Raw genomic sequence first — 92,578 nt, 5'->3', positions numbered from 1 at the left:
ATCGCCCTCGTCATGCTCACCCTCGCCGGCCCCCGCCCCACCCTCCCAGGTCGCCAACTCACGACGGAATGACCCACTCATGCGGCAGGAGAGCCATCTTTCGCCTGCCGATCGAGGAAAGCGAGGTCGGCAAAGTGTTGATCAGTGCGTCGGCATTGCGATGGGAATCCGATATGCGCAAAGGACGGGCGGTGAGTCCGTACCAGCACGTCTCACCTCTGGTGATGAACTCGAACTCGCCTCCCGAGGTGAGCCGCCACGAGGTCTCGCCCTGCTGCTCATCGTCGGCGGCCCACGCACGGAGTTCGGTCAGCGCGTCGAGTACGGACGGGGTCAACGGCCGTAACACGTACGGGGGAATCCACGGAGCCCCCGGATTCGGGTCCAACCTGTCCGCGAATCGGGCCGCTTGCCCCCGGAGCCAACGGACGGCGAGCCGAGGAGATGAGCCGATGAACCCACCGAGATAGGCGGTCGCTTGTGCGCCACCCGCGTACACCTCGGCAAGAATCTGCCCCGTCACAGCAGCTCACCACTGCTGCGCGCGTTGGCGCGCAACCGTTCGGCGGGGGTGGCGATGCGGACGCGCTCAGGTTCGGCTTCCCACTCGACACCACCAACGACGGACCGCAGGGACCAATACGGGCCGACAACCCCTCGGAACTCGCCCACACGGTCAAGACAGATGTCCACCAAGAGCGTGTCGGGAGCCGGGGGCCGGGAACCGGGGAGGTTCCTGCCGCTCGGCGGCAACGATCTCTCCAGACATGGCCGCTCCTCTCCGTAACGACTTCACTACCAGCGCGGCTCAGCGTGACCTACCGTCAGGAACCATTCAACCTGGCGTGAGCGGAAGAAAGGTTGGTGATAACCCTTTGAATCGCAAGGAGTTGAACCCGGAAAGCTCCCCTCAAGCCGCCTTCGGTGCGCATCTTCGCAGCTCACGTGAGGAACGCGGCTGGACGCAGGAGGAGCTGGCGGACCGGATGGGGTATTCCAGCACGCATATTTCATCAGTCGAAACTGGTCGCAAGCTTCCGACCCTGCGTTTTTCGCGCAGTGCGGATCGCTCCTTCGGCATCGGGGATGCGCTCGACACCTTTGAGCGTGAGTGGCGCGAAATACGGCACGGCTCACTGCTGGAGGGCTTCCCGGAGTTCGTGGGGCACGAGGGACGAGCGGCGGAGATCAGGCTGTACGAAGTGGGCGTGATCCCCGGCTTGCTCCAGACACCGGAGTACGCAACGGTAATCAACCAGAGCGAAGTCCGGCGGGGAGCCATCACGAGCGACCAGGCAAGCGAGAGGATCGCGCTCGTCGCGGAGCGACAAGCCGCGCTCAATCGGACGCCTCCACCGCTGCTGTTCGTTGTGCTGGACGAAAGCTGCCTACGCCGCCCCATCGGTGGACCTGCCGTCATGGACGCACAGATGGTGCGGCTGATCGAGTTCGCCGACCAGCCGAACACCGTGCTTCAGGTTGCCACGTTCGCCATGGGGGAGCGCCGTCCGTTCAACCTGCCGACAACCGTGCTGACACTGCCGGATCGGCAGCTCATGTCGTACGCCGAGTCAGCTCAACGTGGCCATCTGGAGCGGGAAAGCACGACAGTTCTGCCCCTGTTGACGGCCTACCATCAACTACAGGCAGAAGCGTCCTCGCAGGCGGAATCTGTAGCGATGATCAATCGGTTACGAAAGGGAGCCCCGTGACGACCGAATCTCCCCGCTGGTTCAAGTCTTCATACAGCGCCAACGGCGGCCAGTGCATCGAGGTCGCTGCCAACCTCGTCGCCTCACGCGGCGTGGTTCCCGTCCGCGACTCCAAGAACCCCAACGGCCCGGTATTGAACACCTCCGTCGACGCGTTCACGTCCTTCGTGGACAGCGTCAGGTCCGGTACGTGCGGTGTCGCCTGACCGACGGCCAACAGCTACCGGCGCAAGGTGCCCCATCGCGCCCAGCACGGTGGGGCACCTTTCCGTGCGGGCACACGGCAACGGCAAGGGGCCTCACGTCCAGCTGGGCGAGCCACCCCCGCGTGCGCGGGGAACAGAGCTCCTGACGACGAGTTCGGGCCCCTGGGGATCCGGCCCACCGCGGGCTCCTGCTCGCCGCCCAACGCAAGGAACGTGCCCGCACCCGCAGCGAAAAGGGCATCCGTTGGGGCGGACGCCCCCTCAACACCGCGGCCTGACCAACCGCGAACAGCAGCCCCCGAACGCCGACGGGGCAAGTTCAGGAGAAGGACAGCGACAGAAGGATGACTCAGGAGGCGGGCGGCTCGATCTCCCCCGCGAAGACGATGACCTGGTCGATGAGGCTCCGTCGCAGATGGACGACGTCCGTTCCCTCCAGGCGGGGGCCTCCATCAGGCGTGGTGAAGACCCACTGGTACCGGGCCCATTCGTCAGGCATGTCCACCGCTGAGCAGCGCACCATCGTGCCGGTCCCCGCCGGGTGGCGTCGGATGTCCAGCACGAACCGCTCGACCGCCGCGATTCCTTCGCTGCGGCCCAACGGCCCCCAGAAGACCACGTCTGAGGTCAGGGCCTGGGAGAGCAGGGCAGTCACATAGCTGTCGTCCGAGGCGTTGAACGCGGAGATGAACGTGTCGATCGCGGAGCGTGCGGTCTTTTCCTGCATGCCCCAGTAATACCAGCCGTTTCGCGTGCGCTCGACCCATGAGCCGCCTTCCGATCACGGTGAATCTTCCCGGTCACAGCACTAACGGCATGGGGGCTACTCGGCCACCACGGCTGCCGCCGCCCCCACAGGGATCGCCAACACGGCGTCGGCCTCCGGGAGAAGCCTGACGCGCCACGGCGATTGGGCCATCCGGCCCGACCCGCTGACGAAGTATCCGCTTTCATTCTTTCATCCGCATTTCGCGTGTTTTCATCTCGCCATGGAGGCGATCACGTGAAGGGCGATGACAGGGGCGGCAGGACCGCCAGGACCGGAGACCGACAGCCGAACGCGAACGCGCGAGCGCTCACATCGCGGCGGCGGTTGCTGACAGCGGCAGCGCTCGCGCCGGCGCTGACTGCCGCAGGGGCGTCCACAGCCACCGCACACGCATGGCCCGAACACCCCGAGCGGGCCGGAGGGCCTGGAAGGCCCAAAGGCCCCGGAGCACCCGCCGGACCGGCCGCATCCTCCGCGCCGCCACACGGCGAACGGGTCGCGCCCGTGCCCACCGCGTTGGCGGACTGGGCGGGCGTGGCGAGGGCGCTGGGGCGCGTGGGCAACATGCTGCGCGGCACGATCTATCACACGGGCTTTCCCCGGCGGGACCTGCACGTGGTCTCCGAGGGGGTGAACGTCACCCCGGGGCTCGCGCTGGGCACGCATGTGGCCTTCGTCCGTTACGCCGACGGCAGCACGATGCTCATGGGTGACGTGGCGGTCACCGAGGAGGAGTTGCAGCAGGTGACCGACGCGTGGCTGGCGCGCGGGATCGCGCAGACCGCACTCCACAAGCACCTGCTCTCCCAGACCCCCGACATCTGGTGGACCCATGTCCACGCGCACGGCCACGACCCCGTGGCCATGGCTCGTGGCCTGCGCGCCGGACTCGACCGCACCGGGACCCCGCCCGCCCGGCCGCCGCGACCCTCGGGCCCGGTCGACCTGGATACCGCCGGGATGGAGGCTGTGCTCGGCGCAGAGGGAACGGTTGAGGACGGGCTGTACAAGGTCCTCTTCGTCCGCCGCGAGACGATCGCGGACAGCCACCTGATCCTGCCGCCCGGCCTGGGCTCGACCAGCGCGTTCAACTTCCAGCCGCTGGGCGGCGGCCGGGCCGCGCTCAGCGGCGACTGCGCCATGCTGGCCGACGAGGTGCCCGGCGTACTGAAGGCCCTGAGGCGCGGCGGAGTCAAGCTCGTCGAACTGCACAACCACCATCTCTCCGAGGAACCCCGCCTGTTCTTCACCCACTTCTGGGCCGTGGACGACGGTGTCGCGCTGGCCCGCGCAGTGCGTCCGGCCCTGGACGCGACGAACGTCGTACCGTCCCCGATCGGCTGAGGCGTTCCGCACCCGGCCCGCCGGTGCGGCTACGACAACACACGCGCCGGCCCCACCCGCGCCGCCCCGTACCACCCGCGCAGCCAGCGCATCCGGCGCATCCAGCGAATTCCCAGCCCCCACCCGAGCCGTCGCGCCCCGCCCATGACGCCGCCTCGTGGACCTGATCCGCCGGTCCAGCGAACCCGGACACGCCCGGCCGTGGGAACAGTTCCCCATATGGACCAATATATGGACCAATCGGACCCGAGTGGCGCGTGTCCATGCAGGAGACCGGGCACCCATGTCCCGTCTATCCCGTCTGTTCCCTGCTCCGTCTGTTTCCCCGCTCCGTCTGCTCCCTGCTCCGTCTGCTCCCTGCTCCGCCGGTCCCGTCCGGCCCTCCCTCTTCCTTACCGCCCGTCAGTCTTCTCCCTCTGGAGTTCCGCATGGAATCAGCAACCGGCGCCCGGTTCTGCCCGTTCGACTATGCCGAGGCCCTCGAATTCGACCCGGTTCTCAGGCACTTGATGACCGAGGAACCCGTATCCCGTATCCGGTTGCCGCACGGCGACGGCGAGGCGTGGCTCGTCACCGGCTATGACGACGTACGTACGGTGACCACCGATCGGCGCTTCAGCCGGCACGCCATCATCGGCCGGAACTTCCCGCGCATGACCCCGGAGCCGATCGTCCAGGACGAGGCGATCAATGTGATGGACCCGCCGGCGAGCAGCCGGCTGCGCAGCCTGATCTCCAAGGGCTTCGCGCCCCGGCAGGTCGAGCGTATGAGGGTGCGCACCGAGCACGTGGTGAACGAACTGCTGGACCGGATGGAGGAGCACGGGGCGCCCGCCGACCTCTTCAAGCACCTGGCAGCGCCGCTGCCCCTGACCACCATCTGTGAAGTCCTCGACATCCCCGCGTCCGACCACGACCAACTGCGCGGTCACGCACGGACGATGATGGACACCACCGTCGAGAACAAGGACAACGCGGTGCGGTCCAAGGCCGAGCTGCGCGCGTACTTCCAGAGGCTGACGGCGGAGCGCCGTGCCGATCCCGGCGACGACCTGATCAGCGCCCTGGCCACGGCGCGCGACGGGGACGAGATCCTCAACGACCAGGAACTGACCGTGATGGCCATGGTCCTGCTCATCACCGGCCAGGACACCACCACGTACGAGATCGGGAACATCTCCTACACGCTGCTGACCAGGCCGGACGAGATGGCCACGCTGCGCGAACGCCCCGAGATGCTACCGCAGGCACTCGACGAACTGCTGCGTTTCATCCCCTTCCGCAAGGGCGTCGGCATCCCCCGCGTCGCCACCGAGGACGTCGAGCTGAGCGGAGTGCTGATCCGGGCGGGGGACATCGTGCACGTCTCCTATCTGACGGCCAACCGCGACCCCCGGAAGTTCGACCGCCCCGACGAACTGGACCTGGAGCGCAAGGGACCGCCCCACATGACCTTCGGCTGGGGCGGCCACCACTGTCTCGGCGCCCCGCTCGCCGCCACGGAACTGGAAGTCGCCATCGGAACGCTGCTCAAGCGCTTCCCCGCCCTGAAACTGGCGACGCCCGCCGAGGAGGTGCGCTGGAACAAGACCTCGATCTGGCGCTATCCCCTCGAACTGCCCGTCACCTGGTGACCGTTCATCCCGTAGTAGTAGCGCGTGACCGGCCTTCCCATAGCCGGTCGGCCGGTCACGGGACAGGTGGCGTCCCGTGACCGGCGCCGAACGCCTTCTCCCGTCCGGTGCCGACCGCCATCTGTTCGCGCTTCGCATTCGAACGTGATCGATGATGCGGCCCCGTGGGAGGCCCGGCAACCGGACGGGCGGACACGAGCCCGGCACGGTGCCGGGCACCACCGAGACCGAGGCCGGGACCGGTACCGTCCCGGACGCCGCCGGGTACCAACCAAGTACGGTCCACGAACGCCGCCAGGTACCAGCCCCGTATGGCTCCCGGGCGACGTCGGGGCCGATTCCCCGTACAACCCCGGACACCGTCGGGGCCGATCCCCCCGTACGGCCCCCGGAGCCGTCGGACGGACCGCGCACCCGCTCGCCCACGCGATGGCGGCAGGTCACCACGGCGGCGGGTCGCCCTGGCAGCCGGTCGCCGTGATGGCCGGCCGCCGCCCCACGGCGTACCGGCCATGTGCCCCTCGTGCCCGCGCCCACGCCATGACGGATCGCCCCCGCTCCTGCCGCACCACGACACGGCAGGCGCGGGGGCGATCGGCGTCTCGGCCTGCGGCCCCGTTCGTCCGACGTGCGGCCCCGATCGGTCTGCCGTAACGTGATCCCGACGGCCACCCAAGCCGTGGCGGATCAGCATCCGCCCACGAACGGCGAGAACTCAGACTTCGACGGTCGGCCCGTCCGCGCCCGCTCCAGGGGTATCGAGACCGGCGCGGGATCCCCCTCCACGCTCCTCGTCGCACGGCAGCAGACGGCACCGTGCGTCCCGGAGCCGTGGTGGGCGTTCCCGCCCCACCCTCCGTCTCCCGCCGTCGGCGGAACACTCCTGGACCGTTCCGGGCCCGGCCGTGTGGACCAAGTCCGCTAGGAGGAGTTCCATGGCGGTTCTCTGCAAGCCGGCAATCGCGGTTCCCGAGCACGTCATCACCAACGAGGAAACTCTCGAACTGGCCCGACGGCTGCACGGCGACCATCCCCAGCTCGGCCTGGTCCTACGCCTGATCGAACATACCGGGGTGCGGAAGCGTCACCTGATCCAGCCGATCGACAAGGTGCTCCAGCACCCGGGCTTCGACGCCCGCAGCGTCACGTATGAGCAGCACACCAAGGCACGCGTCCCGGCGGTGGTGCGCCAGGCACTCGACCAGGCCGAACTGGAGCCGCGGCAGATCGACTTGATCGTGTACGTCTCCTGCACCGGCTTCATGATGCCGCCGCCGACCGCGTGGCTCATCGGCGAGATGGGCTTCCGGCCGGAGACGCGCCAGCTGCCCATCGCCCAGCTCGGTTGCGCGGCGGGAGGCGCTGCCCTCAACCGCGCCCACGACTTCTGCCGGGCGTACCCCGACGGCAACGTGCTGGTGGTCGCCTGCGAGTTCTGCTCGCTCTGCTACCAGCCCACCGACCTGGGCGTGGGTTCCCTGCTGTCCAACGGCCTGTTCGGCGACGGGATCGCCGCCGTCGTGCTCCGGGGCCACGGCGGCACCGGGGTCCGGATGGAGCGGAACGGCTCGTACATCATCCCGGACACCGAGGACTGGATCTCCTACGCGGTCCGGTCCACCGGGTTCCACTTCCAGCTCGACAAGCGGGTGCCCGGAACGATGGAACCCCTCGCCCCGGCCCTGAACGCGGTCGCCGAGGAGCACCAGTGGAACGCCGGGAAGCTGGACTTCTACATCATCCACGCGGGCGGTCCGCGCATCCTGGACGACCTGAGCCGCTTCCTCGACGTACCGCCGGAGGCGTTCCGCTTCAGCCGTGCGACGCTCACCGAGTACGGCAACATAGCCAGCGCGGTGGTGCTCGACGCCCTCGGCCGCATGTTCGACGAGGCGTCGGCCCTGGACGGCCACCGCGGCCTGATGGCGGGCTTCGGTCCGGGCATCACCGCCGAGATATCGCTGGGCACCTGGACGACGGACCCGGAGTCGTGAGACGGCCCTGTCGACCTCCCCGCACCCCGGACCGGGGAGGTCCTCCCCGTACACCCCTCGGAGCGGGGCCTTTCTGGGCCTCGGACTCCCTCCCGCGACCGGGAGGGGGCGCGGGGGTGGGGGCGGGAAGCCGGCGACGGCGGTAGAGGCGGACGGAAGACGACGGCAGCGGGGTGGGACCAGGGCTCACCCCGGCTGCTCAGCCCCCCACCCGGCTGCTCAGCCGCCACCCCGCCCCTCCCACGCCCACCCGCCATCCGTGCCCGCCCGCCATGAGTCACCGTATGTCGTCGGCGCTCACCGTCCGTGCCCGCTGTCAGTGGTGGGTGCCAGACTCGACGGCATGACCGAACGTTGGGCTCTGGCCACTACGGAGTCCGGCGGCGCGCTCCTCGCTCCGCTGGACGCCTCCGGCACGCCCACTGGTCCGGTCCTGGCCGAGCCCGATCTCGTGGCGGCCGTCCGCTCCCGGCCGGAGGTCACGCGCTGGGTCTGGCGTTCCACGGCCGAGATCTGTCCTCGGCTGCTCGCGGCCGGTGTGTCCGTGGACCGCTGTTACGACATCGAGGTCGCCGAGTCCCTCCTCCTCGCGCACGAGGGCCGCCTGGGCGAACCCCGCTCCGCCGCCGCCGCCCACGCCCGCCTGCACAACGCTCCCGTGCCTCCCGATCCGCCACCCCGCGCCGCCGAGCCCGGCTCGCAGTCCGCCCTCTTCGATCCGCGGCCCGGCACGGCCCTGCCGTTCGAGGACCTGATCCGGGTCTATGCCGAGCAGCTCCGCCGTCACGACACCACGGCCCACCCGGGCCGCATGCGCCTGCTGACCGCCGCCGAGTCGGCCGGCATGCTGGTGGCCACCGAGATGAACCGGGCCGGCCTGCCCTGGCGCGCGGACGTGCACCGGGCGGTGCTCCAGGAGCTGCTCGGCGAGCGTTACGCGGGCGGCGGGGAGCCCCGCAGGCTGGCCGAGCTGGCCGACGAGGTCTCGGCCGCCTTCGGCAGACGTGTCCGCCCCGACCTCCCCGCCGATGTGGTGAAGGCGTTCGCACAGGCCGGCGTCAAGGTGAGGTCCACGCGGCGCTGGGAGCTGGAGGAGCTGGACCATCCGGCCGTGGAACCTCTCATCGCGTACAAGAAGCTGTACCGCATCTGGACGGCACACGGCTGGAGCTGGCTCCAGGACTGGGTGCACGACGGCCGCTTCCGCCCCGAGTACCAGCCCGGCGGTACCGTCAGCGGCCGGTGGACGACCAACGGCGGCGGGGCTCTACAGATCCCCAAGGTGATACGCCGGGCGGTCGTCGCCGACGAGGGCTGGTGCCTCGTCGTGGCCGACGCCGACCAGATGGAGCCCCGGGTGCTGGCCGCGATCTCGCGCGACCCGGGCTTGATGGAGGTGGCGGGCCACGACGGCGACCTCTACACGTCCCTGTCCGCACGGGCGTTCCACGGCGACCGGGAACACGCCAAGCTCGCCCTGCTGGGCGCGATCTACGGTCAGACCTCGGGCGACGGCCTGAAGAACCTCGCGGCCCTGCGCCGCAGGTACCCGCTGGCCGTCGCCTATGTCGACGAGGCCGCGAAGGCGGGCGAGGAGGGACGCCTGGTACGGACGTGGCTGGGCCGCACCAGCCCGCCCGCGGTCGGCGCCGGGGAGAACGACGAGGCCGGCCTTCCGCAGGAGCCGCCCGGCCCCCTCTCCGCCGCTGGGTCCGCCACTGGGGCCGTCGAGGGGTCGTCCCTTGACAGTTCCCTCGGCGGCACCGTCGACAGTTCCGTCTCCAGTTCCGTCGACGGCGAGTTCACCCCCGGCTACGCGTCGTCCAACGCCCGTGCGCGAGGCCGCTTCACCCGCAACTTCGTGGTGCAGGGCAGCGCCGCGGACTGGGCGCTGCTGCTCCTGGCCGCCCTGCGCCGGGCGATCCACTCCACGGGGCTCCGGGCCGAACTGGTCTTCTTCCAGCACGACGAGGTGATCGTGCACTGTCCGCGCGAGGAGGCGGAGGCGGTGGTGGAGGCGATCCGGGCGGCCGGGCACATGGCGGGGCGGACCGTCTTCGGCGAGACTCCGGTGCGTTTTCCGTTCACGACGGCGGTGGTCGAACGCTACTCGGACGCGAAGTAGGGCCGCCGACCGCGACTCAGGGCCCGGCCGGACGCGAAGTAGGGATCTGCCGACCGCGATGTAGATGTAGAGGACTGCCGACCGGTGTGCCAGGTCCGCCGGCCGCGCGTGTCAGCCGGAGGCGGCGCCAGGACCGGGGCCTGACTGGGACGCCGGGCCGGGGCCCGGCTGGGGGTCGGGAACGGGGCCGGAAACGTCGTCCTTCCGCCGTTCACCCGCGTCACGCCACCCCGCATCCGTACCGGAATCCGGCCCGCCGGAGCCCACGGCCAACGTCTGTCCCGAGGGCGATCCCGGCGTGTGGGCGTCCCCGAACCCGGCCAGGCCGTGGTCGTAGTGCGCGGGGCGCAGATGCTGATGCCGGTGCCGCGTGTTGAGCAGATGGATGATGAACGCCGCGATGGCGATCATCGCCAGGACGACCACGACGTTGATCAGGGTGTCCATGCGAAACGGCCTCCCTCGACGTGCGGGCCGACACAAACCGGCTCACCTCATCGGGAAGCCGTACACCCCCAGGCTACTCCGCGGCCCTGCTGCCGCCCCCGGACGACGAACGGCCCCCACGGACGGCGCATCGCGCCCGCGCACGGCAGATGGTGCACGGCAGACCGTGGATGGCAGACCGCGAAGGGCGGAGAGCGAAGGGCGTACGGCGGGCCGGGCACGACCGCGCGGCCCCGACAAGGCGAGACAGCGCCAGCGGGCGAAGCCGGCGCGGAACGGCGGACGGCCCGGACCGGAAGACGCTCCGGTCCGGGCCTGGCGCGGCGCGCACCCCGCGAGGACACCCCGGCACACGCCGCGCGGCAGTGGTAGGCCCTGCTGTGCTGCGCGTCTACCCGCGGGCCCACAAGGCGGGGACGTTCGGCGGCTCCCAGCCGGCCATGGCCGAGTGCGGCTGCAGACAGCGGTACTCGACCCCGCCGTACGTGACGCGGTCACCCGCGTTGTAGAACGTCCCGGACTTCCACGAGGAACCGGGCGGGTCGGTGGGCGGATTGGTCGGCGGGACGGACGGTCCCGCGTCGACGTTGAGGACGAAGTCGAAGGTCCCCTGCTTTCCGGAACCGGCGTCCCGCACGTTCATCAGGAGCGCCGGGTGGAAGATGGCGTCGGTGTTGTTGCGCGGCTCGCCCGGGAAGTACAACTGCGTCGTCAGGATGCGCGATCCGGGGGCCTGCACCTTCACGTGGATGTGCCTGGTACGGCCCGGATACAGCCCCGGAACGATCGTGGTCAGGGAGAAGGCCCCGGACTGGTCGGTGAACTGGTGGCCCCGGAAGGCGAACCCGCTCATGTCGTACGCGCCGTAGGTGTCGGCCTGCCAGAAGTCCAGGAGCGTTCCCGGAATGGGCTTGCAGTACCGCCCGAAGACATAACCGCTGACGGTCAGCGGCGTTCCGGGGGTGCCCGAGGTCACCAGGCTGGTGCGGAGCGGGGAGTTGGGCTTGAAGTACGGCCCCTCGATCTGCTCGCGCGTCGGACCGTCGCCGTCGTCGCAGTACGGGGTGGGGGTGAGGGGCTTGCCGCTGCCGGCCGCGTCACGGGCCAGCGCCACGCCACCACCGGCGAGCAGCGGGACGGCGCCGGCGACGAGGGCGGCCCTGAGCACGGACTTGCGGCTGATCCGGCGGCCTTCGCCGGACTCTTCGGGCACTTCTGGAGCTGGAGTCATGGCTGATTCCTCGGTATGGGGGAGAAGGACAAGTGCCTGACACAGAGCGGAAAGTGCGGGTGGTGCGCGCCCGCCCGGCCGGGAGGCGCGAGCGCGAGCCGGGCGGGCGCGGTAACCGGTGGCGGGCCTCGTTCCGTGGGCTCCGCCGGGGCGGGCCTCGGCCCCGGGACCATACGGTCGGACCTCGGCGTGGGTCTTCACGGCCGGACCGCGGTTCCGGGGCCTGACGGCCAGGTCCGGACTCCGGGCCCCGGTGGGAGGGCCTGTCCGACGAGCCTTCCGGAGGAACCTGCCGGAGGGCCCGTCGGACAAACCTGCCGGGGGACCCGTCGGACGAACCTGTCGGACATACCTGTCCGGTTCGCCTGAGGGGAAGCGATCAGGCGGCCGTCAGATCCGCTGCCAGAGCGCCGGCGTGTTCGGCGGGGTCCAGCCGGGCTGGGCCAGGTGCGGCTGGAGGCAGCGGTAGCTGTCGGAGCCGTAGGTCACCACATCGCCGGCCGTGTAGTTCTTCCCGGCCGCCCAGGTGCCACCCGGGTTCGGCGGCTCCGTGGGGTTCGGCGGGTCGGTCGGGGTGCCGTTGGTCACCAGGGTGAGCCCGTACGCCTGGAGCGCCGGGTTCAGCGGCTGGAAGTACGTCGTACCGCCCTGCGAGCAGTTGCCGGAGCCACCGGAGGTGACACCCTGCGCCTGGCTGCCGGAGATGAACGAACCGCCGGAGTCGCCGGGTTCGGCGCACACGTTGGTGCGGGTGACACCGGAGACGGTGCCCTCCTGGTAGGTGACGCTCGTGTTGCGCTGCTGGACCGTGCCGCAGTGCCAGCCGGTCGTCGACCCGGAGCGGCAGATCGACGAGCCTTCGAGGGCCTCCGTGGAACCGGTGACCGTCACATCACCCCTGCCGTATCCGTTCACCAGGGGGCGCGGGGTCCAGTTGGCGTTGGTGGCGATCCACGCGTAGTCACGGCCGGGGAAAGTCGAGCCCTGGAAGGACCCCTGGGCCTGCTGGTTGAAGCCGGTGGTGCTGACTCCCGTCCTTCCGCAGTGACCGGCGCTGACGAAGCCGGACTGGGTGCCGCGCTTCACGGAGAAGCCGATGGAGCAGCGACCCTGGCCGTTCATGTAGTACGCGTCGCCCCCGCGCAGGTCCGCGAACGTGCGCGGCTGCTCCGTGGCCTTACGTATGGTCACCAGATCGTGCGAGACCTTGGCGGCGGCGAGGAGGTTGTTCGCGGCCGAGGTGTCGGCGGCCTGGACGACCACGCGGTTGGTGGCGATGTCGACGTACCAGACGGGCACGCCCTTGGGGGTGTTGCGCAGCGCTGCGCTGTCCAACGCGGCCTTGGCAGAGTCCAGTTCGGCCAGGCTGTGCTCGACGACGACGGCCTTCGCGCCGGCCTTGGCGATGCGGGCGGACTGCCCGGCGTCGGTGGTGGCGACGGTCAGGGCCGCGTCGTTCCCGCTCACCCGGGCACCGGCGAAGTCGGCGCCCAACGAGCGCTCCAGCCCTTCGGCGACGGCCGCGGCACGGGTCTCCTGGCCGATCCTGGCGCGCGCCTCGGTCTCGGTCAGTCCGAGATCACGGTGCATCGCCTTCAGCAGGCCCGGCGAGAGCTGTTCGGCGGTGGTCGGGGTGGCGAGGCGGGGGGCGGGGTCGGCGGACGCGACGCCGGTCAGCCCGGCCAGCGCGAGCGTGCCGACGGCGACGGTGGCGGTACATGCGGCCAGAGCACGTCTGCGGAGGATGGATCTCTCCACTGAACTCTCCTTGATTTCGGGGGAATTGCCGCCAAGGTAGCCGCGTACACGTCAGATCAAGGAGATCTCGTTCTCCCCCTCACTTCGCGTTATGGGGTCCCTGACCAGCGACGACGTGCCTGCTCCGGGCCGGGGCGCGCGACCCGATCCACCCGGGGCGCGGGCCGCACAGGCCGCACGAGCCCCGGGCCGGGGCACGGGAGCCGGACGTGGCGCATGTGGTGCACGTGGTGCGAGGGCCTGACGCGGAGCGCGGGGCGCAGGGCCGCGGGACGCGGCGCGAGGGCCAGACTCGTGGCGCGGGGCGCGGGGGCGCGGGGGCGCGGGGGCGCGGGACAGCCCTTAGGCTCCGCGCATGGCCACCCAGGAACGTGAGATCACCGAACCCGTCGACCTGTGTCTGCCGGACGGGCGACTGAACCCATGGGCGCGTGGATGGTCCAGGCAACCGCTGCACCGGGCGAATCTGCGGGGCTGGGGCCGGACCAAGCGCTGGGAGTACTGGTGCGTGACGACGCCGGCCCATCTCGTCGCGCTGACCGTGAGCGACCTCGACTTCCTGGCGCTGAACACGGTGTACGTGCTGGAGTACGGACCGGGTGGCCTTGAGTTCGAGACCACGGAGATCATCCCCGGCGGTCGCGGTGTGCGTCTTCCGGAGACGATCGCGGGCACGCCCGGTTCCCCCGCCGTGACGGTCGGCCCGCGTCACCCCACCGGTGGCAGGGTCAGGATCGAGATCGCCGAGGAGGAGGGCGGCACCCGGCTGCGCGCCCGGTGCTTGGCCCCGGCGTCGTCGAAGCCCTCGTCCACTCCGATGACCCCCTCCTCGCCGAGGATTCCGTCCACGCCGCGGAGCGCGTCCACGCGACGGCAGATCGTGAAGCAGGCCGCGAAACAGACCGTGGAGATCGACCTCTTCGCCGCCCTGCCGACCGGTCACGAGACGTTGTCGGTCGTGGTGCCATGGGACGAGCGCCGCTTCCAGTACACGTCGAAGCACACGGCCCGCCCCGCTTCGGGAACGGTCCGGGTCGGGGACCGGGTCCTGGAGTTCGGTGAGGACGCCTGGGCCGTGCTCGACCACGGGCGGGGCCGCTGGCCGCGCTCGGTCGACTGGAACTGGGGCGCCGCCTCAGGCCGCACCGACGGTCACACGGTCGGGCTGCAATTCGGCGGACGCTGGACGCGGGGCACCGGCGCCACCGAGAACGCGCTCTGCGTGGACGGCCGGCTCAGCAAGATCGGCGAAGAGCTGGAGTGGCACTGGTCGCACGACGACTTCCTGGCCCCGTGGACCATCACCTCTCCGGGCGAGCGGCCCGCGGTGGACCTGACGTTCGTGCCGTTCCACAACCGCTCGACCCGCACCGACGCCGTTCTGATCGCCAACCGCACCGACCAGTGCTTCGGCCACTACTCCGGCCGCGTCCACGACGACGAGGGCCGCGAGATCGTCGTGGACCGGCTCCTGGGATGGGCCGAGGACGTCCACATGCGCTGGTGAGCCCGCGCGCTCGCGCGCCGACGAGCACGCGTGTCATGCGCCGGCCCGCGCGCTCCCGTGCCGGCCGGCACACCCCTCGGGCGCTGGTGAGGCCGCCCGTCATGTGCGGGGGACTCCGCCCCGTTCCGGTGAACCCCCCGGCGAACTCCGGTGTCGTGTCCAGATGAACTCCGGTGTCGCGTCCGGGTGAACTCCCGTGCCGCGTCCACTGCCCATAGGTTCGTCCCATGCGAATAGGTGAGCTACTGGGTGCCGGACGCACCGCCGACGTCTACGCGCTCGACGACAACTGGGTCCTGCGGCGCAACCGCGACGGGCAGGACGCCACCCATGAGTGGGCCGTCATGGCCTACCTCAGCGCCCACGGCTATCCGGTCCCCCGGCTCGGTCCGCGCGACGCCGGAACGGCCCCCGGCGACCTGGTGCTGCGGCGCCTGGCCGGCCCGACCATGCTGGCGTCCCTGGAGTCCGGCACCCTCTCCGCGCCCAGGGCGGCCACCGTACTGGCCGGGCTCCTCTCCGAACTGCACACCGTCCCTGCGCGGCTCTCCCCGCAGCCCGAGGACCGGATCCTCCACCTCGACCTGCACCCCGGCAACGTGATCCTGACGCCCCGGGGGCCGGTGGTGATCGACTGGAGCAGCACGGCGGAGGGCGCGCCCGCCCTGGACCGGGCCATGACCGCCCTGGCCGTGGCCCGGAGCGCCGTCGACCCACGCGCGCGGGGCAGAGCGTCGACGGGCGCCCTCGCCCTGCTCACCGCCCTGGTGCCGCAGTTCGCCGAGTCGGGCGGCATCCCCGCCCGCCACCTCGCCCGAGCCACGGACGCGATGCGCGAGGGTCACGAGACGTCTGAGAGAGGCGGGACGGACGAGACCACGGAGGCGGATCTCCTCGACCGTGCGGCTTCTCTCGTCGCCGAGTTGCTCTGACCCCCGATGCGCCGCATCGGCCGCACCCTGTCACGTCGGGAGCCGGGACGCGTCCTGCGCTCCCGGCTCCCTGCCCCGCACACCGACCGCTCCGCCGGATCGATCGGTGCGTATCGATCGTCCACCTACCGCTCGGTCCACCTACCCGCTACCGACCGCGTATTCAGCTTCCGCCGTCGGGATGGAGGACGACCTTCGTCCAGCCCGTGTCCCGCTTGTCGAAGTGCTCGTACCCCTGCGCCGCCTCCGCGAGCGGCAGTTCGTGGGAGACGATCCAGGACGGCTTGGCCTTCCCCTGCTGGATGAGGTTGCACAGCTGGCGGTTGTACGCCTTGACGTTGGCCTGGCCGGTCCCCATCGACTGGCCCTTGAACCAGTACGTGCCGTAGTCGAAGGCGATCTCTCCCTCGTCCTTGTACAGCTTGTCCGGACTACCGGGGTCGTGGGGCGGGAAGACACCGACCACGCCGATGGTCCCGGTGAACTTCACCGACTGCACGAGGTTGTTGAGCGTCAGGTTGGGGTGCTCGTGGCCCTGGGCGTCGTGCGCCTGGTAGCCCACGCACTCACAGCCGCGGTCCGCGCCCAGCCCGTCGGTGAGTTCGTTGATCCGGTCGATCGGTGAACCCTTGGAGTCGTCGATCGGGATGGCGCCGATCTCCTCGGCCAGCCGCAGCCGGTCCGGATGCCGGTCGACGACCATCACCTTCGCGGCACTCTTGAGGTTCGCGGACAGCGCCGCCATCAGACCGACCGGACCGGCGCCGTAGATGACGACGGTCTCGCCCGGCCGCACCCCGGCGAGTTCCGTGCAGTGCCATCCGGTCGGGAAGATGTCCGACAACATCACGTAGTCGGTCTGCTTCTCCCACGCTTCCGCCGGCAGGACCAGGCAGTTGGAGTCCCCGTACGGCACCCGCAGGAACTCCGCCTGACCACCGTTGTACGGGCCCATCCCCGCGAACCCGTACGCGGCACCCGCCATCCGCGGATCCGAGGGCGTGGTCAGACAGTACGCCGTCAGCCCCTGCTCGCAGTTGCGGCAGAACCCGCAACTGATGTTGAACGGCAGGCACACCAGGTCCCCGACTCTGACCCGGTCCACGCCGTCCCCGACCTCGATCACCTCACCCATGTTCTCGTGGCCGAGGACACGCCCCTTCTCCATGTCGGTACGGCCCTCGTACATGTGCAGGTCCGAACCGCAGATGTTCGTCGAGGTGATCTTCACCAGCACGTCCGTGGGCCGTTCGATCCTCGCGTCCGGTACGTCCTTGACACTCACCGAACGTGGTCCTTCGTACACCAACGCCTTCATGGGACTGCCTCCGCGTTCGTCGGGTGGGAACACCATCGGGTGCGTCCGATGGGAACACCGTCGGGCGGGAATGCCTCTTCAACCGTCCCACCGGAAAGCCGCATGTCAAACGCAGAGTGCCCCTGGGCGGAGCCCCCTGGAACGGCCCGTGACAGGACGTGTACCAGGGGCGTTGGCGGAACGCCGCACCGCGCCCCGCACCGCCGGCCTCGGCTGGGCGGCAAGGCTTGGCACCGCGTCGAGCGGGAGATCGCGCGGGCCGGCACGGGCAGGAGGCGGCAGCCGCCCGGCCCGCTGCCCCCTTGACCGGTGAGCCGGGGCGGACGCCGCGACGCCGGTGACGCCGGTGACGCTCCACGACGCCGGGAACCTGCTCGCGGAACGTCCGCCGCGGGCCGCCGAGCACCGGGCAGGCCAGGCGCCCGACCCGCACCCGCACCGCCACCCCGGGCTGCCACCGATTACGGGACAGCGCCGTTGAGTTGGCGCGTCCCGCCGATGGGCTGATCAGCGCGCCGTGTAGCCGCCGTCGATCGGCAGGTTCACGCCCGTCACCCAGTCCGCTTCGTCGGAAGCCAGGTAGAGGACCCCATAGGCGACGTCGATCGGCCGGCCCAGGCGACGCAGGGACTGGTTTCCCGTCATGTACTCCTCATACGCGGACAGGCCACCGGGGAACTCGGCCGCGATGCCCTCGACCAGCGGGGTCAGGACCGTACTCGGGTGCACCGAGTTCACGCGGATGTTGTACCTGCCGTAGCTGGCCGCGTCCTGCTTGGTCTGCATCGAGACCGCGCCCTTGGCCACGTGGTACGCCGTGAACTCGTCGTTCCCGATCAACCCGTAGATGGACGAGTAGTTGACGATGCTGCCCTTGCCCCGCTCGATCATGTGCGGGATGGCGTGCTTGGTGCAGAAGAAGACGCCCTTCACATCGACGGCGAACAGAGCGTCCCACTCGGCCTCGGTGAGCTCGTGGGTCGGCTTGTCGACGCCGATGACGCCGGCGCAGTTGACGAGGACGTCGAGCCCGCCGAACTCCGCTGCCGCCGCGTCGATCACCGACTTCGCCTCGGCCTCCCGGGCCACGTTCAGGCTCCAGAACTCCGCGGTCCCGCCGGCCGCGCGGATCCCCGCCACGACCTCCCGGCCCTTGGCCTCGTCCAGGTCGGTGACCGCGACCTTGGCTCCCTCGGCCGCGAACAGCTCCGCGGTCGCCCGGCCCATGCCCATTGCGGCCCCGGTGATCAGGGCGACCTTGTTCTCCAGACGTCCCATGACGATTCCCCTTCCGTCGCGTTCGGTTCTCAGGCCTCGACCGACTGGTTGGCCAGGAAGGAGCGGTAGCCGTCCGCCTCGGCTTCACGGCAGAACTGCTGATACACCTGTCCGCCGCCCATGTAGACCTGGAACTCCTCCGGCTTGCCGGGGAGGTTGTCGCCGAGGAACCACGCCTTGGCCTTCTTGCCCTCCGAGTACATGACCGTGGCCTTGCCGGCACGCTCGGTCTCCTCCATCCACCAGGTCTCCGACTCGGGGGTGGCCTCGAAGAACGGAACGTCGTTCTCGCGCGCCCACGCGATGGCCCGCTGGAGCCACTGGGCACCGAGCTGGATCGGGACCGGCAGGTTCGAGTACGGCGTCTGCGGGCCGAGGGACATGAAGAAGTTCGGGAACCCGCTGGCGTTGATGCCGAGGTTCGACTTCAGGCCGTCGGCGAGCCACTTCTCGCGCAGCGTGCGGCCGCCGCGCCCCACGATGTCTATGTTGGTCAGGGTGCCGGTCATGGCGTCGAAGCCGGTGGCGAAGATCAGCACGTCGAGTTCGTACTCGGTGTCGCCGACCACCACGCCGCGCTCCGTGATGCGGCTGATCGGCTGCGCGGCGACGTCGATGAGGTGCACATTCGGCTTGTTGAACGCCGCGTAGTAGTTGTGGCCGGTCGGGACACGCTTGCCGTTGAACGAGTAGGTGGTCGGCGAGAGAAGGTCGGCGACAGCCTTGTCCTCGACGATCTCGCGGATCTTCTTGCGGATGAACTCCGAGGCGAGCTCGCTGGCCTCATGGCTGGTGGCCAGATCGGTGAAGCACTCGTTGGCGAAGTGGAATCCGCCCTCGTTCCACTTGCTCTCGAAGATCCGGTCGCGCTCCTCTGCGGAAACCTCCAGGGCGCTGTGCTCGGCCGGGTCCATCGCGACGCCGAAGGGGTGGTTCGCCGCCTTCTCGTAGATCTCGTCGTAGTGGTCGCGCAGGTAGGCCATGTCCTGCTCGGTCACCGGCTCGTTCGTCGTCTCGACGATGAAGTTCGGCGTGCGCTGGAAGACATAGAAGTCACCGGCGACCTTGGCGACCTCGGGCACCATCTGAATGCCGGAGGCACCCAGCCCGATGAGGCCGACACGCTTGCCGGTCAGGTCTGCGCCGCCGCGGGGCCACATCGAGGAGTGGTACTTCTCGCCCTTGAACGCGTCGATGCCGTCGATGGCCGGGAAGATCGCCTGCGAGAGGACGCCCATGCCGGAGACGAGGTAGGTCGTGGTCAGGATGCTGCCGTCGCCGAGGTGAACGGCCCAGGTGTTCGCATCCTCGTCGTAGACGGCCTTGTTCACGCGGGTGGACAAGCGGATGTCCTTGCGCAGGTCGAGCCGGTCGGCGACGAAGTCGAGGTACCTCAGGACCTCCGCGCCGGACGGGTACCGCTCGGTCCAGGTCCACTCGTCGCGGACGGCCTTGGAGAAGGAGAAGGAGTAATAGCTGTACTCGCTGTCGGTGCGGACGCCGGGGTAGCGGTTGACCCACCAGGTGCCGCCGATGCCGTCCTCGCCGTCGACCACGAGGGTCGAAAGACCGATCTCGCGCAGGTGGTGGAGCATCGCCAGGCCGGAGAAGCCGGCGCCGATGACGATGGCGTCGTAGTCGGGCTTGCTGGTCATGTGTGTGTCGGTCCTTTCACCGGGTGATGACAGAGAGGCGCTCAGGGGGAGGCGCGCAGCAGGAAAGGCGGATGAGAGGCGGTCGGAGGTCTGGGCAGGGCCCCAGTGGGTCCGGGTCAGGACCGGTACCAGGCGGCCATGGAGGCGATCTCCTCGTCGGCGCGCGCGAGGCGCCCGGCCTGGAACGGGAAGACGTGCTGCATGCCCTTGCCGATGGAGAACGTCACGTCGACTCCGGCCTTCCTCGCCAGGTCGACCAGGCGCTCGGCGTCCTCGAAGAGGGATTCGGTGTCGGCCGCGCAGACGTAGAGCCGCGGGAACGCCTCATAGGTGGCGTAGAGCGGGTTGACGTACGGGTCCGTCGGGTCCGCGCCCCCCGAGAGGTACCGGCTGATGTTCCCGGCGAGGCCTTCGCGCGTGATCAGGAAGTCGGTGTCGTCGTTGGTCTCGATCGTGGCGCCGCTGTTCTCCATGTTCAGCCACGGCGACATCGTCAGGACGCGTCCGGGCAACGGGCGGCCGTCGCGACGCAGCGTGAGTGTCATCGCGACGGCGAGGTTCCCACCGGCGCTGTCGCCGACGAAGCACACGTCGTCGGCTTCGATGCCCTGGTCCAGGAGGGCCTGGTAGACGGCGAGGCCGTCCTCGATCTGTGCCGGGAACGGGAACTCCGGCGCGAGCCGGAAGTCGAGGACGAAGGCATGGGTTCCGCAGGCCTTGGCCAGGTGTCCGGCGAGCTTGCGGTGGCTGGCGGCGGAGCCGAGCGCGAACCCTCCGCCGTGCATGACCACCATCACCTGGGAGGGATCCGCGTCGACCGGGGTCACGAGGATGCCCGGTACGCCACCGATGGTGGTCGTGGCGTAGGTGACCCCTTCGGGCTCAGCGGTCGCTCGCTGCCAGTCCTCGAAGACCCAGCGCATCAGCTGGAGCGACATCTCCGGGTTGGCCTCGAACTCCACGCTCCACTCGGCGTAGATCTCCCCAAGAGGATCTGAAGGACGGGGAAGGGGCATGTGCGCTCCTCAACGTCATGGTCATGGTTGGTGGTTCCGGCTGCTCCTCGGGCCGACGAACGACCGACCCGACGAGCCGAGCATCTCCACCCCCACGCGTCGGACGTGAGTGCTGTCACAAAATGAGGCACCGCCGTCTCACAGTGACTCGCGTCACACGGTCCTGCTCGCGACAGCCTTCAACCGAGGCCCTCACCGGGCCCGTTCCCCTCACCCAAGCGATCGCGTCGCTCCGACCACACCGGCGATCCCGACCCTCGGAGCCGGGCCAGGCACTCCGCTCTCAGGGCTCGGCGCTTCCGCATACCTGGTCGCTCGGGTGGCTCGGGTCTCTCGGGTCACCGAGGTCCTTCACAGCTCTCAGCGAGGAGAAATTCCATGCACGTCAAGAAGCGGGTCGCAGCGACCAGCGTCGCAGCCGCCGCGGCCATGGCGCTCAGCGCCTGCGGCGGTCTGTCGACCGGCTCCGGCAGCGCCACCGGCGGCGGTTCCGGTGACTCCAGCAGCCCGTGGCCGACCGTGAAGGTGGGCGGTGTCGGCGTGCAGTCCGACATTCAGGACGTCACCAAGTTCTGCGGCACCAAGCCGATCAAGGTCGGCTACGCCGACGGCAACGCCAACAACACCTGGCGCAAGGCCACGATCGCGCTCTTCCGGGCCCAGGCAGCCAAGTGCCCGAACATCACCCAGGTCATGGTGACCGACGCCCAGAACAATACCCAGAAGGCGATCTCGGACATCAACTCGATGGTGGCCCAGGGCGTCAACGTGATCGTCACCTTCGGCGACGCCGGACAGGCCCTCCTGCCTGCCATCCAGAAGGCGAACGCGGCCGGCGTGGCGGTCGTGCCGATCGTTTCGAGCATCGGCGGTACACCGGGCAAGGACTACGTCGACTTCGTCTCCGAGGACGTCGAGGCGTACGGCAAGACCCTCGCCGACTGGACCATCAAGACGATGAAGGGCAAGGGCAACCTGGTGATGCTGGGCGGCGTCGCCGGCAGCGCCTACTCCCAGACCGTCTACGACGGCGTCAAGAAGGCCGTCGCGGAGCATCCCGACATCCGCCTGCTCAACTCCGACGGCTACGTCGCCACCGATTGGGACGTCAGCAAGACCCAGCAGGTCATGGCCGGTCTCATCACGAAGTACGGCAAGATCGACGGCATCGTCTCCGACTTCGGCGGCGGTTCGGTCGGCGGTATCCGCGCGTTCATCGCCGCGAACAAGCCCCTGCCGGTCTGGGCCGCCAATGACTCCAACGAGTTCGCCAGCCTCTGGTACCGGTACCACAAGCAGTACCCGAGCTACCAGATCGCGACCGAGTCCTCCCGCAACTGGGTCGTCCAGGCTGCTCTGAACAAGGGCCTCGCGGCCTACAACGGCATCGACGAAAGCGAGCCCTCGACGTACAACCTGCAGATCATCGAGGACTCGACCAACCCGAAGATGATGCCGAAGTACGACAAGTCGCTGCCGGCCGACGCGATCCTCTCCTCCGGCCTGACCACCGAGCAGATCAAGGCTCTCTACAAGTAGCCCCGCGGCAGCCCGGTCGGCGTCCAGGCCGTCTCGGCCGGACCACCGCCACGTTCACGGACGGAACCGGCCGCAACTCCGGCATTCCCAGCAGGTGCCCGGGCCTTCACACGTCCCTGAACGTCCGGGCATCTCGCCTCACCACTTTTCCCGACCGTTTTCCCGCACGAAACCCGAACGACGCAGCGACGCGGGGATATCCGAGGAGCATCCATGAACCGACTCGACGGCAAGGTCGGCATCGTCACCGGCGCCTCGCGAGGCATCGGCCACGCGATCGCCGACGCCCTGGCAGCCGAGGGCGCGGCCGTCATCGCGACCAGCCGCGCCGCCGCCGACGCCTCATTCGGCGCCGGCGTCACGTACACGCCCCTCGACGTGGCCAGCGAAGACGACTGGCAGCGTGTGGTCACCGAGGTCATCGACCGCCACGGGCGCATTGACTTCCTCGTCAACAACGCCGGCATCATCGCCTACGAAACCGTCCACGACCTCACCACCGAGGAGTGGAACCGGGTCGTCGCGGTCAACCAGACCGGCACCTGGCTCGGGATGCGCGAGGTGATCCCGCAGATGATCACCCAGGGCGGCGGCAGCATCATCAACGTCTCCTCGATCTGGGGCAACGCCGCTGTCGCCGGTGCACACGCCTACCACGCGACCAAGGGCGCGGTGCGCACCATGTCGAAGAGCGCCGCCGTCAGCTACGCCAAGGAACGCGTCCGCGTGAACTCGGTTCATCCCGGTTTCATCTGGACCCCGCTGACCGAGGCGCAGGCCCCGGAGGTGAACGAGTACGTCATCTCCCAGACCCCGATGGGTCGCGCCGGACGCCCCGAGGAGATCGCCGCCGGAGTCGTCTTCCTCGCCTCCGACGAGGCCAGCTTCGTGACCGGTTCCGAGCTCGTCATCGACGGCGGCTACCTCGCCCAGTAACGGACCCGGTAACGGGCCGAGGCGCCGGCCCGAACTGCTCGGGTCCACGCCCCTCAACTCTTCCAGGAGGTCCGACGTGACCAACTTCGGCAGCAACGGACCTGAGACTCGGGTCCGGCCACCGCAGCAGGGTGCGAGCCCCGACCCCACCCAGTCCAACCACGCGGCGCGTCGGGCAGCGAGCCAGGCGGCCGACCGTGTCGCGTCGGTGCTCTCCATGCAGGGCATCGGGAAGTCCTTCCCGGGCGTGCGCGCGCTGGACGAGGTGAGCTTCGACGTCCGCCCCGGCGAAGTCCACGCCCTGGTCGGCGAGAACGGCGCCGGCAAGTCCACCCTGATGGCCGTGGCCTCGGGCGCATTGGCGGCGGACGACGGCGCGGTCCTCATCGGCGGCGACCGGCTCACCCAAGCGCAACCCGAGCAGGCCCGCAGCCTCGGCCTCGGCATCGTGCGTCAGCATCCGGCACTTCTTCCGGACCTGACCGTGGCGGAGAACATGGCACTCGGCGTCGGGTACAAGCGCGTCGGCGGGCTTCGCCGGGCGGTCGCCTGGGCCCGCGAGACCCTCGCGCCGTGGGAGATGGACATCGACCCGCGCGCCCGCGTCGCCGATCTGTCGATGGAGAAGCGGTTCATCGTCGAGATCGCCAAGGCCCTCGCACTGAACCCGAAGGTTCTGATCCTCGACGAGCCCACCGAGCACCTCAGCGCCGAAGAAGTACAACGTCTCTTCGCAAAGGTCCGCGAGACCGTCGCAACGGGCGCCGGCGTCGTCTACATCTCCCACCGCATCCCCGAAGTCAAACAAATCGCCGACCGGATCACCGTCCTTCGCGACGGCCAGACCCGCGGAACCTTCGACGCCGACACCGTCACCGAGGAGCAGATCGTCGAGCGCGTCGTGGGCCGCAAACTCGAGACGGTGTTCCCCACCAAGGAACCCGTGCCCGCGGACGCGACCGAGCGACTCCTCGTGACCGGGTTCTCGGGTCCGGGCTTCGACGACATCTCCCTGACCGTCCGCTCCGGCGAGATCGTCGGCTTGGCCGGGGTCCAGGGCAACGGCCAGGCCGAGCTCGTCCGTGCCCTGGCCGGCCTCGCCTCGACTTCGGGCACGGTCGTCGTCGACGGGCAGCAGGTCCGCGGCGGAAATGCGGCGGCCGCGAACGCCGGTGTCGTCTACGTGCCTGCCGACCGGCACGGCGAAGGTGTCTTCCTGCCACTCGGCGTGAGCGAGAACATCGTGGCGCGCACCCTGAAGAAGGTCTCACGCCTCGGCCTCGTCAGCGACGTGTTGACCCGGGCCACCGCGAAGGAACAGATCCGCAACCTCGCGATCAAGACCCCGACCCCCGAGACGCCGATCAGCTCGCTCTCGGGAGGCAATCAGCAAAAGGCCGTCATGGCCCGCACGCTGCTGGCCGCACCGAAGGTCCTGGTGGTCGAGGAGCCCACTCAAGGTGTCGACGCCGGTGCACGCGTCGACCTGTACAAGATCCTGCGCACCGCGGCCGACGACGGTGCCGCCGTCGTCGTGCTCTCCTCCGACAACGTCGAACTCGAGGGCCTGTGCCACCGCGTGCTGATCATGTCCCGCGGAAGCGTCGTCGAGGAGCTCACCGGTGAGGAGATCACCGAAGCGGCCATCGCTCACGCCGCACTGACCTCGACGACCGTGCGCGGCCATGAGAAGACCCGCCCGGAGAAGCGTCGCCGACTGCGGGCCTGGCTGGCCGGCGACCAGGCCCCCGCGGCCGTGCTCGCCTTGATCGTGGTGCTCCTCGGTCTCGGGACCGGGCTGTACAACGGCGACTACCTCGGCCAGTTCAACCTCAACAACCTTCTGCTCATGATCGCGCCCTTGCTGCTGGTCGGTGCCGCACAACAGGTCGTCGTCATGGGCGCCGGGTTCGACCTCTCGGTCGGCCCCCTCATGGGTTTCCTGGTCGTCATCGCGTCGTACTGGATCGTGGACGGCGGAAACCTGGTCCTCGGTCTGGTCCTCATGGCCCTCGGTGCACTCGCGGTAGGCGTGATCAACGGCGTCATGGTGACCTGGTTCCGCATCAATCCGGTCGTCGCGACCCTCGCGGTCTACATGGCCCTCCAGGGCGTCTACCTGTCCCTGCGGGACACGCCGGGCGGCACGATCTTCCCGTCGGTGGTGGCCGACGTCCAGGCCCGCTTCGGCGCGGTTCCGCTGGTGACCGTCATCGCGGTGCTCCTCGTTCTGCTCCTTGAGCTGGCACTGCGTCGCACCAGGTGGGGCGTCGAGCTCCGGGCTCTCGGGTCCGAGCCGGACGCCGCGGAGCGTCTCGGGGTGAAGATCCGGCTGATCCAGTTCACCTCTTACGTGGTCTGCTCGGCACTGGTCCTGCCCGCCGGCATCATCCTGATGACCCAGATCGGCATCGGTGACGGTCGTCCCGGTCTCGCGTACACCCTCAACTCGGTGACCGTGGTCGTGCTCGCGGGAGCCAGCATCTTCGGTGGCCGCGGTTCATTCATCGGGGTCATCGCCGCCGCTGTCCTCGCTCAGCAACTGGTCAATGTCTCCCCGTTCCTCGACCTCTCCCCCGCCTGGGGCTACTGGCTCCCGGGCCTCATCACGATCGGCGCCGCGGTGATGTACGCGCAGCTGCGCCGTACCCGCGGGACGGGAGCGCACGCATGAGCACCCGGCCCACCAACGCCTTCCGCCGCAAGCCGAGTCATCGGGGAACCGCCATAAACGACTTCGACGCGGGCGCCACCTGGCGCCGTCTCCTTTCGGGCAGCTGGGTCGGGATCGTGGTTGCCACGCTCCTCCTCTTCGCCCTCAGCCCCGCCATCGCGCACGGCAGCGTCGGCTCGGCCCCTCTGCTCAGCATGCTGCCCTTCGCCGCCGTGCTCGCCATCGCGGCCGCCGGGCAGACCCTCGTCGTGCAGCAACGCGGCCTCGACCTGTCGGTGCCCGGCATGATCGCGCTCGCCGCGGCCCTCTGCACCTGCATGGTCCAGTACCACGGCTGGCCGACGTGGCTCGCCATCACCGTCGCCGTGGTCGCCCCCGGTCTCGTCGGCCTGGTCAACGGCGTCCTGGTCGCCGTCGCGGGCGTCATGCCGCTGGTCGTGACGCTCGGCATGAACGCGGTTCTGCTCGGCACGATCCTGAAGATCTCCGGCGGCTCGCCGGCCACAGCGCCCAACGGTCTGAGCCAGTTCTCCGTCGACCGGACCCTCGGTGTCCCGAACACCTTCATCATCGCGGTCGTCGTACTCGCCGTCGGCGGCGTCATCGCCAAGCGCTCCGCGGTCGGGCGCCGACTGACCTACATCGGTGTCAGCGTGCCCACCGCCTCGGCTCTGGGCATCCGAGTCACCCGGTACCAGGTCGTCGCCTACGGCTTCGCGGGCCTCGCCTACGGCGCCGCCGGTGTCCTCCTGGCCGGCTACACCCGGACTCCCGGGCTCTTCATCGGGGACAGCTACGTGCTTCCGACCGTCGCGGCCGTCGTCCTGGGGGGCACCGCGATGACCGGCGGTGTCGCGAGCATCGTGGCCAGCGGCATCGGGGCGCTGTTCCTGACACAGCTCGGACAGCTGCTTCGCTCGCTGGGCTGGAACGACGCTCAGCAGCTCATCGCGCAGGCAGCGGTCCTCGCCGCGGTGGTCCTGCTTCGCCAGGCCGCCCCCGCTCTTCGCGGGCTGGCACAACGTCGACGCCGACGGGCGTTGGCCGCGGTCGGCTGACGGCCGGTCCACCGGCATGCACGGTGTGGTCCGGGAGCGCTGCTCCCGGACCACGCTGTCGCGCTGCCGCACCTCCGAGGTGCCTGCGCGGCGGCCGTTGTGAAGTCACCCGTCACGCACCGGTGAGCTTGTAGGACTTCATCTTGCGATAGATTGTCGCTCGGGACAGGCCGAGCATCTCCGCGGCGCGGGAACGGTTTCCGTCGGTTTCCCGCAGCGCCCGGGAGATCGCCTCGAGTTCGGCGCGCTCGATCATGGTCAGCGCACGGGCGCCCTGGATGCGCTCCGGCAGGTCGCCGGGGAGGACGTATCCGCGTTTGCCGGCCAGCGCCAACCCCTCCACGACGTTGTGGAGCTCCTTGAGGTTGCGGGGCCACTCGTATCCGGTGAGCAGGTCGAGGGTCTCCGAACGTGGCTCCAGGCCGACACCCGGCATGGAACGGTCCGTGAAGTAGCGCCACAAAGCGGGCAAGTCGGCGGTGCGCTCCCTCAGCGGAGGAACCCACACGTGCGACGCCCCGAGACCCACCGCCGTCTCCTCGGCCTCCGCGGCCGAACGAAGCGTGGCGGTCAGCATCACAGGGCCCTTCGGAACGCTCATCTCCAACAACCCGGCCAACGCGAGCCTCGCCGCAGGGTCGAGGGCGTCGATCCCCTTGACGATCACGGGCGCTCCGCTCTGCAGCCGCTCCGCGATGCTGCGAAGCCATCGCTTCCCGCCGATCAGGGTCCGCTCCACCGTGTCGATCACGATGTGGGCACCTGGTCCGGACTCGCCCGGCCGGAACGGAAGCCCCAGGGCAAGCGACGTCTTCCCGACGCCTGCCTCGCCTGCGATCACCACCGGCCGTGGCGCCTCCCTTCTTCGTGCGACCGCGTGCAGAGCCGCCATCCAGTCCGGCGAGCGTCCGATCAGCTGCGACCGGGCCCGCCCCAGCGCGGTGCTCGTCGAGGTCCTGCCCCGCTGGAGGGACACGATCGCTCCGGCGCCTCCCTCCACGGGCGCCAGCCGGACCTCGGTGAGGCCGCCGGAGAGTTCGATGATGAACCGGCCGTCGGATCCCCGCTGGGCCAGATCTCCGAGCGCCGCGACATCCGCGCTGGACAGGCGGGAAGCACCCTGGCTCTGCATGATCAGTCCCTGCGGACCGAACCCGACCACCGCGCCGGCCTTCGCCTTCGAGGCGTCCAGGAATGCCTGGAAGACCGCCCGGGCCTTGGGGGAGGCCACATCGAGGAGATGCTGCTCCAACTGGTCGGCGACCGCCCTGACCATGGGCCGCAGCAGCGAACGGCCGTCGATGAGCCCGCTGGACAGCGTCACCACGGCAACGGTCTTCTGGGTCAGCGGATGCCGGACCGGCGTTCCGGTGCAGACGGCGTCGCTGTACATGTCCGCGTAGTGCTCCGCGCCCGTGATCTGGACGCTCTGCCCGGTCGCCAAGACCGTGCCGACACCGTTGGTGCCCACGAGCGACTCGTCCAGGACGGCTCCGCGGTCGGTTCCGACCCTGTCGAAGTGACGCGACGCGTCACGGTCCGCAGCCCAGCGTCCGAGAATACGGCCTTGGGCGTCGGCCAGCAGAAGGCCGACGCCCGTCCCTGACAAATCAGCGGAGAAACGTGACATCGGCGCCTGAAACAGATCCAGGAGATGCTGATCGAGCTCGTCTTCCGCCACATGCGGAACCTCGCGGACGTTGGCCGGCACGCCGAGCGCCTCCCGGGAGCGCTGCCAGGATCTCAGCAGCTCAGGCGCGACACCAATGCGGTCGGTGCTCCCTGTCAGCCATTCGTCTTTGAGCGTGTGGATTGGCGCGATCGACATGCTCTTCTCCTTCCTGAAGCAGAGCCGGAGCATAGTGCGACATGGCGCGTATAGTGCCACATCGCATCATCCTGTAATAGGAGAAGATCGACGAGCGTCGATCCCGGACCATGCGAGTCGTTCGACCTCAGGCCATACGACGGCGATGCTCGTCGACGGCCAGTACCGCCGCGCCGCGCACATGGTGCTCGCACGCGGCTCGCGCCGCAGCGGCATCACACGCGACAGCCGCGGCTTCGATGATGCGACCGAAGTGCTCAAAGGAGATCCGCGCCCGTTCGGCGTCCATGAACGCGTAGCGACGAAGGATCTGGACCCGAGCGTGAATGCGGGCGACCTCCTCGGCGAGGACCGGGTTGCCGGCGCCTTCGAGCAGGAGTCCGTAGAACCGCTCGTTCGCCTCCTCGCGCGTCTTGACGGTGCCTCTGAGGTAGGTCACCTCCATCTCGGTCAGGAGCTCGCGCAACTCGCTCTTCACCCGCTCCGACGCGTGCGTCACGAAGAGTTCGCCCACCAGGCCCTCGAGTGCGCGCCGCACCTCGTAGATCTTCTCGATGTCCTGCGGCGTCAACACGGTCACGACCGGACCGTGGTGGGCGACCACCGTCACCAGCCGCTCGGTCTCGAGTTGGCGCAGCGCTTCTCTGACCACGGTGCGCGAGACCCCGTAGGCCTCGCACAGGCCGCTCTCACGCAGGGCGTCGCCGGGCTGGAAGGCCCCGCTCAGGATGTCTTCACGAAGCAGACGCGTGATCTGCTGCCGCAGCGGTGCCGCATGTCGAGTCAGTCTCGAAGTGCTCATGACGGGTTCCTCGAACTCCAACCGTTGCTTGCCGGCCCCAGCGGTCGCTCGGACTCTTGGGGCGGCTGTCTCAAATCGATGCACCGGACCAGATCCAGCCCTTTGACGCATAGCGTATTACGAGATGACGGTCATACGTCATTGTGCGAACGCGCCGTGCGGCACCGGCGGCAGCCCTGCCCAGGTCGACCGGTTGCCGCCGTATCCGCTCCCGCCGAAAGAGGAGGACCCCTTCCATGACGACACCGACCGCGCCGGTCACAGCACAGGTCCGCGGACGGGAGATCCCCGTCGATCTGTACGTCGACGGTGCGTGGACACGTGCCGCCGAGACGTTCTCGGTCGTCAACCCCGCGAACGGCCAGACGATCGCCGAGATCGCCGACGGCACCGTCGACCAGGCACTCGCCGCGCTCGATGCGGCCGTCGCCGCCCAGGACGCCTGGCGTCACGTGCTTCCGCGCGAGCGCGCCGACCTGTTCCACCGCGCGCACCGGCTGCTCCTGCAGCGGGCCGACGAGATCGTCGAGACCATGACGCTGGAGAGCGGCAAGCCGTTGGGCGAGGCCCGGGGTGAGTTCCAACTCTCGGCCGACTTCTTCCTCTGGTACGCCGAGCAGACCGCGCACCTCCACGGCACCTACGCGCACGGCTCCCGAGGCGCCTACCGCGTCGTGACCACCCACCAGCCGGTGGGCCCGTGCCTGCTCATCACCCCGTGGAACTTCCCGTTGCTGATGATCGCCCGCAAGGCCGGCGCGGCGCTCGCCGCCGGTTGCACGGTCGTGGTGAAGTCCGCGAAGGAGACCCCGCTGACCTGCGCGCTGTTCGTGCAGACGCTGCACGATGCCGGCTTCCCGGCGGGTGTGGTCAACCTCGTCCACACGACGGCCTCGTCCAGGGTGTCGGCGGCGCTCATGGCGGACAGCCGGCTGCGCAAGGTGAGCTTCACCGGCTCGACCGGTGTGGGCAGTACCCTGCTGAGCCAGGCGGCTGCGAACATCACCAACGCTTCGATGGAACTCGGCGGCGACGGTCCGTTCATCGTGCTCGATGACGCCGACCTCGACCTGGCGGCCGAGCAGGCGATCGTGTGCAAGTTCCGCAACGCCGGTCAGGCGTGTGTGGCGGCCAACCGGATCATCGTCGACAGCCGCGTGGCGGAGGAGTTCACGGCCAAGTTCGTCGCGTTGACCGAGAAGCTGAAGGTCGGCGACGGGTTCGACCCGGCCACGGAGGTCGGCCCGATCATCTCGGCCCGGCAGCGCGCCACCGTCAAGGAGCTCGTCAACGGCTTCTCCCAGATCGGCGCGACCCTGCTGACCGGCGGCAAGGAGGTGCCGGGCGACGGATTCTTCTTCGAGCCGACCGTCTTCTCGGTGACGGAGGCGGATGACGACCTCTGCCACCAGGAGCTGTTCGCCCCCATCGCGACGATCTACACCGTGGACTCGGTCGCCGAAGCGGTCAAGATCGCCAATGACACCACCTACGGGCTCGCCGCGTACGTGTTCACCCGCAACGTGGACCGCGCCATTGCTGTGAGCGAGCGCCTCGATTTCGGGATGGTCGGCGTCAACCGCGGCATCATGGCCGACCCCGCAGCGGCGTTCGGCGGCATCAAGGCCTCCGGCCTGGGCCGCGAAGGCGGACACGAGGCGATCTACGAGTTCCTCGAACCCAAGTACCTTGCCATCACCGTGAACGAGACGGAGGCCGGCCTGTGACCTCCTGCGTCACCTCCATCGGTGTCCTGCGCCAGCCCAGGACCGTTCTTTTCGGCCCCGGCGAGCGGCGCCACCTGCCCCATCTCCTTGCCGAGATCGGACGGCACGTCCTCGTCGTCACCGATGCCCGTATGGCACAGGTGACCGAGTTCGAGGACATGGTGACCGCCATCGAAAGGCATGGGATCACGGTCTCGGTGTTCGCTGAGGCCGAGCCGGACCTGCCTCGCGAGAACGCACTCACCGTCGTCGACCGGTACGGCGACGCCGGCGTGGACGCGCTGCTCGCGGTCGGCGGCGGCTCCTGTCTCGACCTGGCGAAGGTGTCCGCCGTCGTCCTCGCGCACGGCGGCGATGTTCGGGACTACTACGGCGAGTTCCTCGTCCCGGGCCCCGGGCTTCCGGTCATCACCGTGCCCACCACCGCCGGTACCGGCGCCGAAGTCACCTGTATCTCCGTCGTCTTCGACCAGGAGAAGGGCATGAAGGTCGGTGTGGCCAGCCCGCACCTGGAGCCGTACGCCGCCGTCATCGACCCCGAGCTCACCCTCTCCTGCCCGCCGGCCCTCACCGCAGCCACGGCGGCCGACGCGCTGACTCACCTGGTCGAGACGTTCACCGACCGGGTCAAGGACGTGACGCCGGAGTTCCTGGCCCATCACCTCTACGTCGGGAAGAACCCGTTGACCGACATCTTCTGTCGCAGCGGCCTGACTCTGCTCAACTCGTCCATGGAAGGCGTGGTCGCCGACCCCTCCGACATCGAAGCACGCTCCGCGACGATGCTGGCCGCGTACAACGCCGGCATGGCCATCAACACCGCCGGTACCGCCGCGGCGCACGCGATCCAGTCCCCGATCGGTGCGCTGACCCACACCTCCCACGGGTTCGGTGTCGGAGCGCTTCTGCCGTACGTGATGCGCTTCAACCTGCCGACCCGGATCGCGGAATTCGCCGAGATCGGGGCGCTGCTCGGTGCCGCGGACCCCGAGTCGACCCCGTTGGACCAGGCGAAGGCCGGCATCTCCCGCGTTGAAGCGCTGCTGGAGACCGTCGGCTGCCCAACCGACCTGAAGACTCTCGGCCTGGACCCGAAGGACTTCTCCTACGTGGCCGACCAGGCGATGCTCGCGACCCGCCTGACGGCCAACAACCCACGCGATCTCACCCACGAGTCCGTTGTCGAGATCCTGCGGCGCGGCTACGACAACGACCGCACCTGGTGGTCGGTGTGACGAGCTCACCCGCGACACCGACACCGACACGCGGCCCGATAGAACCGATCGCCGTCGCCGGCGCCGGCTCCATCGGGGTCGCCTTCGCGATCGTCTTCGCACGAGCCGGGCACGCGGTCCGGGTGTGGGATCCGTTCCCGGACGCTCTGGAGCGCGCCCACGGGGAACTCTTTGATCGTCTTGAGCAGTTGTCCGCGCACGGCCTCGTCGAGAATCCGAGCACGGTCGGCGCGCGCGTCACGTTCGTTCGCGACATGGCGGAGGCAGTCGCGGGAGTGACCCTGGTACAGGAATGCGCCCCGGAGCAGGTGGGTATCAAGCAGGAACTGATCCGGCGTGCGGCCCGGAGCGCACCGGATCAAGCGGTGTTCGCCAGTTCGAGCTCGGCGATACGTCCCAGTCTCATCGCGGCCGACCTGCCCGAAGAGCTGCGGGACCGGATCCTGGTCGGTCACCCCGGCAACCCGCCGTACCTCATCCCGGTGATCGAGGTCGTTCCCTCCCCCAGCACTGCCACCTGGGCCGCCGAGCGCGCCTGTGCCCTGTACACCGGCGCGGGGCTACGCCCGATCACGGTCAACCATGAACCAGAAGGGTTCGTGTTCAACCGCCTTCAAGGTGCGGTACTGCGTGAGGCCTACTGCCTGGTCCGAGACGGGGTTGCCACCGTTGACGAGATCGACGAGGTCGTCCGCAGTGGTCTCGGGCGCCGGTGGAGTCTCATCGGCCCGTTCGAGACCGCCGATCTCAACAGCCGCGGCGGCCTTGAATCACACGCGGAGAAAATGGGACCCGCGTATGCCCGAATGGGCGCCGAGCGCGGTCAGAACGACCCATGGACGCCAGACCTCGTGTCGAGCGCAGTACGTCAGCGTCGCGCTCTTCTCCCACTCGACCGATGGGAAGAGCGGGTTCGCTGGCGGGACGAGCAGCTCATGCGGCTGACGCCGCTGTGGGAGGACATGCGCGGCACCTCCTGAGTTCCTCTCGGTCTTCACTCGCCTGCGCGAATGGCTGGTCGAGGCGCCCCGGATATGCGAACTGTCCGAGACACCTCGACCGGCCAACGCCTCCGACACGCCTTCCGCCCGCGTCGCCGTCCCACCGACGAGCGGGCGAACACGGCCCGCGCCACCGGCCACGAGCGCACGGCGCCGTCTCCCCGCCGGCCCCGGCGAGGCATCCGTCCGCCAGGCCGCCGCCCTGCCCACCTCGACTACGCCGAGGCCACCGCGGAACCGACCCTCCTCCGGTGGAAGACCAAGAAGGCCGCGAAGAAGGGCTGCCAGCCCCTCCGCTCACGCAAGCAAACCCGCGACGCCCAAGCAGCGTGCCACGCCTCGCCCAGGCAACAGAAAAGGCCAGGTCAGATGATGTCTGACCTGGCCTTTTTCTGAGCCGCCTTCGGGATTCGAACCCGAGACCTACGCATTACGAGTGCGTTGCTCTGGCCAACTGAGCTAAGGCGGCACACCCCGTCGCACTATGGTGCGATCAGCAGCGCCGCCAAGTCTACACAGTTTCCGGGGGTGCTCCGCACCATCCCGGCTGGTGACCGTCTCCGCAGGTCAGCGTCGGCGTTTGGGTGCCGACGAGCGTCAGTACGGGCGGAACGGATCAGGAGCAGCGCGTGCCGTCGGCCGGCGGGGTGCCTTCCAGGAGGTAGGTGTTGATCGCCGTGTCGATGCAGTCGCTGCCGCGGCTGTACGCGGTGTGGCCGTCGCCTTGGTAGGTGAGGAGCCTGCCCGAGGACAGCTGGTCGGCCAGGGACTCGGCCCACTTGTACGGGGTGGCCGGGTCACGGGTGGTGCCGACCACGACGATCGGGGCCGCGCCCCTGGCCTCGATGCGATGGGGGGTGCCCGTCGGCCGGACCGGCCAGTGGGCGCAGTTCAGGGCGGACCAGGCGAAGGGCCGGCCGAAGACCGGGGACGTCTTCTCGAAGTCGGGGAGTGCCCGGGTGACTGCTTGGGCGTCGGTGAAGGCGGGCGGCTGGTCCAGGCAGTTGACGGCGGCGTTGGCGGACATCAGGTTCGCGTACACGCCGTTGGGTTCGCGCTCGTAGTAGCGGTCCGACAGTGCGAGCAGAGCGGAGCCGTCGCCCTTCGCGGCGCTGGTGAGCGCGTCGCGGAGTTGGGGCCAGGACGATTCGTCGTACATGGCGGCGATGACCCCGATGGTGGCGAGGGACTCGGTGAGCTCCCGCGAGTCGCCTGTGGGGATCGGCTTGGCGTCGAGCGCGGCGAACAGCTGTTTGAGGCGCGCGGCCGCGTCTGCGGTGGACGTCGTGCCGAGCGGGCAGTCCGTCCTCTTCACGCAGTCGGCGGCGAAGGACTGGAACGCGGTCTCGAAACCCGCCGTCTGGTCGCGGTTCATGTCGAGGGCGGAGAGCGATGGGTCCATGGCGCCGTCGAGGACCATACGGCCGACCCGGGCGGGGAACAGTTCGGCGTACGTGGCGCCGAGGTAGGTGCCGTACGAGGCCCCGACGTAGTGCAGCCTCTCGTCGCCCAGCAGCGCCCGAAGCATGTCCATGTCCCGGGCGGTCTCGGCGGTGGAGACGTGCGGGAGGACGCGCGCCGAGTGCCGCTCGCAGCCGTCCGCGAACTGCTGGTACGCGGCGTTCAGCCGGTCGACCTCGGCCGCGTCATCAGGAGTCTGGTCGACCTGGGTGTACGCGTCCATCTCCGGGCCGGTGAGGCACTCGACGGGCTCGCTGTCGGCGACCCCGCGCGGGTCGACGGCGACCATGTCGTAGCGGGCCCTGATCTGGGCGGGGTAACCGAGGGCCGCGAAGTTCTGGAGGTAGCCGACGGCGGAGCCTCCCGGGCCGCCGGGATTCACCAGCAGCGAGCCGATCCGCTCTCCGGGGCCGGTGGCCCTGACGCGGGAGACAGCCAGGTCGATGTCATCGCCCTCCGGTTTCGCGTAGTCCAGGGGCGCCTTCATCTTCGCGCACTGGAAGCCCTCGACCCCGCAGTCCCGCCAGTCCAACCGCTGCTCGTAGTAGGGCCGGAGCGCGGCCGGGGTGACGGGGGCGGACGGTGACGGCGTCGCCGCCCCATCGCCGCTGCAGCCGGAGACGAGGAGGCCGGCAGTGCCGAGTGCGAGGGCGAGAATGCGGAGCGGGCGCCTGGTGTCCATCCCCGGAGCGTAGCCGCAGGGGGGCATCTTGCCCGCTTTGCCGCCCGTACGAGTGAAGAATCCATGACGATCCGTGACGGCCCATGATGAACGACAACGAACGGATGATGGCGGAGGCGGGGCAACGACGGTGGTCGAGGGCAGTGCCGCACGGCAGCCCCCGGGCCGCTGGCGGCGTACGGAGCATGGCGGACAGAGCGCGGGGAACGGAGCATGCGGCGGACAGAGCGCGGGGTACGGAGCGGGAACGGCCTCGGCGCGTCGGCGCGTCGGAGCAGTCAGCCCGCGCGCAGCGCCATCGTCATCGCCTCAACCGCGAGCAGCGGAGCGACGTTGCGGTCCAGCGCCCGCCGACACGCGATCACCGCCTCTATCCGGCGCAGGGTGCGCTCGGCCGTGGAGGAACCGGCCACGCGATCGAGGGCGTCCTGCGCGTCCGTGTTGGCGATGGCGATCCGTGAGCCCATCTGCATGGCCAGTACGTCACGGTAGAAGCCGGTCAGCTCGGTGAGCGCGAGATCGAGGCTGTCGCGCTGTGTACGGGTCTTGCGGCGCTTCTGCCGGTCCTCCAGCTCCTTCATCACGCCCGCCGTCCCACGCGGCATCCGCCCCCCGGCCGCGGCGCCCAGCGCGGCCTTCAGCTCTTCCGTCTCCTTGGCGTCGATCTCCTCCGAGACCTGCTTGGCGTCCTCCGTCGCGGTGTCGATCAGCTCCTGGGCGGCCTTGAAACAGCCGCCGATCTCCTCGATCCGCAGCGGCAGCTTCAGCACGGCGGCGCGGCGGGAGCGCGCCCGCTCGTCGGTGGCGAGGCGGCGTGCCCGGCCGATGTGCCCCTGGGTGGCGCGGGCGGCGGACGCGGCCCGCTCCGGGTCGACGCCGTCGCGCCGGACCAGTACGTCGGCCACCGCGTCGACCGGGGGTGTGCGCAGGGTGAGGTGACGGCAGCGGGAACGGATGGTGGGCAGCACGTCTTCGAGCGAGGGCGCACAGAGCAGCCAGACCGTGCGGGGGGCCGGCTCCTCGACCGCCTTCAGCAGGACGTTCCCCGCGCCCTCGGTGAGCCGGTCCGCGTCCTCCAGCACGATCGCCTGCCAGCGCCCTCCGGCCGGGGAGAGCTGCGCGCGGCGGACCAGCTCGCGGGTCTCCTTCACGCCGATGGACAGCAGGTCGGTCCGGACGACCTCGACATCGGCGTGCGTACCGATGAGGCTGGTGTGACAGCCGTCGCAGAAGCCGCACCCCGGCTCGCCGCCCAGGGCCCGGTCGGGGCTGACGCACTGGAGGGCGGCGGCGAAGGCGCGGGCGGCGGTGGAACGGCCGGAGCCGGGCGGTCCGGTGAACAGCCAGGCATGGGTCATCTTCGAGCCCGTCGGCACCGGCTTCCCGGCGGAGTGGGCGGTGACCAGCGTGTCGGCGTCCCGCGCGGCGGCGCTCAGCTGCTCTCGCACCCGGTCCTGCCCGACCAGGTCGTCCCATACGGTCATCGGTCACCGTCCTTCCGGTGTGTGCGGCCCCCGTGACCGCACCGTTGTCATGCGCCGTGCCGTCGCCCGGGTCCGGGCGACGCTCCTGCCCGGCCGGGCTTCTTCGGCCGGACTCCATTGTGGGGGACGGGTCCGACAATCCCGGCGGGACCGCGCTCCGGCTGCCCGCCGTCCCGCCGATCCGCGGGCCGGTCGCCTGACCGCTCCTGCCGCCTGGTGGACCGGCGGCCTTCACCGCCGCCCTCGAAGAGCCCCGGGCGAATCCGGGCGCGTCAGGGCATCCCCCTCATGGCTCCGGATGTCTCCGAACGGTTCCGTGCTGTTCCCCGCCCCGCGCCCCAGCGCGTCAGCGGCGCGGGCGGCGCCCCCGGCCCGAGGTCCCCGGACCCTCGTCGTCCCGGTGGTTGCCCAGCAGTTCGTCCGCCAGCGTCGGCAGATCGTCCAGCGGGGTCTCCTCGGCCCAGTCGGGGCGCGGGCGCCGGGCACGGTGTTCCTGTCCGTCCCGGTGGTCCTGCGGTTGCCGCGGCGCGGCGTCGTCCGCGTACGGGTCACCGATCTGCGGAAGCTCACGCGTGCGCTCGTTCTCGTTCTCCGCCACGGCCCCGGCCGACGGACGCTCGTCACGGAAGATGCCCCGCGGAACCCGGTTCACCGGATCCGCCGAACGTGCCTCCCCCGTGTCACGTGCGCCCCACGCATCCCTCGCGTCCCGGGCGCTCCCCGAGTGGCCGGGACGCTGCGCGTCCCGTATCGGCGGGAGCACCGCCGTCTCGTCCGCGGCGCCCGCAGCACCACCGGCACCGGGGCGTCCGGACCCGCCGGAGGGGCTGGAGGGGCTGGAGGGGCTGGAGTAACCGGAAGAACTGAAAGATCCGGAGGGCGAGGCATCGTCGTCCGACGGATCCCGGAACTTCGGCAGCATCGCCGTCTCCGCCTCGTCCGAGCGGGCGGGACGGGTCGTCGGCGACGGCACCTGCTGGGTCACGTCGTTCGGGTCGATGATCGGCGTCGGCACCGTGACCTCGTTGTCCGGCACGGACGCCGCCGCAGCCGCCTCGGCCCGGCGCCGGGCCTCCTCGGCGCGCAGCAGGGCCTCCTCGGCCGCGCGCTGCTTCGCCAGTCGCCGTTCCTCGGCCTCCTTGCGCTGACGGGCCTCCTCCGCGGCCCTCTTGCGCAGCCTCTCCTGTTCCGCCTCGCGGGCCGCCTCCTCGGCCACCCGCTTGGCCCGCTCCTCCTCGGCCTTGCGCCGGGCCTCCTCCTCGGCCTTCCTGCGGGCTTCCTCGGCGCGCTGCCGGGCCTCCTCCGCCTGGCGTTCGGCCTCGCGCCTGCGCGCCTCCTCCAGCTCGCGGCGCTTGCGTTCCTCCTCCTCGGCACGGAGCTTGGCGAGCTGCTCCTGCCGCTCGCGCTCAAGCCGCTCCTCCTCGGCCTTGCGGGCCGCCTCTTCCTCGGCCTTGCGCCGGGCCTCCTCCTCGGCCTTCCTGCGCGCCTCCTCCTGAGCCTTTATCTCGGCCTCGGAGAGCGGAAGGAGCTGGTCGAGACGGTGGCGTACGACCGTGCTGACCGTCTCCGGATCCTGGCCCGCGTCCACCACCAGGTAGCGGGTCGGGTCGGCGGCGGCCAGCGTCAGGAAGCCGGCCCGCACCCGGGCGTGGAACTCCGGCGGCTCGGACTCCAGCCGGTCGGGCGCCTCGGTGAACCGTTCCCTCGCGGTCTCGGGGTCGACGTCCAGCAGGACGGTCAGGTGCGGTACCAGCCCGCTCGTCGCCCAGCGCGAGATCCGGGCGATCTCCGTCGGGGAGAGATCGCGGCCCGCGCCCTGGTAGGCGACGGACGAGTCGATGTAGCGGTCGGAGATGACGATCGCGCCGCGCTCCAACGCCGGGCGGACCAGCGAGTCCACGTGCTCGGCGCGGTCGGCGGCGTACAGCAGTGCCTCGGCCCGGTGGGAGAGCCCGGCCGAGGACACGTCGAGCAGGATCGAGCGCAGCCGCTTGCCGATCGGGGTCGCGCCCGGCTCACGGGTGACGACGACCTCGTGCCCCTTGGCACGGATCCACTGGGCGAGCGCCTCGACCTGGGTGGACTTGCCCGCGCCGTCACCGCCCTCCAGGGCGAGGAAGAACCCGGTCTTCGCGGGCGCCACGTCCGGTTCTCCACCGCGCAGCGCCTCGCGCAGGTCGCGGCGGAGCGGTACGCCGGAGCGGTCGTCCGTCTTCGCGAGGACGATCACCGCGACGGGCAGCAGCAGCGCCCCGATCAGCATGAGGGCGAAGGCCGCTCCGCCGTGGTCGAAGACGAAGGAGCCGGAAGCCAGCCGGTGGGCGCCGATCGCGGCGGACAGCAGCGGGCCGGCGAGCGCGCCGCACCCGACGAGGACCCGCACGACGGCCTGGAGGTGCTCCGTGGTGCCGGCCCGCCGGGGCTCCTCGGTCTCCTGGTCGACCAGAACGTGACCGGTGCGGGCGGCGACCCCGGCTGCGTACCCGGCGAGCACCGCGATCATCACGACGGTCGCCGTGTCCGGCACCAGGCCCATGGCGAGGAGCGCGATACCGGTGACGGCGACGGCCAGCGCGAGCAGGCGGCGCCGCGACAGCGTGGGCAGCACCTTCCCCGCGGTACGGATGCCGACACCCGTGGCACCCGTCAGCCCGAGAATCAGCAGGGCGAACGTGACGGGCCCGCCACCCAGCTCCCCGGCGTGCAGCGCGGCGGCGGCAGCGGCGGCGGCGATGGCCCCGGCGACGGCGGCCGACGCGCCGATGATCACCGGCACGGCCCCGGTGCGGCCCCGGTCGGATGCGTTGCCGGCCGTCGGCCGGCGCAGACCCTCCAGCGGCGAGCGCGGGCGGGGTGTCCGCGAGTCGGGCAGCTCCAGGAAGTACAGCGTCGAGACCGAGGCCGCGAACAGGCCGGCCGCGACGTACGAGCCGAGCGCCGCCTGGTGGAGCGAGAACCACTCCAGGCCCGAGCCCAGCAGGTTGCCGACGAGTGTGGCGACCAGCAGGGTGGCCCCGGCGACCGGGATCGCGGCGAAGTCGGTACGGAGCGAGAGCCGGCGCAGCGCGTCGAGGTGGTCGGGCAGCGGACGCACCGCCGCACCCTCCGGCGGCGGAGCGGGCAGCAGCGCGGGCGCGGCACCGTCCTTGGCGATCGTCCACAGGCGCTCGGCCGTGCCGACGAGGAAGACGGTGATGAGGATCATCATGAGTGCCTGCTCGGGCATCCAGTCGATCCACAGCGGCGCGACGACCAGCAGCGCGAGCCGGAACCCGTCTGTCCCGATCATCAGCCAGCGCCGGTCCAGCGGCCCGCCCGGCGCGGTGAGCGTCGTGAGCGGCCCGAGGAGCACGGCCCCGAAGAGCAGGGTGGCGATGATCCGGGCGCCGAACACCGCGGCGACGGCGAACGCCGCCCCTCGGTACCCGGTTCCGAACGAGCCCTCCTGGACCGCCGCTTGCAGCGACATCAGCACCAGCACGAGAAGGGCGAGGGCATCGCCGATACTTCCGACGAACTGGGCGCCCCACAGCCGCTTCAGCGGCGGGACACGCAAAAGGGCTCGCACGGCGCGCTCGCGTGAGTCTGCGGCAAGTGCGTCGGAGGTGGGGCTCACGACCGTTGGCTGCTCGGCTCGCGTCATCCGCCCAGCCTATCCGGACCGAGCGGGTCCCCGGAGGCCGCGCCCGAACATGTGGACGCCGGGAAGCGCGGGGCGGCGCAGCCTCGGCGGCCCGCTCCCCCGTCCTCGCACGGAAAACCAGGCCGCCCCCTGCCCCGAAAAGCCGCCCTCACCCGAAAAAAGCGAGACGCACGGGGCACGCTCCATGCCGCGAGGCTCACGGGCGTGCGAGGCCCGATCCGCCCCGGCCTATCCCGATCCGGCCCGGTTCAGGCAGCGCGGGCCTGATCCGGCCCGGTCCAACTGATCCGACACGATCAGACCGGATCCAACGTGAACTGATCCGGTCCGGTCCGGTCCGGTCCGGTCAGCTCTCTGCGGACGCCGCGGTGCTCTTGGCGGCGGCCGTCTTCTTCGCCGCGGCCTTCTTCGCGGTCGTGGTCTTCGCCGCGGTCTTCTTCGCCGTGGCCTTCTTGGCGGTCGTGGTCTTCTTGGCCGTCGTCTTCTTGGCGGCGGCCTTCTTGGCCGGTGCCTTCTTCGCCGCCTTCTTCTTGGCGGGGCCCTTGGCCCGCTTCTCGGCGAGCAGCTCGTAGCCGCGCTCCGGCGTGATCGTCTCGACGCTGTCGCCGGTCCGCAGTGTGGCGTTGGTCTCACCGTCGGTGACGTACGGGCCGAACCGGCCGTCCTTGACCACGACCGGCGCGCCGCTGACCGGGTCGTTGCCCAGTTCCTTCAGCGGCGGCTTGGCGGCGGCGCGACCGCGCTGCTTGGGCTGGGCGTAGATCGCGAGGGCTTCTTCGAGGGTGATGTCGAAGAGCTGCTGCTCGGAGGCGAGCGAACGCGAGTCCGTGCCCTTCTTCAGATACGGACCGTAGCGGCCGTTCTGCGCGGTGATCTCGACGCCGTCGACGTCCTCGCCGACGACGCGCGGCAGCGACATCAGCCGGAGCGCGTCGGCCAGGGTCACCGTGTCCAGCGACATGGACTTGAAGAGCGAGGCCGTCCGCGGCTTGACCGCGTTCTTGCCGGTCTTCGGGGTGCCCTCGGGCAGCACCTCGGTGACGTACGGGCCGTAACGGCCGGCCTTGGCGACGATCTGGTGCCCGGTGACCGGGTCCGTACCGAGCTCGAAGTCGCCGCTCGGCTTGGCCAGCAGCTCCTCCGCGTACTCCACGGACAGCTCGTCGGGCGCCAGGTCCTCCGGCACGTCAGCCCGCTGATGCGCCTCGGAGTCCTTCTCGCCCCGCTCGATGTAGGGGCCGTAGCGGCCGACCCGGAGCTTGATGCCATTGCCGACGGAGAACGAGGAGATCTCTCGGGCGTCGATCGCGCCGAGGTCGGTGACGAGATCCTTCAGACCGCCGAGGTGGTCGCCGTCGCCGTTGCCCGCGTCGGAGGCCGCACCCGCGCCCGCCAGGTCGTCGCCGCCCGCGCCGAAGTAGAAACGCTTCAGCCACGGCACGGCCTGGGCCTCGCCCCGCGCGATGCGGTCGAGATCGTCCTCCATCCTCGCGGTGAAGTCGTAGTCGACGAGTCGGCCGAAGTGCTTCTCCAGCAGGTTGACCACGGCGAACGAGAGGAAGGACGGAACGAGCGCCGTGCCCTTCTTGAAGACGTACCCGCGGTCCAGGATCGTGCCGATGATCGAGGCGTACGTCGACGGGCGGCCGATCTCGCGCTCTTCGAGCTCCTTGACCAACGACGCCTCGGTGTAGCGGGCCGGGGGCTTGGTGGCGTGCCCGTCGGCCGAGATCTCCTCGGCGGACAGCGCGTCACCCTCGGTGACCTGCGGAAGGCGGCGCTCGCGGTCGTCGAGCTCGGCGTTCGGGTCGTCGGCGCCCTCGACGTACGCCTTCATGAAGCCGTGGAAGGTGATCGTCTTCCCGGACGCGGAGAATTCGGCGTCCCGCCCGTCGCTCGCCCGGCCGCCGATCTTGACGGTGACGGAGTTGCCGACCGCGTCCTTCATCTGGGAGGCGACGGTCCGCTTCCAGATCAGCTCGTAGAGCCGCAACTGGTCACCGGTGAGGCCGGTCTCGGCCGGGGTGCGGAAGCGGTCCCCGGACGGGCGGATCGCCTCGTGCGCCTCCTGCGCGTTCTTGACCTTCCCGGCGTACGTGCGCGGCTTGTCCGGGAGATAGCCGGCGCCGTACAGCTGCGTGACCTGGGCCCGGGCCGCGGCGACCGCCGTGTCCGAGAGCGTCGTGGAGTCGGTACGCATGTAGGTGATGAAGCCGTTCTCGTACAGCTTCTGCGCGACCTGCATGGTGGCCTTGGCCCCGAAGCCCAGCTTCCGGCTCGCCTCCTGCTGGAGGGTCGTCGTACGGAAGGGGGCGTACGGGGAACGGCGGTACGGCTTCGACTCGACGGACCGCACGGTGAACGCGGCGTCGGCGAGCACGGCGGCCAGGGCGCGGGCGTTCGCCTCGTCCAGGTGCAGCACCTGGGCCGATCCGGGCTTCAGCTGCCCGTTCGCGCCGAAGTCACGGCCCTGGGCGACGCGGCGGCCGTCGACGGTGACGAGACGGGCGGTGAAGGCCGAGGGGTCGGAGGCGTCCGCCCGCCCGGTGCCTCCGGCTCCGGCTCCGAACGGGGCCGTGCCCTTGCCTCCGTTCCCGGGGGAGAACGTTCCGGTCAGGTCCCAGTACTCGGCGGAGCGGAAGGCGATGCGCTCGCGTTCCCGCTCGACGACGAGGCGGGTCGCCACGGACTGCACACGCCCGGCCGACAGGCGCGGCATGACCTTCTTCCACAGGACCGGCGAGACCTCGTAGCCGTAGAGCCGGTCAAGGATGCGGCGGGTCTCCTGGGCGTCGACCATCCGCTGGTTGAGCTCGCGCGGGTTGGCGACAGCGGCCTGGATCGCGTCCTTGGTGATCTCGTGGAAGACCATCCGGTGGACCGGGACCTTGGGCTTCAGGACCTGCTGGAGGTGCCACGCGATGGCCTCGCCCTCGCGGTCCTCATCGGTGGCGAGGAAGAGTTCGTCGGACTCGGCGAGAAGCTGCTTGAGCTTCCTGACCTGGGCCTTCTTGTCCGCATTGATGACATAGACGGGCTGGAAGTCGTGTTCGACGTCGACGCCGAGCCGCCGGACCTCGCCGGTGTACTCCTCCGGAACCTCTGCGGCACCGTTCGGCAGGTCGCGGATGTGCCCGACACTCGCCTCGACGACGTATCCGCGGCCGAGGTAGCCCTTGATCGTCTTCGCCTTGGCGGGCGACTCGACGATGACAAGTCGGCGGCCGCCCTTTGCGGTCTCGCTGGTCGGGGACAACTTCGCTCTTCTCTCCGGTCGACGCTCGGTGGGCATCCGGACAGCGGCATGACGCCGCCGACGGTGCCGTCGCTGCGGAGTGTGACGGTACAACCCGCCCCCGTGTCAAACGGCAAAAGCCCGCAACGGCCACTCGAACGGTAACCCGAGTCCCGGCATTCCTGCCGCCCGGAGTGCCGGTCCACCGGACATACGGGCGGCGCCCGCCGGTTCCGGGCCGCTCCGGCGTCGTCGGCGGGTGCCGCCGGTGTCCGCCATGGGCTACGGGCTTCGGGCCTGTTCCTCACCGTGTCCCGCCGGGCGGAATCCGCGACGCCCATGGGGGTCCGCCATGCGTGGCGGGAACCCGGCCGAAACGCGAGGGTCCGGCAGGAAGTGGATCAGATGCGGGTGAAGCACCACACACCGAGAACGAGAAAAAGTACGCCGAACAGAGTGGCGAGCGCGGCGGAAGCGAGGGGGCTCGCTCCGTGCGCCACCGGCGCGCGGTGCATCACACGCGCCCCCGTCCACAGCAGCAATGCGGCGCCGAACAGCGCGAACACCGCTCCGGCCAGGACCGCGGGTCCGTTCTCCATGTCCGTCCGCCTCCCTGTCACCGTTCGGCCGGGTCCAATGCCGCCCGGTCAGGTGGAGGCTGTCACCCCAGGGCGTCGTGGACGCGAACCCCGGGTGAATGGCCGGATTCGCTCACCGGCCCGGAAGCGCGGACGCGGGCACCGGCTGCGGGTCCGGGCGGCTGGGCCAGCCCCGGGGTGTAGCGCCCCGGAGACGAGGCGCCGGCCCGGAAGCCATGAGCCGACTGGAAACGCGGGGCCGCCCCGGAACCTGGGACACCCCCGAGAACCCGAGGCCGGCGCGAGACTCCGGGGCTGACCAGGGCCTGGGGCCACCCCGGAAACGCGAGGCCGGCGCGGAACCCCGGGGCCGCCCCTGGATCCGGAAGAGCGAGATCGCGCCGGAAACGCGGGCCCCTGAAAACACGGGCCTTGAAGACGCGGAACCAGACACCACCGACGCCGGAACCGGACACCACCGATGCCGGACCATCGGAGCAACGGCAGATCGCGGGAGGGCGGGCACCGCGACACCGAAGAGGTGACATTCACCGCTTTACCGCGCTCTCCGGAACCGGGTCCACCGCAGACGGAGAGATGCCTTCCATCGCATGCGGAGGCACATCCCCGCACCGGAGCGGCTTCGAACCGGAACGGGACGGAAGGCCCCCTTCCAGAAACGACGCCACCCCCGGAGCGAAACCGAACGGAGCACAAGTCGACGCCAACGCCTTGAGGCCAGAACCCCAGATGCGACCCGGCCTCTAACCGGTCCCGCATCAAAACGGGACCCGGAACCCGAGTTAGAACCACCCCCGCACCGGAACCGGAACGCCGTCCAAGCAGCACCGGCACACAGCCCGCCCTGATGCGGCACACAGTCCGCCCCCTGAGGACGCCGACCGCGGCACCGGCAGCCGCCCGCCCCTCCGGGCCTCCGTCACCCCGTCAACCGGCCGACGGCACCGGCTCCAGGAACCCTTCCTCCACCAGCAACCGGATCGCCTGCGGAGTGCGGTCGCGGAGCAGCACGGGGTCCTCGTTCATCAACTGAGCGATCGCGTCCAGGATCCGGCCCGCCGGCAGCGTCCCGTCGCACACCCCGGCGAAGCCCGCACCCACGGTGTCGACCTTCGTCGCCCGCCGCATTCCGCGATTCTGACGGAGCACCACATGCTCGGGGTCCTCCGCACCCGGCAATCCGACCTGCTCCTGGACGACCTCGGCGGCAAGCGCGAACCGTCCGGCCAGCAGTCCGGCGTCGTCCTGTTCCCTCAGGTAGTCCTGGCGGGCGAAGTGGGCCTCGACGGCCGGCCCGAGCGGCTGCTCCACCGCGTGCGGCCACTCCTCGATCACGATGGACGGATTTCCGGCGGCGGCCACGGCGGACTTCCGCAGGGTGATCCAGCCGAAACCGACGCTCTTGGTCCTGCGGGCCTCGAACTCGTCCAGCCAGGCGTCGTATCGCGCCGCGTACTCGGCGGGGTCCGTACGGTGGTCGCCGCTGTCGCGCAGCCACAACTCCGCGTACTGCGTGACGTCCTGGACCTCGCGCTGCACGATCCACGCGTCGCAGCCGTACGGCACCCAGGAACTCAGCCGGTTCCGCCACTCCTCGCCCTCCACGTGCTGCCAGTTGGCGAGGAAGTGTGCGTATCCGCCCTCGTTGAGCCGGTCGCCCGTCTGCTGCACCAGGTTCCGGCACAGGTCGTCGCCGCCCATGCCGCCGTCGCGGTAGGTGAGGCGGGCACCGGGCGAGATGACGAAAGGCGGGTTGGAGACGATCAGGTCGTACGTCTCCGTGCCGACCGGCTCGTACAGCGAACCCAGGCGCAGATCCGCCGCGGGTGCGCCGGACAGGGCGAGCGTCAGTCGTGCGAACTCCAGTGCGCGCGGGTTGAGGTCCGTGGCCGTCACCCGGGTGGCGTGCTGGGAGGCGTGCAGCGCCTGGATGCCGGAGCCCGTGCCGATGTCGAGAGCGGAGGCGACCGGCGTGCGGACGGTGATCCCGGCGAGGGTGGTGGACGCCCCGCCGACCCCCAGGACCACGCCCTCCTCGCGCGAACCGATACCGCCCGCGCCGCCGACCGCGCAGCCCAGGTCGGAGACGATGTACCAGTCCTGCCCCTCGGGCCCGCTGTACGGACGCACGTCGACGACGGCCCGCACCTCGTCGCCCGCGTGGGTCACCCAGCCGTCCTCTATGCACTCCGCCAGCGGGAGCGCGGCGCGGGCGCGCGCGTGGGGGACGGGGTGCTGGAGCAGGAAGAGCCGCACCAGGGTGTCGAGCGGGGACTGCCCCCGGGTGGCGCGCAGCGCGGGAACCGTCTCACTGCGGGCGAGCGCGGCATAGGCGGGCGCGCCGAGCAGTTCGAGGAGCCCGTCGGCGGTGAAGGCGGCGGCGAGCAGGGCTTCGCGGAGCAGCGGCGAACGGTCGGACACGGGAAGGCGGGTCGTACTCACCCGACCATTGTGTCCGCTCCCACCGACAACGGCAGCGGCCCGGCGCCGACCGGACCGTCCGGCCCCTTCGCCGGACCGTCCGGAGCGGGCACCGGGCCACCCGGTCGCGCCCCTGCCGAGCGACGGTCACGCCTCCTTGCTGGGCGAACCGGACGGCGCCGGAGCGCCCGACTCCGGGGATGTGGTATGCAGCGGCACCGAGGCCGTCGGCTTCTGGCAGCCCTTCTGCTTCGACATCGCGGTGGCGACCTCCCCGGACTGCAGCCTCTTCAGCGCCTCGTCGCCGTTCGTGCTGATCTTCTTCAGCTCGTCCGCGATGTCCTTGAGTCCGTCGGCGAACTTCGCCTGGTCCTTCGTGTCGAGGGCGTCGACCTTCTTCTGCAGGTTCGCGTACGCCGCGGAGGAGGTGTTGAGCTCCTTCACCGCGTCCTTGTGCGTGGTCTCACCGTTCTCGACGGGCGGCGGGCCCGCAGAATCAACGGCCGTGCCCAGCGCCTTGTACGCCTGCGAGATCTGCTGGAAGGCGGCCGAGTCGGTCTTCTGGACGTCGGCGGGCTTGCTGTTGTCGGCGGTCTGCTGCTGGATGGCGGCGTTGGCGTCGGCGATCTTCTGCAACTGGGGCTGAACCTTGTCGCAGACCGTCTTGGCCCAGTTGTTCACCTTTTCGCTCTTGTCGTCGCCACCGCAGCCCGACAGCGTGAGTACCAGTACCGCACCGCCGGACAGTGCGGCCGCAAGCTTCTTGTTCACCGGATCGGTCCCTTCCAAGACTCTCGGCCCCGGAACTTACACGTCGGGCGACGCCCACCCGGGTGCCGGGCGTCCGTTGAGTCACCTTTTGCAGCCATTTGCACCAAGGGAAATGAGGGCGACGCAACTCACTCGCACAGCCCCCGAGAACGAGAACACCTGAACGAACAACGAAATGAACGCATGTTCACGCATGCACGCGTACGTGTGCACATACATCGGACAGCCGCGAACGCCCCGGCGTCGGCACCACAGCTCCCCCGCATCCCACCCCGCCATCTCGCCGCCTCGTCCCGCCACACGACCCCGTACCGCCACGTCCCCGCCCTGCCACACGCCCCCGAACCACCGCACCCCCGCACCCCCGCACCCCCGCATCGGCTACGAGCCCCGCAGCCGCCCCGCACCACCCGGTCCGAGCACCGCCGGCCGACCGGACGAGGCATCAGCCTCCCTCGTCCATCCGGCCGTTGCTCGGGGGTCGTGCGCACCTTCTCCCCGCCCCGCGGCTCGCGGAGGCCCTCACCGCCTCACGAGACGGCTGCCCGGCCGGGCCGGACCGGGCCGCCGTCTCCTCCGCCCCCGCCGCCGGGGCCCTGCTCGTCCCCGACGGCGACCCCTCGCCGCTTGGAGGCGTAGACCGCGCAGACGATGACGACGACGGCGAGCGCCGCCACCACCGCCCTGACCCCGGGGCTCGCGTTCCGTCCGTAGCTGAACTGCACCACTGCCGGAGCGATGAGCAGCGAGACCAGGTTCATCACCTTCAGCAGGGGGTTGATGGCGGGCCCCGCGGTGTCCTTGAACGGGTCGCCGACCGTGTCACCGATGACCGTCGCGGCGTGGGCCTCGCTGCCCTTGCCGCCGTGCCGCCCGTCCTCGACGAGTTTCTTGGCGTTGTCCCACGCACCGCCGGAATTGGCGAGGAACACCGCCATCAGCGTGCCCGCGCCGATCGCCCCCGCGAGATACGAACCGAGCGGTCCGACGCCAAGCGTGAACCCTACGGCGATCGGCGCCAGCACGGCCAGCAGCCCGGGCGTGGTGAGCTCGCGCAGGGCGTCCTTGGTGCAGATGTCGACGACACGTCCGTACTCCGGCCGCTCAACGCGGTCCATGATCCCGGGATGCTCGCGGAACTGCCGTCGCACCTCGTGCACCACGGCCCCCGCGGACCGGGACACCGCATTGATCGCCAGCCCGGAGAAGAGGAAGACGACCGCGGCGCCCAGCATCAGACCCACCAGGTTGTTGGGCCGCGAGATGTCCAGACTGAGCGACATCGCCCCGGCCCCCGCTCCCACGGTGTCGACCGCCCCGGCGATCGTGTCGCGGTACGAGCCGAACAGCGCCGACGCCGCCAGGACCGCGGTGGCGATGGCGATGCCCTTGGTGATGGCCTTCGTCGTGTTGCCGACGGCGTCCAGATCGGTGAGGACCTGCGCCCCCGCTCCCGTGACGTCACCGGACATCTCGGCGATGCCCTGTGCGTTGTCGGAGACCGGTCCGAACGTGTCCATGGCCACGATGACCCCGACGGTCGTGAGCAGCCCCGTCCCGGCCACGGCGACCGCGAAGAGCGCCAGCATGACCGACGCGCCGCCGAGCAGAAAGGCACCGTAGACGCCCAGGCCGATCAGCAGCGCCGCGTAGACGGCGGACTCCAGTCCGGTGGAGACGCCCGTGAGCACGACGGTGGCCGGGCCGGTCAACGAGGACTTGCCGATGTCCCGGACGGGACGGCGGTTCGTCTCGGTGAAGTAGCCGGTCAGCTGCTGGATCAGGGCGGCCAGCACGATCCCGATGGCGACGGCGGCCAGGGCGAAGACCCGCGGATCGCCGACGCGCGAGGTGATGGCGGTGTCGGTGACGCCGTCCAGTTCCGCGTACGAGGACGGCAGATAGAGGAAGACGCCCACGGCCACCAGCACCAGCGAGATCACGGCGGAGACGAAGAAGCCACGGTTGATGGCCGTCATTCCACTACGGTCGGCGCGCCGCGGAGCCACCGCGAAGATCCCGATCACCGCGGTGACCACGCCGATCGCCGGAACGATCAGCGGAAAGGCCAGCCCGAAGTCCCCGAAGGCGGCCTTCCCGAGGATGAGCGCGGCCACGAGCGTCACGGCGTACGACTCGAAGAGGTCGGCCGCCATGCCCGCGCAGTCGCCGACGTTGTCCCCCACGTTGTCGGCGATGGTGGCGGCGTTGCGCGGATCGTCCTCGGGGATGCCCTGCTCGACCTTGCCGACGAGGTCGGCACCGACATCCGCGGCCTTCGTGAAGATGCCGCCACCGACCCTCATGAACATGGCGATGAGCGCGGCGCCGAGCCCGAAGCCCTCCAGCACCTTCGGGGCGTCGGCGGCATAGACGAGTACGACGCACGAGGCCCCGAGCAGTCCGAGCCCCACGGTGATCATGCCGACCACACCGCCCGTGCGGAAAGCGACCTTCATCGCCTTGTGCGAAACGGCGGCGAGGTCCTTTTCCGGTTCACCTTCTCGCGGAGTCGCCTCACGCGCGGCGGCGGCCACACGCACATTGCTCCGTACGGCGAGGCGCATGCCGATATATCCGGTGGCCGCCGAGAAAAACGCACCCATCAGAAAGAAAAGGGAGCGGCCCGCACGCTGGGACCAGTTGTCGGCCGGCAGCAGAAGAAGCAGGAAGAAGACCACGACCGCGAAGACTCCGACGGTACGCAACTGCCGGGCCAGGTACGCGTTCGCGCCCTCCTGCACGGCGGTCGCGATCTCCTTCATCCGGTCCGTCCCTTCGCCCGCCGCCAGCACCTGCCGCAGCAGCAGTCGGGCGACGACCAGTGCGGCGACGGCCACGACCGCGACAGCAGCCACGATGACGCGGTTGCCATCGGTGAGCACCGCAGCCGCGAGGGAAGTCGGCCGGCCCGAGCACGCGGAAAGTGCGGAATCTTGCGCCGGACCTGCCAGTGGGATGAGGAAGATCTCCGCCATACGTCCTCCTTGACGCTCAGCGCTCAAGACGTGGACGGATTGTAAGGAGACCGGGCCGAATGAAACGGTGTGCTGCGCATACAACAGGCACCCACAACCGGATCGATGAAAAATCGAGGCCCCAGATCACTCCGAATGCAGTAACGCGACAGAGCTCTTTCCCCGACGGATCCCTGATGGCGAGAAAAGAAAAGGGCCCCGCTCAGCAGTGCTCGGCGGGGCCCGAAAGACAAATCCGGGAATCAGGGGAAGAGCTCCGAAGCGGTCGGGGCGGCGGACAGCCGCCCGTGACGGCTGGTGCGCCCGGTTCAGGGAAGCACGGGCGCGGGCGTCCTCGGCCAGCTCATGCGGATCACCCCGCCATTGATCCCGGTCCTGACCTCCACGTCGTCGACGAGGCCGCTGATGACCGCGAGGCCCATCTCGTCCTCGTCGTCGGCTTCTGCACCCGGCTCCGGCTCGTCGAGGCCCACGCCGGACTCGGCTCCGCGCACCCCGGGACCTCCGCCGGGGACGGGCTCCGCGCCCGGTCCGGGCACCTCGTCACCGACCTCGATGGAGAAGGTCTTCTCGTCATCGGTCAGCGCGACGGAAACGGGAGCGGTGATGCCATGACTGCGGTGCAGCCCGACGGCGCGGCTGCAGGCTTCACCGACGGCGAGTCGGACCTCGTCGAGCACGGCTTCATCGACCCCTGCGCGGCGCGCGACGGCGGCGGCCACGAGACGCGCCGTCCTGACGTGTTCGGGCTGGGCACTGAAGCGGAGTTCAACGGTGGCCATGCGATCCCCCTCAGACGTACGGGCGTGCCTCCGGGTCGCCGGACACCCTGCCCGCCGTCCCGGTTCTTCTTCCGGTCTTCTTCTGGTCTTCAACTCCGACCCTCGCCGGGTCGCCGTCCAACCTGCCAGCCGCCGGCCCCGCGCCCGCGCGTTTCCGCGTCCGGTTCCTTCATCCGGGTAGCCGCGTCCTCGCCCGGACCGGTCTCGAACCGTCGGCCGTTCTCCTTTACCCGTTTCCCGGCCAAAACCCTCAATCGGAGAGCGCGTCGCCGACCACCGTACGCACTCGGTCCGCAACGTACAGGCATACGACCGTCGGCCGTCCGAGCTACGACCACGGGCCGCGCGACGGATCGAACCGCAACCGACCGATCGACAAACGACTCGAAAAAACGTATTCCGTGCCGGAACGGTCGACCATCGACCGGCTGACCGGTCACTGACCGACCGATCGGCACAACCGACCGATCAACCCGACAAGCCGATCAGTCGAGCACGAACGCCGCTCGGCGGGGTGCCACCGCGGCGCCCGCCGGCCGACCGACCAACCGGACGCCGATACCCGACCGGCTCATCTCCGACAGGTGCCCGCCCCGTCGGCCGACAAACGTCATTTCGACGGGTTCGGCCGGTCGACCGACAACGCTCCGGCCGACCGTGACCGCCCGAACGCCGGCCCATGGGGCACTCGGCCCCCGATACCGACGGCCCGACCGGCCCCGAAACGACCGCCAGGGGCGTCGGCCATCGACGCACCCGGCAGTCGTCGGCCTGCCGCGGCTCCCGGCGCCACTGGCTTCCGGGGCACCCGACATACGGCCGATCGTCCACCTTGTCGGCACATGTCGGCATACGGCCGTCGCACGTGTCCGCACCGACCGCCTGTCGGGTCTCCCGGCACGCCGAAGCCAAGCCGTGAGCCGGACCATGTACCGGACCGGCAACTGCCGGCCGATCCGGTCACTGGAGCGGACACGGACGCGACGCACCGGCGACGCCCCCGACGCATCGGGGCGGACCGGGCCGTCAGTCGGTGGCCGCGACCGCCTCGTCGACGGTGGTGTGAATCGGGAACACCTTGGTCAGTCCGGTGATCCGGAAGATCTTGAGAATGCGCTCCTGGTTGCACACCAGACGCAGCGAGCCCTCATGCGCCCGGACACGCTTCAGGCCGCCCACGAGCACGCCGAGACCGGTGGAGTCGAGGAAGTCGACGCCTTCCATGTCGACGACCAGGTGGTAGCTGCCGTCGTTCACCAACTCGACCAACTGCTCGCGCAGCTTGGGCGCGGTATACACATCAATCTCGCCACCGACCTCGACGACCGTGCGGTCGCCGCCAGGGCCGGACACATTGCGAGTCGACAAGGACAGGTCCACGGATCCTCCAGCACCTTGCTATCGAGCGGTCGCCCCTCGGTCTCCCCGGCGGAGCCAGGGGACGGATCGCCAGCCGCGATGGCATTCAATCACTTACCAGCAGCCATGCACGACGCCTTGGGACCATTGTCCGTCACGCCGGTGACACACTCGGTGCCGATGGCCAAGAATCACCGCCCCAGTCGACCACCCGGGAACACGGACTCCGGCCCCTCACCCGCCATGGTCCTCAACCGGCTCGCCGCAGCGGCGGGCCGGTCCGCGCGCATCACTCATACGGAGCACTTGCCCCCGCGTACGGGAACCCATGCCATCTGGCCCGATCGCATCCGGCCAGAAGTGATCGCCGCGATCCAGCGAGCCGGAATCGACCACCCCTGGGTGCACCAGGCGGTGGCCGCCGAGCACGCCCTGGACGGCGAGTCCGTGATCATCGCCACGGGCACGTCGTCCGGGAAGTCGCTGGCCTATCTCGCCCCGGTGCTGACCGCCCTGCTCGACGGCTCCGAGGCCCCGAACGGGCGGGGCGCGACCGCCCTGTACGTCGCCCCCACCAAGGCCCTGGCCGCCGATCAGCGGCGTGTCGTGAAGGAGCTCGCGGCTCCCCTCGGCAACGCCATCAGGCCCGCGGTGTACGACGGCGACACCCCGGTCGAGGAACGCGAATGGGTGCGCCAGTACGCCAATCACGTCCTGACCAATCCCGACATGCTGCACCGCGGGATACTCCCGTCCCACCCCCGCTGGTCCTCCTTCCTGCGCGCCCTGCGCTATGTCGTCATCGACGAGTGCCACACCTACCGAGGTGTCTTCGGCTCCCACGTCGCCCAGGTCGTGCGGCGGCTGCGCCGCCTGTGCGCCCGTTACGGGGCGGATCCGGTCTTCCTCCTCGCGTCAGCCACCGCTGCCGAACCGGCCGTCGCGGCGGGCCGTCTCACCGGGCTACCGGTCAAGGAGGTCTCCGACGACTCCTCGCCCCGCGGCGAACTGGTCTTCGCCCTGTGGGAACCGCCCCTGACCGAACTGCACGGCGAAAAGGGCGCGCCCGTGCGCCGGACCGCCACCGCCGAGGCCGCCGACCTCCTCACCGACCTCACCGTCCAGGGCGTCCGCTCGGTCGCCTTCGTGCGTTCCCGCCGCGGCGCCGAACTGATCTCGGTCATCGCCAAGGAACGCCTCGCCGAGGTGGACCGTTCCCTGCCCGGCCGGGTCGCCGCCTACCGCGGGGGTTACCTCCCCGAGGAACGCCGCGCCCTGGAACGCGCCCTGCACTCCGGCCGACTTCTCGGTCTGGCCGCCACCACCGCTCTGGAGCTCGGGGTCGACGTCTCCGGCCTGGACGCCGTCGTCATCGCCGGCTACCCCGGCACCAGGGCATCGCTCTGGCAGCAGGCCGGCCGTGCCGGACGCTCCGGCCGGGGTGCCCTGGCCGTGTTGGTGGCCCGTGACGACCCCCTGGACACCTTTCTCGTCCACCACCCCGAGGCCCTGTTCCAGCAGCCTGTGGAGTCGACCGTCCTCGACCCGGACAACCCGTACGTCCTCGCTCCTCATCTGTGCGCCGCGGCCGCGGAACTTCCGCTGACCGAGCCGGACCTGGAGCTCTTCGGCTCGGCCGCGGCCGAGCTGCTGCCGCAGCTGGAGGCCGCGAAGCTGCTGCGCAGACGGGCATCGGGCTGGCACTGGACCCGTCGCGAACGCGCCGCCGACCTCACCGACATCCGGGGCGAGGGCGGCCGTCCCGTCCAGATCGTCGAGGAGGGCACCGGCCGACTACTGGGTACGGTCGACGAGGCCGCGGCGCACACCGCCGTCCACGAAGGTGCCGTCCACCTCCACCAGGGCCGCACCTATCTGGTCCGGAGGCTGGATCTGGAGGACTCGGTCGCTCTGATCGAGGAGGCATCGCCGCCGTACTCCACGACCGCCCGCGACACCACCGCCATCGCCGTGCTGGAAACCGACACCGAGATCCCGTGGGGCGACGGGCGGCTCTGCTACGGCTCCGTGGAGGTCACCAACCAGGTCGTCTCCTTCCTGCGCCGCAAACTGATCACCGGCGAAGTGCTCGGTGAGACGAGGCTGGATCTGCCGCCCCGCACCCTGCGCACGCGCGCCGTGTGGTGGACGGTCACCGAGGACCAGCTCGACACCGCCCGCATCAATCCGGAGATCCTCGGCGGCGCCCTGCACGCCGCCGAGCACGCCTCCATCGGAATGCTGCCGCTCTTCGCCACCTGCGACCGGTGGGACATCGGCGGCGTCTCCGTGCCGTTGCACCCGGACACCCTCCTGCCCACGGTCTTCGTGTACGACGGCCACCCGGGCGGTGCCGGATTCGCCGAGCGGGCCTTCCACACGGCCCGTGCATGGCTCACCGCGACCCGGGAGGCCATCGCGTCCTGCGAATGCGAGGCGGGCTGTCCCTCCTGCATCCAGTCCCCCAAGTGCGGCAACGGCAACGATCCCCTGCACAAGCGCGGTGCCGTACGTCTCCTCAGCGAACTCCTCCGGTCTGCTCCCCCGTACCCGGAGGAGCAGCCCCCTCCGTCGTCCCCGGATCGTCCGTCACCGCCGGAGGCGACGAGGCCGCATGTCCGGCAGGAGCCGTCGGAAGGGACGTCCGCGCCCAGGGGCCGGGAGAAGCCGTCGGAGGATCCGAAGGCCCGGGCCCCCGAGGTATCGGAGCCGGAAGGCCGGGAGGAGCCGTCGGAGGACCGGAAGAAGCCACCGGAGGACCGGCCCGGGACCTGACCGCCGATTCGTACGGCCCGAAACCCACCCGGGCCGTGACGTCGGCGATCTCCCCGAGCACCGTGCACCGCACCACGCTCGCCCCCTGCGCCACGGCCACCTCCTCGGCCGCCCCGCATGCGTGCTCGGCCCCGCGCAGGGCCCGGTCGGCGGCCGCCAGGGCCGCGAGATCCGCTGCCCCGCCGGCCCGGTGTCTGACGACCATCACCTGCCCCAGCGCCAGCACGGCGGCGAACACGGCGCACAGCGTCGCGGCCGTCATCGCCATCCACACCGTCGCCAACCCCGTGTCCCGGCCCGCTCGTCCCGGGGTGAGCGCTCGCTCAAAAGCCCCGCGCCCGTTCAGGCCCGTTCCACGGCCGGAGACCCGTTTACGCCCCCGCACGGGCTCACGGTTCCGAACCGTTTCACGGCCCGGGTCCGGACGACGGCCGGGGCCGCACCGGCGTCGAGTGGCGTCTTCCTCTCTCCCCTGAGGGCCCGGCCCGCCGCCCACCAGGGCCTTCCTCGCCCCGTCTTCCTCGGCCTGCCCCATCACGGCGCCACCCCCACCGTGTCCTCGGCCAGTGCCGCCGCCTCCGCGTGAAGTGTCAGGGCCAGCGGGCCGAGGCCAGGCATCGGCGCCGCCACCCGTACACGCCACAACTCGCCCGTCCGTTCCATCCCGACCTCGGCCCCTCCGGGGGCCGCCGCACGGGCGGCCTCCATCGCCTGAGCCTCCGGTTCCGAGCGGGCCGCCGCCCTCGCGCCGGCCCTGGCCGCGTCCACGCACCGGATCTGGGCCGAAGCGGCCATCAGCGCCCAGACCAGCGACAGTGCGAACACCACCAGCACCGGGATCGCCATGGCCGCCTCCGCCGTCACTGCTCCCCGGTCTCCGGTCCCGCCCGCGGTCCGGAAGCGGCCTCCGTCCCCGGTACCGCAGTCGCCTCTAGAACTTCGCATCGAGCGCGTCCTTCAACAGTGACTGCAGCGCGGACATGACCGGCTGGCTGGTGACCACCTTGTAGAGCACCGCCGCGAACGCACAGGCCGCGATCGTCCCCACCGCGTACTCGGATGTCGTCATTCCCTTGTCCGACCGGATGCGGCGCATCAAGTCCCTTACCCAGCCGTTGATTCGCTGTGCCATTCCAACTCCACACCATGCGTATTCGTGTCAGTTCGCATTAATCTGTCCCGAAAGGGGATTCATCGGCCGCTCCGCTTCAGCCGGTGTGCAGCAGACCGGTCGCCAGACCGATCACCACCGGTGCCACCCCGACGGCCAGGAAGGCGGGGAGAAAGCAGAGCCCCACCGGTGCGGTGATCAGCACACTCGCCCGTTGCGCACGCGCCACTCCGGCGCTCGCCCGCTCCGCACGCATCGCCTCGGCCAGCCGCGCCACCGGTTCCGCCGCCGGGGCCCCGGTCGCCCCCGCCCGGTCAAGGCATCGGGACAGGGCACGTGCACCGGGTATCTCGCCGAACCTCCGCCAGGCCGCGGCGGGTTCACCGCCCAGCCGGATCTCCGCGGCGGTCCATGCCAAGCACACACCCACCGGCCCGCCGAGCGACTCCCCCACCGCCTCCGCCGCCTCCCGCGGCCCAGCACCGGCGGAGATACAGGCGGCCAGGAGATCAGCCGCAAGCGGAAGTTGACGCTCTGTCTCGGCCACCTCCGCGGCGTTCACGGCGTCCGGTTCCCGGCGACGCCGATTCCGCTGCCACCGCCAGGTGCCGTACGCCGCCGCCAGTCCTGCCGCACCACCTGGCAGGCCACCGACCAGAACCCAGCCCGCCGCAGCGACTCCCAACAGTGCCGTCCAGTCCTTCGCCCAGACATCGGACCCGGTCCGCCGACGCTCTCGCTTCTCCGGGCCGATCCCCAGCAGCAGCCCGCCTCGGCGGCGCACCGCACGCTTCCGCCGCCGCCCGGTCAGCGCGAGTACCAGATAGGCGACCGTGCCGCCAGCGGCCGACACGACCGCCACCCCGTGGGCGACGCCGTCGGTCGCCCCGCTCATGCCGTCTCCCCCGCCCGCACGATCCGGCCCGCCCAGCAGAGTCCGGCTGTCTCCAGCACTCCGCCCATCACGAGACAGACCAGCCCGGCCGGGGTGTGGAGCAGCACTCTCAACGGTTCGGCTCCGAGGGCAGCCCCCAGGCCCAGCCCCAGCACGGGCAACAGCGCCAGCACGGCCACCGTCGACCAGGCTCCGGCCAGTCGGGCCCGTAGCTCCTCCCGTCCGTTCCGCTCCGCCCGTAGAGCGCCCTCCAGGCGGTCCAGCCCCGCCGCGAGACCTGCACCCCCGTCCACCGCCACGCGCCAGCAGGCCGCCACTCCGGCCAGTCCGTCCAGCCCCGGGATCCGCGCCGCCTGTCCGAGTGCCGCCGGCACATCACCGCCGAACCGTGCCGCAGCCGACACTCCTGCCTCCGCCGCCCCCAGCACACTGGTTCCGCGCACCGCGACGAGCAGCGCCCGCCCTGGTTCGTGTCCCGCCCTCAACTCGCTCGCGACAACTCCGCACAACGTGACCACGCCATCGGCCCGGAGTTCCCGTTCTCGTCTCAGAGCACGTCGCCTCAGCCACCGCCTCGCCAGGGGGACCGCCGCCAACCCGGCCGCCACCGGAAGCACCGACTGCCCCAGCACGGCGACGGTCAGCGCCGCCGGGAGGCAGATCCACTCCCGTCGTTCCCGCAGCCGGGCCCCGGTCCGCTCCCACCGCAGCCGCATCGGCGGCTCCAACGAGCCCTCGACGAACAGCACCCGGGCTCTGCGCCGCCCCCGGGCCCGCACCACCACCGACCAGGCCACCACTGCGAGGCACAGAACCGCCGCGCAATTCGTGCCCGCCGACAGTCCCTCCGTCACACCTCCGCTCACGGCACACCCCCGATCAGCGTCCGCAACCGTTCCCAACCCCGCTCCTGGACGAATCCGGTGGCGCTCCAGCGCAGCGCTGCTTCGGTCACGACCAGTCCGGCCGCGTCCCTGTCCAGGACGTGCACCTCCGCGATCCGCCGCTGTCCGGCCCGGTCCCGCACAAGGTGGACGACTACCGACAGCGCCGCCGCCAACTGACTGTGCAGGGCCGTCCGGTCCAGCCCGGCCGCCGTTCCCAGCGCCTCAAGACGGGCCGGAACATGCTCGGCGGCATTGGCATGAACCGTTCCGCAACCGCCCTCGTGCCCGGTGTTCAGCGCCGCCAGCAGTTCTGTGACCTCGGCACCCCGCACCTCCCCGACCACCAGCCGGTCGGGCCGCATACGCAGCGCCTGCCGCACCAGGTCGCGGAGGGTCACCCGCCCCGCTCCCTCCTGATTGGCGGGGCGCGACTCCAGCCGCACCACATGTGGGTGGTCCGGCCGCAGTTCCGCCGAGTCCTCGGCGAGCACGATCCGTTCCCGTTCCCCGACCGCCCCCAACAGGCTCGAAAGAAGCGTCGTCTTCCCGGCACCGGTCCCGCCGCTGATCAGGTACGACACCCGGGCCTCCACCAACGCCCTCAGCACCCGGTCACCGCCCGGCGGCACGGTCCCCGCCTCGATCAGCTCCGCCAGCGAGAAGGCCCTGGGCCGTACCACGCGCAGGGACAGGCATGTCGAACCGACGGACACCGGTGGCAGCACGGCGTGCATGCGCGTGCCGTCCGGAAGCCGGGCGTCCACCCAGGGCCGGGCATCGTCCAACCGGCGCCCCGCCACGGCCGCCAGCCGCTGGGCCAGCCTGCGCACCGCGGCGGCATCCCGGAACCTCACGCCGGTGAGTTCGAGTCCGCCGCCACGGTCCACCCACACCCGGTCCGGCGCGGAGACCAGCACGTCCGTCACCGCCGGATCGGCGAGGAGCGGCTCCAGCACCCCGGTCCCGACCAGCTCGCCGCGCAACTCGTCGGCCGCACTGAGCACTTCGGCATCCCCGAGCAACCGCCCTTGGGCTCGTAGCGCAGCTGCCACCCCGGCGGGGGTCGGCGCCGCGCCGCTCTGCGCCAGCCGCTGCCGCACGGCATCGAGCAGCATCTCGGTCATGACGCGCCTCCCACACCGTGCCCGGCCGCACCATCCGGAACCAACGCCCGTTCCCAGAACGCCGTACAGAACCTGGCCAGCGGGCCGCGCGCATCGCCGCCAGGAGGCGAGTCGCTCTCCTGAGCCGACGACAGCCCCGCGTCGACCGGGAGTTCACCTGCGAGCGGCAGGCCCAGCGCCCGTGCCACCCACCGCTCGTCGAGCCCTGCCGCGTATGGTCCGCGGGCCACCACGCGCAGGTCATCCAGGATCACCCCGGCCATCGACGCCACCCGCTTCGCCGCCGCGACCGCGCGGAGCTCCCCCGGGACCACCAGCAATCCGAGGTCCAGTTGGGCGAGCGTCTCGGCCACCGACTCGTCGACCCGACGTGGCAGGTCCACGACCACGACGCCGCCGAGCCTGCGTGCGGCGGACAGCACTGCCCGCATGGCCTGCGGCGGGATGACCACACAGTCGTCGCGGTCCCAGCTGAGCACCCGCAGTCCGTGCAGCGCCGGCAGCGACTCTTCCAGCGCATCAGCGCCGACCCGCCCTTTGGAATGAGCGAAATCCGGCCATCGCATGCCTTCGGCCCGCTCCCCGCCGAGCAGCACGTCAATGCCTCCGCCGAGGGGGTCTCCGTCGATCAGTACGGATCGCCGGCCCGCCCTGGCCGCGGACACCGCGAGGGCACAGGCCAGCGTGGATGCTCCGGAACCGCCCCGTCCGCCGATCACACCGACGGTGAGTGCGGGCCGCCCGACGCCTTCCGCCGCGTTGGCGATCTGGTCGACGAGCCAGCCCTCCGATTCGGGAAGCCTCAACACGTACTCGGCGCCGATCTCCACGGCGCTGCGCCAAACATCCGGAACGTCCTCGCCCCGCCCGACAAGCATCACCCCGCGCCTGCGCACCGCTCCGCGGCACCTCCGCGCGGCGTCGTCCCCCACAAGAACCATCGGGGCCTGTTCCCAGCCACCCCTGCGCTCGGGCAGCGAGTGATGAACTTCCGGTTCCGCTCCGGCGGCCGCACACAGCCGCAGCAGATCGTCGAGAAGTTCCACGTCCTCGGTCACGATCAGCGGTCCGCCCAACCGCGTTCCGCCAGCCGGCAGACGATCCCGAGCGATCGATTCGGCCACGATCTCCACCCCCTTCTCACTGCATGTTCATCGCGGTTCGCGCCGCTCTCGGGACGTTCCGAGAGCGGCGATTCCGCAGCCCGCGGACTTCGCGGCTGGATTCACGGTGCAGCGCTTCCGGAAATCTTGTGGATCTTGCTCGAAATCTGTGGACAACTCCGGCCCTGTGAATAACTCCGTCACCCACACCGACGACTTCCGGAGAGCAGCCCTTCCATCACTCAACGTGACGGCTCAAGATGGAGGGGACGAAGCAGGAAGTGAACTTGCTCACCCGAAGTGGAGGCGGAATGTTAGATTCCGTGCGACAGAAACGCACCTGGACATGCGACGACCCCCGCCGGGGGGGAGAGCGGGGGTCGTCTCCACGGCCGACTCGGGGGGGGAGGAGCCGGACCGGGTTAGCACGGTCGCGAACGATCCGTGACTTCCATGGTGTACCCGAGAGCCTTCTCAGGCAAACCCACGCGCCGGAGTTTACGCCGAATGGTGGGCCCCTATGCTCTGCCTCGTGGAAAACCGCTTCTTGCCGCGCACAGCAGCCTTCTTCGACCTGGACAAGACGGTCATTGCGAAGTCTTCGACGCTGACCTTCAGCAAGTCCTTCTACCATGGCGGACTGATCAACCGCCGCGCTGTGCTGCGCACCGCGTACGCACAGTTCGTGTTCCTTGCCGGAGGTGCAGATCACGACCAGATGGAACGGATGCGGGAATATCTCTCCGCGCTATGCAAGGGCTGGAACGTCCGGCAAGTGAAGGAAATCGTCGCCGAGACGCTGCACGACCTGATCGACCCGATCATCTACGACGAGGCGGCGACGCTCATCGAGGAGCACCACACCGCGGGACGCGATGTGGTGATCGTCTCCACCTCGGGTGCCGAGGTCGTCGAACCGATCGGTGAGCTGCTCGGCGCCGACCGCGTCGTCGCCACTCGAATGGTCGTCGGTGACGACGGCTGCTTCACCGGAGAAGTCGAGTACTACGCCTACGGGCCGACAAAGGCCGAGGCGATCAGGGCGCTCGCGGAGTCGGAGGGCTACGACCTCACGCGCTGCTACGCGTACAGCGACTCGGTGACGGACGTACCGATGCTGGAGTCGGTCGGGCATCCTCACGCGGTGAATCCGGACCGTGCCCTACGACGCGAAGCGACCCTTCGCGAGTGGCCGATTCTCGTCTTCGACCGTCCAGTCCGCCTCAAGCAGCGACTGCCCGCCTTCACGATGCCGCCACGTCCGGCACTGGTTGCGGCCGCAGCGGTGGGAGCGGCCGCGTTCACGGCGGGGCTGGTCTGGTACGCCTCCCGCCGTCGAAGCGCCGCGACATCCCTCTGACGTCCGGCACGAGGCCCTGACAACCAGCACGAGGCCCCCACGAACCAAACGACACACGAACCAAACAACACGAGACGAGCCACGCAGCGCCGAGCCGCGGAACCCAGCCACAGAATCGGCGATACGGGCCGGGCGGCTCCCGCCGACCACTCCTCACAGAGCCGCCCGGCCCACCCACTAGGCCTGACGAACGGCCAACCGAACCGCCGATCCCGGGAAATCACCCCCAGGAGCACTCGCATTCCGCCCTCGGGAACAGGAACGACGGCCGTTCACCCTCTATGGGCAACTCACCCGTAATTGAACCCAAAAGTAAAGAACTGCGGCCGCCACTACCACTCAACCCGGCTCTGGAGTACAAAGGAGTCAACGGCCCGCGAGACCAAGGACGTCCGAGAGGATCACCTGTTACGCATAAACGGCCCCACGGACCGAGCATGGAAGCCGAGCACCCACGCGACGTCGACCCGTCGATTACGGGCCAGCCGCACCAGGAAACGGGCCAAGCCCCGGCCTGATGGGCATATATCGAGGACGCATGGTAACTGGGTAGACATGCCAGCGGCGGTACCGAGGGCGGTACCGCCGCAACCCTTTCCCGAGGGGGGCTCCCTTCCTGCCGCAGAGTGCAACCAGGGCTGCGCCGCAACCGCCGCGAAGTTGCGCGGAGGAGGTCCCGGGGAAACGGAAGACGCCTGCTCGTTGCGGCATCGCGTTGCCGAGCCCGACCTTCCTGGGCCGGCCCCGATGCCGTACAGCCTCGGCTGACGGATCAGGCGGCGCCGCGCTGCAGCGCCTCGCAGACCGCTGTCGTCTCCCTGACTCCCAGCTCCACGGCCCTGCCGCAGTGCGCGATCCAGGCCGCCATCCCGGCCGGTGTGCCTGACAGGTATCCCTCGAATGCTGCCGCGTATGCCGCCCGTCCCTGCTCGGCATGACCCACCTCTGCAGGGCAGATCGACTTGGGATCGAGGCCGCTTCCGATCAGGACGATCCGCTCGGCGGTCCTGGCGACGAGGCCGTTATGCGAACAGAAAGGGCGCAGGGCCAGGAGTTCACCGTGTACGACCGCCGCCGTCAGAAGCGCGGGTGCGGCAGTCCCCGAAAGGACCAATCCGCAGAGCCCGTCGAGCCGCCCGGCCACTTCGTCGGCGTCGGGCAGCGCCGCGTCGATCAACGGCTCGTCGACGCGTTCGCCGTCCCGCCTCGGTCGGCCGACGGCGTCCTCGGGCTCCGCACCGCCGGCCGCCACCAGGTGCAGCCGTGCCAGCACCTGCACCGGCGATTGCCGCCAGACGGAAAGGAGTTGCCCCGCCTCGGCGGTGAGCCTCAGAGCCGCGCCGACCACACGCGCCTCGTCGTCACCACTGAAGTCGCTGCGTCGGCGCACCTCTTCCAGGTTCCAGTCGGCGCCGGCCAGCGCCGCCGAGCCGCGAGCGCCGCGCAGCGCCGCTTCGGCGGTGACCTCGTTGCTGCGACGCCGCATGATGCGATGACCGTAGGCCCGGTCCACGGCCTTGCGCACGGAGTCCACCGCCTCGGCGACTCCCGGCAGGGCACTCAGAGCTGCGAGCGGATCGGGGGCTGTCGTACTCATAAGTAACGAGGCTACGCGCCTGCCCCACCGATAGCACCTGGGAGTGGGCTTCTTCACGAGAGTGACAGCGGACCGCGATCATGGCACTACCCTAGGTGAACATGAAGATCGCTTTCGTAGGCAAGGGCGGCAGCGGAAAGACCACACTGTCCTCGCTCTTCATCCGCCATCTCGCAGCCAGTGAAGCCCATGTCGTCGCGGTGGACGCCGACATCAACCAGCACCTCGGGGCCGCTCTCGGCCTCGACGACCAGGAAGCCGCGGCACTGCCTGCCATGGGAGCCCATCTCCCCCTGATCAAGGAGTACTTGCGCGGCAGCAATCCCCGTATCGCCTCCGCGGAGACGATGATCAAGACGACTCCGCCGGGCGAGGGTTCGCGGCTGCTGCGAATCCGGGAGGACAACCCGATCTACGAGGCGTGCGCGCGCAGGGTCCGGCTCGGCCGCGGGGAAATCCGGCTGATGGCCACTGGGCCGTTCACCGAGTCGGATCTGGGCGTGGCCTGCTATCACTCCAAGGTCGGCGCGGTCGAACTCTGCCTCAACCATCTGGTCGACGGCTCGGACGACTATCTCGTCGTCGACATGACGGCTGGATCGGACTCGTTCGCCTCCGGAATGTTCACCCGCTTCGACATGACGTTCCTGGTCGCCGAACCGACCCGAAAGGGTGTCTCGGTCTATCGCCAGTACAAGGAGTACGCCCGGGACTACGGGGTCGCGCTGAAGGTTGTCGGCAACAAGGTGCAGGGCAAGGACGATCTGGAATATCTGCGTGCCGAGGTCGGTGACGACCTGCTGGTGACCGTCGGGCACTCCGACTGGGTCCGGGCGATGGAAAAGGGTCGGCCGGCCTGCTTCGAGCAGTTGGAGACGGACAATCGGGCGGCCTTGCAGGCACTGCGGAACGCAGCCGACGGCTCGTACGGGCAACGCGACTGGGAGCGCTACACCCGGCAGATGGTGCACTTCCACCTGAAGAACGCCGAGAGCTGGGGCAACGAGAAGACGGGCGCCGACCTGGCTGCCCAGGTCGACCCCTCCTTCGTACTCGACGAGCGGTATGCACGGGAGGATGCCGCGCAGCCGGTCTGATCGGACGTCGCCCAGGCCGTGGCGGTGGCGAGACGGGCCCACGAAGAGGCGATTCATCGCGCCCCCGAGTCATCGCGCCCCCGAGCACGATGCGGGCCGGAGGCATCGGGGCGGGTGGCGGCCGGCGCTCGGGAACCGGTCGCGGACTCGGGCGCGTGACCAGTGACCACCGGGCCATGCCTCCGGTTTCGCCACCCTCCACGGTCAGCGGTCAGCAGGGCGGCGTCCACGTCAGCACGCGCGCGTTCCCCCGCGGTCCGCTCGCCGCCCCCGAGTCTCCGTTGGCGTGCGCGCTCGCGCCGGCCTCTCTCCTTCGGCCGCCCGGCCTCACCGTGGAATTTTGGCCAAGCCCCGGCCAGGGCTTGGCCGACGTCGAGGGTGGCGGGCCTCGCCGACGTCGCCGACTTCTGCGCGTCCAACCAGTCGGCCAACTGCCGGAAGGAGACACACCGGACGTCTCGCTCGGTACAGATCCTGGCAAGGGGCTGCTCGACGGCCCACGTGTACGCACCACCGCTCCAGGACTCACGCTTGGCTTCCGCTTCCGGCGTCGCGGCGCCGGCATCCGGCAGCCCCGCCCCTCGTGTCCGCCCGGGAGGCGCAACCAGCCAACCCCGCGGCCGACGCCACAGCCGCCGTATACAAGCGACTCCTGCCGGAGCTTCCTCGCGCCGGGCCCCTCTCTTCGTGACACCAATCTTCTCCGGGCCGCCCGTCGCGGCACCGCCCTTGTAGGCAGCCAGCACCCGGACAACCTCCCCCTTTCAGCAAGTTCACATCGGACGCGTCGCTATGGAGCGGAAACAGAACGCCTGTACGCAAGGAGGCAGTGGACTGACAAGTCAGATAAAGAATTCTCATTCACCGGAATGAGTGAATAGACAGGTCACTTACTCCCAAGCATGGACACGATTCTTTACCCTCCATTACGATCTATTTACCAAGACTTGGGAATGCTCGCCATGTGTCGTTTCGCATGGTCGCTTCCCCCATATTTCGCGCCCACGTTGCCCAGAGGAGACGGAAGCATGTCCGCTTGCGTACCCGCACGTCATGACCGCGCGTCCCGCAGTTCACGTCCTTCCCGTTCGTCGGGGGTCAAGCGACCCCACGGCCCGCCGCAGTCGCCGCCGGGCGGTCCACGCTTTCGCGTTACAGGCGCTGATCTCTCCGCCTCGATCACGGTCTTCCTGCTCGCCGTTCCCATATCGCTCGGTCTCGCCGTCGCCATGGACGCTCCTCTGACGGCCGGACTGATCTCCGCCGCGATCGGCGGCATCGTCGCCGGACTGCTCGGCGGCACCCCTCTTCAGGTCAGCGGCCCATCTGCCGGACTGACCGTGGTCACAGCCGAGTTGATCCAGATCTACGGCTGGCGCACCACCTGCGCGATCACCATCGGCGCCGGGCTGCTGCAGATCGTGCTGGGGTCGCTGCGCGCGGCACGCAGCGCTCTCGCGGTCAGTCCCGCCATCGTGCACGGCACGCTCGCCGGTATCGGCGTGGCCATCGCTCTCGCTCAACTGCACATCGTGCTCGGCGGCTCGCCTCAAAGTTCCGCTGTTTCCAACGTCCTTGCCCTTCCGTACCAGTTGGAGCGGGTAAGCCTGTCCGCCCCACTGATCGGCGTACTGACCATCAGCGTCCTGGTGCTGTGGCCACGGGCTCCGGGCCGGTTCGGCCGGGCAGTGCGGCGAATCCCGGCAGCGCTCGCCGCCGCGCTGATCGCGACGGTGGTAGCCGGCGTCGCGACGCCCGGAATCACCCGAGTCGATCTGCCGTCGTGGCGTTCGCATGCTCTGCCGGAACTGCCGCATGGTCCGGTACTCGCGCTCGCCACCGCCGTCTTCACGGTAATGCTGGTGGCCAGTCTGGAATCCCTTCTCGCGTCGGTCGCCGTGGACAAACTGACAGCCGACCATGTCGGGAGACGTGCCACCGCCCCAAGCAGGGACGGATCCACCTCTCCGCGGACGACGTCAGCAGCGGGCACGGCCCCGGACCGCTCTCCTCCCCCCACCGCGTCTACGCCTACGTCCTCATTCTCCGGTGCGGAGTCCGCTCCCTCCTCGGGAGGCGACATCAACGCCATCTCTCCCTCTCAATCCCCTCCCCCCGCACCCAAACCGCCTGCGTATCCCGGAAGTTCAGCAACCCCGACTGCCTCCGCTCCATCTGTCGCCCTTTCCCGGCCCGCCTCCCGGGCCTCGCGCAGCCCATCGGTCGGGCGCTCCGACCTCGACCGCGAACTCCGTGCGCAGGGCATCGCCAACACCCTGTCCGGACTGGTGGGCGGACTGGCGGTGTCCGGAGGCGCGGTACGCAGTTCGGCGAACGTACGGGCCGGGGCCACGAGCCGCGCCTCCACCGTGCTGCACGGCGTCTGGGTGGTCCTCGCCGCCGGGTGCTTGGTCACGGTCCTGGAACTGATCCCACTGGCCGCGCTCGCCGCGCTGGTCCTGATGATCGGCATTCAGATGGTGAGTTTCGCCCACATCCGCAATGCCCATAGGCACCGGGAGTTCCTGGTGTATTGCGCGACGATCACCGGTGTGATTCTTCTCGGCGTCCTCAAGGGAGTGGCAATCGGCATCGCGGTGGCAGTCGCCGTCGCCCTCCACCGGCTGGCCCGCACCGGGATCACCGTCGCGGATCAGGATGGACATCACCTGGTCGTCGTGCGAGGACAGTTGACGTTCCTCGCGGTCCCCCGGCTCAGCCAGACCCTCAGGCAGTTGCCGCAGGACGGGAATGTGGTCGTCGAGTTGGACGGCTTCCTCATGGACCACGCGGCATACGAGACGATCCAGGACTGGAGCACCGCTCAGCGAGCCCACGGCGGCCAGGTCGTCTTCACCGGCCGGTCCCGGACCATGCTCGCGAAGCCCACCTCAGCAGAGCACTCCTGCTGCGGCTCCTGGGCGCCGTGGCGCAACCATGGCTGCCGTGATCACTACGCGCGGGCACGCGATCCCCACGAGAGCGACAACGCCCCCTCCCGCGACGTCCCCGAAGCGCTCCGCTCGCCCGCCTCGCGCTCCGGTAGAGCGCAGAGCCCAGGTGCGAAGCCGGCCTCCGACACAGATCTCGCCACCATGTCGGCCCCCGGCTCCGGCGCTTCTCCCCCGGACGGCTCCAGGCCGGACGTCGTCACCGGTTCTGTGGTCGGCTCCGACGCCCCCGACACCTGCCATGGGTCCGACCCCGTGGCCGGAGTCCACGCGGGTCACGACGGATCCGGCACAGACACCGCCGCTCGCCCTGGTCCTCACCAAGGAGATCGGGAAGACCCGAACCATCCGGGGCGCCGGGAATCCCCGTAGCGACCGGCATCCCCGGAAAACGGGCCCTTCTTCCGGCCCGGACGCCCTGGAGCACGCCGACGTCTGAGCGGGCCCGTGCCGGACCCACCACGCCCCGGACACGGTGGGTCCGGAGCACTGCGCCCAGAAACCGGGTGCCCGGAAACCTCGGCCCCGGTCAGGGGGCGGCGGATCCGCCGTAACGTTGCGGGCTTCCGGAGCACCTCGACGCTGCGGACTTCCAAAGCACCTCGGATGTACAGACCCCTCGTGCGCCTGGTGCTCCCGGGAGCACCAGGGCCGGGCTCAGGACCACGAGCGGGCGAGCACTGAACCGGACACGTCCCGGGTCCGTGGGAAATTCCGTGAGCCCCCGTGCCCCCGCCTTCACGCCGGTACCCGAAGCGCACATCGAGTCGCACCGCGTCGCATCGCGGTCGCACCATGTCGCATCGCGCAGTGCCGTGTCGTGTCACTCCGCGCCGCATCGCCCAGGGCCGCGCAGCATGGAGAGGCGGGGCATGTCACCCTGTATCCAAGCACAGGTCTAAACCAATTTCCTGCAAACCCTTGTCACCCGGCCCCCCGGCCTGATGAGCTATGCACGGGACACAACGGACACCCTGGGAATGGGAGATGTCGTGAGTAATGACAGCCTGGCCAATCTGCTTCGTGAGGAGCGCCGATTCGCGCCGCCTGCCGATCTGGCCGCGAACGCCAACGTCACAGCGGAGGCGTACGAGCGGGCCGAGGCTGACCGGCTGGGCTTCTGGGCCGAGCAGGCCCGCCGTCTGACCTGGGCCACGGAGCCGACCGAGACGCTCGACTGGAGCAACCCGCCCTTCGCGAAGTGGTTCGCGGACGGCAAGCTCAACGTCGCGTACAACTGCGTGGACCGCCACGTCGAGGCCGGTCACGGTGACCGGGTCGCCATCCACTTCGAGGGCGAACCCGGCGACAGCCGCGCCCTCACGTACGCCGACCTGAAGGACGAGGTCTCCCGCGCCGCGAACGCCCTCACCGAGCTCGGTGTCGGCAAGGGCGACCGGGTCGCCGTCTACCTCCCGATGATCCCCGAGGCCGCCATCGCGATGCTGGCCTGTGCCCGCATCGGCGCCGCCCATTCGGTGGTGTTCGGCGGCTTCTCCGCCGACGCCATCGCCGCCCGTATCCAGGACGCGGACGCCAGGGTCGTCATCACCGCCGACGGTGGCTACCGCCGCGGCAAGCCGTCCGCGCTCAAGCCGGCCGTGGACGAGGCCGTCTCCCGCATCGACGGCGTCGAGCACGTGCTCGTGATCCGGCGCACCGGCCAGGACACCGCGTGGACCGAGGGCCGTGACATCTGGTGGCACGAGATCACCGGCCGCCAGTCCGCCGAGCACACCCCCGAGGCCTTCGAGGCGGAGCAGCCGCTCTTCATCCTGTACACCTCCGGCACGACGGGTAAGCCGAAGGGCATCCTGCACACCTCCGGCGGTTACCTCACCCAGGCCGCGTACACCCACCACGCGGTCTTCGACCTCAAGCCCGAGACGGATGTCTTCTGGTGCACCGCCGACATCGGCTGGGTGACCGGACACTCGTACATCGTCTACGGCCCGCTGGCCAACGGCGCGACGCAGGTCATGTACGAGGGCACGCCCGACACGCCGCACCAGGGCCGTTTCTGGGAGATCGTGCAGAAGTACGGCGTAACGATCCTCTACACCGCGCCGACCGCGATCCGTACGTTCATGAAGTGGGGAGACGACATCCCCGCCAAGTTCGACCTGAGCAGTCTCCGGATCCTGGGTTCGGTCGGTGAGCCGATCAACCCCGAGGCGTGGATGTGGTACCGCAAGCACATCGGCGCCGACACGTGCCCGGTCGTGGACACCTGGTGGCAGACCGAGACGGGCGCGATGATGATCTCGCCGCTTCCGGGCGTCACGGAGACCAAGCCGGGCAGCGCCCAGCGCGCCCTGCCCGGCATCAGCGCCACGGTGGTCGACGACGAGGCCAACGAGGTGTCGAACGGCGGTGGCGGCTACCTCGTCCTCACCGAGCCGTGGCCCGCGATGCTCCGCACCGTCTGGGGTGACGACCAGCGCTTCATCGACACCTACTGGTCGCGGTTCGAGGGCAAGTACTTCGCCGGCGACGGCGCCAAGAGGGATGAGGACGGCGACATCTGGCTGCTCGGCCGGGTCGACGACGTGATGCTCGTCTCCGGGCACAACATCTCGACCACCGAGGTCGAGTCGGCGCTCGTGTCGCACCCCTCGGTGGCCGAGGCCGCCGTGGTCGGCGCCGCCGACGAGACAACCGGACAGGCCATTGTCGCGTTCGTGATACTGCGCAGTTCGGCCACCGCGTCCGACGAATTGGTCGCGGAGCTGCGCAACCACGTCGGCGCCACGCTCGGCCCGATCGCCAAGCCGAAGCGGATTCTGCCGGTCGCCGAGCTGCCGAAGACCCGCTCCGGAAAGATCATGAGGCGACTGCTGCGGGATGTCGCCGAGAACCGTGAGCTGGGCGATGTCACGACGCTCACCGACTCCTCGGTCATGAACCTCATCCAGAGCCAGCTGCCGTCCTCCTCCGGTTCTTCCGAGGACTGAGCACGGCCTTTCGGCGAGGCACCACCCGGGCGCCCTGCTCCAAGGCGCCCGGGTGCCTCGATGCATCGAGGCACCCGGGCGTCGGGACAGCTGGGCCCCGGACAGGACCGCGCAACAAGGCATCGGGACACCACCAGAGCCCCAGTCATCCGGGGCCCGGTACCCGGCAACGGATGTCCAGCGCTCGGTGTCCGGGGCCGGGCACCCGGGTGACCACGCCGGGTGCCGCGGTGCCGAGGTATCACAGTGCCGAGGACCGAAACGCGGTGAACGCCCCGAGGGGCATCCGGCAGCGCGCCGGATGCCCCTCGGGGCGTTCAAGGCAGAGATCAGCGAGGATCACTGCATACACCCGGTCATCCCGGGTACAGTGGCAAACGCGTTAACACGAGAACAAGAAATCTCCACAGGGTGTGCCGGGAAGTCTGGTCGGCAAGTGCAACAACCATGCCATCGCCGCCTTACCGACCCGGAGGTCTCCCCTCATGGCCGCGCCCGCTCCCACACCTTCGCCCCGTCGTACCGTCCTGGGACGGTTGCCCCTTCCCGAGCGGAACTACCTCACGGACGCGCTGCGCACCGAAACGGTCGGCGGGATGATCCTGCTGGTCGCGGCCGTGGCTGCGCTGGTGTGGGCGAACGCCTTCGGCTCCCATTACGCGGCCGTCAGCGACTTCCACTTCGGCCCCTCCTCGCTGGGCCTCAATCTCTCCGTCGGGCACTGGGCGGCGGACGGACTGCTGGCGATCTTCTTCTTCGTCGCGGGCGTCGAACTCAAGCGGGAACTCGTCGCGGGCGAACTGCGCGATCCCAAGGCAGCCGCCCTCCCGGTCGTCGCGGCGCTGTGCGGCATGGCCGTCCCGGCCGTCGTCTACACGGTCGTGGCCCTGACCGGCGGGGGTTCCACCGACGGCTGGGCCGTCCCCACAGCCACCGACATCGCCTTCGCGCTCGCCGTCCTCGCGGTCATCGGCACCTCGCTGCCGAACGCGCTGCGCGCCTTCCTGCTGACGCTCGCCGTCGTCGACGACCTCCTCGCGATCCTGATCATCGCCGTCTTCTTCACCGAGAAGATCAACTTCATGGCGCTGACCGGCGCCTTCGTCGGCCTCGCCGTGTTCTACCTGCTGCTGCGCGCCAAGGTGCGCGGCTGGTACGTCTACGTACCGCTCGCCGTGGCCATCTGGGGCCTGATGTACAACAGCGGGATCCACGCGACCATCGCCGGCGTCGCCATGGGGCTGATGCTGCGCTGCACCCGGCACGACGACGAGTCGCACTCCCCCGGCGAGCGCATCGAACATTTGATACGCCCCATTTCGGCCGGTGTCGCCGTCCCGCTGTTCGCCCTCTTCTCCGCAGGGGTGTCCCTCTCCGGCGGGGCGCTGGCGAACGTCTTCACCCGCCCCGAGACGCTCGGGGTCGTCCTCGGGCTCGTCGTCGGCAAGACGATCGGCATCTTCGGCGGCACATGGCTGGTCACCCGCTTCACCCGGGCGGAACTGAACAAGGACCTGGCCTGGGCGGACATCTTCGCGGTCGCGTCACTCGCCGGCATCGGCTTCACCGTCTCTCTGCTCATCGGCGAACTGGCCTTCGTCGGCGACGACGGCACGATCAACGAGGTCAAGGCCGCCGTGCTGATCGGCTCCCTGACCGCCGCGGTGTTCTCCGGAATCCTGCTCAGGCTCCGTGTACGCAAGTACCGCATGCTGCACGAGGCCGAGGAACTCGACGAGGACGCGAACGGCGTGCCCGACGTCTACGAGCAGGACGATCCGGAGTACCACCTGCGAATGGCCGCGATCCATGAGACGAAGGCGGCCGAACATCGACGTCTTGCCCGACTGGCGGGGGCAGCGAGCAGCAAGCCGGACAGTCCGGCATGATCTGACACCAGATGTGTTGCGCAGGAGAGCAGAAGTAGGGAGTCAGGGATGAGCGACCCAGGCAACATCGCGGACAACGCCGACCGCAGTCTCGGACAGCTGGTCGCCACGGCGACGGCCGAGATGTCCGCACTGGTGCACGACGAGATCGCCCTGGCCAAGGCAGAGGTACGCCAGGACGTCAAGCGTGGGGTCACCGGAAGTCTGGTGATCATCATCGCGGGAGTGCTGGTTCTGTTCGCGTTCCCGGTATTGAGCTTCGCTGCGGCGTACGGAATCCACAACCTGGGGCTCGGGCTGGCCTGGTCATTCCTGATCGTGGGGGTCGCGTTCGTGGTCCTGGGCGGGCTGCTCGCGTGGTTCGCCGTCGCCAAGTTCAAGCAGGTGAAGCCGCCGGAGAAGTCCATCGCCTCGGCCAAGCAGACGGCGGCGGTGCTACAGGGCGTCAAGCCGCATCCGCGCCCCAGCGTCCCGGGAGCGTCTCATCCGGCCGTCACGGGCAGCACCCGGGCCGACAAGGCTCTGGAAGCGGCTCCGGCACAGGACGAGGCGTCACCTGTGGCACGCTCGACCACATGATGGTCCCTGATTCCAGTGCGCCCGACCCGATGGGCCCGAAGAGCCCGACAGGCCAGGACGGCACCCCCGGCATGTCCGGTCGGCCCGACCCGGCCGGTGCCGGGGGGCCCGTGCGCCTCGACGGACCGTGGACCCACCGTGATGTAGCGGCCAACGGCGCTCGCTTCCATATCGCCGAACTCGGCGAGGGGCCGCTCGTGCTGCTGCTGCACGGCTTCCCGCAGTTCTGGTGGACCTGGCGGCATCAGCTCACCGCGCTGGCCGACGCCGGATATCGCGCCGTGGCGATGGATCTGCGGGGCGTCGGTGGCAGTGACCGCACGCCCCGGGGGTACGACCCCGCCAATCTCGCGCTCGACGTCACCGGGGTGATCCGCTCGCTCGGTGAGCCGGACGCGGCGCTGGTCGGCCATGACCTGGGCGGCTACCTCGCGTGGACGGCCGCCGTGATGCGGCCGAAGCTGGTGCGCCGTCTCGCGGTCTCCTCGATGCCGCATCCGCGCCGCTGGCGCTCCTCGATGCTCTCGGACTTCGCACAGTCGCGCGCGGGCTCGTACGTGTGGGGTTTTCAGCGTCCGTGGGTGCCGGAACGTCAGCTCGCCGCAGATGACGCGGCGTTGGTGGGCAGGCTGATCCGCGACTGGACCGGCCCCCGCACCCCGGGCTTCCCCGACGACGCGACGCTCGATGTCTACCGGCGCGCGATGTGCATCCCGTCGACCGCGCACTGCTCGATCGAGCCGTACCGGTGGATGGTGCGTTCTCTGGCTCGCCCGGACGGGATCCAGTTCAACCGGCGCATGAAACTGCCGGTGCGCGTCCCCACTCTGCATCTGCACGGCTCACTCGATCCGGCGATCCGTACGCGGAGCGCGGCGGGGTCCGGCGAGTACGTCGAAGCGCCGTACCGCTGGCGACTTTTCGACGGTCTGGGGCACTTCCCGCACGAGGAGGACCCGGACGGGTTCTCAGCCGAACTCATCAACTGGCTCAAGGACTCCGAGCCCGACCGGTAGCCGCACGCGCACGCTTGTCCGACGAACAGCCAAATGCCCGGTGCATAGGCCGATTGGCTGACGGACAGGCGGTTACCGACCATGAGGCACGGGCAGACGTCGAGGTATGGGCTGGACGCACGACTTCGGTGACGCAGCACGCAACCGTCGCTCGACCGCCACGGCGGATCCGGGCAATCACGAGAGGGGCGGCCCCCAGGGCCGGGTGCACGACAGGCGTGTGGTGCACGATCCCCGGCTCGGCATTCCGCGTATCCTGCGCCGCCGGGCCCGCTGGGTTTCGGCGCGACTGCGCCATCCCCGCGGATGACACCCGGCCGTATGGACGACACCCTCGCGCCCGGCCGATGGCCTGCCACGCGGATGACGTGTCTCCGAACGGATGGCGCGCTGTCCCGTGACGGACGCACCCCCTTCACGGGTGGTCCAAGCCCGCGCAGATGATGCCTGCCCCCACGGGTACTGTACGCCTCCGCAGATGACGGACGTCCGCGCGGTGGCGTGCCGTCGCGCGGACGACGCGAGCCGGTGAGCGCTTCCGGTCACAGCTCTCGCCGGTACCCCTCCCGGCCCATGCCCCTCCAGCACCAGTGCCGTGACCGGCGCTGATGGCCCGGAAGGAACGTCGTCCGGTGCGTGCGATCGCAAGGCGGCCTGAGGCGCTCGGACGGGGTCTCCCACGCTCGAACGAAGCCGAGAGCCCGGGGAAGGGCTACGTGGGCTTTTGGCCAACGCGCCGAGCCACGAGGTCCCCCTGCCCGAGTGGAGCCGAGAGCCCGGGAAGTGCCGGGCGGCGCGACGGGGCAGACGTCACCGGGACAGCCCTTAGAGAGCGCAGCCCTGACTGTCGACCTGCTGGTTGGCGGAGCGGCCGTGCTCGATGTCCTGGCGGATCTCGTCGGCGGTCAGCGCGTACCCCGTGTCGGGGTCGTCGAGCGACTTCGCGAACACGACTCCGTACACCTTGCCGTCGGGCGTCAGCAGCGGTCCGCCCGAGTTGCCCTGCCGGACGGTCGCGTAGAGCGAGTAGACGTCGCGGCGGACGGTGCCGCGGCGGTAGATGTCCGGGCCGTTGGCGTCGATACGGCCCCGGACCCGTGCGGCGCGTACGTCGTACGAGCCGTTCTCCGGGAAGCCCGCGACAATGGCGCTGTCCCCGCTCCGGGCGTCGTGGCCGACGTCGGTGAACTGCAACGGCTTCGCGTCGAGGTCCGGTACGTCGAGCACGGCGATATCGCGCCGCCAGTCGTAGAGGACGACCTTCGCGTCGTACAGCCGGCCCTGGCCGCCGATCTGCACGGTCGGCTCCCCGACACCGCCGACGACGTGGGCGTTGGTCATCACACGACGGTCGGCGAAGACGAACCCGGTGCCTTCGAGGACCTTGCCGCAGCTCGGGGCCGTACCGACGACCTTGACGATGGAGCGCTGGGCGCGGACCGCGACGGGACTGTTACTGAGCGCCGGGTCCGGGGCCTTGACCTCCGTGATCGGCTCGTTGGCGAAGGGGCTGAAGACCTGCGGGAAGCCGTTCTGGGCGAGCACCGAGGAGAAGTCCGCGAACCAGGTGGAGGCCTGCACGGGCATCACCCGCGAGATGCCGAGCAGGACCGATGAGCTCCGGACCTCCTTGCCCAGGGTCGGCAGGGTGGTACCGGCCAGCGCCGAACCGATCAGCCAGGCGACCAGCAGCATCGCGACCACGTTGACCAGGGCGCCTCCGGTGGCGTCGAGGGCGCGCGCCGGTGACCACGTGATGTACCGGCGGAGCCTGTTCCCGAGGTGGGTGGTAAACGCCTGTCCCACCGAGGCACACACGATCACGATGACGACCGCGACGACCGCCGCCGTCGAGGAGACCTCGGAGCCGTCCGTCAACTGGTCCCACAGGATCGGCAGCAGATAGACGGCGACGAGACCGCCGCCCAGAAACCCGATCACCGACAGGATGCCGACGACGAACCCCTGTCGATAGCCGATGACAGCGAACCACACGGCGCCGGCCAGCAGCAGGATGTCCAGCACGTTCACCGTCTATAGCCTCACAGATTCGTCACCGGGCCCGTTCGTTCGGCTGGATCCGGCCGGGACCGGACAGCACAGCACGGAGTCAGCCTGTCATGCGCGCCAGTCGAGCGGCACCTGCTTGGCCGTGTCCCACGGCCGCTCCCAGCCCGCGAAGTGGAGGATCCGGTCGATCACTCCCGCCGTGAAGCCCCACACCAGGGCGGATTCGACCAGGAATGCCGGACCGAAGTGGCCGCTCGGATGCACCGACGTCGCGCGATTGGCCGGATCAGTGAGATCCGACACGGGGACGGTGAAGACCCGGGCGGTCTCACCTGGATCGACGACCCCGACCGGGCTCGGCGACCGCCACCAGCCCAGGACCGGCGTCACGACGAAGCGGCTCACGGGAATGTAGAGCCGGGGCAGCACACCGAAGAGCTGCACCCCGCACGGATCGAGACCGGTCTCCTCCTGTGCCTCCCGCAACGCCGCCCTGAGCGGCCCGGCCGTCGCCGGGTCGCCGTCCTCCGGGTCCAGGGAGCCGCCGGGGAAGGAGGGCTGCCCGGCATGGGAGCGCAGGCTTCCGGCTCGCTCCATGAGAAGCAGCTCGGGCCCGCGCTCGCCCTCGCCGAACAGTACGAGGACGGCGGACTGGCGCCCGTCGCCGTTCTCGGGCGGCAGGAAGCGGCTGAGCTGGCGCGGCTCGACGGCCCGCGCGGCATGGGCCACCGGTGCGAGCCACTCGGGCAGGCCCTCCGCCGTCACGGTGAGGGACTCGGGCAGGCCCTCCGCCGCCATGGTGAAGGAGGAGACCTGCCCCGCACCCGCCGCGGTCGTGGCGGGTGCGGCCCGGCTGCTCGCCACGCCGTTCGCCGCAGCGGGCCGTCCGCCATCCACGCTGCGCCGCTGGTCCGTACTCCGCTGCCGGTCCGGACTCTGCCGGTCCGGACTCTGCCAGTGATCCGTGCTCTGCTCTCGCGTCTTCATGGGCACCCCTCGTCTCACAACGCCTGGCGTCACGCATTTCGTTCCGGGACGAACGCCGGTACGTCAGCGGGCCCCCGGGCCGGGAGCGGGTTTGCCCGGGTAGTCCGCCGGAGGGCGCAGCCGCTGACCAGGCTGGCCGCCCATCTCGTACTTGAGCAACTTCCTGGCCTTTTCCGGATCCGTCTCGCCCTCTCCGTACGCGGGGCAGAGCGGGGCGATCGGGCAGGCTCCACAGGCAGGCTTGCGGGCGTGGCAGATGCGCCGGCCGTGGAAGATGACCCGGTGCGAGAGCATGGTCCACTCGCTCTTCGGGAAGATCGCGCCGATCTCGGCCTCCACCTTCTCCGGGTCCTCCTGGTCCGTCCACTTCCAGCGACGGACCAGGCGGCCGAAGTGCGTGTCGACGGTGATGCCCGGTACGCCGAACGCGTTCCCCAGGACGACGTTGGCGGTCTTGCGGCCGACCCCGGGCAGCGTGACCAGGTCGGACAGGCGCCCCGGCACCTCGCCTCCGTAGTTGTCCCGGATCGCCGCGGAAAGCCCTATGAGCGACTTGGCCTTGGCCCGGAAGAAACCGGTCGGCCGGACGATCTCCTCCAGTTCCTCCGGAACAGCCGCGGCCATGTCCTCCGGCGTGGGGTAGGCGGCGAAGACCGCAGGGGTGGTCTGGTTGACCCTCAGGTCGGTGGTCTGGGCGGAGAGGACCGTGGCGACAAGGAGCTCGAACGGGTTCGTGAAGTCCAGCTCGGGGTGGGCGTAAGGGTAGAGCTCGGCGAGTTCGCGGTTGATCCTGCGGGCGCGGCGGACCATCGCGAGGCGTGATTCGGGTTTCGCGGCGGCCTTCGTGCCGGTCCTCGCACCGGCCTTCGCACGGTCCTTCACGTCGGCCCTCGCACCGTCCTTCGCGCTCTTCGCGGCTTCCGACGCCTTCGCGGGCTTCACGGCTTGCGCACTCTTCGCGCCCTTCACAGGTTCCGAGCCCCTCGCCCCCTTGGCTGCTTTGGCACTCTTGGTGACCTTCACACCCTCTGCGCCCTTCACGCCCTTCACGCTGACACTCCCCGACTGCGCGACTTCTGAGCCTTTTGTTCCGTTTTGCGAGCGGCTCCAAGCTTGTTCGCCCATAGCGGAATCACGGTCTTCCGACATCCCACCAGCCCCCTTGGCCTGCGCTCTCACCGGCGATTTGGACACCCGGCCAGCCTAGAGCCACGCGACGGCATACGCCCCGGTCATTGCGTACACACCCCCGATCAGCCCCCTGCCGCACTGTTCGGCACGCCCGTGCGTCAAACTGGTTTGTGATTGATCGCACTGTTTTGCCGTCCGGCATGATGGGGACCAGGGTTTCCTGAACAGGCCGACAAGGAGAGAACTCGTGGACGATGTTCTGCGGCGCGCCCCGCTTTTCGCGGCGCTCGATGACGAGCAGGCCGCGGAGCTCCGCGCCTCGATGAGTGAGGTGACCCTCGCACGCGGCGACGCGCTCTTCCACGAGGGTGATCCGGGCGACCGCCTCTACGTGGTCACCGAGGGCAAGGTGAAGCTCCACCGCACCTCCCCGGACGGGCGCGAGAACATGCTGGCCGTCCTCGGCCCCGGAGAGCTCATCGGCGAGCTCTCCCTCTTCGACCCGGGCCCGCGCACCGCGACCGCGACCGCGCTGACCGAGGTCAAGCTCCTCGGCCTCGGACACAGTGACCTCCAGCCCTGGCTGAACGCCCGCCCCGAGGTGGCCTCCGCCCTGCTGCGTGCCGTGGCACGCCGACTCCGCAAGACCAACGACCAGATGTCCGACCTGGTCTTCTCGGACGTGCCCGGCCGTGTCGCCCGTGCGCTCCTGGACCTCTCGCGGCGCTTCGGTGTGCAGTCCGAGGAAGGCATCCACGTCGTCCACGACCTGACCCAGGAAGAGCTGGCCCAGCTGGTCGGCGCCTCCCGCGAGACGGTCAACAAGGCGCTCGCGGACTTCGCGGGACGCGGCTGGCTGCGTCTGGAGGCGCGCGCCGTGATCCTGCTCGACGTGGAGCGCCTGGCGAAGCGCTCCCGCTGAGCGCGCCCCGACTTCACAACGCCGTGCGCCGACGGCACCACCGACCACGCACGGGGAACTGAGCACACGGGCGGCTGAGCACGCGAGCCGCGGAGAGCGAGAGCCCGGCCGCCTGGCCGAAGGAGCGGCCTACCGCACGGCCGGCTGACCGCTGCCGCGGCTGCGCCCACCGCCAAGGGCGGGGGTCGTCTCGGGTGCCGGTCGGCAGATCGGTATCCCAGTGCCGGTCGGCAGATCGGTATCCCGGCATGCCTTCCGACGCACCGTCCGGGCATCCCGCCGCCGTACGCGCGCCTACAGCAATCCGCGTTCGTCCAGGTATTCCAGTTGCGCCCTCACGGAGAGTTCCGCCGCGGGCCACAGGGAGCGGTCCACGTCCGCGTACACGTGCGCCACCAGTTCGGCCGGCGCCCGGTACCCGGCTTCGACCGCCGTCTCCACCTGGGCCAGCCGGTGCACACGGTGCGCAAGGTAGAAGTCGATCGCGCCCTGCGCGTCCTCCAGCACCGGACCGTGCCCCGGCAGCACGGTGTGGACGCCGTCGTCGACGGTCAGCGAGCGCAGTCTGCGCAGCGAGTCGAGGTAGTCACCGAGCCTTCCGTCGGGGTGCGCGACGACTGTGGTGCCGCGCCCGAGCACCGTGTCCCCGGTCAGGACCGCCCGGTCGGCGGGCAGGTGGAAGGAGAGCGAGTCCGCGGTGTGCCCGGGCGTCGGTACGACGCGCAGTTCCAGGCCCCCGGTGGTGATCACGCCTCCCGCCGTGAGGCCCTCGCCGCCGAGGCGGAGCGCCGGGTCCAGGGCACGCACCTCGGTACGGGTCAGCTCGGCGAAGCGTGCCGCACCCTCCGCGTGGTCGGGGTGTCCGTGGGTGAGCAGGGTGAGTGCGATGCGGCGGCCGGCCCGTTCGGCGGCGTCGATGACCGCCCGCAGGTGCGTGTCGTCCAGCGGCCCGGGGTCGATGACGACGGCGAGGTCGGAGTCGGGCTCCGCGACGATCCAGGTGTTGGTGCCGTCCAGCGTCATGGGCGAGGCGTTGGGGGCGAGGACGTTGACGGCGCGGGAGGTCGCGGGCCCGGAGACGACCCCGCCCCGTGGCTGCCCGGGCAGCGCTGCCGCGTCGCTCATGCCGGCTCACCTCCCGTACGGCCACCCGTGGCGTCCCCCGAGCCGCCTGCCGTGCCGCCTGTTTCGTTCCCCGAACCGCTTACCGTACCGCCCGCGGCTGCCGGCCCGCTGATGGCCGGCCCGCTGGTGGCCGACCCGCTCGGGATGTGCTTCGTGAACTCGCCGTGGCCCGGCCAGCTCAGCACCAGTGCGTCGTCCTCCAGCTCCGCCCGTGCGAGGACGGGCGTGAGGTCCTGGGCATCCGCGGCTTTCAGGGCCTCGGCAGCCGTGTCGTACAGCCTGAGTGCCCGCAGCGTGGACACGGTCGGCGGCATCATCAGCAGCTCGCCCCTGTCGTAGCCGTCGGCCGCGTCGCCGGGGCGGATCCACACCGCGCGGTCGGCCTCCGTGGAGACGTTGCGGGTGCGCTGGCCTTCGGGCAGCGCGGCGACGAAGAACCAGGTGTCGTAGCGGCGGGGCTCGAACTCGGGAGTGATCCAGCGCGCCCAGGCGCCCAGCAGATCGGAGCGCAGCACGAGTCCACGCCGGTCCAGGAACTCCGCGAAGGACAGTTCGCGGGCGACCAGCGCCGCACGGTCGGTCTCCCAGTCGGCGCCCGTGGTGTCGGCGACGACGGTGTCGGCGGTCGGGCCCGCGAGGAGGACGCCCGCCTCCTCGTACGTCTCGCGGACCGCCGCGCAGACGATGGCCCGGGCCTCGGCCGGGGTCGCGATGCCGAGCCGCTCGGCCCAGCTCTCCAGCGACGGTCCCGCCCAGCCGACGAGCCGGTCGTCGTCCCGCGGGTCGACGCCTCCGCCCGGATAGGCGTACGCGCCGCCGGCGAAGGCCATGGAGGCCGGGCGGCGCAGCATGTGGACGGCAAGCCCCTCCCGGGGACCGGCGTCAGGACCTTCCCGACCGCCGACGGCGGGATCCACACGGTCGGAACGGTCCGTACCGCCGACGGGGTCCGTACCGCGAGCAGTCGCTGTGCCGCCGGTAGTCGCCGTGCCATCAGCGGTCACCGTGCCACCGACAGGGGTGGTGGCGACGACAGGGGCCGTACCGATGACAGGGTCCCGGAGCAGCATCACGGTCGCGGCCCGCCTCGGCGTCGCCGGCGTCAGTTCACCTGCGGCGAGCGCCCGGATCCGGTCGGGCCATTCCGGTGGATACCACTGACCATTCGACATGGCCGGAGGCTATCCGGAACCGCGCCGATGTTCGAGAGCCGACCTGATCCGTACATGCCGTATACATACATACCTCGCACCGGCCCGGACACGGTCCGCGACCGCTCCGTACGCGCCTTCCGCCACGGGGTCCCCACGTGATGCCCGTACATGTGATCCCGTCCGGTCGTGTCGACCGGACGGGATCAGGGACTGCGACGGCGAACGCCGGCGGAACGTACGCACGGGCGTACGTGGACCCCGCCGCGCACCGCACGGGTGGGACGGGCCGGCGCCTCAGCCCTCGGCCAGTTCGACCTGGACCTCGACCTCCACCGGCGCGTCCAACGGCAGCACCGCGACGCCCACCGCGCTGCGCGCATGCACGCCCTTGTCACCGAGGACCTCGCCCAGCAGCTCGCTGGCCCCGTTGATCACGGCGGGCTGCCCGGTGAAGTCGGACGCCGAGGCGACGAAGCCCACGACCTTCACCACCCGGGCGATCCGGTCCAGATCACCGGCGACGGACTTCACGGCGGCCAGCGCGTTGAGCGCACAGGTCCTGGCCAGCTCCTTGGCCTCGTCGGGCGTGACCTCCGCACCCACCTTGCCGGTGACCGCGAGCTTGCCGTCCACCATCGGCAGCTGGCCGGACGTGTACACATACACCCCCGACCTCACAGCCGGCTGGTACGAGGCCAGCGGCGGCACCACGTCCGGCAGGGTGAGCCCGAGCTCGGCGAGCTTCGCTTCGACGACGCCCGCCACTACGCCTTCTCCCGCTTCAGGTAGGCCACGAGCTGCTCGGGGTTGTTCGGTCCGGGAACAACCTGGACCAGCTCCCAGCCGTCCTCGCCCCAGGTGTCCAGAATCTGCTTGGTCGCGTGCACGAGCAGAGGCACGGTCGCGTATTCCCACTTGGTCATGGCCCGACTGTAATGCCTGTGTAATCCCTGGCACGCGCAGCCTCGTGCGTAGCCTGCGACCCGACTGGTTAGGCTCGAATACGTGAGCAGGTTCCAGGTCGTCAGCGGCAAGGGTGGTACCGGCAAGACCACGGTCGCCGCCGCCCTCGCGCTCGCCCTCGCGGCCGAGGGCAGGCGCACCCTCCTCGTCGAGGTCGAGGGCAGGCAGGGCATTGCCCAGCTCTTCGAGACGGAGTCGCTTCCGTACGAGGAGCGCAAAATCGCCGTCGCCCCAGGCGGCGGCGAGGTGTACGCCCTGGCGATCGACGCGGAACGCGCCCTGCTCGACTACCTCCAGATGTTCTACAAGCTCGGCAGCGCCGGCCGGGCGCTCAAGAAGCTCGGGGCGATCGACTTCGCCACCACGATCGCGCCCGGCGTGCGCGATGTGCTGCTGACCGGCAAGGCGTGCGAGGCCGTACGCCGCAAGGACAAGCAGAACCGGTACGTCTACGACTACGTGGTCATGGACGCCCCGCCCACCGGGCGCGTCACCCGCTTCCTCAACGTGAACGACGAGGTGGCCGGGCTGGCCCGGATCGGCCCGATACACAACCAGGCACAAGCCGTGATGCGGGTGCTGAAGTCCCCCGAGACCGCGGTCCACCTGGTGACGCTCCTGGAGGAGATGCCGGTCCAGGAGACCGCGGACGGCATCGCCGAGCTGCGGGCCGCCGAACTCCCGGTCGGCCGGGTCATCGTGAACATGGTGCGACCCCACCTGCTGGACGAGGACGCGCTGCGCACAGCCGCGCGCGGCCGCCGCAAGGAGATCGCCAAGACACTGACCCGCGCGGGTGTGACGGGTTCCGCCGGGCTCGTGCGCCCCTTGGTGGAGCAGGCCGCCGAACACGCCCAGCGGGTCGAGCTGGAGCGCGAGCAGCGCGCGGTGCTCGCGGGGCTGGGACTTCCGAAGTACGAACTCCCCTTGATCGGTGAGGGAATGGATCCGGCGGGGCTCTACGACCTGGCTGCCGCACTCTGCGAGCAGGGCGCGGCCGACGAAACGATCGAAGAGCCGGGAGCCGGACCCGGACATCGGGCCGGGCGAGGGACGGGCGCATGAGACAGGTCACAGACGCGGACACGGCCACCCCCGCACACGGCACCCGGGCCGGCGCACACGGCTCCCCGGCTCGCAGGCACAGCGCCCCCAAGCGCACCCAGGGCACGCCCTCGGGCGCCTCGTCGGCAGACGATGCGCCGTCCCCGGACGCCGCATCGGCGGACACGTGGTCCACGGGCTCCTCTCCCGTGCATCCACCTGTCCCCGCCCCCGTGCTGGACACCGACGCGCTGCTCGACGACCCCGGCATCCGGATCATCGTGTGCTGCGGATCGGGCGGGGTCGGCAAGACCACCACCGCCGCGGCCCTCGGCGTACGGGCGGCCGAACACGGCCGCAAGGTCGTCGTCCTCACCATCGACCCCGCCCGCAGACTCGCCCAGTCCATGGGCATCGACTCGCTGGACAACGTCCCGCGCCGGGTCCCCGGCATCGAAGGCGAGGGCGCCGGCGAACTGCACGCCATGATGCTCGACATGAAGCGGACCTTCGACGAGATCGTGGAGGCCCACGCCGACCCCGAACGGGCCCGCGCGATCCTGGAGAACCCCTTCTACCAGTCCCTGTCGGCCGGCTTCGCGGGCACGCAGGAGTACATGGCGATGGAGAAGCTCGGCCAGTTGCGCGCGCGCGACGAGTGGGACCTGATCATCGTCGACACCCCGCCGTCCCGCTCCGCACTGGACTTCCTGGACGCGCCGAAGCGGCTCGGCTCGTTCCTGGACGGAAAGTTCATCAAACTGCTGATGGCCCCGGCGAAGGTGGGCGGCCGGGCCGGGATGAAGTTCCTCAACGTCGGTATGTCGATGATGACCGGCACCCTCGGCAAGCTGCTCGGCGGCCAGTTCCTGCGCGACGTACAGACCTTCGTCGCGGCGATGGACACCATGTTCGGCGGATTCCGTACCCGGGCCGACGCCACGTACAAGCTGCTGCAGGCGCCCGGTACGGCGTTTCTCGTCGTCGCGACGCCGGAGCGGGACGCACTGCGTGAGGCCGCGTACTTCGTGGAACGGCTGGCCGCGGAGGACATGCCGCTGGCCGGTCTGGTGCTCAACCGCGTCCACGACAGCGAGGCCGCCCGGCTCTCCGCCGAACACGCCCTGGCGGCTGCGGAAAATCTCGACGCGATCGGCATTGTGGATCAGAAGGAAGGGAAGGCTGCACTTCGTGACCCGGCCAACTGGTCGGTCGTCGCCTCTCCCGAGACCACCCCCGCGGCCGATCCCAGCGAGCACGAGAAAACCGAAGCCCAGGATCCACAGGACTCAGCCGAACACGGCGGGCTGGGAACAGCCTCGACGCCCCCGGCCTCACCCAAAACCCCGACCTCACGGGAAACCCCGACCTCATCGGACGCGGGTCCGAACGACCCAGGCCCGGACGACCTAGACCCGGACGATCCGGTTCCGGACGGCGCGTCAGGCCCGGACGGCGGGAATCCGCGCCACGCGGACGCGGAAGGCTCAGATCCGGAGTCGGCCCCCGAGCTCGCGCCCTCGGCCGCACTCGCTTCCGCGCCCCCGCACACCCTCGCGCCCCCGGACGCCGCGACACCTCGGGACGGCTCCATGACCCCGAACGCGCCGACAAGCCCCGAGACGCACGACGCCACGTCCATCTCCGCCTCCGCCTCCGCCTCCGCCTCCATCGAGCAGCTGACGGCGGCCCTGCTGCGGTTGCACGCGGAGCGCATGCAGGTGGTAGCGCGCGAGCAGCGCACGCGCGACAGCTTCACCGTCTTGCATCCCGAGGTGGCCGTGACCGAAGTGACCGCGCTGCCCGGTGATGTGCACGACCTCGCGGGCCTCCGCTCCATCGGGGACCGGCTCGCAGCCGGACCGGCCGGAGATCTCGCGGCCGAATCGGCCGGGGGCGGAGCTGCTTGACCGGCCGAGAGGCAGGGGCACGCAATAATCCGGAGCCACGCGGCCGCACAACGTCGCACGGCCGTACAAAGCTCGTTTGACCGTCCAGAGCCGCAAGGCCATCAGAGGCACGCGAGCGCCCAAAAGGCACATGACCATCAAAGGCACATGCCGTCCAAGCCCGTGTAACCGTCCTGGCCCGAGCAACGGCCCGGAGCCCGTGAACATCCAGGCCCGCAGCCGTCCGGAGCCCGGGCCCCCTCCGGAGCCGGGGCCGATCGCGGCCGGGCTGCGTGTTTAACCGGGCGGGGCATCAGATAGGCCGCCCGTCGCCCGTGGGCGGTCCGCTTCACCGCCTCTTCCCGCCTCACCCCACTGCGGCGTACCTCTCGTGCAGTTCGTCGTCGTCCAGACCGATCGCCACGGGAAGGATGCCTCCCGTGGACTGCTCGTACTCGCTGCGCGCGGTCTCCAGCAGCCGACGCCAGGACGTGACGGTGGGCCGCCTGCGCAGCAACGCGCGGCGCTCCCGCTCCGTCATCCCGCCCCACACGCCGAATTCGACGCGGTTGTCCAGCGCGTCGGCCAGGCATTCGGTCCGCACCGGGCATCCGGTGCACACCGCCTTGGCCCTGTTCTGCGCTGCTCCTTGTACGAACAGTTCATCCGGATCGGTAGTGCGGCAGGCTGCCTGCGCACTCCAGTCGGTTACCCAGCCCATCACGGCGCCGTCCTCTCCCGAATCGAGGCTCCCCCACGGCGGTAGCGGCATATTCACCGCTGCCAGTTGAGGACGTTACGGAAGGTGGCGACAGCACAACACCCCCTTCGGGCCCAATCTTGAATGGCCCGAACGGACTATGCGTATGCGGCAGATCACCCAGGGGAGTGAGGTGAAGACATACGCCAATAACCCCTAAGAATCAGGACAGTTCTCCCAGATCGCAACGGACTTTCAATGACACACGCGGCTAATTCGGAAGCGCCCTGGCTCTTGGCCGGATCTCGCACGGGGGTTGATGCGGAACCGGTCTGCTGTGACAGTTGAGTGCAGCTTAGGCCAAGGCATATACGCGTGTCCGGCGAATGAGAACGTAGGCTGCCCCCATGCCAAAGAAGCGCTCGGGCGGGGGTCTCTCGACGACCCAGCAGGCCGCCAAGTTCCTCGGTGTCGCCGCGCTCTCCGGAGTCGTGCTCGCGGGCATCACGCTGCCGGCCGCCGGAGCCCTGGGGCTCGCCACCAAGGGCACGGTCGAGGGATTCGACGAGATCCCGGCCAATCTCCAGACCCCGCCGCTGAGTCAGCGCACCACGATCCTGGACAGCAAGGGCGGACTGATCGCCTCCGTGTACTCGCGCGACCGCACGGTGGTGAAGCTGAAGGACATCTCGCCGTACATGCAACAGGCGATCGTGGCGATCGAGGACGCCCGCTTCTACGAGCACGGGGCGATCGACCTCAAGGGCATTCTGCGCGCGCTGAACCGCAACGTGCAGAGCGGCGGAACGGCGGAGGGCGCCTCGACTCTCACCCAGCAGTACGTGAAGAACGTCTTCGTCGAGGAGGCGGGCGACGACCCGGACAAGGTCGCGCAGGCCACGCAGCAGACCTTGGGCCGCAAGATCCAGGAGTTGAAGTACGCGATCCAGGTCGAGGAGAAGCTCGGCAAGAAGCGGATCCTGGCGAACTACCTCAACATCACCTTCTTCGGGCAGCAGGCGTACGGCGTCGAGGCCGCCTCCCAGCGGTACTTCTCCAAGTCGGCCAAGGACCTGACGCTGGAGGAGTCCGCGCTGCTGGCCGGGCTCGTGCAGTCGCCGAGCTACTTCGCCCCGGTCAACAACCCGGAGAGGGCGACGAAGCGCCGCAACATCGTGCTCCAGCGGATGGCCGACGTCGGGTCCATCACGCAGGCCGAGGCCGACAAGGCGAAGGCGAACCCGATCAAGCTGAGGGTGAAGAAGCCGAAGAACGGCTGCATCACGGCCGTCAGCGGCGCCGGCTTCTTCTGCGACTACGTGCGCAACGTCTTCCTCACCGACCCGGCCTTCGGCAAGACCAAGGAGGACCGGGCCAAGATCTGGAACCAGGGCGGTCTGACGATCCGCACGACGCTCGACCCGCAGGCCCAGCAGTCGACGCAGAACTCGATCAAGAGCCACGTCTACAAGACGGACAAGGTCGCGACGGCCGTGACGCTGGTCCAGCCCGGCACGGGCAAGATCATGGCGATGGGCCAGTCCAGGCCGTACGGCTTCGGCCCCAACGAGACCCAGTACAACTACTCGGTCGACAAGGCCATGGGCGGCTCGAACTTCGGTTTCCCGACCGGTTCGACGTTCAAGCCGTTCGTAGCCGCAGCCGCCATAGCGCAGGGCAAGCCCGCCACCCAGGTCTACTCGTCGCCGTACGAGATGCCCTACCCCGGGGTACAGACGTGCGACAGGCCGTACGTGAACGTGAACGGCGAGCGGGTGCCGAACGAGAACAAGTCGGAGGTCGGCCCCTATGCCCTGAAGGAGGCCATGGCGAAGTCGGTCAACACCTACTTCATCCAGATGGTGGAGGACATCGGCCTCTGCCCCGTGACCCAGCTGACCGACAAGCTCGGCGTGGCTCAGGGCAACGGTGAAAAGCTCCCACAGACCCCCGCCATCGCCCTCGGCTCGGAGGGGGTCTCGCCGCTGACCATGGCCAGCGCCTACGCCGCCTTCGCCAACCGCGGCACGTTCTGCACGCCGATCGCCATCGAGTCGGTGACGAAGGCGAACGGCGCCTCGCTGCGGGTACCGAAGTCCAGCTGCACCCAGGCCTTGGCCCCGAACGTGGCCGACACCGTCAACTCCCTGCTGCGCGGCGTGATCGACTCCGGTACGGGCCAGCAGGCGGGCCTCGGCAGCCGCGACAGCGCGGGCAAGACCGGTACGACCGACGCCCGCAAGAACGCCTGGTTCGTCGGTTACACCCCGAACATGTCCGGCGCGGTCTGGGTCGGCGGCCCGTCCCAGGACATCGAGATGGTGAACATCAACATCGGCGGCGTGTACCAGGCCAAGGTGTACGGCGGACAGGTCCCCGGACCGATCTGGCGTGACGCGATGACGGGCGCCCTCAACGGACTGCCCTCCCCCTCCTTCAACACCGTCGACATCCCGGACCCGGCGAAGGAAGACGACCGGGACCACAACGCGGACCGGCCGGACACCGGGAAGGACCGGCCCGACCGGCCCGGCCGGCCAGACCACCGTGGAAGGCCCGGCGGACGGCCCGACGGCGGGAACCCGTTCCCCGGCATCAGCATCCCGCCGGGCCCAGGCAACGGGGACGAAGGCAACCACAACGGCAGGACGCAGGGGCACTGATCCCGCACACGACGAAGGTGGGGCTCCCCGACCGCGACCGGTCGGGAAGCTCCACCTTCATCCGTCGTGCCGCCCTCCACACGTACGGCGCGATGCGGCGTACTGCGCGGACCCGCGCCCCGCCCACACCTGCCGGTACCTGCACCTGCCTGCCATGCCGACCCGCCGGCCGTACGGATTCGCCCCACGGTCCCGCGCCGTGCGTCCGCCCGGACGCCGTACCGTACGCAGCCCGCACGGGGACACCTGGCCGCGTGCCGTATTCCCTACGGGGCGCCTCGTCGCGTGCCGCACTCCGCACCGGGGCCCTCGCCTCATGTCGCGCACCCGCAGGCACCCACTGTCGGGGGCGGCACCGCTGACGCGCTCCGTGCCGGGCACCTCGCTGCTGCCGGACGCAGCCGGACTCCGCTGCCGGACGCCGCGCTCCCGCCCTACGGTTGCCGTCGGGGCTCGCCCGCTGCCGCGCGCTCAGCGCGGCGGGGACTCAGCCCGCCAGGAGCTTCTTCACCGCGGCAGCCACCCGGCCGCCGTCCGCCCGCCCCGCGACCTCGGGGGTCACGATCTTCATCACGGCACCCATGGCCCGCGGCCCCTCGGCCCCGGCCGCCTTCGCCTCCTCGACACCGGACGCCACGATCGCGGCCAGCTCATCGTCGCTCAGTTGCTTCGGCAGGTAGGCGTCGAGGACCTCGCCCTCCGCCCTCTCGCGCTCGGCCTGCTCGGTCCGGCCGCCCTGGGCGAACGCCTCGGCTGCCTCACGGCGCTTCTTCGCCTCCTTGGCGATCACCTTCTGCACCTCGTCGTCGGAGAGTTCGCGCGCCGACTCGCCGCTGACCTCCTCCTTCGCGATGGCGGTGAGGGTCAGCCGAAGGGTGGACGAGGTCAGCTCGTCACGCGCCTTGATGGCCGTGGTGAGGTCTTCCTTGAGCTTGGACTTGAGCGTGGTCATGTGCTGATTGTGGCAGGTACACGGCCTCCGACGCCCGCTGGTTTCTCCCGGATTCCCGCAGGTTCCCCCGAGCCGCCGCATTCCCGCGCCTGCTCCTGTCCCACTGCCGTCGCCCTCTCTCGCCGCACCCGTGCCCCGCTGCCGCCCCCTCTACCCCACAGGCGTACCCCGCCGCTGTCGCCCCTCCCGCCACGCCCCTGCCCCGCTGCCGCCGCCTTCCCGAGCGCGGCATCATGTCTGCGACGATGGACCCATGCGTGCACGCTACGGACTCCCCCTGAAAATCACGGCAGTCGGCGCGGCGATCGGGGTGACCGGCCTCGCCTACGCCGCGGGATTCGAGGCCCGCTCGTTCCGCCTGCGGCGGGTCACCATCCCCGTACTCCCCGCCGGCGCACGCCCGTTGCGTGTACTGCAGGTCTCCGACATCCACATGGTCAGCGGCCAGCGCAAGAAGCGCGCCTGGCTGCAGTCGCTCGCCGGGCTGCGTCCCGACTTCGTCGTCAACACCGGCGACAATCTCTCCGACCCCGAGGCCGTGCCCGAGCTGCTCGACGCCCTCGGCCCGCTGATGGGCTTCCCGGGCGTGTACGTCTTCGGCTCCAACGACTACTACGGCCCCAAGCTCCGCAACCCTGCCCGCTACCTCGTGGAAAAGGTCCAGGGCAGGCACGGTCTCAACGGGAACGCCCCCGCGGTCGGCGTCGTCCACAACCCGTGGGAGCCCATGCGCGACGCCTTCGACGAGGCGGGCTGGCTCGGCCTGTCCAACACCCGCGGCCGACTCAAGATCGACGGCCTGGACATCGCCTTCACCGGCCTCGACGACCCGCACATCAAGCGCGACCGCTACGCGGAGGTGGCGGGCGGCCCCGAAACGGGCGCCGACCTCTCCATCGGCGTCGTCCACGCCCCCTACCTGCGCTCCCTGGACGCCTTCACCCGGGACGGTTACCCCCTGGTCCTCGCCGGTCACACCCATGGCGGTCAGCTCTGCATCCCGTTCTACGGCGCCCTGGTCACCAACTGCGACCTGGACACGGACCGGGTCAAGGGCCTCTCCTCCCACTCCGCCGGGGGCCACCGCTCCTACCTCCATGTCTCCGCGGGCTGCGGCACCAACCGCTACACCCCGGTCCGCTTCGCCTGCCCCCCGGAGGCCACCCTCCTGACCCTGACCCCCCGTGCCTGACCCCCGGCTCCCCGGGCCCGGAACCCGCTGTCAGCCCCGGGCCCGGCTGCGTCGACGCCCCGGCCCCGTGAGCAGCACATAAACCGGATTTCGTCTGCGGGCTCGGGTGGGCTAAAGTAATCGATGTCGCCGGGCGATCGGAGACAATCGGGGTGTAGCGCAGCTTGGCAGCGCGCTTCGTTCGGGACGAAGAGGTCGTGGGTTCAAATCCCGCCACCCCGACAGCCGAAACACCAGGTCAGGGGCCTGATCCGCTTAGCGGGTCAGGCCCCTGACTCGTTTCTGGGGCCGTCTTGGGAGCCGAGTTCAGAATCTGGCTCCCATCCCTCCCCACTGCGGCGCCGGCACACCGCAAGAAAGCCGCCGAGCACGAGAGGAAATGAAGTGCGCCACGGCCTGAGCCAGCAGCGAGATCACTCGCGGACAGGGCCTTGATGACTGACCGACGCCGTGACGTTCTTCGCTCCAGCTCCTTGGCAGCGCTCGGCCTCATACGAGCAGGAGGTCGGCGGTACCCGCTGCTCGGAACTTCCTCCGTCCTGTCCCTGCAACAGGAGCACGAGAAGTGTCACGACGACGGCCCTCACGGTGACGGGCGTCGCCAGTCCCTTCCACTTGTAGACCGCGTAAGCGGCCAGCAGACCGACCAAGAGCAAGAGAACACCGACCAAGAGCAAGAGAACGAGGTCCAGGTCGACGTGCCGGGTATCCATCCCTGTGCCCTTCGGCTTGGGCCTTCTCGCCGCACTTTCCAAACGGGGGCGATCAGGCTCTGCTCGTAGGCCCCTGAGCGGAAATGCTAGGAGCCCCGCACCCCAAAGGCTCGCGAAGTTCACCGCCGCATCCTGGCCGACATGATCGGGTGTCTTTCGCAGGCGGCAGGAGCCTGTCGGCGACCGGCGCTTGCGACAGTGGTCGTGTGGTGTCTGCAGATTTGACCGAGCACGGCGTCGTCCTGAGAGATGTCTACGGGTGGCCAGGGTGGGTGATCGAGGTTGATATCGATTGGCGAACGCGGAGCGCCAGGAAGGTTCGAGACATCGCGCCACCGCGCACCCGGCGCCATGCCCGGCGTCCATGCGACGACCCTGAGCTGGTAGAGCGGATCAAGAAAACCGCCGAGGCGTCTTTTGAGGCACCCCGCAGTGGAATCTGGCTTGTCTCACTGGGCCTTCCCTCACCCCACGGGAAGAGGAAGGGCGGGGTGAGACTGCGTGCCGAGATCATCGCAACGCTGTACGGGTGCGCGCTGCGCCTAGGGCTCTCTCCTAGTACTCCAGTGCGGTTTCGTGATCTATTCAGCGGTTTCGTCGGCGGTTCGCCGTCGGTAGTGGCTGTGTCTGGCTGTTGCCTGGTGGCGTCTGCGC

Annotated in this window: 68 protein-coding genes, 2 tRNA genes and 2 pseudogenes; 31 read left to right on the top strand and 41 right to left on the bottom strand. The window is 70.0% G+C overall.

The genetic code is table 11. The features are described from left to right. Positions 1-58: 58 nt before the first annotated feature. Positions 59-349, bottom strand: coding sequence for a hypothetical protein (locus ACIHCL_RS30685; RefSeq protein ID WP_399867070.1), 291 nt, complete (start codon positions 347-349; stop codon positions 59-61). Between the two features lie 170 nt (positions 350-519). Further along, positions 520-672 (bottom strand): hypothetical protein, encoded by a 153-nt coding sequence (locus ACIHCL_RS30680; protein WP_399867068.1) that lies wholly within the window; start codon positions 670-672, stop codon positions 520-522. A gap of 203 nt (positions 673-875) precedes the next feature. Here ACIHCL_RS30680 and ACIHCL_RS30675 point away from each other — a divergent pair, with 203 nt between their 5' ends. From ACIHCL_RS30675 to ACIHCL_RS30665, 3 genes and pseudogenes are all read left to right on the top strand, one after another. Next, positions 876-1,712: a helix-turn-helix domain-containing protein gene (locus tag ACIHCL_RS30675; RefSeq protein WP_399867074.1), complete on the top strand. Its 837-nt coding sequence runs from the start codon at positions 876-878 to the stop codon at positions 1,710-1,712. Next, complete coding sequence (locus tag ACIHCL_RS30670) at positions 1,709-1,918, top strand: DUF397 domain-containing protein (RefSeq protein WP_399867066.1); 210 nt, start codon at positions 1,709-1,711, stop codon at positions 1,916-1,918. The genes ACIHCL_RS30675 and ACIHCL_RS30670 overlap by 4 nt, the downstream gene beginning before the upstream one ends. Before the next feature lie 188 nt (positions 1,919-2,106). Next, positions 2,107-2,196: pseudogene (locus ACIHCL_RS30665) on the top strand (IS630 family transposase); the annotation flags it as partial. Positions 2,197-2,267: 71 nt separating this feature from the next. Here ACIHCL_RS30665 and ACIHCL_RS30660 read toward each other — a convergent pair. Then, positions 2,268-2,645, bottom strand: a complete 378-nt coding sequence (locus tag ACIHCL_RS30660) for a nuclear transport factor 2 family protein (protein WP_399867063.1) — start codon at positions 2,643-2,645, stop codon at positions 2,268-2,270. A 546-nt stretch (positions 2,646-3,191) separates the two neighbouring features. Here ACIHCL_RS30660 and ACIHCL_RS30655 point away from each other — a divergent pair. The 4 genes from ACIHCL_RS30655 to ACIHCL_RS30640 all read left to right on the top strand — a co-directional run bounded on the left by ACIHCL_RS30655 (position 3,192) and on the right by ACIHCL_RS30640 (position 9,784). Further along, on the top strand, positions 3,192-4,031 hold the full coding sequence (locus ACIHCL_RS30655; protein WP_399867060.1) for a DUF1259 domain-containing protein: 840 nt from the start codon (positions 3,192-3,194) through the stop codon (positions 4,029-4,031). 428 nt (positions 4,032-4,459) lie between these two features. Next, positions 4,460-5,665 carry a cytochrome P450 gene (locus tag ACIHCL_RS30650; protein ID WP_399867058.1) on the top strand — a complete coding sequence of 402 codons (1,206 nt, stop codon included), beginning with the start codon at positions 4,460-4,462 and terminating at the stop codon, positions 5,663-5,665. A gap of 935 nt (positions 5,666-6,600) precedes the next feature. Next, positions 6,601-7,659, top strand: a complete 1,059-nt coding sequence (locus ACIHCL_RS30645) for a type III polyketide synthase (RefSeq protein WP_399867055.1) — start codon at positions 6,601-6,603, stop codon at positions 7,657-7,659. 343 nt (positions 7,660-8,002) lie between these two features. Then, positions 8,003-9,784, top strand: coding sequence for a bifunctional 3'-5' exonuclease/DNA polymerase (locus ACIHCL_RS30640; protein ID WP_399867053.1), 1,782 nt, complete (start codon positions 8,003-8,005; stop codon positions 9,782-9,784). 111 nt (positions 9,785-9,895) lie between these two features. Here the strand turns inward: ACIHCL_RS30640 and ACIHCL_RS30635 are convergent, their stop codons facing one another. The 3 genes from ACIHCL_RS30635 to ACIHCL_RS30625 form a co-directional block, all read right to left on the bottom strand. Further along, a complete protein-coding gene (locus tag ACIHCL_RS30635; RefSeq protein ID WP_399867052.1) occupies positions 9,896-10,231 on the bottom strand; it encodes a hypothetical protein in 336 nt (111 codons plus the stop codon). Between the two features lie 391 nt (positions 10,232-10,622). Next, the gene (locus ACIHCL_RS30630) at positions 10,623-11,462 is read right to left on the bottom strand and encodes a carbohydrate-binding protein (RefSeq protein WP_399867050.1); all 840 of its coding nucleotides are present in this window, start codon (positions 11,460-11,462) and stop codon (positions 10,623-10,625) included. Positions 11,463-11,852: 390 nt separating this feature from the next. Then, positions 11,853-13,220, bottom strand: coding sequence for an alpha-lytic protease prodomain-containing protein (locus ACIHCL_RS30625; protein ID WP_399867048.1), 1,368 nt, complete (start codon positions 13,218-13,220; stop codon positions 11,853-11,855). A gap of 355 nt (positions 13,221-13,575) precedes the next feature. Here ACIHCL_RS30625 and ACIHCL_RS30620 point away from each other — a divergent pair, with 355 nt between their 5' ends. Then, on the top strand, positions 13,576-14,727 hold the full coding sequence (locus ACIHCL_RS30620) for a DUF2804 domain-containing protein (protein ID WP_399867046.1): 1,152 nt from the start codon (positions 13,576-13,578) through the stop codon (positions 14,725-14,727). A gap of 227 nt (positions 14,728-14,954) precedes the next feature. Continuing rightward, positions 14,955-15,659: a phosphotransferase gene (locus ACIHCL_RS30615; protein WP_399867044.1), complete on the top strand. Its 705-nt coding sequence runs from the start codon at positions 14,955-14,957 to the stop codon at positions 15,657-15,659. A gap of 163 nt (positions 15,660-15,822) precedes the next feature. Here ACIHCL_RS30615 and ACIHCL_RS30610 read toward each other — a convergent pair whose 3' ends face one another. From ACIHCL_RS30610 to ACIHCL_RS30595, 4 genes are all read right to left on the bottom strand, one after another. After that, positions 15,823-16,977, bottom strand: a complete 1,155-nt coding sequence (locus tag ACIHCL_RS30610) for a glutathione-independent formaldehyde dehydrogenase (RefSeq protein ID WP_399867041.1) — start codon at positions 16,975-16,977, stop codon at positions 15,823-15,825. 507 nt (positions 16,978-17,484) lie between these two features. Beyond that, positions 17,485-18,255 (bottom strand): SDR family NAD(P)-dependent oxidoreductase, encoded by a 771-nt coding sequence (locus tag ACIHCL_RS30605; protein WP_399867040.1) that lies wholly within the window; start codon positions 18,253-18,255, stop codon positions 17,485-17,487. 29 nt (positions 18,256-18,284) lie between these two features. Further along, positions 18,285-19,910, bottom strand: a complete 1,626-nt coding sequence (locus ACIHCL_RS30600) for a flavin-containing monooxygenase (protein ID WP_399867038.1) — start codon at positions 19,908-19,910, stop codon at positions 18,285-18,287. Positions 19,911-20,026: 116 nt separating this feature from the next. Further along, positions 20,027-20,926, bottom strand: a complete 900-nt coding sequence (locus tag ACIHCL_RS30595) for an alpha/beta hydrolase (RefSeq protein ID WP_399867036.1) — start codon at positions 20,924-20,926, stop codon at positions 20,027-20,029. A gap of 378 nt (positions 20,927-21,304) precedes the next feature. Here ACIHCL_RS30595 and ACIHCL_RS30590 point away from each other — a divergent pair, with 378 nt between their 5' ends. From ACIHCL_RS30590 to ACIHCL_RS30575, 4 genes are all read left to right on the top strand, one after another. After that, entirely contained in the window at positions 21,305-22,465 is a 1,161-nt protein-coding gene (locus tag ACIHCL_RS30590) for a substrate-binding domain-containing protein (RefSeq protein ID WP_399867034.1), read from the top strand. Positions 22,466-22,678: 213 nt separating this feature from the next. Then, entirely contained in the window at positions 22,679-23,401 is a 723-nt protein-coding gene (locus ACIHCL_RS30585) for an SDR family NAD(P)-dependent oxidoreductase (protein ID WP_399867032.1), read from the top strand. A 76-nt stretch (positions 23,402-23,477) separates the two neighbouring features. Then, positions 23,478-26,075 (top strand): ATP-binding cassette domain-containing protein, encoded by a 2,598-nt coding sequence (locus tag ACIHCL_RS30580; RefSeq protein ID WP_399867030.1) that lies wholly within the window; start codon positions 23,478-23,480, stop codon positions 26,073-26,075. Beyond that, positions 26,072-27,133 (top strand): ABC transporter permease, encoded by a 1,062-nt coding sequence (locus ACIHCL_RS30575; protein WP_399867029.1) that lies wholly within the window; start codon positions 26,072-26,074, stop codon positions 27,131-27,133. The genes ACIHCL_RS30580 and ACIHCL_RS30575 overlap by 4 nt, the downstream gene beginning before the upstream one ends. A gap of 112 nt (positions 27,134-27,245) precedes the next feature. Here the strand turns inward: ACIHCL_RS30575 and ACIHCL_RS30570 are convergent, their stop codons facing one another. Then, positions 27,246-28,961, bottom strand: a complete 1,716-nt coding sequence (locus ACIHCL_RS30570) for a sigma-54-dependent Fis family transcriptional regulator (protein WP_399867026.1) — start codon at positions 28,959-28,961, stop codon at positions 27,246-27,248. Positions 28,962-29,088: 127 nt separating this feature from the next. After that, positions 29,089-29,763, bottom strand: a complete 675-nt coding sequence (locus ACIHCL_RS30565; RefSeq protein ID WP_399867024.1) for a GntR family transcriptional regulator — start codon at positions 29,761-29,763, stop codon at positions 29,089-29,091. Between the two features lie 236 nt (positions 29,764-29,999). Between ACIHCL_RS30565 and ACIHCL_RS30560 the strand changes: the two genes are divergently transcribed. Genes ACIHCL_RS30560 through ACIHCL_RS30550 form a run of 3 tightly spaced genes read left to right on the top strand, consistent with a single transcriptional unit; the run spans position 30,000 to position 33,705 of the window. Continuing rightward, positions 30,000-31,490, top strand: a complete 1,491-nt coding sequence (locus ACIHCL_RS30560; protein WP_399867022.1) for an NAD-dependent succinate-semialdehyde dehydrogenase — start codon at positions 30,000-30,002, stop codon at positions 31,488-31,490. After that, positions 31,487-32,725: an iron-containing alcohol dehydrogenase gene (locus tag ACIHCL_RS30555; protein WP_399867019.1), complete on the top strand. Its 1,239-nt coding sequence runs from the start codon at positions 31,487-31,489 to the stop codon at positions 32,723-32,725. Before ACIHCL_RS30560 ends, ACIHCL_RS30555 begins: the two co-directional genes overlap by 4 nt. Next, positions 32,722-33,705 (top strand): 3-hydroxyacyl-CoA dehydrogenase, encoded by a 984-nt coding sequence (locus ACIHCL_RS30550; RefSeq protein WP_399867017.1) that lies wholly within the window; start codon positions 32,722-32,724, stop codon positions 33,703-33,705. Before ACIHCL_RS30555 ends, ACIHCL_RS30550 begins: the two co-directional genes overlap by 4 nt. Positions 33,706-34,121: 416 nt before the next feature. On the opposite strand, the gene ACIHCL_RS30545 is transcribed toward ACIHCL_RS30550, so the two are convergent. The 11 genes from ACIHCL_RS30545 to ACIHCL_RS30495 form a co-directional block, all read right to left on the bottom strand. Continuing rightward, positions 34,122-34,195 (bottom strand) — tRNA-Thr (locus ACIHCL_RS30545). A 147-nt stretch (positions 34,196-34,342) separates the two neighbouring features. After that, positions 34,343-35,869 (bottom strand): alpha/beta hydrolase, encoded by a 1,527-nt coding sequence (locus ACIHCL_RS30540; protein WP_399867014.1) that lies wholly within the window; start codon positions 35,867-35,869, stop codon positions 34,343-34,345. A 278-nt stretch (positions 35,870-36,147) separates the two neighbouring features. Beyond that, on the bottom strand, positions 36,148-37,353 hold the full coding sequence (locus tag ACIHCL_RS30535; protein ID WP_399867012.1) for a DNA polymerase III subunit delta': 1,206 nt from the start codon (positions 37,351-37,353) through the stop codon (positions 36,148-36,150). Positions 37,354-37,699: 346 nt separating this feature from the next. Beyond that, entirely contained in the window at positions 37,700-40,996 is a 3,297-nt protein-coding gene (tmk, locus tag ACIHCL_RS30530) for a dTMP kinase (protein WP_399867009.1), read from the bottom strand. A 346-nt stretch (positions 40,997-41,342) separates the two neighbouring features. Then, complete coding sequence (topA, locus tag ACIHCL_RS30525; protein WP_399867006.1) at positions 41,343-44,252, bottom strand: type I DNA topoisomerase; 2,910 nt, start codon at positions 44,250-44,252, stop codon at positions 41,343-41,345. Between the two features lie 380 nt (positions 44,253-44,632). Then, complete coding sequence (locus ACIHCL_RS30520; RefSeq protein WP_399867003.1) at positions 44,633-44,830, bottom strand: hypothetical protein; 198 nt, start codon at positions 44,828-44,830, stop codon at positions 44,633-44,635. Positions 44,831-45,757: 927 nt separating this feature from the next. Beyond that, entirely contained in the window at positions 45,758-47,272 is a 1,515-nt protein-coding gene (locus tag ACIHCL_RS30515; RefSeq protein WP_399867000.1) for a methyltransferase, read from the bottom strand. A gap of 126 nt (positions 47,273-47,398) precedes the next feature. Next, positions 47,399-48,022: a small secreted protein gene (locus tag ACIHCL_RS30510; RefSeq protein WP_399866997.1), complete on the bottom strand. Its 624-nt coding sequence runs from the start codon at positions 48,020-48,022 to the stop codon at positions 47,399-47,401. 530 nt (positions 48,023-48,552) lie between these two features. Further along, positions 48,553-51,000: a sodium-translocating pyrophosphatase gene (locus ACIHCL_RS30505; RefSeq protein ID WP_399866994.1), complete on the bottom strand. Its 2,448-nt coding sequence runs from the start codon at positions 50,998-51,000 to the stop codon at positions 48,553-48,555. 308 nt (positions 51,001-51,308) lie between these two features. Continuing rightward, a complete protein-coding gene (locus ACIHCL_RS30500) occupies positions 51,309-51,782 on the bottom strand; it encodes an ATP-binding protein (protein WP_399866992.1) in 474 nt (157 codons plus the stop codon). 1,026 nt (positions 51,783-52,808) lie between these two features. Next, entirely contained in the window at positions 52,809-53,162 is a 354-nt protein-coding gene (locus tag ACIHCL_RS30495) for an STAS domain-containing protein (RefSeq protein WP_003967428.1), read from the bottom strand. 78 nt (positions 53,163-53,240) lie between these two features. Here ACIHCL_RS30495 and ACIHCL_RS30490 point away from each other — a divergent pair, with 78 nt between their 5' ends. Next, positions 53,241-55,916, top strand: a complete 2,676-nt coding sequence (locus ACIHCL_RS30490; RefSeq protein ID WP_399866989.1) for a DEAD/DEAH box helicase — start codon at positions 53,241-53,243, stop codon at positions 55,914-55,916. Between the two features lie 40 nt (positions 55,917-55,956). Here ACIHCL_RS30490 and ACIHCL_RS30485 read toward each other — a convergent pair. The 7 genes and pseudogenes from ACIHCL_RS30485 to ssd form a co-directional block, all read right to left on the bottom strand. Then, positions 55,957-56,451, bottom strand: a pseudogene (locus ACIHCL_RS30485) (Rv3654c family TadE-like protein); the annotation flags it as partial. Continuing rightward, a complete protein-coding gene (locus ACIHCL_RS30480; protein WP_399866987.1) occupies positions 56,451-56,861 on the bottom strand; it encodes a TadE family type IV pilus minor pilin in 411 nt (136 codons plus the stop codon). The pseudogene ACIHCL_RS30485 and the gene ACIHCL_RS30480, both read right to left, overlap by 1 nt. Continuing rightward, on the bottom strand, positions 56,848-57,048 hold the full coding sequence (locus ACIHCL_RS30475) for a DUF4244 domain-containing protein (RefSeq protein ID WP_399866985.1): 201 nt from the start codon (positions 57,046-57,048) through the stop codon (positions 56,848-56,850). Before ACIHCL_RS30475 ends, ACIHCL_RS30480 begins: the two co-directional genes overlap by 14 nt. A 76-nt stretch (positions 57,049-57,124) precedes the next feature. After that, the gene (locus tag ACIHCL_RS30470) at positions 57,125-57,922 is read right to left on the bottom strand and encodes a type II secretion system F family protein (protein ID WP_399866984.1); all 798 of its coding nucleotides are present in this window, start codon (positions 57,920-57,922) and stop codon (positions 57,125-57,127) included. Next, the gene (locus tag ACIHCL_RS30465) at positions 57,919-58,776 is read right to left on the bottom strand and encodes a type II secretion system F family protein (protein ID WP_399866982.1); all 858 of its coding nucleotides are present in this window, start codon (positions 58,774-58,776) and stop codon (positions 57,919-57,921) included. The genes ACIHCL_RS30470 and ACIHCL_RS30465 overlap by 4 nt, the downstream gene beginning before the upstream one ends. A gap of 8 nt (positions 58,777-58,784) precedes the next feature. Beyond that, positions 58,785-59,933 carry a TadA family conjugal transfer-associated ATPase gene (locus tag ACIHCL_RS30460; protein ID WP_399866980.1) on the bottom strand — a complete coding sequence of 383 codons (1,149 nt, stop codon included), beginning with the start codon at positions 59,931-59,933 and terminating at the stop codon, positions 58,785-58,787. Then, positions 59,930-61,057 (bottom strand): septum site-determining protein Ssd, encoded by a 1,128-nt coding sequence (gene ssd / locus ACIHCL_RS30455; RefSeq protein ID WP_399866978.1) that lies wholly within the window; start codon positions 61,055-61,057, stop codon positions 59,930-59,932. Before ssd ends, ACIHCL_RS30460 begins: the two co-directional genes overlap by 4 nt. Before the next feature lie 499 nt (positions 61,058-61,556). Here ssd and ACIHCL_RS30450 point away from each other — a divergent pair, with 499 nt between their 5' ends. Next, positions 61,557-62,396 carry an HAD family hydrolase gene (locus ACIHCL_RS30450; RefSeq protein ID WP_399866976.1) on the top strand — a complete coding sequence of 280 codons (840 nt, stop codon included), beginning with the start codon at positions 61,557-61,559 and terminating at the stop codon, positions 62,394-62,396. 772 nt (positions 62,397-63,168) lie between these two features. On the opposite strand, the gene ACIHCL_RS30445 is transcribed toward ACIHCL_RS30450, so the two are convergent. Beyond that, positions 63,169-63,993: an oxidoreductase gene (locus tag ACIHCL_RS30445; protein WP_399866975.1), complete on the bottom strand. Its 825-nt coding sequence runs from the start codon at positions 63,991-63,993 to the stop codon at positions 63,169-63,171. A gap of 101 nt (positions 63,994-64,094) precedes the next feature. Between ACIHCL_RS30445 and ACIHCL_RS30440 the strand changes: the two genes are divergently transcribed. The 7 genes from ACIHCL_RS30440 (at position 64,095) to ACIHCL_RS30410 (ending at position 74,789) form a co-directional block, all read left to right on the top strand. Then, positions 64,095-65,090, top strand: coding sequence for an ATP-binding protein (locus ACIHCL_RS30440; protein ID WP_399866974.1), 996 nt, complete (start codon positions 64,095-64,097; stop codon positions 65,088-65,090). A gap of 1,028 nt (positions 65,091-66,118) precedes the next feature. After that, a complete protein-coding gene (locus ACIHCL_RS30435; RefSeq protein ID WP_399866972.1) occupies positions 66,119-68,413 on the top strand; it encodes a SulP family inorganic anion transporter in 2,295 nt (764 codons plus the stop codon). Between the two features lie 608 nt (positions 68,414-69,021). After that, positions 69,022-70,995, top strand: a complete 1,974-nt coding sequence (gene acs, locus ACIHCL_RS30430) for an acetate--CoA ligase (RefSeq protein ID WP_399866970.1) — start codon at positions 69,022-69,024, stop codon at positions 70,993-70,995. Between the two features lie 485 nt (positions 70,996-71,480). Then, complete coding sequence (nhaA, locus tag ACIHCL_RS30425; protein WP_399866967.1) at positions 71,481-72,884, top strand: Na+/H+ antiporter NhaA; 1,404 nt, start codon at positions 71,481-71,483, stop codon at positions 72,882-72,884. A 48-nt stretch (positions 72,885-72,932) separates the two neighbouring features. Continuing rightward, complete coding sequence (locus tag ACIHCL_RS30420) at positions 72,933-73,463, top strand: phage holin family protein (RefSeq protein ID WP_399866966.1); 531 nt, start codon at positions 72,933-72,935, stop codon at positions 73,461-73,463. Continuing rightward, positions 73,460-74,479 (top strand): alpha/beta fold hydrolase, encoded by a 1,020-nt coding sequence (locus ACIHCL_RS30415; RefSeq protein ID WP_399866963.1) that lies wholly within the window; start codon positions 73,460-73,462, stop codon positions 74,477-74,479. Before ACIHCL_RS30420 ends, ACIHCL_RS30415 begins: the two co-directional genes overlap by 4 nt. Positions 74,480-74,585: 106 nt before the next feature. Beyond that, the gene (locus tag ACIHCL_RS30410; protein ID WP_399866961.1) at positions 74,586-74,789 is read left to right on the top strand and encodes a hypothetical protein; all 204 of its coding nucleotides are present in this window, start codon (positions 74,586-74,588) and stop codon (positions 74,787-74,789) included. A 515-nt stretch (positions 74,790-75,304) separates the two neighbouring features. Here ACIHCL_RS30410 and ACIHCL_RS30405 read toward each other — a convergent pair. From ACIHCL_RS30405 to nth, 3 genes are all read right to left on the bottom strand, one after another. Next, the gene (locus ACIHCL_RS30405; protein WP_399866959.1) at positions 75,305-76,510 is read right to left on the bottom strand and encodes a MarP family serine protease; all 1,206 of its coding nucleotides are present in this window, start codon (positions 76,508-76,510) and stop codon (positions 75,305-75,307) included. An 87-nt stretch (positions 76,511-76,597) separates the two neighbouring features. Beyond that, positions 76,598-77,287, bottom strand: coding sequence for an NUDIX hydrolase (locus ACIHCL_RS30400; RefSeq protein WP_399867072.1), 690 nt, complete (start codon positions 77,285-77,287; stop codon positions 76,598-76,600). Between the two features lie 252 nt (positions 77,288-77,539). Next, positions 77,540-78,517, bottom strand: coding sequence for an endonuclease III (gene nth / locus ACIHCL_RS30395; RefSeq protein ID WP_399866956.1), 978 nt, complete (start codon positions 78,515-78,517; stop codon positions 77,540-77,542). 337 nt (positions 78,518-78,854) lie between these two features. On the opposite strand from nth, the gene ACIHCL_RS30390 reads away from it, so the two are divergent. After that, positions 78,855-79,529: a Crp/Fnr family transcriptional regulator gene (locus ACIHCL_RS30390; protein ID WP_362625549.1), complete on the top strand. Its 675-nt coding sequence runs from the start codon at positions 78,855-78,857 to the stop codon at positions 79,527-79,529. Between the two features lie 294 nt (positions 79,530-79,823). On the opposite strand, the gene ACIHCL_RS30385 is transcribed toward ACIHCL_RS30390, so the two are convergent. From ACIHCL_RS30385 to ACIHCL_RS30370, 4 genes are all read right to left on the bottom strand, one after another. After that, positions 79,824-80,654, bottom strand: coding sequence for an MBL fold metallo-hydrolase (locus ACIHCL_RS30385; protein WP_399866953.1), 831 nt, complete (start codon positions 80,652-80,654; stop codon positions 79,824-79,826). Then, positions 80,651-81,826 (bottom strand): NUDIX hydrolase, encoded by a 1,176-nt coding sequence (locus ACIHCL_RS30380; protein WP_399866950.1) that lies wholly within the window; start codon positions 81,824-81,826, stop codon positions 80,651-80,653. The genes ACIHCL_RS30385 and ACIHCL_RS30380 overlap by 4 nt, the downstream gene beginning before the upstream one ends. A 276-nt stretch (positions 81,827-82,102) precedes the next feature. Beyond that, the gene (locus ACIHCL_RS30375; RefSeq protein ID WP_399866948.1) at positions 82,103-82,573 is read right to left on the bottom strand and encodes a RidA family protein; all 471 of its coding nucleotides are present in this window, start codon (positions 82,571-82,573) and stop codon (positions 82,103-82,105) included. Next, on the bottom strand, positions 82,573-82,731 hold the full coding sequence (locus ACIHCL_RS30370; RefSeq protein ID WP_003967454.1) for a DUF4177 domain-containing protein: 159 nt from the start codon (positions 82,729-82,731) through the stop codon (positions 82,573-82,575). Before ACIHCL_RS30370 ends, ACIHCL_RS30375 begins: the two co-directional genes overlap by 1 nt. 82 nt (positions 82,732-82,813) lie before the next feature. Here ACIHCL_RS30370 and ACIHCL_RS30365 point away from each other — a divergent pair, with 82 nt between their 5' ends. Together ACIHCL_RS30365 and ACIHCL_RS30360 are read left to right on the top strand one after the other, a co-directional pair. After that, complete coding sequence (locus ACIHCL_RS30365) at positions 82,814-83,836, top strand: ArsA family ATPase (protein WP_399866947.1); 1,023 nt, start codon at positions 82,814-82,816, stop codon at positions 83,834-83,836. Further along, complete coding sequence (locus ACIHCL_RS30360; protein ID WP_399866944.1) at positions 83,833-85,725, top strand: ArsA family ATPase; 1,893 nt, start codon at positions 83,833-83,835, stop codon at positions 85,723-85,725. Before ACIHCL_RS30365 ends, ACIHCL_RS30360 begins: the two co-directional genes overlap by 4 nt. A 346-nt stretch (positions 85,726-86,071) precedes the next feature. On the opposite strand, the gene ACIHCL_RS30355 is transcribed toward ACIHCL_RS30360, so the two are convergent. Continuing rightward, positions 86,072-86,425 carry a WhiB family transcriptional regulator gene (locus ACIHCL_RS30355; RefSeq protein WP_199883305.1) on the bottom strand — a complete coding sequence of 118 codons (354 nt, stop codon included), beginning with the start codon at positions 86,423-86,425 and terminating at the stop codon, positions 86,072-86,074. A 386-nt stretch (positions 86,426-86,811) separates the two neighbouring features. Here ACIHCL_RS30355 and ACIHCL_RS30350 point away from each other — a divergent pair, with 386 nt between their 5' ends. Beyond that, positions 86,812-89,067, top strand: a complete 2,256-nt coding sequence (locus tag ACIHCL_RS30350) for a transglycosylase domain-containing protein (RefSeq protein ID WP_399866942.1) — start codon at positions 86,812-86,814, stop codon at positions 89,065-89,067. 487 nt (positions 89,068-89,554) lie between these two features. On the opposite strand, the gene ACIHCL_RS30345 is transcribed toward ACIHCL_RS30350, so the two are convergent. Further along, a complete protein-coding gene (locus ACIHCL_RS30345; protein WP_399866941.1) occupies positions 89,555-90,019 on the bottom strand; it encodes a GatB/YqeY domain-containing protein in 465 nt (154 codons plus the stop codon). 253 nt (positions 90,020-90,272) lie between these two features. Here ACIHCL_RS30345 and ACIHCL_RS30340 point away from each other — a divergent pair, with 253 nt between their 5' ends. Further along, complete coding sequence (locus tag ACIHCL_RS30340) at positions 90,273-91,211, top strand: metallophosphoesterase (protein WP_399866938.1); 939 nt, start codon at positions 90,273-90,275, stop codon at positions 91,209-91,211. 148 nt (positions 91,212-91,359) lie between these two features. Continuing rightward, positions 91,360-91,433: transfer RNA gene (locus tag ACIHCL_RS30335), tRNA-Pro, on the top strand. 191 nt (positions 91,434-91,624) lie between these two features. Here the strand turns inward: ACIHCL_RS30335 and ACIHCL_RS30330 are convergent. Next, positions 91,625-91,924 carry a hypothetical protein gene (locus tag ACIHCL_RS30330; RefSeq protein ID WP_399866937.1) on the bottom strand — a complete coding sequence of 100 codons (300 nt, stop codon included), beginning with the start codon at positions 91,922-91,924 and terminating at the stop codon, positions 91,625-91,627. Positions 91,925-92,578 lie beyond the last annotated feature (654 nt).

The organism is Streptomyces sp. NPDC052042 (genome assembly GCF_044548345.1).
Lineage (GTDB): Bacteria > Actinomycetota > Actinomycetes > Streptomycetales > Streptomycetaceae > Streptomyces.
This window is presented reverse-complemented; position numbering and strand designations above follow the sequence as displayed.

Bases quoted from the DNA above. Each gene is read 5' to 3' on its own strand.
- ACIHCL_RS30590 (WP_399867034.1), top strand. From the start codon at position 21,305: ATGCACGTCAAGAAGCGGGTCGCAGCGACCAGCGTCGCAGCCGCCGCG.
- ACIHCL_RS30660 (WP_399867063.1), bottom strand. From the start codon at position 2,645: ATGCAGGAAAAGACCGCACGCTCCGCGATCGACACGTTCATCTCCGCG.
- ACIHCL_RS30650 (WP_399867058.1), top strand. From the start codon at position 4,460: ATGGAATCAGCAACCGGCGCCCGGTTCTGCCCGTTCGACTATGCCGAG.
- ACIHCL_RS30565 (WP_399867024.1), bottom strand. From the start codon at position 29,763: ATGAGCACTTCGAGACTGACTCGACATGCGGCACCGCTGCGGCAGCAG.
- ACIHCL_RS30415 (WP_399866963.1), top strand. From the start codon at position 73,460: ATGATGGTCCCTGATTCCAGTGCGCCCGACCCGATGGGCCCGAAGAGC.
- ACIHCL_RS30575 (WP_399867029.1), top strand. From the start codon at position 26,072: ATGAGCACCCGGCCCACCAACGCCTTCCGCCGCAAGCCGAGTCATCGG.
- ACIHCL_RS30610 (WP_399867041.1), bottom strand. From the start codon at position 16,977: ATGAAGGCGTTGGTGTACGAAGGACCACGTTCGGTGAGTGTCAAGGAC.
- ACIHCL_RS30475 (WP_399866985.1), bottom strand. From the start codon at position 57,048: ATGGCACAGCGAATCAACGGCTGGGTAAGGGACTTGATGCGCCGCATC.
- ACIHCL_RS30420 (WP_399866966.1), top strand. From the start codon at position 72,933: ATGAGCGACCCAGGCAACATCGCGGACAACGCCGACCGCAGTCTCGGA.
- ACIHCL_RS30350 (WP_399866942.1), top strand. From the start codon at position 86,812: ATGCCAAAGAAGCGCTCGGGCGGGGGTCTCTCGACGACCCAGCAGGCC.
- ACIHCL_RS30370 (WP_003967454.1), bottom strand. From the start codon at position 82,731: ATGACCAAGTGGGAATACGCGACCGTGCCTCTGCTCGTGCACGCGACC.
- ACIHCL_RS30540 (WP_399867014.1), bottom strand. From the start codon at position 35,869: ATGGACACCAGGCGCCCGCTCCGCATTCTCGCCCTCGCACTCGGCACT.
- ACIHCL_RS30480 (WP_399866987.1), bottom strand. From the start codon at position 56,861: ATGCGAAGTTCTAGAGGCGACTGCGGTACCGGGGACGGAGGCCGCTTC.
- ACIHCL_RS30620 (WP_399867046.1), top strand. From the start codon at position 13,576: ATGGCCACCCAGGAACGTGAGATCACCGAACCCGTCGACCTGTGTCTG.
- ACIHCL_RS30385 (WP_399866953.1), bottom strand. From the start codon at position 80,654: ATGAGCGACGCGGCAGCGCTGCCCGGGCAGCCACGGGGCGGGGTCGTC.
- ACIHCL_RS30595 (WP_399867036.1), bottom strand. From the start codon at position 20,926: ATGCCCCTTCCCCGTCCTTCAGATCCTCTTGGGGAGATCTACGCCGAG.
- ACIHCL_RS30605 (WP_399867040.1), bottom strand. From the start codon at position 18,255: ATGGGACGTCTGGAGAACAAGGTCGCCCTGATCACCGGGGCCGCAATG.
- ACIHCL_RS30615 (WP_399867044.1), top strand. From the start codon at position 14,955: ATGCGAATAGGTGAGCTACTGGGTGCCGGACGCACCGCCGACGTCTAC.
- ACIHCL_RS30410 (WP_399866961.1), top strand. From the start codon at position 74,586: ATGGGCTGGACGCACGACTTCGGTGACGCAGCACGCAACCGTCGCTCG.
- ACIHCL_RS30450 (WP_399866976.1), top strand. From the start codon at position 61,557: ATGCTCTGCCTCGTGGAAAACCGCTTCTTGCCGCGCACAGCAGCCTTC.
- ACIHCL_RS30640 (WP_399867053.1), top strand. From the start codon at position 8,003: ATGACCGAACGTTGGGCTCTGGCCACTACGGAGTCCGGCGGCGCGCTC.
- ACIHCL_RS30440 (WP_399866974.1), top strand. From the start codon at position 64,095: ATGAAGATCGCTTTCGTAGGCAAGGGCGGCAGCGGAAAGACCACACTG.
- ACIHCL_RS30630 (WP_399867050.1), bottom strand. From the start codon at position 11,462: ATGACTCCAGCTCCAGAAGTGCCCGAAGAGTCCGGCGAAGGCCGCCGG.
- ACIHCL_RS30380 (WP_399866950.1), bottom strand. From the start codon at position 81,826: ATGTCGAATGGTCAGTGGTATCCACCGGAATGGCCCGACCGGATCCGG.
- ACIHCL_RS30460 (WP_399866980.1), bottom strand. From the start codon at position 59,933: ATGACCGAGATGCTGCTCGATGCCGTGCGGCAGCGGCTGGCGCAGAGC.
- ACIHCL_RS30600 (WP_399867038.1), bottom strand. From the start codon at position 19,910: ATGACCAGCAAGCCCGACTACGACGCCATCGTCATCGGCGCCGGCTTC.
- ACIHCL_RS30435 (WP_399866972.1), top strand. From the start codon at position 66,119: ATGTCCGCTTGCGTACCCGCACGTCATGACCGCGCGTCCCGCAGTTCA.
- ACIHCL_RS30400 (WP_399867072.1), bottom strand. From the start codon at position 77,287: ATGGCGGCGGAGGGCCTGCCCGAGTCCCTCACCGTGACGGCGGAGGGC.
- ACIHCL_RS30585 (WP_399867032.1), top strand. From the start codon at position 22,679: ATGAACCGACTCGACGGCAAGGTCGGCATCGTCACCGGCGCCTCGCGA.
- acs (WP_399866970.1), top strand. From the start codon at position 69,022: ATGGGAGATGTCGTGAGTAATGACAGCCTGGCCAATCTGCTTCGTGAG.
- ACIHCL_RS30470 (WP_399866984.1), bottom strand. From the start codon at position 57,922: ATGAGCGGGGCGACCGACGGCGTCGCCCACGGGGTGGCGGTCGTGTCG.
- nhaA (WP_399866967.1), top strand. From the start codon at position 71,481: ATGGCCGCGCCCGCTCCCACACCTTCGCCCCGTCGTACCGTCCTGGGA.
- ACIHCL_RS30360 (WP_399866944.1), top strand. From the start codon at position 83,833: ATGAGACAGGTCACAGACGCGGACACGGCCACCCCCGCACACGGCACC.
- ACIHCL_RS30490 (WP_399866989.1), top strand. From the start codon at position 53,241: ATGGCATTCAATCACTTACCAGCAGCCATGCACGACGCCTTGGGACCA.
- ACIHCL_RS30645 (WP_399867055.1), top strand. From the start codon at position 6,601: ATGGCGGTTCTCTGCAAGCCGGCAATCGCGGTTCCCGAGCACGTCATC.
- ACIHCL_RS30340 (WP_399866938.1), top strand. From the start codon at position 90,273: ATGCGTGCACGCTACGGACTCCCCCTGAAAATCACGGCAGTCGGCGCG.
- ACIHCL_RS30355 (WP_199883305.1), bottom strand. From the start codon at position 86,425: ATGGGCTGGGTAACCGACTGGAGTGCGCAGGCAGCCTGCCGCACTACC.
- ACIHCL_RS30345 (WP_399866941.1), bottom strand. From the start codon at position 90,019: ATGACCACGCTCAAGTCCAAGCTCAAGGAAGACCTCACCACGGCCATC.
- ACIHCL_RS30535 (WP_399867012.1), bottom strand. From the start codon at position 37,353: ATGACCGTATGGGACGACCTGGTCGGGCAGGACCGGGTGCGAGAGCAG.
- ACIHCL_RS30560 (WP_399867022.1), top strand. From the start codon at position 30,000: ATGACGACACCGACCGCGCCGGTCACAGCACAGGTCCGCGGACGGGAG.
- ACIHCL_RS30505 (WP_399866994.1), bottom strand. From the start codon at position 51,000: ATGGCGGAGATCTTCCTCATCCCACTGGCAGGTCCGGCGCAAGATTCC.
- ACIHCL_RS30635 (WP_399867052.1), bottom strand. From the start codon at position 10,231: ATGGACACCCTGATCAACGTCGTGGTCGTCCTGGCGATGATCGCCATC.
- ACIHCL_RS30520 (WP_399867003.1), bottom strand. From the start codon at position 44,830: ATGGAGAACGGACCCGCGGTCCTGGCCGGAGCGGTGTTCGCGCTGTTC.
- ACIHCL_RS30445 (WP_399866975.1), bottom strand. From the start codon at position 63,993: ATGAGTACGACAGCCCCCGATCCGCTCGCAGCTCTGAGTGCCCTGCCG.
- ACIHCL_RS30500 (WP_399866992.1), bottom strand. From the start codon at position 51,782: ATGGCCACCGTTGAACTCCGCTTCAGTGCCCAGCCCGAACACGTCAGG.
- ACIHCL_RS30330 (WP_399866937.1), bottom strand. From the start codon at position 91,924: ATGGATACCCGGCACGTCGACCTGGACCTCGTTCTCTTGCTCTTGGTC.
- ACIHCL_RS30570 (WP_399867026.1), bottom strand. From the start codon at position 28,961: ATGTCGATCGCGCCAATCCACACGCTCAAAGACGAATGGCTGACAGGG.
- tmk (WP_399867009.1), bottom strand. From the start codon at position 40,996: ATGACGCGAGCCGAGCAGCCAACGGTCGTGAGCCCCACCTCCGACGCA.